Source organism: Roseomonas sp. BN140053, assembly GCF_047690175.1.
GTDB lineage: Bacteria > Pseudomonadota > Alphaproteobacteria > Acetobacterales > Acetobacteraceae > Roseomonas.
In genome coordinates this window covers 1-95,355 of sequence record NZ_JBLLEB010000017.1, presented here as the reverse complement: position 1 = coordinate 95,355, position 95,355 = coordinate 1, and the positions used below count along the sequence as shown (strand labels likewise).

Annotated in this window: 72 protein-coding genes; 40 read left to right on the top strand and 32 right to left on the bottom strand. The window is 72.0% G+C overall.

Features of this window, described 5'->3' with window-relative positions:
• Nucleotides 1-316: 316 nt before the first annotated feature.
• Nucleotides 317-1,468: an aminotransferase class V-fold PLP-dependent enzyme gene (locus ACLIBK_RS16000; RefSeq protein ID WP_415388282.1), complete on the bottom strand. Its 1,152-nt coding sequence runs from the start codon at nt 1,466-1,468 to the stop codon at nt 317-319.
• Nucleotides 1,469-1,636: 168 nt separating this feature from the next.
• On the opposite strand from ACLIBK_RS16000, the gene ACLIBK_RS15995 reads away from it, so the two are divergent.
• Both ACLIBK_RS15995 and ACLIBK_RS15990 read left to right on the top strand, forming a co-directional pair.
• The gene (locus ACLIBK_RS15995) at nt 1,637-2,386 is read left to right on the top strand and encodes an HpcH/HpaI aldolase family protein (RefSeq protein ID WP_415388281.1); all 750 of its coding nucleotides are present in this window, start codon (nt 1,637-1,639) and stop codon (nt 2,384-2,386) included.
• A 1,123-nt stretch (nt 2,387-3,509) separates the two neighbouring features.
• Nucleotides 3,510-4,598 carry a glycosyltransferase family 2 protein gene (locus ACLIBK_RS15990; protein ID WP_415388280.1) on the top strand — a complete coding sequence of 363 codons (1,089 nt, stop codon included), beginning with the start codon at nt 3,510-3,512 and terminating at the stop codon, nt 4,596-4,598.
• Here the strand turns inward: ACLIBK_RS15990 and ACLIBK_RS15985 are convergent.
• The 12 genes from ACLIBK_RS15985 to ACLIBK_RS15930 form a co-directional block, all read right to left on the bottom strand.
• Nucleotides 4,558-5,451, bottom strand: coding sequence for an FkbM family methyltransferase (locus ACLIBK_RS15985; protein ID WP_415388279.1), 894 nt, complete (start codon nt 5,449-5,451; stop codon nt 4,558-4,560). The genes ACLIBK_RS15990 and ACLIBK_RS15985 overlap by 41 nt on opposite strands.
• 84 nt (nt 5,452-5,535) lie before the next feature.
• Nucleotides 5,536-7,551, bottom strand: a complete 2,016-nt coding sequence (locus ACLIBK_RS15980) for a hypothetical protein (RefSeq protein ID WP_415388278.1) — start codon at nt 7,549-7,551, stop codon at nt 5,536-5,538.
• 21 nt (nt 7,552-7,572) lie between these two features.
• Nucleotides 7,573-8,739, bottom strand: coding sequence for a sterol desaturase family protein (locus ACLIBK_RS15975; protein WP_415388277.1), 1,167 nt, complete (start codon nt 8,737-8,739; stop codon nt 7,573-7,575).
• 125 nt (nt 8,740-8,864) lie between these two features.
• Nucleotides 8,865-10,085 carry a glycosyltransferase gene (locus ACLIBK_RS15970; protein WP_415388276.1) on the bottom strand — a complete coding sequence of 407 codons (1,221 nt, stop codon included), beginning with the start codon at nt 10,083-10,085 and terminating at the stop codon, nt 8,865-8,867.
• Nucleotides 10,072-11,274 carry a hypothetical protein gene (locus ACLIBK_RS15965; protein ID WP_415388275.1) on the bottom strand — a complete coding sequence of 401 codons (1,203 nt, stop codon included), beginning with the start codon at nt 11,272-11,274 and terminating at the stop codon, nt 10,072-10,074. Before ACLIBK_RS15965 ends, ACLIBK_RS15970 begins: the two co-directional genes overlap by 14 nt.
• Complete coding sequence (locus tag ACLIBK_RS15960; protein ID WP_415388274.1) at nt 11,271-12,194, bottom strand: hypothetical protein; 924 nt, start codon at nt 12,192-12,194, stop codon at nt 11,271-11,273. Before ACLIBK_RS15960 ends, ACLIBK_RS15965 begins: the two co-directional genes overlap by 4 nt.
• An 83-nt stretch (nt 12,195-12,277) precedes the next feature.
• Nucleotides 12,278-13,819 carry a lipopolysaccharide biosynthesis protein gene (locus ACLIBK_RS15955; protein ID WP_415388273.1) on the bottom strand — a complete coding sequence of 514 codons (1,542 nt, stop codon included), beginning with the start codon at nt 13,817-13,819 and terminating at the stop codon, nt 12,278-12,280.
• A gap of 102 nt (nt 13,820-13,921) precedes the next feature.
• On the bottom strand, nt 13,922-15,187 hold the full coding sequence (locus ACLIBK_RS15950; protein WP_415388272.1) for an acyltransferase family protein: 1,266 nt from the start codon (nt 15,185-15,187) through the stop codon (nt 13,922-13,924).
• A 79-nt stretch (nt 15,188-15,266) separates the two neighbouring features.
• Nucleotides 15,267-16,631, bottom strand: a complete 1,365-nt coding sequence (locus tag ACLIBK_RS15945) for a putative O-glycosylation ligase, exosortase A system-associated (RefSeq protein WP_415388271.1) — start codon at nt 16,629-16,631, stop codon at nt 15,267-15,269.
• A gap of 6 nt (nt 16,632-16,637) precedes the next feature.
• Nucleotides 16,638-16,904 carry a hypothetical protein gene (locus ACLIBK_RS15940; RefSeq protein WP_415388270.1) on the bottom strand — a complete coding sequence of 89 codons (267 nt, stop codon included), beginning with the start codon at nt 16,902-16,904 and terminating at the stop codon, nt 16,638-16,640.
• A gap of 85 nt (nt 16,905-16,989) precedes the next feature.
• A complete protein-coding gene (locus tag ACLIBK_RS15935; RefSeq protein WP_415388269.1) occupies nt 16,990-18,537 on the bottom strand; it encodes a glycosyltransferase family 39 protein in 1,548 nt (515 codons plus the stop codon).
• A 32-nt stretch (nt 18,538-18,569) separates the two neighbouring features.
• The gene (locus tag ACLIBK_RS15930; RefSeq protein ID WP_415388283.1) at nt 18,570-19,640 is read right to left on the bottom strand and encodes a glycosyltransferase; all 1,071 of its coding nucleotides are present in this window, start codon (nt 19,638-19,640) and stop codon (nt 18,570-18,572) included.
• Between the two features lie 506 nt (nt 19,641-20,146).
• Here ACLIBK_RS15930 and ACLIBK_RS15925 point away from each other — a divergent pair.
• The 3 genes from ACLIBK_RS15925 to asnB all read left to right on the top strand — a co-directional run bounded on the left by ACLIBK_RS15925 (nt 20,147) and on the right by asnB (nt 23,950).
• Nucleotides 20,147-21,211 (top strand): glycosyltransferase family 2 protein, encoded by a 1,065-nt coding sequence (locus ACLIBK_RS15925; RefSeq protein ID WP_415388268.1) that lies wholly within the window; start codon nt 20,147-20,149, stop codon nt 21,209-21,211.
• The gene (locus tag ACLIBK_RS15920) at nt 21,202-21,918 is read left to right on the top strand and encodes a class I SAM-dependent methyltransferase (protein WP_415388267.1); all 717 of its coding nucleotides are present in this window, start codon (nt 21,202-21,204) and stop codon (nt 21,916-21,918) included. Before ACLIBK_RS15925 ends, ACLIBK_RS15920 begins: the two co-directional genes overlap by 10 nt.
• Before the next feature lie 103 nt (nt 21,919-22,021).
• Nucleotides 22,022-23,950, top strand: a complete 1,929-nt coding sequence (gene asnB, locus ACLIBK_RS15915; protein WP_415388266.1) for an asparagine synthase (glutamine-hydrolyzing) — start codon at nt 22,022-22,024, stop codon at nt 23,948-23,950.
• Nucleotides 23,951-23,992: 42 nt separating this feature from the next.
• Here the strand turns inward: asnB and ACLIBK_RS15910 are convergent, their stop codons facing one another.
• The gene (locus ACLIBK_RS15910) at nt 23,993-24,736 is read right to left on the bottom strand and encodes a YdcF family protein (RefSeq protein ID WP_415388265.1); all 744 of its coding nucleotides are present in this window, start codon (nt 24,734-24,736) and stop codon (nt 23,993-23,995) included.
• Nucleotides 24,737-24,934: 198 nt separating this feature from the next.
• On the opposite strand from ACLIBK_RS15910, the gene ACLIBK_RS15905 reads away from it, so the two are divergent.
• Nucleotides 24,935-25,948 carry a polysaccharide deacetylase family protein gene (locus ACLIBK_RS15905; RefSeq protein ID WP_415388264.1) on the top strand — a complete coding sequence of 338 codons (1,014 nt, stop codon included), beginning with the start codon at nt 24,935-24,937 and terminating at the stop codon, nt 25,946-25,948.
• Nucleotides 25,945-27,186, top strand: a complete 1,242-nt coding sequence (locus ACLIBK_RS15900; protein ID WP_415388263.1) for a glycosyltransferase family 4 protein — start codon at nt 25,945-25,947, stop codon at nt 27,184-27,186. Before ACLIBK_RS15905 ends, ACLIBK_RS15900 begins: the two co-directional genes overlap by 4 nt.
• A gap of 190 nt (nt 27,187-27,376) precedes the next feature.
• Here ACLIBK_RS15900 and ACLIBK_RS15895 read toward each other — a convergent pair whose 3' ends face one another.
• The 10 genes from ACLIBK_RS15895 to ACLIBK_RS15850 form a co-directional block, all read right to left on the bottom strand.
• The gene (locus tag ACLIBK_RS15895; RefSeq protein ID WP_415388262.1) at nt 27,377-28,843 is read right to left on the bottom strand and encodes a hypothetical protein; all 1,467 of its coding nucleotides are present in this window, start codon (nt 28,841-28,843) and stop codon (nt 27,377-27,379) included.
• A 35-nt stretch (nt 28,844-28,878) separates the two neighbouring features.
• Complete coding sequence (gene xrtA / locus ACLIBK_RS15890; RefSeq protein WP_415388261.1) at nt 28,879-30,417, bottom strand: exosortase A; 1,539 nt, start codon at nt 30,415-30,417, stop codon at nt 28,879-28,881.
• Nucleotides 30,414-31,661 carry a TIGR03087 family PEP-CTERM/XrtA system glycosyltransferase gene (locus ACLIBK_RS15885; protein ID WP_415388260.1) on the bottom strand — a complete coding sequence of 416 codons (1,248 nt, stop codon included), beginning with the start codon at nt 31,659-31,661 and terminating at the stop codon, nt 30,414-30,416. The genes xrtA and ACLIBK_RS15885 overlap by 4 nt, the downstream gene beginning before the upstream one ends.
• 5 nt (nt 31,662-31,666) lie before the next feature.
• Nucleotides 31,667-32,710: a FemAB family XrtA/PEP-CTERM system-associated protein gene (locus ACLIBK_RS15880; protein ID WP_415388259.1), complete on the bottom strand. Its 1,044-nt coding sequence runs from the start codon at nt 32,708-32,710 to the stop codon at nt 31,667-31,669.
• Nucleotides 32,707-33,555, bottom strand: coding sequence for an XrtA system polysaccharide deacetylase (locus ACLIBK_RS15875; protein ID WP_415388258.1), 849 nt, complete (start codon nt 33,553-33,555; stop codon nt 32,707-32,709). The genes ACLIBK_RS15880 and ACLIBK_RS15875 overlap by 4 nt, the downstream gene beginning before the upstream one ends.
• Nucleotides 33,552-34,553 (bottom strand): AAA family ATPase, encoded by a 1,002-nt coding sequence (locus tag ACLIBK_RS15870; RefSeq protein ID WP_415388257.1) that lies wholly within the window; start codon nt 34,551-34,553, stop codon nt 33,552-33,554. Before ACLIBK_RS15870 ends, ACLIBK_RS15875 begins: the two co-directional genes overlap by 4 nt.
• A gap of 185 nt (nt 34,554-34,738) precedes the next feature.
• Entirely contained in the window at nt 34,739-36,502 is a 1,764-nt protein-coding gene (locus tag ACLIBK_RS15865) for a hypothetical protein (RefSeq protein ID WP_415388256.1), read from the bottom strand.
• Nucleotides 36,489-37,406 carry a P-loop NTPase gene (locus tag ACLIBK_RS15860; RefSeq protein ID WP_415388255.1) on the bottom strand — a complete coding sequence of 306 codons (918 nt, stop codon included), beginning with the start codon at nt 37,404-37,406 and terminating at the stop codon, nt 36,489-36,491. The genes ACLIBK_RS15865 and ACLIBK_RS15860 overlap by 14 nt, the downstream gene beginning before the upstream one ends.
• Complete coding sequence (locus ACLIBK_RS15855) at nt 37,406-38,941, bottom strand: XrtA system polysaccharide chain length determinant (RefSeq protein WP_415388254.1); 1,536 nt, start codon at nt 38,939-38,941, stop codon at nt 37,406-37,408. Before ACLIBK_RS15855 ends, ACLIBK_RS15860 begins: the two co-directional genes overlap by 1 nt.
• Nucleotides 38,942-38,945: 4 nt before the next feature.
• Nucleotides 38,946-39,542 (bottom strand): XrtA/PEP-CTERM system exopolysaccharide export protein, encoded by a 597-nt coding sequence (locus ACLIBK_RS15850; protein WP_415388253.1) that lies wholly within the window; start codon nt 39,540-39,542, stop codon nt 38,946-38,948.
• Between the two features lie 536 nt (nt 39,543-40,078).
• On the opposite strand from ACLIBK_RS15850, the gene ACLIBK_RS15845 reads away from it, so the two are divergent.
• The 4 genes from ACLIBK_RS15845 to prsT are packed head-to-tail and all read left to right on the top strand — an operon-like array spanning nt 40,079 to nt 47,772.
• Nucleotides 40,079-41,425: an exopolysaccharide biosynthesis polyprenyl glycosylphosphotransferase gene (locus tag ACLIBK_RS15845; RefSeq protein WP_415388252.1), complete on the top strand. Its 1,347-nt coding sequence runs from the start codon at nt 40,079-40,081 to the stop codon at nt 41,423-41,425.
• Between the two features lie 25 nt (nt 41,426-41,450).
• A complete protein-coding gene (gene prsK, locus ACLIBK_RS15840; RefSeq protein WP_415388251.1) occupies nt 41,451-43,544 on the top strand; it encodes an XrtA/PEP-CTERM system histidine kinase PrsK in 2,094 nt (697 codons plus the stop codon).
• Nucleotides 43,541-44,941, top strand: a complete 1,401-nt coding sequence (gene prsR / locus ACLIBK_RS15835; RefSeq protein ID WP_415388250.1) for a PEP-CTERM-box response regulator transcription factor — start codon at nt 43,541-43,543, stop codon at nt 44,939-44,941. The genes prsK and prsR overlap by 4 nt, the downstream gene beginning before the upstream one ends.
• A gap of 47 nt (nt 44,942-44,988) precedes the next feature.
• Nucleotides 44,989-47,772, top strand: coding sequence for an XrtA/PEP-CTERM system TPR-repeat protein PrsT (gene prsT, locus ACLIBK_RS15830; RefSeq protein ID WP_415388249.1), 2,784 nt, complete (start codon nt 44,989-44,991; stop codon nt 47,770-47,772).
• Between the two features lie 53 nt (nt 47,773-47,825).
• Here prsT and ACLIBK_RS15825 read toward each other — a convergent pair whose 3' ends face one another.
• The gene (locus tag ACLIBK_RS15825) at nt 47,826-49,016 is read right to left on the bottom strand and encodes a glycosyltransferase (RefSeq protein ID WP_415388248.1); all 1,191 of its coding nucleotides are present in this window, start codon (nt 49,014-49,016) and stop codon (nt 47,826-47,828) included.
• Between the two features lie 41 nt (nt 49,017-49,057).
• On the opposite strand from ACLIBK_RS15825, the gene ACLIBK_RS15820 reads away from it, so the two are divergent.
• Nucleotides 49,058-49,987 carry a hypothetical protein gene (locus ACLIBK_RS15820; protein WP_415388247.1) on the top strand — a complete coding sequence of 310 codons (930 nt, stop codon included), beginning with the start codon at nt 49,058-49,060 and terminating at the stop codon, nt 49,985-49,987.
• 47 nt (nt 49,988-50,034) lie between these two features.
• Here ACLIBK_RS15820 and ACLIBK_RS15815 read toward each other — a convergent pair whose 3' ends face one another.
• Both ACLIBK_RS15815 and ACLIBK_RS15810 read right to left on the bottom strand, forming a co-directional pair.
• Nucleotides 50,035-51,198, bottom strand: a complete 1,164-nt coding sequence (locus ACLIBK_RS15815; RefSeq protein ID WP_415388246.1) for a glycosyltransferase family 4 protein — start codon at nt 51,196-51,198, stop codon at nt 50,035-50,037.
• On the bottom strand, nt 51,195-52,235 hold the full coding sequence (locus ACLIBK_RS15810; protein ID WP_415388245.1) for a GNAT family N-acetyltransferase: 1,041 nt from the start codon (nt 52,233-52,235) through the stop codon (nt 51,195-51,197). The genes ACLIBK_RS15815 and ACLIBK_RS15810 overlap by 4 nt, the downstream gene beginning before the upstream one ends.
• A 320-nt stretch (nt 52,236-52,555) precedes the next feature.
• On the opposite strand from ACLIBK_RS15810, the gene ACLIBK_RS15805 reads away from it, so the two are divergent.
• The 3 genes from ACLIBK_RS15805 (at nt 52,556) to ACLIBK_RS15795 (ending at nt 56,803) form a co-directional block, all read left to right on the top strand.
• A complete protein-coding gene (locus ACLIBK_RS15805) occupies nt 52,556-53,314 on the top strand; it encodes a metallophosphoesterase (protein ID WP_415388244.1) in 759 nt (252 codons plus the stop codon).
• Nucleotides 53,315-53,378: 64 nt separating this feature from the next.
• A complete protein-coding gene (locus ACLIBK_RS15800; RefSeq protein WP_415388243.1) occupies nt 53,379-54,635 on the top strand; it encodes a glycosyltransferase family 4 protein in 1,257 nt (418 codons plus the stop codon).
• Nucleotides 54,632-56,803, top strand: a complete 2,172-nt coding sequence (locus ACLIBK_RS15795; protein ID WP_415388242.1) for a hypothetical protein — start codon at nt 54,632-54,634, stop codon at nt 56,801-56,803. Before ACLIBK_RS15800 ends, ACLIBK_RS15795 begins: the two co-directional genes overlap by 4 nt.
• 197 nt (nt 56,804-57,000) lie before the next feature.
• On the opposite strand, the gene ACLIBK_RS15790 is transcribed toward ACLIBK_RS15795, so the two are convergent.
• The 3 genes from ACLIBK_RS15790 to ACLIBK_RS15780 form a co-directional block, all read right to left on the bottom strand.
• Nucleotides 57,001-57,960 carry an NAD-dependent epimerase/dehydratase family protein gene (locus ACLIBK_RS15790; RefSeq protein WP_415388241.1) on the bottom strand — a complete coding sequence of 320 codons (960 nt, stop codon included), beginning with the start codon at nt 57,958-57,960 and terminating at the stop codon, nt 57,001-57,003.
• Nucleotides 57,961-58,316: 356 nt separating this feature from the next.
• Nucleotides 58,317-59,045, bottom strand: a complete 729-nt coding sequence (locus ACLIBK_RS15785) for a PEP-CTERM sorting domain-containing protein (RefSeq protein ID WP_415388240.1) — start codon at nt 59,043-59,045, stop codon at nt 58,317-58,319.
• 444 nt (nt 59,046-59,489) lie between these two features.
• A complete protein-coding gene (locus ACLIBK_RS15780) occupies nt 59,490-63,218 on the bottom strand; it encodes a M10 family metallopeptidase C-terminal domain-containing protein (protein WP_415388239.1) in 3,729 nt (1,242 codons plus the stop codon).
• A 254-nt stretch (nt 63,219-63,472) separates the two neighbouring features.
• On the opposite strand from ACLIBK_RS15780, the gene ACLIBK_RS15775 reads away from it, so the two are divergent.
• The 5 genes from ACLIBK_RS15775 (at nt 63,473) to ACLIBK_RS15755 (ending at nt 68,775) form a co-directional block, all read left to right on the top strand.
• Nucleotides 63,473-64,186, top strand: coding sequence for a hypothetical protein (locus ACLIBK_RS15775; RefSeq protein ID WP_415388238.1), 714 nt, complete (start codon nt 63,473-63,475; stop codon nt 64,184-64,186).
• A gap of 195 nt (nt 64,187-64,381) precedes the next feature.
• Nucleotides 64,382-64,990 (top strand): D-sedoheptulose 7-phosphate isomerase, encoded by a 609-nt coding sequence (locus ACLIBK_RS15770; protein WP_415388237.1) that lies wholly within the window; start codon nt 64,382-64,384, stop codon nt 64,988-64,990.
• On the top strand, nt 64,990-66,264 hold the full coding sequence (locus ACLIBK_RS15765) for an HAD-IIIA family hydrolase (protein ID WP_415388236.1): 1,275 nt from the start codon (nt 64,990-64,992) through the stop codon (nt 66,262-66,264). Before ACLIBK_RS15770 ends, ACLIBK_RS15765 begins: the two co-directional genes overlap by 1 nt.
• Nucleotides 66,265-66,327: 63 nt before the next feature.
• Nucleotides 66,328-67,347, top strand: coding sequence for a hypothetical protein (locus ACLIBK_RS15760; protein ID WP_415388235.1), 1,020 nt, complete (start codon nt 66,328-66,330; stop codon nt 67,345-67,347).
• Between the two features lie 201 nt (nt 67,348-67,548).
• Nucleotides 67,549-68,775 carry a GNAT family N-acetyltransferase gene (locus ACLIBK_RS15755; RefSeq protein ID WP_415388234.1) on the top strand — a complete coding sequence of 409 codons (1,227 nt, stop codon included), beginning with the start codon at nt 67,549-67,551 and terminating at the stop codon, nt 68,773-68,775.
• 89 nt (nt 68,776-68,864) lie between these two features.
• Here the strand turns inward: ACLIBK_RS15755 and argE are convergent, their stop codons facing one another.
• Together argE and ACLIBK_RS15745 are read right to left on the bottom strand one after the other, a co-directional pair.
• Nucleotides 68,865-70,088: an acetylornithine deacetylase gene (gene argE, locus ACLIBK_RS15750; RefSeq protein ID WP_415388233.1), complete on the bottom strand. Its 1,224-nt coding sequence runs from the start codon at nt 70,086-70,088 to the stop codon at nt 68,865-68,867.
• A gap of 183 nt (nt 70,089-70,271) precedes the next feature.
• A complete protein-coding gene (locus ACLIBK_RS15745; RefSeq protein ID WP_415388232.1) occupies nt 70,272-72,638 on the bottom strand; it encodes a bifunctional salicylyl-CoA 5-hydroxylase/oxidoreductase in 2,367 nt (788 codons plus the stop codon).
• Between the two features lie 133 nt (nt 72,639-72,771).
• Here ACLIBK_RS15745 and ACLIBK_RS15740 point away from each other — a divergent pair, with 133 nt between their 5' ends.
• The 20 genes from ACLIBK_RS15740 to ACLIBK_RS15645 all read left to right on the top strand — a co-directional run bounded on the left by ACLIBK_RS15740 (nt 72,772) and on the right by ACLIBK_RS15645 (nt 94,891).
• On the top strand, nt 72,772-73,542 hold the full coding sequence (locus tag ACLIBK_RS15740; RefSeq protein WP_415388231.1) for an SDR family NAD(P)-dependent oxidoreductase: 771 nt from the start codon (nt 72,772-72,774) through the stop codon (nt 73,540-73,542).
• The gene (locus ACLIBK_RS15735) at nt 73,539-74,087 is read left to right on the top strand and encodes a MarR family winged helix-turn-helix transcriptional regulator (RefSeq protein WP_415388230.1); all 549 of its coding nucleotides are present in this window, start codon (nt 73,539-73,541) and stop codon (nt 74,085-74,087) included. Before ACLIBK_RS15740 ends, ACLIBK_RS15735 begins: the two co-directional genes overlap by 4 nt.
• Nucleotides 74,084-74,563, top strand: a complete 480-nt coding sequence (locus ACLIBK_RS15730; RefSeq protein WP_415388229.1) for a RidA family protein — start codon at nt 74,084-74,086, stop codon at nt 74,561-74,563. The genes ACLIBK_RS15735 and ACLIBK_RS15730 overlap by 4 nt, the downstream gene beginning before the upstream one ends.
• 390 nt (nt 74,564-74,953) lie before the next feature.
• Nucleotides 74,954-77,104, top strand: coding sequence for a thiamine pyrophosphate-dependent enzyme (locus tag ACLIBK_RS15725; RefSeq protein WP_415388228.1), 2,151 nt, complete (start codon nt 74,954-74,956; stop codon nt 77,102-77,104).
• Between the two features lie 10 nt (nt 77,105-77,114).
• Nucleotides 77,115-78,713: an indolepyruvate oxidoreductase subunit beta family protein gene (locus ACLIBK_RS15720; protein WP_415388227.1), complete on the top strand. Its 1,599-nt coding sequence runs from the start codon at nt 77,115-77,117 to the stop codon at nt 78,711-78,713.
• A gap of 43 nt (nt 78,714-78,756) precedes the next feature.
• Complete coding sequence (locus ACLIBK_RS15715) at nt 78,757-79,536, top strand: cyclase family protein (RefSeq protein ID WP_415388226.1); 780 nt, start codon at nt 78,757-78,759, stop codon at nt 79,534-79,536.
• A gap of 7 nt (nt 79,537-79,543) precedes the next feature.
• A complete protein-coding gene (locus ACLIBK_RS15710) occupies nt 79,544-81,124 on the top strand; it encodes an ATP-dependent acyl-CoA ligase (RefSeq protein WP_415388225.1) in 1,581 nt (526 codons plus the stop codon).
• The gene (locus tag ACLIBK_RS15705) at nt 81,114-82,364 is read left to right on the top strand and encodes a thiolase family protein (RefSeq protein WP_415388224.1); all 1,251 of its coding nucleotides are present in this window, start codon (nt 81,114-81,116) and stop codon (nt 82,362-82,364) included. Before ACLIBK_RS15710 ends, ACLIBK_RS15705 begins: the two co-directional genes overlap by 11 nt.
• Nucleotides 82,361-82,663, top strand: a complete 303-nt coding sequence (locus ACLIBK_RS15700) for a hypothetical protein (RefSeq protein WP_415388223.1) — start codon at nt 82,361-82,363, stop codon at nt 82,661-82,663. Before ACLIBK_RS15705 ends, ACLIBK_RS15700 begins: the two co-directional genes overlap by 4 nt.
• Nucleotides 82,660-83,166 (top strand): V4R domain-containing protein, encoded by a 507-nt coding sequence (locus ACLIBK_RS15695; protein WP_415388222.1) that lies wholly within the window; start codon nt 82,660-82,662, stop codon nt 83,164-83,166. Before ACLIBK_RS15700 ends, ACLIBK_RS15695 begins: the two co-directional genes overlap by 4 nt.
• 154 nt (nt 83,167-83,320) lie before the next feature.
• On the top strand, nt 83,321-84,832 hold the full coding sequence (locus tag ACLIBK_RS15690; protein WP_415388221.1) for an ABC transporter substrate-binding protein: 1,512 nt from the start codon (nt 83,321-83,323) through the stop codon (nt 84,830-84,832).
• 12 nt (nt 84,833-84,844) lie between these two features.
• Nucleotides 84,845-85,858, top strand: a complete 1,014-nt coding sequence (locus ACLIBK_RS15685; RefSeq protein WP_415388220.1) for an ABC transporter permease — start codon at nt 84,845-84,847, stop codon at nt 85,856-85,858.
• Nucleotides 85,858-86,709: an ABC transporter permease gene (locus ACLIBK_RS15680; protein WP_415388219.1), complete on the top strand. Its 852-nt coding sequence runs from the start codon at nt 85,858-85,860 to the stop codon at nt 86,707-86,709. The genes ACLIBK_RS15685 and ACLIBK_RS15680 overlap by 1 nt, the downstream gene beginning before the upstream one ends.
• A gap of 7 nt (nt 86,710-86,716) precedes the next feature.
• Nucleotides 86,717-88,567, top strand: coding sequence for a dipeptide ABC transporter ATP-binding protein (locus tag ACLIBK_RS15675; protein WP_415388218.1), 1,851 nt, complete (start codon nt 86,717-86,719; stop codon nt 88,565-88,567).
• A 318-nt stretch (nt 88,568-88,885) separates the two neighbouring features.
• Complete coding sequence (locus tag ACLIBK_RS15670; protein WP_415388217.1) at nt 88,886-90,277, top strand: FAD-binding oxidoreductase; 1,392 nt, start codon at nt 88,886-88,888, stop codon at nt 90,275-90,277.
• Entirely contained in the window at nt 90,274-91,380 is a 1,107-nt protein-coding gene (locus tag ACLIBK_RS15665) for an LLM class flavin-dependent oxidoreductase (protein ID WP_415388216.1), read from the top strand. Before ACLIBK_RS15670 ends, ACLIBK_RS15665 begins: the two co-directional genes overlap by 4 nt.
• A 50-nt stretch (nt 91,381-91,430) precedes the next feature.
• Nucleotides 91,431-92,369, top strand: coding sequence for an ABC transporter substrate-binding protein (locus ACLIBK_RS15660; RefSeq protein ID WP_415388215.1), 939 nt, complete (start codon nt 91,431-91,433; stop codon nt 92,367-92,369).
• Between the two features lie 5 nt (nt 92,370-92,374).
• On the top strand, nt 92,375-93,184 hold the full coding sequence (locus tag ACLIBK_RS15655) for an ABC transporter ATP-binding protein (protein WP_415388214.1): 810 nt from the start codon (nt 92,375-92,377) through the stop codon (nt 93,182-93,184).
• Entirely contained in the window at nt 93,181-93,987 is an 807-nt protein-coding gene (locus ACLIBK_RS15650) for an ABC transporter permease (protein ID WP_415388213.1), read from the top strand. The genes ACLIBK_RS15655 and ACLIBK_RS15650 overlap by 4 nt, the downstream gene beginning before the upstream one ends.
• 112 nt (nt 93,988-94,099) lie before the next feature.
• A complete protein-coding gene (locus ACLIBK_RS15645; protein WP_415388212.1) occupies nt 94,100-94,891 on the top strand; it encodes an alpha/beta fold hydrolase in 792 nt (263 codons plus the stop codon).
• Nucleotides 94,892-95,355 lie beyond the last annotated feature (464 nt).

The following is a 95,355-nucleotide window of genomic DNA, read 5'->3' as shown; positions in this document are numbered from 1 at the left end:
ACGGCGCCAGCCAGCGCCCCAGTTCCATCTGCCAACCAATGCCCGACACCATGATCGCCTCCGATCACACCAGATCAGAGCGTCCCGCGATCTCCCAGGTTCCGGCAGACTGCCAAAGTAGTGCTAGGCTCCTCGACCTCATGAGTGCCTCTGACGGGGGCGGGTTGGCCGACGTTGTCCGTGATGACCGACGTGGATCATCCCGCCCCCGCCGGAGGCACTCAACGCGGGGTCCGGGGAGTTCGTAACTCCCCGGCGGGGGTCCAGGGGGCAGCGCCCCCTGGCCACGGCCGAACCAGCAAAGCGACCCCGAACGTTAAGCGGCGTGGCGCAGCACCGGGCCGAGGGCGCGGTCGAAGCGCTGGGCGACGTCGGGGGCGGTGCAGTTGCCCGGGGACAGGCGCAGGCGCTGGCCGCGGGCGTCCACGTGCACGCCGGCGGCGAGGAGTTGGCGCACGGCGGCCTCGGCGGGGGTGGCGCGGGGCAATTCCAGCATCACGGAGCCGCCGCGCCGTGCCGGGTCCAGTGGCGATGCGACGGGGATGTTGTGCGCCGCGGCCACGGCGAGGAGGGATTCCGTGAGGCGCAGGTTGTGCTCGCGCAGTGCGTCCACGCCCCGCTCCAGCAGCCATTCGACCCCTGGCACGGACGCGGCAAAAGGCAGGTAGGACGGGGTGCCGGTGTCGAAGCGGCGCGCGTCGGGCGCGAAGCGGAAGGTGGCGAGGTCCCAGTTGAAGGGATCGGGCTTGCTGAACCAGCCGCGCAGGCGCGGCGACACGTCGGGCAGCAGCGCAGGGCGGATATAGCCGACCGCAGCACCCGGCACGCCGCAGAGCCACTTCAGCGCGGAGGCCGCGACGAAGTCCAGCTCCAGCGCCTGCACGTCCAGCGGCACGATTCCCGTGCCTTGCACGGCATCCACCGCCACGAGGCTGCCCTGCTGCCGCCCGTGTGCCGCCAGCCGCGCGAGGTCGGCGCGGTGCGAGGCGGTGGAGGTCACCCAGGTGATCACGGCCAGCGCCACGCGCTCGTCCCAGGCGGCGAGGAAGTCGTCGTCCTCCACCGAGGGCTGCCCGGGGCGGGGCTGCACCGTGTGCAGCTCGAAGCCCGCGCGCTCCGCCATGCCGGCGAGCAGGTAGTGCAGGCTGGGGAAGCAATCGGCCGCGATCAGCACGCGGCGGCCGGACAGCGTGCCGGGCGGCAGGCCGTCCACGAAGGCGGCGAAGGCCAGGGTGATGTTTTCCGCGGCGAAGAGCGTGCCGTCCGCCGCGTTCAGCAGCCGGCCAACGCCGTTGAGGAAGCGCGCGCGGGCAGTGTCGAATTCGACCCAGCGGCGGTCATCGGTCGCGCACCAGGCCTCGGCCGCATCGGCCAGGGCGGCGGTGACCGCGGCGCGCTGGCCGGGGAAGCGGCCCACGGAATGGTACAGCAGCCAGCCGGAATCGTCGGGCTCGTCGGTGGTGGTCATGCAGCCTCTTCTCCCCGCCGCGCGGCCACGGATGCGGGGCGGTGCCGGGGGTTGGGCGGTGTTTGACAAGCCCGTCACGGGTGATCAAACGATTTCTCGATCACGCTGCGGCACCGGCCGAGCCACGAACCCGGGCCCCCTCGCCGCGGCGATCCGGAGATGTCCCTCATGCTCGACCTGACCTCGTCCCGGCTGCGCGCGCGGCTCCGTTCCGGCGAAGGCTTCGGCGTGTTCTGGCTCAGCCTGGGCAGCCTGCCGGTGGTGGAATTCGCGGTGAATGCCGGTGCCGCCGCGATCGTGCTGGACGGGCAGCACGGCTTGTGGGAGCGCAACGGGCTGGAGGCCGCGATCGCCGCTGCCGGCAACCATTGCCCGGTGATCGTGCGCGTGGCCGAGAACGGCGCCACGGTGATCGGCCAGGCGCTGGATGCCGGGGCGGAGGGCGTGCTGGTGCCGCTGGTGGAAAGCGGCGCGGAAGCCGCGGCCGCCGTGTCGCACGCGCATTTCCCGCCCCATGGCACGCGCTCGGGCGGCGGCGTGCGGCCGCTGTCGGGCAATTTCGGCGCCTATCTCGGCGCGGCGCGGGACCGCACGGCGGTCGGCGTGATGATCGAGACGCGCGCCGGGCTGGAAAGGCGCGCGGAGATCGTAGCGACGCCGGGTCTGGATTTTCTGCTGATCGGCACGGGCGACTTGTCGATCTCGCTGGGCGTCGCGGGTCCGGCCGATCCGCGCGTGGAGAAAGCCTGCGCCGCCATCCTGGCGAGCTGCCGCGCGGCGTCGCTGCCCTGCGGCATCTTCACCGGCAACGCCGAGGCCGGGCGCGCCCGGCTCGCCGCCGGCTACGCGATGAGCGTGCTGGCCAACGACATCGACGTGCTGGCCACCGGCTTCCGCCGCGCCGCCGAGCCGGGCTGAGAACCGGCCCGGCGCGGGGAGCGCTTTCCCGCCGGCGGCATCGCATTCCGGGCGGCGTCTCAGGATGGCGCGCGAGCCCGGGATGCGGGCCAACAGGCCGGTGCGAACCGGCCGTGACAGGGAGCCGGGGATGCGCCGTTGGTCCATGGTCCTGGGGTGGCGGCACTCCTACGCCAAGTCCCACGACATCCGCCTGACCGACTTCCCCTATGCCGAAACGCTGCACGGGATGCAGCAGCCCGCCGCCGCGCTGCCGATGAGCGAAGCGGAGTTCCGCCAGACCCTCGACCCTGTCGCCATGATCCGCGACCGCGCCACCCCCGGCGGCCCGCAACCGGCGGAGATGCAGCGCATGCTGGCCCGCGGCCGCGACGTGCTGGCCACGCGGGCGTGCTGGATCGGCGACCATCGCGGCCGCCTCAACGCCTTTTGCCGCGCTGGACAGCGATTTCCGCCGCCTCCTCGCGCGCGCCGTGACGGGGCGCCCCGCACTGCCCGGCGATCGCTGCGCGGTGCGGCGGCTTGTCCAGCCGGATCGGATGCTGCGGGCGTGGCCGGGCCTGGTTCGGGGAGGTTCTGCCTCGGGCAGGGTTGGATCGCCCCGGGCCCAGGACGCGATGCAACCTTGTTCGTTCCGGCTGGCCCTGGATTGCAACCGGCGTCACTCTGTGTCCGTTCTCTATGTCCGAAGCGGCGCAAACCCAGGTTGGTCATCGCATTGGCCGGTTTTTTGCCCGACATGTTGAGAGAGTGTTAGGAGATGTCGCTTACACAGCCTTATACTTTGCGCGAGAAGTAGATGGCTCGGCCTATCCTGCCCGTGGCGCTTCCCGTCGATGAACCAACGCCCCCCAAAGCGGATGATCTCTCACCATCGCGTGGCTTGATGGTGAGCATCGTCATTTCGGTCGCTCTCTGGGTCGCCGCCGGCTACGCCCTCTACGCCCTGCTGTTCTAGAAGCCGCTCCGAATCCCCGGCGTCCAGGCCTTGTGAACCCCGGGTGTTCACAGCCTGACAGCCTTTCCGCATTCTCCGTGAGAAGGAGCCGAGGCCCTGCCGCGGGAATCGCGTGCGCAGGACGGCCGTGCACCGCAGGCCGGGGTGCCGGAAGGAGGGAGGGTGATGGGAACAGGGCCACCGGCTGTCAGCGTCCTGCTGACGACGCGCAACGGCATCGACCTGCTGCCCGAAACCCTCGACAGCATCCTGGCCCAGCGCTTCCGTGACTTCGAACTGGTTGTGGTGGACGACGCTTCCACCGACGCGACGCCCGCCCTGCTCGGGGCCTATGCCGCGCGCGATCCGCGGGTGCGCGTGCTGCGGCCGGAGAGCAACCTCGGCGTGGTGGGGGCCCGCAACTTCGGCTTCGTGGCCTGCCGCGGCCGTTATCTGGCCGCACTGGACCATGATGACCTCAGCCATCCGGACCGGCTGGGGGCGCAACTCGCCTTTCTGGAGGCGCATCCGCGCGTGGTGCTGGTCGGCACTGCCGCCGTGCTCGCCGAGGGCCGGCGCCGCCGCATCAGCGACTATGATGCGGAAGGCACGCCACTGCTGATGCGCTGGGCGCTGCATACGGGAAACCCGTTGACCTGGTCCTCCGTCATGCTGCGGAGCGAGGCGGTGCGGCAGCTCGGCGGAATCCTGGTGCGGCGGGACTACGAGTATGCCGATGACTTCGACCTGTATCACCGGCTGCTCGCGGTGGGGGAGATCGCGCGGCTGCCGGCGCCGCTGACCACCTATCGCTGGCATGCCCGCAATACCACCCACAGCCGCGGCGACGCGCTCTTTGCCAATGCGGCGCGGGTGCTGGCCGGGGCCTACCGGCCCTGGCTGGGGGTGGAGGCGCCGGACGCGGCGGCGCTGGTGATCCGCCACCTGTCCGCACGCGAGCCGCCGCGCGACGCCGCGTCCGTGCGCCGCCTCGGCGAGGTCCTGGAACGCGTGCTGGCGGGCTTCTGCGCGACCTACGCCCCCTCACCCGCCGACCGGGCCGCGGTGGGCGCGCGGGCGGCCCGGAGCTGGTGGCGCGTGCTGCGCAGCGCGGCACGGGCGGGGTTGCCGGGGGTGCTGGCGCTGCGCGAAACGCGGCCGGAACTGTGCCGGGGCTGGGCGCCGTCGCGCGGCGATGTTCTGGCTTCCGGCGCCGTCGGCGCGCTGCGGGCGGTCAGGCGGGCGCGGATCCTTCGGCCGCCGTCCCGGCCCTGATCCAGATCACTTCGCGCGGCAGCTCGGGATCGGGGAAGGGATAGGCCCTGCCCTCATGGTCCACGCCGTGCGGGGTCAGGCCCAGCTCCCGCAGCAGCGCCTCGATCTCCCGGACGCTGTGGCCGTAGCGGCTGGCGTGCTGGTCCTCCAACTCGGTCTGCACGGTGACGCCGGGGCTGGCGGCGATGATGCCCCGCGCGCCCCGCAGCACCGGCAGCTCGAAGCCCTCCACGTCGATCTTGAGATAGTCGATCCGGGTGATGCCGAGTTCCGCCAGGGCCGCGTCCAGGGTGACGAGGCGGACCTCGGCCCCGCCCGTCCCCGCCGTGGTGACGTGGGTTTCGCCGGGGTTCTTGGTGTTGAAGGCCATGCTGACCTGCCCGGGCCTGTCGCCCAGGGCCAGGTTGAGGGCCGTGACCTGCGGCAACCCGTTCATCGCCACGCCGCGCTCCAGGCAGCCGAAGGTGACCGGATGCGCCTCGAAGGCCACCACGCGGCCCGTGGGGCCGACCAGCCGGGCCACCGGCAGGGAATAGGCGCCGATATTGGCGCCGGCATCCACGAAGATCGCACCGGGCCGCAGCCGCCGCTGGAGGAAGCGCCAGATCAGCGGGTCGCGGGCGCCGCCCACGAACAGCGCGAAGGAGCTGAAGTTGTTGGGCATGCTGGCGAAGCCGACGCCGTCGGGCGTTTGCAGCGCTCGTTCCCGGCCCGCGAGTTCCCAGACGGTGAAGCGGGCCGCGCGCAGCCAGGTCCGCAGCGGCGACTGCCGGTAGGCATCGGTGGAGCGCACCCAGGGCAGGCGCCACGGCAGGGCGCGGATCGGCGGCGGCACGAGGCTGCGGAGAAACATCAGGGGGCGCACTCCAACCGGAACCGGCAGGCTACGCCATCGGCGCGCGGGGGGAATGGTGTCACGTCGCCGGCACCGTCGCGCTCAGCGGATGCCGAGGCGGCGAAACAGCCACTCGGCGCGGTACTGCAGCTCGCGATAGGTCATGGAGGGGATCGGCCAGGGCAGGCTGGTGCGGGCCGAGCCGCCGCGCCAGGCGGCGCGCTCGATGCGCCGCAGCGTTCCGCGCGGGCGCAGCAGCCAGTCGCGCCAGGGCACCGGCCCGACGGCGGTGGTGTGGCCGGTGCCGGTGGGTCCCTGGATAAAGGGGATGCTGTTGATCTGCGCGACCTCGTGGCGGCTGGGTCGGGCCAGCAGACGCTCCAGGTCGAACAGGGCGGCGGCGGGGTCGATCGCCTCCGGCCAGGCGCCGTCCAGCAGGGCGTCCAGCGCGTCGAACTCCGCGAGGCAGCCGGCCTCCAGCGCCTCGGCCGCGCGGCGGCGGTGCGAGGCGTCGGGCTCCGTCCCATGCACGGGCACCGCCCCCTCCCCCAGCTCCTCGTAGTGCAGCACCGTGGTCTGGGGCGCCGAGAAGAGCAGTTCCAGCACGATGAAGCCGTCCATCACGAGGTCCATCAGCGGACGGGGATGGCCGAAGGTGAAGAGGTAGCCGGCGGCGTTGCGCAGGTTCAGTGCCGGGCGCAGGGCCTCCGGCCGCAGCCCGAGATAGCAGCCGGCGATCTCCTCGTCCGGCAGGCCGGCGAGGCGGGCCAGGGCTTCCTGCGTGGTGCCGCGCCAGCCGAGATCGACGATCATGCGCGGGCCGGGCGCCAGGAAGCCGGTCTGGCCGAGATAGGCCAGGGCCGCCGCCCGGCGCCGCCGCAAGGCATCCAGGACGAGGTCGCGCTCGACGTCGAAGAGCCGGTGCAGCGCCGCGCGGGCGTTGTGCGCGGTGGCCGTTTCCGCCGGGTCGAGGCCCAGGGCGCGCAGCCGTTCGGCGGTGGTGGCGGGGTCCACGCCGAGCGGTTCGAGCGCGTGGCGCAGCGGCTGGCCCTTGAGCCCCGCGGCGAGTTCCTCGGCCATGGCCGGGAGATCCTCCTGCACCGGCAGGGCGATCGAGCGGCGCGACACGTGCAGGTATTCCAGCTCGAAGGGCTCCGGCATCCGCCGGGCCAGGCGGCGGGCGATGAGCAGCGGCATGTAGCCGTCGCGCGACAGGAAGAAGATGCGGCGGATGCCGCGCCGCCGCGCCTCGGCGAGGACGAAGAGGGTGAAGCCGACCAGCAGCAGGGTGAGGTAGCGGTGGAGCTGCGGCACCCCGGGCTCGGCCGGCGGCACCGGCGGCGGCGCCAGGGATCGGCGCTGGCTGTGCGCCAGCCTCGCCACCGCCGGCAGGGCGCGCAGCCGCTCGGGTTCCGGCGGGCGGCCACGCTGCGGCAGGTAGAGCGCGGCGATGCCGTGTTCGCGGGCGCGCGCGACGTCGGAGGCGGGGTTGTCGCCGAGGTGGACGATCTCGGCCGGGTCGCAGCCGAGCGTGGCCAGGACATGCGCGAAAAGCCGGCCGGTGTGCTTGCTGCGCCGGGCATCGGCCGAGCAGAACACGGTGCAGTCCCCGAAGCCGGCGTCGCGCAGCAGGGTGGCCAGCCAGGCACCGGGCAGGATGGTGTCGGACACGAAGACCAGCCGCTGCTTCGGGTCACGCGCCGCGAGCACCGCGCGCAGCGGTTCGGCGGCCACGCAAACGCTGCGCTCCGTGTTTAGCTCCAGCGCCGCGATGGCCGCCGCGGCCTCGGGGCTGGTTACCAGCCCGTAGCCCGGCAGGCGGTCGTAGACCTCGGCCAGGGTGACCTCGTCATGGCCCGCTGCCTCCGCCGCGGTCCGGGCGGCGCGTTCGGCTTCCAGCCGGATTTCCCGGAAGGCTCCCGGCAGCTGCGTGACGAGGCCGCGCGCCCGGGCCCGGGCACCGACCGCGAGGAGCACGTCTTCCGGCCGCGCCAGCCGCCGCAGCAGGGCCGTGTCGAAGATGTCGCAGCTGACCACGGGAAAGCCGGCAATGCGCTGCGGCAGCGCGCCGAGGGGCACCGGCGTGGCGGCCGCAGGTCGGAAACGGAAACCGGTCATGCGGCTTCGGAAGGGCCTCCGTCAGAGCGTATCGGCGTGCCGGCGCACGGAGCGGGCCGCGACGGCCTGCTGCGCGGACTGCACCAGCCCTCGCAGGCCGCCGACGAGGCGCGCGGGCAGCCAGCGCAGAACCGTGGCGCGCTGCGGCAGCGCGTCCCAGAAGGGGAGGGCATAGGCGGTCAGCAGGCCCGGGTGCCGCTGCTTCGCGTCGCCGTGGACGCCGTAGGCGAAATCCTCGCGCTGCTTGGGGGCGATGTAGAGGGTGCCGAAAACCCAGTCCCAGAGCGAGAAGAAGGCGGCCATGTTCTTGTCGTGGTGCCGCACGGCGCTGCTGTGGTGGATCTGGTGCTGCGCCGGACAGACGAAGACGCGCTGCAGGGCCGGGCTCCAGGTGAGCCAGATATGCGAATGGAAGAGCTGGTCCCCGAGCATGGCGAAGAACATCGTCAGCACGGACACGCCGAAGATTTCCAGCACCGTGGGCGGCTGGTCGAAGAGAAACAGCGCCGGCGCCATCACGAGGCTGCCGGCCAGCGCCTTGCAGGGCGGGATCAGCATGAACTCGACGGGATGGTTGCGCGTCGCGGTCAGCGGCGTCAGCACGTCGGCGGAATGGTGGACCTTGTGAAAGGCCCAGAGCGCCGGGATCTTATGGTGCGCGAGGTGGCACAGGTAGAATCCCAGATCCTCGGCGAAGGCGAGGAGGATGGTGAAGACGATCACCGCGCCGATGTTCCATTCGAAGACATGCAGCGGCGGGCCGAAGATGGCCACGAGGCCGTTCAGCAGGATGCCGGTGAAGAAGGCGGTCTTGAGCCGCCAGGTGACGTTCACCATCGGCATGATGAAGTTGTTCGCCACCATCAGCTTGATGTCGGTGGCCGTGGAGGGATGCGTGAGCAGGTACCGGGGGAAGCAGTAGCCGAGGAAGCCGCGCAGGCCGAAGCCCGGCTGGTGCCGGAACTGGGCCACGAACAGCAGGCCGGCCAGCAGCAGCGCGACGAGAACGCCGACCCAGTAATGCGCCGTGCGGTTGCCGGTCAGCGGGCCCACCAGGAGGTCGAGAACGGACGACAGGAACTCCGCCAGAAACGGGACCTTGGCGACGAGGCTATCGTGGAGGAAGGCTTTTGCCCGTCCGACGGACTGTTCCAGCTGGGTCAGCATGACCAAGGCCCTGATCGACACGCCTCCGTATCAGATCGCGCGGGGGCACTCAACGTCTCGTTTCGGTCATGTAACACCCAAGATTGGGACGCTGGCTTCGGCTTGGCCGTGGGGTGCGATACGGGGTTTTCACGGTCCCGCGCCGCTTATCCGGGAAGTGTGCGGTGCCCGGCGCGGCCGAGGCCGAGCAGGAGGAGGTAGGGCGTCCATCCGGGCCGGCGCGGCGGTTGCGTCGCGAGTTCGGCGTAGATCCCCTCGAAGGCCGCCCGCATGCGGCCGACCGTGAAGTGCGCCTCGACCCGCCGCCGCGCCGCGGCGCCGAGGCGCCGCCGCTCCTCCGGATCGCCGAGCAGGCGGTTCAGCGCGGCGGCCAGGCCGTCCACATCCTCCGGCGCCACGAGCAGGCCGGTTTCCCCGTCCAGCACGGCCTCGGGGATGCCGCCCACCCGCGTCGCCACGACGGGCAGCCCGCCATGGGCGGCTTCGGCCAGAACGAGGCCGAAAGCCTCCGCGCGGGAGGCGAGGGCGAAAATGTCCGCCGCCCGGTAGATCGCCGCCGGGTCGCGCGTGTCGCCGAGGAAATGCGTGCGCCCGCGGATGCCGAGCGTGGCGGCCAGGGCTTCCAGCTCCGCCCGCGCCTCGCCGTCGCCGCCGATGATGAGATGCGGCGGGTTCGCGCCCCCCAGCCGCGCAACGGCGCGGAGCAGGAGGTCGTGGCCCTTGCGCCGCACCAGCGACCCGACCGAGGCCACCACCGGCGCCCCGGCCGGGATGCCGAGCGTGTCGCGCAGCGCCACGGCCGGCGGCACCAGGCGCGACGGATCGATGCCGTTGTACACGACCCGCAGCCGCGCGGGTGCGACGGCGTCCGCGGGGAGCTCGGCGACGGTGTGGCGCGACACGCCGACGATCAGGTCCGCGGCGTGCAGGAGCAGGGCGTAACGGCTGCGGCGCCGGTAGCCGATGTGCAGGTGGGCGAGCAGCGGCCTGCCGGTCAGCCTCGCCACGGGCACCAGCCACTGCACGGGCGCGGCGCTGTTGGCGTGGATCACGCGGATGCCGTGCCGGCGCACCAGCGATACGCCTTCCCGAACCAGGGCGAGATAGCGGCGGGCGCTGAAGCGGGGGGAGGAGTAGTCGAAGAAGAAGGCGAAGTCGCTGCGGTGGACGAGGTGCCCGGCCTCGTGGCAGGCCGCGGCGAAGGCCGCGCCGTTGCACCAGATGACGGGCCTGAAGCGGTCGCGGTCGATCCCACCCAGGAGGTCGAGCAGCACGGTTTCGCTGCCGCGCAGCCAGTCGTCGCCGTAATGCACCACCAGCACGGGCACCGGGCCGCCGGCCGCGGCGCCCGTTTCAGCGCGGGACATCGAGCAGGCCGGCGAAGCCGTCGCGGATAATGGCGCGGTAGCTGGCCGCGAGGGCGGCGGGCGTGCGCTGTTCCCGCGCCGCGCGCAACGCGGCCACCTGGCGGCCGTAGCGGTCGGCGTCCATCGTCGCGAGGATGCCGTGCAGCGCTTCCTGCATCTCCGGCACGTCGCGGCAAAGGTGGCCGATGTCGCCGGCGCCGGCGAAAAGGTCCTCGACCAGCGGGATGCGGGTGGCGATCACCGGCTTGAGCCAGGTCACCGCGTCCAGCAGCCCGCCGCTGGGCGACAGGTCGTAGTAGCTGGGGTGCAGCGGCAGGAACACGTAGTGCAGCTGCCCGAGGCGGTCGAGAAACACCTCGCGCGGCGTGTGGCGCGCCTGGACCTCGTGGGCGATATCGCGGAACTGTCCGGGACGCGGCGTGTCGGGGCTGCCGCCGACGATGAAGAATTCCACCCGGCCGCCATAGCGCTCCTTGAAGAGGCGGGCGGTTTCCAGGAAGGGCGAGATGCCCTTGGCCTCCGTGGCCAGCCCGATCAGGCCGATGCGGACCGGGTCGCGCAGCGGCACCTCGCGCCAGGTGCCGAGTTCGGACACGTTGACGGCGAGGGGCACGGAGTCGAGGTGCGCCGCCGCGGCCGGCAGCAGCTCCAGCACCTTGCGGCGGATGGCGTGCTCGAAGGTGAGGTAGCGCAGGCCGGCGATCGGGCGGCCCAGGATCGCGCGCAGGTCGAAGGCGCGGCGGAGCGGGTTGCGCGGGCGCGGGCGGGTGATGCTGTTGAGGTTGCCGTGCAGCCCCACCTGGATGCCGATGCGCCGCCGCGCGAGGCGCGCCGCCAGCACGGCCGCGACCACGGCGGTGGAGGTCGCTGAGGCGAAGACGAGCAGGCAGGGCTCCCCCTTCGGCACCCGGCGCAGCACGGCGGCGATGGTGCGGAGCTCGTGCCGGAAGCGCCGGGCCGAGACGATGTGCGGCCTGCCTTCGAGGTGGGGTGAGAGGGCGATCTCGTGGAAGCTGATCCGCCCGAGGGCGGCGAGGTCCGCGTCGCGCGACAATTCGCGGGCATGCACCGCCTCGCCATGCACCTCGATCCGCTGGTCCGGCAGGGCGAGCGCGATCATCTGGATCAGGTGGCTGTTGCCGGGAACGTGGCCGGTTCCCGTCACCGTCATTTCGAGAACCAGGATCACCGCATGCCCCGCGCATCCCGGGCCACGGTGCGGGCGGGCGGCGTCACGGCGACGTGGCCTTCCCGCTGCGCGGCGGCCATGGCGCGGAACTGTTCCGCCAGCCGCGCGTAGACCCGGCGCGGCTTGAGGGCGATGAAATGCGCAAAGGTCGGCGACAGCTTCACCACCCTGGTCGGCAGGAAAGGCAGGCCCAGGACGTGCCCGTCCCCCTTGTAGATGGTGGAGCGCCCTTGCCGCGGGTCGAAGTCGCAGCGCAGCGCGCGCCAGCTCGACACCATCCAGGAATTGCCGCCGGTGTTGCCGACGTTGTCGCTGTTCATCCCCTTCAGCCCCATGAAGAGGCCGAGATAGAGCTCGAAGGACTGGCTCTGCGGCCCCTTGTAGTTGGTGATGTTCAGGCGATCCATGCGGCTGAGGTAGTACTCGCCGAGCTCGCGGAAAAAGGTGCCGGCTTCTTCCGAGGCGTCGAAGTGGAAGATGCCGGCATTCATCTGGATCAGGTAGGGCGCGCCTTCCTGCCGCAGCACGTCCTCGATCCGCACGCCCTTCCATTCGCCGGTCCGGCGCTTGCCGCCGGTGATGGAGAAGGGCCGGGAGGAGACGGCGTTCCAGTAATGGTCGACATCGCGCTTCACCAGCAGGCAGTCGGCATCGACGAACATGGTGGAGGTGTAGGGCGACAGCTCGAACAGGCGGATCTTGTTCATCACGTGCGGAAAGCGGGGGTCGCTTTCCAGCGCGACGGTGTGGTCGAAGAGCGCGCGCGCTTCCTCGTCCAGCGTGACGCCGACATCGTGCACGAGGCAGACCGGGCGGCCGGGATCCATGACCTTGATGGAGGCCGCCAGGTTGGCCGCCATCTCGCGGTAGCGGGCCGGCCCCAGGGCGAGGACGATGTAGCCCTGCGTCTTCAGTCGCATCGGCCGGGTGACCTCCGTTGCTTCGTTGGGGCCCGCATCGGGGAGGTGTTGCTCCAGCGGGGTCGCACCTCCGGTCCCTCCCCTCAGGCGGAGCGCTGGCGGAGCAGCACGAGGCCGGCGAGCCGGGCCAGCACGGCGACCAGCCCCTGGGCGAGATGCGCTTCCGCGGAGCGCGCCGGGCGGCCGGCCGCCAGCCAGAGCAGCAGCACGGTGCCGGCATAGGTCGCGGCCCCCGCCGCCGCCTTGGCCGACAGGGCGGCCAGCAGCGGCCAGGCGGCAAGGCCGAGGCGCGGGCCGACATCGTCGGGGATCAGCCAGACCACGCCGCACATGACCAGCGCGGCCAGGATGGCCCGCCAGAGCGTCGCCGGCACGTCGGAGGGCCGCAGTCGGAGGAGCGGGCCGGTCATGGCCTGCCAGAGCGCGGCGTTGAGGACGGAGGTGGCCACCAGCCCCCAGAGCGCGCCGGCGATGCCGTATTCCAGTACCCCGTAGAGGCTCACCGCCAGCCGCAGCACGAGCATCGCGGCATAGGTGATCACGAGCCGCGCCTGCCGGTCCAGCACGATGAAGACGTTGTGCGTGTTGACGCCGAAGCTGTCGAACAGGCCGAACAGCGCGATCAGCGGGATCAGCGGGATCAGCTCCGCCCAGCGTTCCCCGAGGAACAGCAGCGTCACCTCCCGCGCCGTGAGGCCGATGCCGACCGTGAGGGGCAGCAGGAACAGCCACTGCATTTCCAGGCCGCTGAGGAACTGCCGGCGCAGCTCGTCCACGTCGTGGCGGATGCGGGCGAAGCCGGCATAGAGGGGGGCGCGGATCGGCGCGGCGATCTCGGTGATGGGCAGCACGGCGATCTGGTAGCCGACCTGGTACAGGCCGACCGCGCCGACGCCCTGGAAGCGGCCGATGATGAAGTTCATCAGCTGGCCGTCCACCAGGTTGCACAGGTTGCCGAGCATCAGCCACTTGGAGAAGCTGAACATCTCCCGCCACGCCGCGACGGACAGGCGCGGCCGGTGCGGCGCGAGACGGTAGCTGTAGGGCACGGTGACCAGGCGGCTGATCGGGCCGCCGAGCACCAGCGCCCAGTAGTTCTGCAGCCAGAAGGCCAGCGGCAGCGAGATGAGGATGCCGAGGATCTTGCCCAGGACGTAGTAGCGCATCAGCCGCTCGAAGCGCAGGCTGCGGCTGAAGTCGATCAGGCGCGGGCTCTCGAAGGCGCCGATCAGGACGGAGCTGGCCAGGACCCAGGTCACCCCGACCACCCGGGGATCGTCCATGAGCCCGGCCTGCAGCTCCGCCAGCCCCAGCAGTGCTGCGACGATGACGACGGCGCGCCCGATGCTGAGGGTGAACACCGTGTCGTAGTGGACCCGCTGCGGCTCGGCCATGCGGATGATGGCCATGCCGAAATTGGTGGTCGTCAGCATGTCGAGGATGACGTAGACCGCGCTGGCCACGGCAACGACGCCGAAATCGTCCGGCGACAGCAGGCGCACCAGGATCAGGGTGCTGAACAGGCCAAGGCCGCGCATGATCACGCGTTGCAGCACGGCATAGAAGGCGGCCACCACCATCTGCCGGCCGAGCCTCGGGGAAGCGGGTTCCGCCGCGACGGTCATGCGGCCAACCGCTGCCGCGCGGGAAAGGCCGCTGCCGCATCCGCGTGGCAGCGGCATCCGCCGGGCACACGCGCCGTCATTCCCTGCATCCCTCCCCTCCGCTCAGGCGAAGCGGCGCAGGGCGCGCCGGCCCGGCACTTCGACGAGGCGGTAGAGCAGCACCGAGGCCAGTGCCGTTACCAGCAGGTAGGCCAGCACCGGCACGGCCTCCGGCACCTCGGGTCGGACCAGGAGGAACTTCACCCAGTCCTTGACGAAGTAGTGGATCAGGTAGGTCGAGTAGGACACGAGGCCGATGCTTTCCAGCACCGGCCAGCGCAGCAGGCGCGAGGCGAGGGCCGCGTTGTCGGCGAGCCCAAAGATCAGCAGCAGGAAGCCGAGTGGCATGATCAGGCTGTCGGGCAGGGGCAGCACTGCGTAGGCGCCGAAGCAGCCCAGGGCGAGCAGGACGCAGAGATCGCTTTCCGCCCGCGCCCGTCCCTGCCGCAGGGCGTGCAGCCGGCAGATCAGCACGCCGATGCCGAAGCCGAGCACGCAGCGCAGGAGGCCGAAGCCGGGGATGTCCCCGCCGAGGCCGATCGGCGGCGCCAGGGCCGCGAGGGCGCCGAGCAGGACGGCCAGGCAGGCGAGGGTGGAGAACAGGCCGCGCGCGCCGCGGTTGGCCAGCAGGACAAGGAAGGGGAAGGCGAGATAGGCGAACCATTCCGTGCTGATCGACCAGGCCGGCACGTTCCAGGCCAGCACAGAGGTCAGGCCCCAGTTCTGGACCAGCAGCAGGCTCAGCAGGAAATAGGCCGGGTCGTAGCGCCCGCCCGTTTCGCCCTGGGCCGAGAAGAGGTCGATGGCGATCGGGTTGATGAGAAAGAGGCAGAGCGCGACGAGGTGCAGCGGGTAGATGCGGGCCAGCCGCAGCGCGAGGAAGCGGCGGAACCGGTTCCACTCGAAGCGCCGGAACTGGGGGGCGTAGTTGAGGGCGATCACGAGGCCGCTGAGCTGGAAGAACAGGTCCACCGCCAGGTAGCCCTGGTTGGCGAAGCGGATCAGGGCGGGCGGCGCCACGGCCAGCAGGTCGGGGACGAAGTGGAACAGCACGACCCACCAGGCCGCGAGGCCGCGCACCGAGGTGAGGGCCGGAATCGGCTGCACCGCCGCGCCGGCTGCCGCGGCCAGCGAGGTCGCGCCACCCTCCGGCAGGCCGAGCGAAAGGCTGGCCGGCGCGGATACGGGGCTGGAATGGATCACGCCGCCGGCATGCGGGGCGCCCGGCGCCTCCGGGCGCTGCGCGAGGCGGCCCAGGCTCCAGGGCGACGCGACGCCATGCTGGCCGGGCCGGAGGTTTCTGGCATTGCCGAGCACCTGTTCAACCACCACAGCCAATCGTCACGCGAGCGCATCGTGTTAAAATCGATCCTCGGTGTCAACAATGGAACGCGGGGGTCCGGAAGAATCAGGGCCGCGACCAGCGGCGGGCGCCCGGCAACGCGGGCTCGGGCCCGCCTGCCCCGAGGGTGGGCACGGCCACCCGGGCGGGGGATGGCGCATCCACCCGGCGGACGTGGTTGGCAACGCTCGCGGTGATGGCGATCAGGTAATAGATCATCGGCTGGAAAGCGATGCCGATGAACATGCCGCAGGCCATGATCGTGACCAGGGCGATCTGCAGGGCGCGGGCGAGTTCGTTGCACCATTCGAGCTCCGGCCGGCCGCGGGTCCGCCGGAGCAGCCTTTGCTGCGTCAGCAGGGTGGTACCCAGCAGGGCGAGGTAGAGCCCGAGGCCAATCCAGCCGTGCTCGCCCAGCACCTCGATGTAGATGTTATGGAAGGCCTTGCCGATGATGATCCGCGGCTCGCCGGTGCCGGGCAGGGTCCCCATCTCGATCTGGCTGATCATGTAGGCGTTGAAGCCGCCGCCGAGCGGGTTCTGCACGGCGAAGTCCACCGTCCACTGCCAGACCAGGAGCCGGCCGAGCGCCGAGGCTTCCTGCTCGTAGTCGTCGATGCTGGCGATCCGCTCGTTCCAGGCCTGGGAGGAGAACAGGATGATCGCCAGGGCTGCCGCCGCGCCCAGGGCGCCGTAGAGGATCTTGTGGCGCGAGCGCAGCAGCAACCCGACGCCCACCACGAGCATGCCCACCAGGCCGGTGCGTGCGTAGCTGCCCACCGCCGCGGCCAGGGCTGCCACGGCGAGGCCGATATACAGGGCATCCGTCAGCCGGGAGCGCGTCAGCAGGACGCTCTGGGTGCGCAGGAACAGGATCAGCGGCACTGCCATCAGGCTGACGGCGGCAAGGGTGCTGCTCTCGGTCAGGCCGGAGTTGCCGGACACGATGCCGAGATACTTGCCGTAGCCGCCGCCGCTGATCAGCGTCTTGAAGCCGAAGGGCAGGAAGTAGATGCCGAGCGAGAACATCCAGACCTGCAGCATCGCCTCGATCTGCACGCGGGTGCGAAACACCAGCGGCATGAAGGCGGAAAAGAGCAGCGTCTTGAAGGCCCAGTCCCACTTCGTCCAGGCGGCGCCCGGCACCACCGCCCAGAGCAGCGTGAACGTGGTCCAGACGGCCAGCAGCAGGGTCAGCACGGTGGTGGCGGTGACCGGCGGTGGCGACCGGCGATCCAGCAGCAGGTAGCTGCCGATGGCCCCTGCCCCCATGATCACCGAGACCGGGATCGCCTGCAGGACCATGCTGTCGACCGATTGCGGCCGGAAGGTGCTGACCCAGACGTAGCCGAGGCTGAACACGAAGGGCGCCACGAGCCCGGCCACCAGGAAGAACAGGAAGATGCCGGACAGGAAAAGGGCGCGAAGCATCGCCGCCTAAGGCGCCGGGTTGCGCGGAGCCGCCGCGGCCCGGGCCCGCCATCCCGGTCGGGACGGCGGCCCGGCGCGGTCCGGGGCCGGGCGATGCTGCGGAGCCGGCGCCTGCCGCGCGACGGATTGCGCGGAGGCGGACGGCAGGGTGCCGGCCGCGTCGCTCTTCGGCAGCAGCTCGAACCACGGCAGCATCCGGTCGAGCCGGATCGCCTGGATGATCACGTAGACGCACATGCCGGTGCTCAGGAGGATGCAGAAATTGTCGATCATACGATTTTTGCTCCGGCAGCGAATCTAACCGAGGCGGCGCCGCACCGCCATGCCCGGCTTCCGGGGCGCGACCGGATCGGCGCCGCTAGCGCCGGCAGTTCACCTGATGCACGGCCATCCCGCGGAACTGGGTGCGCGTGGCCGCCTCTCCCTCGCACAGGGCCAAGTCCTCGGGCCGGACATCGCCCGAGCCCACGACCCAGAGCGTCGCGGCGTTCCTCACCGCGTCGGAGGGAGTCCAGCCGATCACCAGTTCCGCGCCGAGCACGGGCACGCTGCGCGTCCGGGGCAGGAGGTGGAGCCGTTCGATCCAATCCCGGCCGAGCCTGGCATAGACCGAGTCCCAGGCGTTCGAATCCCTGACCGGGCGGAGCGGGTCCATTACGGCGAGCGGATCGCCCCAGGACGGGCCGACGAGGTAGCGCGCCACGCCCCAGTAGGTGAACAGGGCCGGCGTGTAGACGACGTCGCCCGGGCGGAGATAGGTGCGAAGAAAGGCCGCGGCTTCGCGGTACTCCATCTTGCGGCCCGCGCCGGCCTGGCCCGAGGAGGACGTGGCCATGGCGAGGAGGAGCGCCAGCCCCGCGCCCACCACCCCGGCCCGGAGAAAGCGGGCCGTGCGGCCCGCCGCCAGTTGCCACGCCCGAACCAGGAGAGCCGCCACCGCGATGCAGGCGAAGGGCGCGCAGAACTCAAAGCCACGCGCGATCCAGATCGGGCGCAGGAACACCGACACCGCGGCCCCGAAGAGCACCGGCCACAGCAGGAACGCCAGCGCCATGTCGCGCAGCGCGCGGCCGGACAGCAGGGCCGCGCCGGCCGCCAGGGCCACCACGGCGCATCCCAGGGCAGCCTGCCCGGCGGTGATCGCGGGATAGAAGCCGAAGAGCCAGCCGCCGACGGTGGACGCCACGCCCTGCAGGCTGAGCGGGGCGATGTGCGTGACGCCCCGCAGGAAGGAGTTGATCAGCCAGGGCAGCAGGGACAGCCCGATCAGCGCGTAAACGAGCAGCGCCCGTGGCCGCAGCGACTCCCGGATCCCGAGGCGCAGGAGGAGGAACACCCCGACGCAGGACACCGGCACGACGCTCGCGCCGTGGCTGGCGGCCAGCAGCGCCGTGTCCAGGACCACCCCGATGCCGTGGGCGCGGCTCTGCTCGGTCGCGAAACGCGCGGCGGCATACCAGGCGATCACCGCCAGGCACGACATCATCGCGTACATCCGCAGTTCCTGGGCGTAGAAGACCTCGCCCCCGGCCACGGCCGTCACGGCGACGGCCAGCGTGGCCGTCGCCGAACCGAGCAGGCGTCGCGCGGCGAGGTGGACCGCGGCCAGCGTGGCCATGCCCCAGAACACGGAATTGGCGAGAAGGGCGGCGTCGCTCCGGCCGAACAGGGCGGCCCAGGCGTTCAGCTGCAGGTAGTAGAGCGGCGGGTGCACGTCGAAGCGCAGAACCGCGACGAGGGTGTCCTGCAGCCCGAGCTGGGTAAAGGTCGCCGCCCAGAGCTCATCGAGCCACAAGCCTTCCCCGGCCAGGTTGTGCAGGCGGAGCAGGAGGCCCGCCAGGGCGGCGCAGCCCAGGACGGCGAGCTGCATCGACGTGCGGAACCGTGTGGCCTGGATGTCAGGCATGACCGGCATCCGGCTGGTGAGGTGCGCCAGACTCAACGCGCCGGCCACACCAGGGTGGACGAGATCGCGTAGTTCCACACCACCGAGAGCAGGGCGCCCGCGAGGCTGGCCAGCGTCCAGCCGGACTGCTCCACCAGCATGTGGGCCACGCCCACATTCGCCGCGGCGCCAGCCCCGCACAGCACCATGAACAGCACGAGGCCGCGCCAGAACGCCGCCCCCTTCAGGCGGCGGTCGCGGTAGGTCACGGCGTTGTTGAGCTTGAAGTTGGTCGCCATGGCGACGGCCGTGCCGAGCGCCTGCGCCTGGTCGAAGGGCAGGTCGAGCGCGGAGCCGAACTGGAGCACGAGGAGGTTCACCAGGATGCCGAGCCCGCCGACGGCGGCAAAGGACAGGAAGCGCAGCGGGATGACGCGTCCCACTGCCTTGTCCAGGAGAAGGCCCAGGAACTGCACCATGACCTGGGCGTCGAGCTTGCTTTCCCCGGCAACCCGCGAGCGGAACTGCATGGGCAGTTCCAGCACCCGCAGCGGGGCCGGCGCGGAAAGAACGATGTCGAGCAGGATCTTGAAGCCCTGGGTGGTCAGGCGGGGCGCCAGCTCCTCCAGCAGCCGGCGCGGCATCAGGAAGAAGCCGCTCACCGGGTCGGTGAGGCGGACGGGCAGAACGGCCTGCGCGACCCGGATGCCGGCCTGGGACAGGTGCTGGCGCCAGGCATTCGCCAGGCCGGCGGTGTCGCCCCCCGCCACGTGGCGGCTGCCCACCACCAGGTCGTACTGCCCGTTGCGGGCGGCCTCCAGCATGAGGGGCAGGCGCGTTTCGTCGTGCTGCAGGTCGCCGTCGATCACGGCGACAAACGCGGCCGAGGAGGACAGCGCGCCCTCCACCACCGCGGAGGCCAGGCCGCGACGGCCGATGCGCCGGATGCAGCGGACGCGCGGGTCGGCCTGCGCGATGGACTTGACCTCGCCCCAGGTGCCGTCCGGGCTGTTGTCGTCCACGAACACCACTTCCCAGGCGATGTTCTCCAGGGCGGCCGCGAGCATCGCCACCAGGGGCGCGACGTTGGCCCTTTCATTGTAGCAGGGGACCACGACGGTCAGTTCGGTCGGACGGGTTCCGACCGCGTCCCACGCCCCGACAGGCTCGGACGGCGTGGACGGCTCGGCCTCGAGGCTGTCGGAAAGGGCGTACGTCACGCGGGTCCACGGTGTCGGGTCGGGTGGGGAGGATGCAGCGCCATCGTGTTCCGGCTCCGCAGTGACCTGGGAGGGCCGCGTGCGGCTCAATTTTGAGCACGAGGCCCAAACAGTTTCAAGATCGGAATATCCGCGAAATTCGTCATGGAGTGGCCCATGCCGGTGCCCAGGCGGATGCAGGGGTTGTGGAACGCGCGCCTCGCTCCCGTCCCGAAAAGTCCGCGATCCCGGTTCGTCCGGACCATCAGCGGGGCAGCACCCGACCTGCCGGCCCGTTCAGCGCCTCAACGCTGTTCCCCGGCGATCTGCTCAGTGCAAGTCCGGAATATTCCTTGTGGCGTCCCGGCGCATCGGCATACAATTTCCTAGAGCATTCTCGAGAAGCGTACTGATGCCGAGACCTGCCGGCGATGGATGACCTGACCTATGCGGGGCCGGCGCATGCCGCGTGTCCGGGGCAGCGGCCCTTCGCCGCCCCGGGCCGTTTGCGGCCGGACGACATGCTCCTGTCGCTCGTTGTTCCCGTTCTCGACGAACGGGAAAGCATCCCGCTGTTTCTGCGGCGGATCGAGAACGTGCTGGGCGCGGCGGGGATCCGGTTCGAGGTGGTGTTCGTGGATGACGGCTCCACCGACGGCACCACCGCGCTGCTCGCCGACTTCGCCGCGCGCGACCGCCGGGTACGCGCCCTCAGCCTGTCGCGCAACTTCGGCAAGGAGGCGGCGATGAGCGCCGGCCTCGACCACGCGCGGGGCGACGCGGTGGTGCCGATCGACGTGGACCTGCAGGACCCGCCCGAGCTGATCCCGGACTTCGTCGCGCTGTGGCGCCAGGGCTACGACGTGGTCTACGGCGAGCGGGTGGACCGCCGGGCGGACAGCCTGGGCAAGCAGCTCTCGGCCCGACTGTTCTACCGACTGTTCAACGCCGTGGCGGAAACCCGCATCCCGCCCAACACCGGCGACTTCCGCCTGCTCGACCGGCGCGTGGTCGAGGTGCTCCGCCAGCTGCCGGAGCGCGGGCGCTTCATGAAGGGCCTCTTCGCCTGGGTGGGGTTCCGCTCCGTCGGCGTGCCCTTCGAGCGGCCCGCCCGGTCCGCGGGACGCACGAAGTGGCGGCCGTGGCAGCTGTGGAACTTCGCGTTGGAAGGCGTGACCAACTTCTCCACCGCGCCCCTGCGGGTCTGGAGCTATCTCGGCGCCGGCATCGCGCTCCTCGCCTTCCTGTACGCGGCCTTCATCGTGGTCCGGGTGCTGGTGCTCGGCATCGACCTGCCCGGCTACCCGTCGCTGATGGCCGTGCTGCTGTTCTTCGGCGGCATCCAGCTGCTGTCGCTCGGGGTGATCGGCGAATACCTGGGGCGGTTGTTCCAGGAGGCCAAGCGCCGCCCCCTCTACGTCATTGCCGATGAATTCCCGTCGGGCGCCGCCCGCGCACCGGTTGCCGCGAGCCGGAAAGAGGACGCATGGACCTGAAGGAACAGGAGATCCTCGGCGAGGGGATCGGCCGCCACTGGTATTACCGCTCGAAGCTGGCGGCGCTGCGGCGCTGGACCGCGGGGCTGGCGGCGCGGGAGGTGCTGGATGTCGGCGCCGGCTCGGGCTTCTTTTCGCGGGCGCTGCTGGAAGGGTCCGGCATCCGTGGCGCCACCTGCGTGGACCCCGGCTACGCGGCGGACACGGACACCGCCGCATCCGGCAAGCCGCTGCGCTTCCGCCGCGAGGTCGCCGCGTCCGACGCCGACCTCGTGCTGATGATGGACGTGCTGGAACACGTGGACGACGATGTCGGCCTGTTGCGCGAATACAGCGGCAAGGTTCCCGCCGGTACGCGCTTCGTGGTCACCGTTCCGGCCTTCCAGTGGCTCTGGAGCGGCCACGACGTGTTCCTGGAACACCGGCGACGCTACACCCTGCCGCAGGCGGAGCGGGCGGTGCGCGCGGCGGGCCTGACGGTGGAACGGGGCGCCTATTTCTTCGGAAGCGTGTTTCCGCTGGCCATGGCGATGCGGCTGCCGGAGATGCTGCGCTTCGGGCGCCATCCGCCGGCGCGCAGCCAGATGCGGCAGCACGGCGCCGTCATGAACACCCTGCTGTCCACCGCCTGCCGGGCGGAGCTGCCCGCCTTTCCGTTCAACCGGATGGGGGGGCTGAGCGTCTTCGTGCAGGCCCGGACGCCCTGACCGGCCCATCCCGGCGCCGCGGCCCGAACTGAGGCTGCCCGTGCCGTCCGCGGCTGCCGGCCGCGCCGGCCCCCGACCTGCCCCCTGATGAGAGCAACGCGACATGTGCGGCCTGGCCGGTCTGTTTCACCCCCTGGACCCCGCCGTGCCGGCGGTGCGGCCGATCCGCGGCATGACCGACGCGCTGGCGCATCGCGGGCCGGACGGCGACGGCTTCCATCGGGAGCCGCATCTGGCGCTCGGCCATCGCCGGCTTTCCGTGGTGGACCTGGCCGGCGGCACGCAGCCCATGTCCACCGCGGACGGGCAGGTCACCGTCTGCTTCAACGGCGAGATCTACAACCACGCCGCCCTGCGCCCGCTGCTGGAAGCGGCCGGCCACCGCTTCCGCACCCGCTCCGACACGGAGGCGATCCTGCACGGCTGGACCGAATGGGGCACCGGCTGCCTCGACCGGCTGAAGGGCATGTTCGCCTTCGCGGTCTGGGACCGGCAGCGGGGGGAGCTGCTGCTGGCGCGCGACCGGCTGGGCGAGAAGCCGCTCTACTACACTTGGCTACCGGACGGCCGCTTCGCCTTCGCCTCGGAGATGGCGGGGCTGCTCGCCCTGCCGGAACTGCCGAGGCGGATCGACCCGGCCGCGGTGGATGACTTCCTGGCGCTGGGCTACGTGCCCGACCCCGGCACCATCTATGCCGGCATCCACCGCTTGCCGGCCGGCCATTTCCTGCTGCTGCGGCGCGGCGAGACCGGGCGCCCCGCGCCGCGCCGCTACTGGCGGCCGCCGACCGCCGCCGCGGCGGCGCCGGCCGATGCGCCGGCGGAGCTCGCCCGGCGGCTCGACGCCGCGGTGCGGGCGCAGCTCATGGCCGACGTGCCGCTCGGCGCCTTTCTGTCCGGCGGCGTGGATTCCAGCGCCGTCACCGCGCTCGCCGCCCGTGCGCAGGGGGAAGGGCTCGGCGGCTCGCTGGCGACCTTCACCATCGGCTTTCCCGGCGAGGCCGACGAGCGGCCGCTGGCGGCGCGGACGGCCAGCAGCCTGGGCACCACCCATAGGTCGGAGGTGGCGGCGATGGACTACGTCGCCGCCGCCCGCGGCCAAGCGCGGATCTTCGGCGAGCCCTTCGGCGACCATTCTGCCGTGCCGATGCTGGCGGTCTGCACCCTGGCGCGGCGGCACGTCACCGTGGCCCTGTCCGGCGATGGCGGCGACGAGGTTTTCGCGGGCTACCGCCGCTACGCCTTTCATGCCCTGGCCGAGGGGGTGCGGTCCTTCATCCCCGCCGGGGCGCGGCGGCGGGTGATCGGCGGCCTGGCCCGGCTGTACCCGAAGCTCGACCGCGCGCCGCGCTGGCTGCGCGCCAAGCACACGCTGACCGAGATCAGCCTGGATTCCGCGCTCGGCTACTATCGCACCGTCTGCAAGCTGCACGAGGAGCGCCGGCGCGAACTGTTCTCGCCCGCCTTCCGGGCGGCGGTGGACGGCCACGATCCGTCCGCGCGCTTCGGCCGGCTGATGGCGGAATGCGACCCGGAGGACGCGCTGCTGCAGGCGCAGTATGCCGACCTGCACACCTACCTGCCCGGCGACATCCTGGTGAAGGCGGACCGCACGGCCATGGCGGTGTCGCTGGAGGTGCGGCCGCCGATCCTCGACCCCGAGCTGGTGGCCTGGGGCATGGCCCTGCCGGCCCGGCTGAAGCTGCAGGGGGGGACGGGCAAGCACGTGCTGCGCCGGGCAATGGAGCCGCTGCTGCCCTCCGACCTGCTCTGGGGCCGGAAGCGCGGCTTCGCGGCCGAGATCGGCGGGCAGTTCCGCGCGCAGGCCGAAACCGTGCGCGGCCGCCTGCTGGGCGGGCCGATGCTGGACAGCGGGCTGTTCCACGCACCCGCCCTGGCGCGGCTGCTGGAGGAGCACGCCGCGGGGCGCCTCGACCACGCGCAGGGGCTGTGGCAGCTGCTGGTGCTGGAAGGCTTCCTGGCGGCGGAGGCCGGCACGGCGGGCGCGGTGCTCGAGAGCGCGCCGGCCTGAGGCCCTGCGGTGCCCCTTCACGGGCCGGGCGGCGGGAGTGCCTCAGCCCCCGTCTCGCAGGGCGTAGACCGCCCGTCCCGCCCATTCCCGCAGCGCGTACCAGCTGTCGCCGAGGTGGTCGGCACGCGGCACCCAGTCCGACCAGCGGCCGGCCGTCGCCCAGCCCTGGCTGGCCCGCAGCGGCGCTGGATACACCGGGAAGCCGATGCGGCCGAAAGCTTCCATCGCCCGCGGCAGGTGCCAGCCATGGGTCACCACCAGGGCCGACCCGATCCCGGCCTCGCGCAGAATGGCTGCGGCGAAGACCGCGTTGTCCCGGGTGTCGTGGGCCCGCGGCTCGACCCAGCGGACCTCCACCCCGAAATCCTCGCGCAGGCTGCGCGCCATCAGCGCCGCCAGTGGCACCCGTTCCGGCCCCACCGGCCCGCCGGTCACCAGCAGGGGCAGCCCGGTGCGGCGATGCAGGGCCGCGCCGGCCCGCAGGCGTTCCAGGGTGAACGCGCCGATCTCCGGCCCTTCCTGCCCGCGGGCCGCGTCGCCGCCGAGCACGATGATGGCGGCCGGCGGCGGGCCTTCCGCCGGCCGGGCCGCCACCTCCCGCTCCAGGGAAGCCAGCAGGTTTCCCGACACGAAGGGCGTGGCCAGCAACAGCGTGCCGGCGGCGGCCAGCGCGGCCAGTGCCCCGCCGCTCCGCCGCCGACCGTGCCAGGCCAGCAGCCCGCCCCACAGCCCCAGCAGGACGAGGAGCAGGGGCGGCAGGAACAGCGCGGTCAGGACGGATTGCACGGGGCGGGTGGAACCACCTTGGAAGGGCCACCACGCTATCACCCCGGCCGGGTCCTGCCATCGGTCCTGCCGGGCGGCGCGCGGCCCGTCGTTCTGGGTTCGACCTGAACGGTACGGGCTTGCTATACGCGTCGGCAGCTTTCCCGACGCTGCCGGAGAGCGGCCGGCCATGCCCGACCGGCACACACCGATCCAGGCATGACGCACGCACTCTTCCCCAACATCCGCCCTGCCCTGCCCCGCTCCGACGACCCGATCCTGGCGGTGGCGGTGGATGCCGAGGAGGATTTCGACTGGGACGCGCCCGTGCGCGGCACGCCCCACACCACCGGCCACATGCGCAACATCCGTGACCTGCAGGCGATCCTCGGGGCCTACGGCCTGCGGCCCACCTACCTGCTGACCTATCCCGTGCTGGAGGACACCGAGGTCGTGCGGATCCTCGAGCGTCATCTCCGGCGCGGCGAATGCGATGTCGGGGTGCAGCTGCACCCCTGGGTGACGCCGCCCTTCACCGGCGACGGCGGCACCAGCGCTTCCTATTCCGGGAACCTGCCGCCGGAGCTGGAGGCGCAGAAGCTCGCTACGCTGATCCGCCGATTCACCGAGCGCTTCGGCGTCGGGCCGCGCATCTACCGGGCCGGGCGCTACGGTCTCTCGGCGCATACCGCCGGCACGCTGGAGGAGCTCGGCTTCGAGATCGACACCAGCGTGGCGCCGCGCACCGATTTCTCGCCCGATGGCGGGCCGGACTACAGCGGCTACGACTACCGCCCCTTCTGGTTCGGCCGGCGGCGCACCCTGCTGGAACTGCCGCTCTGCCGCAGCATCGTCGGCTGGGGCGGCCGGCGCGCGCCGTGGATCTACCAGGCGCTGGCGGACGCCTCGCCGCCGTTCCGCCTGGGACTGTCCGCCGCCCTCACGCGCATGCGCTGCGCCGAGCGCATCACGCTGTCGCCGGAGGGCAACGACCGGCGCGCGATGATCCGCCTGGTGCGACGGCTGACCGAGGGCGGCCACCGCGTCTTCGTGCTCAGCTTCCACAGTTCCTCGCTGGCGGTCGGACGCAGTCCCTATGTGCAGAGCCGGGCGGAGCTGCACCATTTCTACGACCGGCTATCCGCCATCCTCGACTTCATGGCGCGGCAGCCGCGCATGCGCTTCGCGAGCCTCGCGGAGATCCCGTCCCTGCTCGAAGCGCCGGCCGCGTGACCGCGCGCGCCGTCGACCCGCCCCGGTCCGGCCGGGGCACGGTGCTGCTGGTGGCCAACAACTTCCCGCCGGTGCGCGGCGGCTCCGCCTCGGTCTATGCCAGCCTGGCGCGCTGCGCGGGGGGACGGGTGGCGGTGCTGGCGCCGCAGGTGAACTACGCGGACGGCTTGCCGATCATCGGCTGGCGCGAGCACGACCGCCGGGCACCCTATCCCGTGATCCGCATCCCGCTGCTGCGCACCACCTTCGGCCCGCGCAGCCGCGGCGGCGTGCGGCGGCTGTTGTTCCTGGCCTGGGACGCGGCGCTGCGCCTGCGCGTCGCCGCCCTGTTGCTGCGGCTGATCGCCCTGGGCGGGGTGCGGGTGGTGTGCATCGGCGAGCTGCTGGCCAGCGGCTGGATCATCCACCTGCTGCGCCGCGTCCCCGGCGTGCGCACGGTGGTCTACGTCCATGGCGAGGAGATCACGACCCGCACCGCCACGGATCCCGGGAACCGGCAGGGCCGGCAGGCCTTGCAGAACAGCGACGCCATCGTGGTGGTCAGCCGCTTCACCCTGGCCGCGGTGGAGGCGCTGCTCGGCGAATGCGCCGCGGCCCGGATCCGGCTGATCGAGAACGGCGTGGACAATGAGCGGTTCCGTCCTTCACCCAAGCCGCAGGCGCTGCTCGATCTCTACGGGCTGCAGCGCCACTTCGTGTTCGTGTCGGTTTGCCGGCTGGTGGAGAAGAAGGGGATCGACCACGCGATCCGCGCCTTCGCGCAGGTGGTCCGGTTCCATCCCGACAGCCGCTACCTCGTGGTCGGCACCGGGCCCTACCTGGACGCGCTGCGGGCGCTGGCGGAGGCGGAGGGCGTGGCCGACCGGGTGGTGTTTGCCGGCCAGGTCGCGGAGGACGAGCTGGTCGAGCACTACCAGGCGGGCGACGTGTTCATCATGCCGAACCGCCGCATGCCGGATGGCGACACCGAGGGCTTCGGGCTGGTGTTCCTGGAAGCGAATGGCTGCGGCATCCCGGTGATCGCCGGGCAGGATGGCGGCAGCACCGACGCGGTGCAGCACGGTGTCAACGGGCTGGTGGTGGATGGGCACTCGGTGGCGGAGGTCGCCGCGGCGATGCGGCGGCTGCGCGAGGACCCGGTCCTGTACGAGACGCTGCGGCAGGGCGCCCTGGCCGCGGCGCAGCGGGCCGGCTGGGGGGAAAAGGCCCGCGCCTTCCTGCAGGTCTGCGACGGCTGACGGACAGGCGCTGTCCTGACCTGTGAAGGCGCAAAAAGCCGGGGGAGTGAACTCCCCCGGACCCCCTCCTTCTTTCGGGAGCAGAAAGAGCCGCTGCAACCACGGACGCACCCCAAAACTCCCGAAAATAGAAGGGGGTCCGGGGGGATACTTCCCCCCGGTCTGCTGGCTTCACCAAGCCCGATGGTTTTCAGTCGATGCGCCGGTAGAAGTCCCAGCCGCCCTGGCTTTCCACCAGCCGATAGGATGCCCAGGCGCGGCGGAACGACTCCGCATCCCCGTAGTAGCGCAGGATGTCGAAGCTCTCGGGCAGGCCCTGCCTGTGCTGGCGCCTGTCAACGGCCACGATCGCCGGCCGGAAGCGTTCCAGGTCGCCCACCAGCTCCTGCACCACGAAGGGGTAGAGGGCCGCGGCCCGGGCCCTGCTGTCGGCGTTGCCGGCGGCCAGCTGGGCAGCGCCGGGCAGGAACACCTGCCCCAGCCCCCGCGCGCCCAGCGTCGCGTCGATCAGCCCCGGCACGCCCCACAGGTAGCCGCCGGTGAGCATCAGGTAGGACTGCCCGGCGGCCAGCCGCTGCAGGGTCGCGATCAGGGGCGTGTCGCGGAAGTGCGCGCGGGCGGCATAGGTCACCTCGCTGGCCGGGCGAAGGGCGAGAAAGGCGGTTTCCAGCAGGATCGCCGCCAGCGCGACCAGCGCGGGCAGCCGGGGCGGCGCGGCGAGCCGGGGCAGCAGGATGGCGGCGAGCAGCAGCAGCGCGATGAGCGAGATCTCCACGACGGGCAGCAGGTGGTAGGTCCAGCCCTTCTTCTGCAGCAGCGCCACGGCGAGCAGGCCGGCCGCCACCAGCGCGAGGTGCAGCAGGACGGTCCGGACCCGCGCCGGCACCGGGGCCAGCGCGGCCAGGGCCAGGGCGAGGCAGAGCGCGCCCACCGCGTCCTTGCTGGCGAGAAGAACGGTGCGCCAGTCGCGGTCCCAGGCGAAGTAGACCTGCCCCTGCATCCGCGCTTCCTCCAGGTATTCCGGATAGGCGAGCAGGATGGTGGCGGCGTAGAGCAGCCCGGCAGCGACGAGCATCGCGGCGGCCGGATCAAGGATCGTGCGCCAGCTCCGCAGCCGGAACAGGCGCAGGCCGAACAGCGCCGCGGCAAGCACGAGGTAGAAGGGCTTGATCAGGACCGCGACGGAAGCGAGGCCGATCGCCAGCAGGGTCGCGGTGTCGAGCCGGCCCTCCTCCCCTGTTTCCCGCAGCGCGAACCACAGCAGCCCCGGCACGAAGAGGACCGTGAAGAGGTGTTCGCGCTGCCCGAACTCGTAGCCTGGCTCCAGCGCCAGGATGGCGACGTAGCCGATCAGCACAGGGCCGGTCAGCCCGCCCTCCGGCTTCAGCAGAACCGTCAGGAAACGGCAGGCGAGAAGAGCGGAAAGCAGGATGAGGCCACCGACGTAGAGGCTGAACGCCGTGTAGGTCGCGATGCCCAGCAGCCGGGCCAGGAGAATGGCGGGGACGTTCAGGAAGATGATGAGGGGCGGGTTGGGCTCCACGAAGTCGTGCCGGTAGGTGCCGCCCGCCAGCAGGCGTTCCGCCGCGATCAGCAGCCAGCCATTGTCGTGGTTCGGCATCATCTGCACGGCGTGCAGCGCGACGGCGAGGGCCACGACGAGCGCGCAGGTGGCCGCGACGAATGCCCGCCTCACGGGTCCGACCGACCCGACGCGGACAGCGTCGCCGCGCGGGCGGCGAGCCCGTCACCCTGGGCTTCCAGCACCGCCTGGAACAGCGCCCGCTGGCGGGCCGCATCCATCCCGTCGCCGGGTGGGCCGTCCGGGCGGAGCGTCACGGCCACCATCACCGGCCGCCCGCCCGGTCCCGCGCCGAAGGCCTTCAGGGCCTGCGCGGCGCGGCTGCGCAGGCCGTCACCGGCGAGCTTTCCGTCCAGCCACACCGCCGCCGCCGCGAGGCCGCGGCCCCCCGGCGGCTGCCGCGCCCGCCAGGCGCTGCCGCCACCCATGGGAACGTCGAAGGTGACGTCCTCGTCGCCCATCCCGCCCAGGGCGCCGCGCCGGGCGGCCGCCACGGCATCCCAGTTCGCCGCGGCCGGGAACACCAGCACGCGCGCGGAAATGGTGGCGCCGACGCATTGCAGCGCGTCCTCCGCCGCAGCCCTGCAGGGCAGCGGCGCCACGAGCCGGACGGCAGCGGTCTGGGGCGGCCCGGCCCGGCGGTCCAGCAGCGCCGCCACGGCCGGCCCGGAGGCCGCGAGAACCAGCGCCAGCCCGGCTCCGGCCGCCGCCAGGGCCGGCTGCGCGGAAGGGGCGGGGCGCCGCTCCGGCGCGGCCCTGCCGGGTGCCGCCGGCTCGTCCTCGCGGAAAGGCATCCCGGCCAGGGTCAGCAGCAGGATCACCAGGGAAAAGAACACCCAACCGTAGAGCACGTGGTCCGCTTCCACCGCCGCGGCGCTGCCCTGGTAATGCCCGAGCAGCACGAGGCCGAGGGCACGCAGCCCGTTGGCCAGGATCGGCACGGCCACGGCCAGCGCCATCACCACCAGGCGCCGCCCGGGGCTGCGGAACATCACCAAGGCGTAGAGCGCGCCGAAGGCCAGCGCCGCGATGATGAAGCGCAGCCCGGCACAGGCCTCGGCGACGTAGAAGGTGCCTTCCGGGATCTCGATGATCAGCGCGTCCACGTAGTGCGGGATGCCGGTGAGCGAGAGGCCGAACTCCACGATCCCCGCGGTGATGGCCTGCAGCAGCGGCACCGCGAAAGCACCGAAGGGCACGAGAAAGACGAGATAGGCGAGCGGCGCCGCCATGGCCCGGCAGACCCGCCAGCCCAGCACCGCCAGGAGCAGCGCGTAGAGGACGCCCAGGGCGGCGAATTGCCGCCCTTCCATGATCCCCATGCGCTCCGCCGCGAGCCAAGCCAGCCCGGCGGGAACCGCGAGCAGGGCCAGCGCCGGCGCCGGCCGGGGTGCCAGCGCCAGCAGCCGCTCCCGCCGCGCCCAGCCGAGCCAGAGCGCGATCGGCAGCACCAGCCAGCCGTGGTTGTAGGCGGTGGAAATCGTCCAGGTGTGGACCGCCGCGGCCGCTTCCGCCCGGAACAGCAGGCCGAGCAGCGCGAGGCCGAGGGCCAGCACGGGCAGCGCCGGGCCCCAGCCCTGCCAGGACGCCGCCGCCTGCCCCGTCGCGGCGGGGGGTGGTGCGGGGCGTGCCGGGACCTGCGCCGTCATGCCGCCCGGTCCCGCACCCGTTCCGCCCCGGCAGGGGCCGCTTCCAGCAAGGGGTCGAGCCGGCGCAGCGTGGCCGACCAGTCATGGCCCGCCGCCACCGCTGCGCGGCCGGCGGCGCCCATGCCGGGATGCGCGCCGTCGAGCAGGGCCGCGATCCGCGCCGCCGTGTCCGCCGCGCCGTCGGCCACCAGCAGGTCGCGCCCCGGCATGGCGCGCACCCCCTCGAAGGCCTGGGGCGAGGCGACCACGGGGCGGGCCATGGCCATAGCCTCCAGCACCTTGTTCTGGATGCCGCGCGCGATCCGCAGCGGCGCGACCGAGACCGCCGCATGGGCCAGAAAGGGCCGCACATCCGGCACCGCCCCGGTCACGCGCACGTCCGGCAGGCGCGCCAGCGCCTGCACCGCCGGGGCCGGGCTGGCGCCGACGATCCAGAACTCCGTGGCCCGGCCGCGGGCGCGCAGGATCGGCATCACGGCGGTGGCGAACCAGGTCACCGCCTCCACGTTGGGGCGGTAGTTCATGGTGCCGGTGAAAACCAGGGCGCGGGCGCCGGCAAAGGGGTCGGGGTAGTTCTGCGCCGGATCGAAGCGGTCGAGTTCCACGCCGTTGTCCACGTGGTCGAGCCGGGCGGCGCAGTCCGGCGCCAGTTCCGCGAAGCGCCGCGCTTCCTCGGCGGACACGAAGACGCTGCGGTCGAAGCTGAGCGCCGCCCGGCGCTCGAAGGCCAACAGCGTGCGGGCTTCGCGGGCCCAGACCTGGCGCATCGGCGCCCGCGCGCCTTCGGTGTAGGCGAGCCATTTCTCGGAATCGACGTCGACGAAGTCGAGCACGCGGCGCAGCCCCGGCCGCCGGGCCGCCGGCCCCATCAGGTAGGGTGCCATGGAGGAGGAATAAACGAAGGCCGCGTCGTAGCGGCCGGCGGCGAGGCCGTCCTGGACCCAGGCGTGCAGGCCCGGGTCGTGGAACCAGCCCAGCGTCAGCGGCAGGCCCGGCCGGGCGCGCAGCAGCGCCCGCGCCGCCAGCTGCGTGCGCGCGCCGGTGAAGCGGCACTGCACCGCGGCGCAGACGGTGCGCAGGAACGGCACGTGCGTGAGGTCGGCCGGGTCGTCCGCCAGGCAGCCGAGATCGACCTCCCACGTTTCGGCGAGATGGCGGAGCATGTGCCAGGAGCGGATCTTCTCGCCCTTTTCCGGCGGATAGGGGATCCGGTGGGCGAGAAAGAGCAGCCGGCGGCGCGGCACGGCGCTCACCCCAGCCCGCGCACGAGCGCCGGACCGACGAGCCCCGCCACCGGCAGGGGCAGGCGCTTCCAGACGGCGATCATCAGCCGGTATTTCGGGTTGTTGGGGTTGTTGTCGGGGATGCGGGCGCCGGGGGCCAGGCGATAGCAGTAGTGCAGGCGCTCCGGCTCGAAGCCCCAGTTCTTTTTGAAGCTGAAGGCACCGGTGTCGATCTTGCTGCGGCCGAAGTCGAACAGCGTCGCCCCGCGCTCGGCGCCGGCGCGGCGCATCACCTCCCAGTACAGGAAGTCGTTGGCCGACACGGCGCGCGCGCCTCGCGTGCCGCCGCCGTAATAGGGCAGGACCTCGTCGCGGAAATGGAAGTTCAGCACGGCCGCGACGGGGCGGCCGTCATGCAGCACGGTGGTCACGTCGTGCTCCCCGGGAAAGGCCTCGGCCAGCAGGCGGAAATAACGGCGCGGAAAAACCGGGCTGCCGAGGTTGCGCACGCTCTCGGCATAGATGCGGTGCAGCCGGTCCGTGTCGGAATCCGACACGGAGGCGAGGCCCAGCCTGATCGCCTTGCGCACCTCGGCCCGCTGCTTGCGCGGAATGTTGGCCGCCTGGTCCTTGCCGTCGTCGCCGGTGATGCGGAAGGGCTTGCGAAAGGTGACGTAGAGCGGCGGCCGTTCCTCCCACCCCGGGTCGGGTGCGGCGCGGCGGCGGAATTCCAGCACCGGCGCGCCCAGGCGGCGGCGGAGGCCGACCGCATGCGCTTCCAGCGCCGCCGCAGCGTCCGGCGAGGCCGCGACGGGGCCGCCGTAAACGCAGAAGGGGGTGGAGGACAGGCTGTCGCCGAAGAGCCGCGTCCGCATCCGCGCCAGCGGCAGCACGCCGACCACCGCGCCGTCCTGCTCGGCGAAGACGTAGTGGGTGGGGTGGTTGAAGGCGCCGCGGATCACCCGCGCCCAGGCGGAGAGATGGAAGAAGGTCGCGGCCGGGGTGGCGCGGACGAAGCTGTCCCAGGCGCCGGCGGACGCGTCGTCGAGCTCGCGGATCCGGACGGTCACCGGGGCGGTCCGATCTGGGCGGCGAAGACCTCGTCCATCCGCCCCCAGCGGAAATCGCCCAGCAGCCGGTCCACCCGGCGCAGCATGGTAGCGAGGCCGGTGTAGTGCCGGAAGCGGGACAGCCGCCCGGCCGCCGTCACGCGCGGCTGGTCCGGGTCCACCTCCCAGGGATGGAAGTAGAAGATGCCGGGCCGGCCCTCGGCATTCACCCGCCGCAGCCCGGCGCGGAACAGCGCGTAGGGCAGCAGGCGAAACCAGCCGCCGCCGGCGCAGGGCAGGTTGCGTCCGGGCACCCGCAGCGTGGTCATCGGCAGTTCCACCACGCCGTCCGGGCGCGGCCGGTGCGGCCCGCGCGGCGCATCCGGCGCGCCGTACAGGTCGTGGCGAACGGGGAAGACCGAGGAGGAATAGCGATACCCTTCCTCCTCCAGGACGGCGTGCGCCCAGGGCGTGTTCGGGGTGATGGAGAAGGTGGGGGCGCGGTAGCCCAGCACCGGCACGCCGCCCGCATCCTGCAGCGCCGCCCTGGCGCGGCGGATATCGGCGCGAAAGGCCGCTTCGCCGATCACGTGCACCTGCTCGTGGCCGTGGCCGTGGCTCGCCAGTTCGTGGCCGGCGGCGACGATGCGCCGCACCAGGGCCGGGTGGCGCTCGGCCACCCAGCCGAGGGTGAAGAAGGTGGCGCGCACGCCCGCCGCCGCGAAGTGTTCCAGCACCCGGTCCGTGTTGGCCTCGACGCGGCGCGCCAGCCCGTCCCAGTCGTCGCGGCGGATGACGCCGGCAAAGGCCTGCACCTGGAACCAGTCCTCCACGTCCACGCTCATCGCGTTGCGGGGCAGGGTCACCGATGCCGGCCCTGCATCTCGGAAAAGAAGCTCATGAGCTGGTTGAACACCCGCTCGCGCTGCGAGGTCAGGCGCTCCAGCGCCTCGACCCGGTCCGCCAGGTCGCCGAGGGTTTCTTCCAGCGCGCGGGGGCGGGAGGGGCGCCCGAACACGGAGCGGCCGGCATCGTCGCCCTCCAGCCCGGCGCCGAGATCCTCCTCCAGCTCCAGGGCGGTGGCTTCCACCATCGGCACGGTCAGCACGTCCGCCTCTTCCAGCGCGCCGCCGAGCAGCACGCGCGAGCAGAGGCGGTTGATGCGCCGCGGCAGGCCGGCGCTGTGGCGGTGCACGACGTCGAGCGCGCCGCTTTCCCAGGACGGCCAGCCGTCCCAGCCGACGGCGCGCATGCGGTGCTCGACATAGGCGTGCGTCTCGTCGCGCGTCAGCCCGCCCAGGTGGTAGGAGGCCAGCACGCGCTGCCGGAGCTGGTCGAGGTCGGGGCTGGCGATGATGCGCCGCAGCTGCGGCTGGCCGAGCAGCAGGGTTTGCAGCAGGGCGCGCGGCCCTTCGGTGACGTTGGACAGCATGCGCAGCTCTTCCAGCGCCGCCGGCGCGAGGGCCTGTGCCTCGTCCACGATCAGCAGGTGGCGCCGCTCGCCCTCCCTCGCCCCGGCCCGCAGGGTTTCGGAGATGCCGCGCAGCAGCGAGGCCTTGCTGCCCTCGGCGGGCACTCCGAAGGCGTCGGCGACCAGCCGCAGCAGGTCGTCGCCCCCGACCTGGGTGGTGGCGATGCGCGCCACCATGAAGGCCGAGGGGTCGAGTTCGCTGCACAGCCGCTCGATCAGGGTGGTCTTGCCGGCGCCGACCTCGCCGGTGACGACCACGAAGCCTTCCCGCTGCGCCAGGCCGTAGGTCAGGTGCGCGTAGGCGCGGCTGTGGCCGGAGCTCGGGTAGAAGAGCCGCGCGTCCGGCGTCATCTGGAAGGGGTGCTCTCGCAGACGGTAATGGTCGATGTGCATGGACGGCGTCCTGGTTCGTGCCCCCGGGCCTGGCCCGCGCGGGCGAGAAGAGTGGTGCGGACCGCGCCTGCCTTTCCCAGGGGGATTGTCGGGGTGGCCCTGAAGCGGATGGCGGCGGTCGGTGACGAGGGGTGTGGAGCCTTTCCTGGGGTGGAAGAGCGGGCGGTTGCGCGGCGGGCGGCGGCCTAGAAGCTTTGCCGCAGCGTGGCGATCACCGCGTTCTGCAGCGTGTCGCCGCGGGCCTGCCGGTCCCCCGGGGCGAGCAGGTCGGTGGACCGATTGGTGAGGAGGTATTGCAGCGAGCCCACGAGGTTCTCGTTGAAGCGGTGCGCCAGGGTGGCGCGCACCGCGTAGGTGTCGCCGTCGGGGCCCAGCCCGGCGGACTGGGTGCGGCCGTAGCGCACGGAGCCCGTAAGGCTGGTCAGGAACGACAGCGCGTGCGACCAGCTGGCGCCGATCGAGTGGCTTTCCTGCCGGAAGGCCGTGGTGTTGTCCTGCACGGAGATTGGGATGCGTTCCTCGCGCGCGAGTTCGAGCGAGATGGTGTCGCGGTCCCAGACCTGGCTCAGCCTGGCAGTGGCGCGCCGGCTGCGGAACAGCCCGTTCTGCGTGGACAGCAGGCCGCCGCCCGACGCGTCGCGCGCGGGGGCGCCGGTGCGCGTGTCCACGGGGTTGCCGAGCGCGTCCACCGAGGTCTGGGAGAGCAAGTCGGCGCCGAGCCGCGCGAAGGTGGTGATCTCGTCCGAATAGCTCGCGGACAGCACGGTGCGCGCGCCGATCCCCACCCGCGCGTCGATCCGCGGCGCGTCGTACCCGTTGCGGCGCTGGTAGCGCAGCAGGATCATGCTGCGCGGCCCGGGATCGAGGCGCAGGCCAACACTCCAGACCGCTTCGCTGATCCGCACCGGCGGGACGCCGCCGTATTCCTGGTCCTCGTAGCCGGCTTCCACCAGGCCGGTGACGACGCGGTTGAAGGCGTAGCGCGTTTCCACGATGCCGAGCGCGCGGTGCGCGCCGTCGAGCACGCCGCCGCCGGAATAGGTCGTGCCGCTCAGCCGCGCTTCCACGGCGAGGGGGCCGAAATCCTCGCCGGTGCGTAGCGACGCGAAGCCGGTGTGGGACATGAAGTCCTGCGGCGTGAAGAAGGGCGCGCCGCCCGGGGTCAGCGTGGCGGGCCTTCCCCCCTGGTCGGCGTACTGGAAGGCGTAGCCGATGATCGAGGTGGCGAGGCCGCCGTAGCGCTGGATGTAGTAGGGGCTGAGCGAGAAGTTGAAGGTCTGGGTGCGGTCGTTGCGCGGCAGCGTGGCCTCGTCCGAGGCCGAGCGGGTGCCGGTGATCGGCAGCGCCGCGGCGGAGGCGCGCATGTCGAGGTAAACCGAGCCCGGCAGCAGGGTGGCCACCGCGGTGCCGTTGAAGCGGTGGTCGATCCGGTCCTGCCGGGGCGAGGCGGCGTAGAGCTGCAGGCTGGGCGAATAGCGGAAGGATGTTTGCAGCCGGGCGCTGTCGCCGGTGACGATCAGCCCGGGGCTGATGGAGGTGACGAAATCGGCCTGGCGCTCGCCGTCGCTGCCCTGGAAGGCGTTGTCGGTTGCCAGCAGCTGGATGCCGATGCTCGGCTGGATGGTCCAGCTGCGGGCCGGGGCGGTGCCGCCCAGGGGCACGGGCCCGCCATAGGGGGAGTCGAAGAAGCCGCCCAGCCGCACCGGCAGTTCCCCGGGCGCGGTGGCCATCCCGCCGGGCACCAGGCCGGGATCGGGCAGCGTGGCGCCGGAGGCCGCGCCGCCCGTGGCCGCGCTGCCACCCGCCGCGCTGCCGCCGCCCGCGGCCCCGGCCGCCGTATCCGCGCCGCCCACCTGTGCCCGGGCCGGCGCTGCGGCCCAGGGCAGGAGGACGGCCGCCAGGGCCAGCAGAACGGGCGCGACCGGGCGCGGGTGGTCAGGTCGGGGCATCGTGGTGGCTGGTGCCGTAGGCCCCGTAGCCGTAAGCTCCGAAGGTGTTGCTGGGCGTGAAGTTGGTCCGGTTGAGGACCAGCCGCAGCATCGGGCAGGCATCCACCATGTCCAGGGCCGCTTCCAGCTCACTGCCCTGCGTCCGTTCCGCTTCCACCACCATGAGGACCTGCCCCACCGCCGGCGCCAGCATGCTGGCCTCGCTGGTGGACAGGCAGGGCGGGGCGTCGAGGATGATGATGTGCCGCGGCAGGGCCGCCGCGAGGGCCTGCACCGCGGCGGCCACGGCCGTGCCGGACAGCACCCCGCTGTGCTCCCTCGTGGCCCCGCCATAGGGCAGGATCGAGAGCCGTTCGCTGGCGGTGGGAACTAGCAGCGGCGCGGGATGCCGCGTGGGGTCAGCCGCCAGCATCCGCAGTCCCGGTTCGGCGCTGCAGCCCAGCAGGTCGCTCAGGGAGTGGCGCTTGCCGTCGGCATCCACCAGCACCACGGGGTGGCCGGAGGTGACGGTGATGCGGGCGGCGATGTTCAGCGCCGTGAAGCTCTTGCCTTCCCCCGGGCGCGCACTGGTGACGAGCACGAGGCGCGGAGTCCGCTCCCCCTTTCCCGGCGTCAGGACCGGGCCCACCACCTGGTGGGCGATCACGGAAAGTTCCTCCGACAGCCGGCTGCGTCCCGGCTCCAGGCTCACCAGGCCGGCCCGCGCCAGGGTTTCGGCGGTGATGGACGCGCGCGGCGGCGCAGCCTCGCCCCCTGCCGTTTCCCGGAGCACGGGGGCGGGCGGCAGGACGGGGACCGGCAGGGGTCCTGCCAGCCCGGCGCCCGCGGCGCCCAGCGCGGAAAGGCCGCCCAGGGCTTCCGCCGCCCGCTCCACCAGATGGGTCCGGGTGCGCGAGGAGGACATCACGCCAGCACCCGCGACACGAGGGAAGGCACCCGCGCCAGCAGCGAGGGTCCGCCGACCGTCACGGCGCCGAAGGCGAGGAACAGGAGCGAAAGGGCCCCCGCGAAGACGTAGACCGCCCCGGCCCGCCGCGGCGGTTGCAGGGAGGAGATGGCGCCGAGGATCGGCAGGTTCAGCCGGCGAAGGTCCTGCAGGGAATGAAAGCTGCGGTCCATGGTGGCCAGCAGCACGGCCAGCGCGGCGCCCGCCCCCAGCCCCGCCAGGAGGACGCCGACGCTCAGCAGCATCCGCTTCGGGCCGATCGGCAGGGTGGGCACCGTCGGCGGCTCGATGATCTCGAGCCGGACCTGGTCGGCCCCGACGCGGGCCGCCCCGGCGATCTGCAGGGATTCGCGACGGCCGAGCAGTTCCTCGTAGTTGCGGCGGATCACGTTGTAGTCCCGGTCGAGGTTCTGGAACTGCGCCTGCAGCTGCGGGGCGCCGCGCGCGAGCGCCTCGAGCCGTTCCACCTCGGCCGTTTCGTCGCGCACCTGCCGTTCCAGCGAAACCAGCTGGGCATCGGCATCCACCATGCGGAGCTGGATCGCCTCGCGGGCCGGGTTGGGCAGGCTGCGGCCGCCGCGCGGCGCGCCGTCCCCCCGCACCGTGTCGCCGTCGCCGCCGGCGCGGATCTGGGCCAGGGCCGCGCGGGCGGCGATCACGTCGGGGTGCTGGTCGGTGTAGCGCAGGCGCAGCTCGCGCAGCTGGCGCTCCGCCTCGGCCGCGCGGCTGGGTCCGCCGCCGCCGCCCACCGCCTCGGCCGGCAGAGTGGCGGGCAGCGCCTGCAGCTGCTGGCGGGTCAGGTCGCGGCGGGAACGCGCATCCTCCACCTCGCCGCGCAGCTGCGCGAGGCGGCTGCGCGACGTTTCCAGGCGCGTCACGCCGCCCAGCGCGTCATTGGGCAGCAGGTCGAGGTAGCGCGAGCGGAAATCGGCGCGGCGCCGTTCCGCTTCGCGGAGCTGCGTTTCGTAGGAGGCGATCTGCTGGTCGATGAAGCCGCGCGCATTCTCCATCTGCTGGCGGTCATTGCTGGCCGCGCGTTCGATGAAGAGGTTCAGCGTGGCCTGCACCACCGATTGCGCGGTGCGCGGGTCAACGTCGCTGTACTCGATGCGGAACAGGTTGCGTGCCTGCGGCATGATGCGGATGTCGCGCGCGAGCCGCGTCAGCAATCCTTCCCGACCGGCCACGCTGGTCACGCGCTGGTCAAGTTCGCTCCGGGCGACCACCCGCTCGAGGTTGGGGCGGCTCAGCAGCGTGCGCTGGAGGGTGTCGACCTGCGCCGCCGTGGCGCCGTCCACCGCGATGCCGCGCAGCGTTTGCCCGAGGATGGCATCGGCATCGGCGTAGATGCGCGCGCTCGCCTGGTACTGGTTCGGGATCATGGACACGCCGAACCAGCCGGCGAGGCAGACCACCCAGGCCAGCGCCAGCGCCTTCCAGCGGTGCCGCCAGCTGATCGCGGCGTAGCGCCGCAGCTGCTCGACCGGGAGCATCGCGTCAGAACCAGCTCTGCGGGATGACCAGGGTATCGCCGGGGCGCATCGGCAGGTCCTGCGACACGTCGCCGTCGCGCAGCAGGGCGGACAGGCGGACGGGGATGACCTGGGGCGGCGACCCGTCGAAGTTGCGCCGGATGACCTCGGCCCGGTTACCGGCGGCGTAGCGGGTGAGGCCGCGCGCGCTGATCAGGACGTCGAGCAGCGTCATCCCCTCCCGGTAGGGCAGGGCCAGGGGCTCCGCGGCCTCGCCGATCACGCGGATCAGCCGTGCCGGCGGCCCGACAAAGGAGCGCACCATGACGGTGACGTTGGGGTCGCGCACGTACTCGCGCAGCCGTTCCGCGATGTCCTCGGCGAGTTGCGTGGGCGTTCGGCCTGCCGCCTGGATATCAGCCACCAGCGGCATGGACACGCGGCCATCGGGGCGGACGGGCAGGTCCACGCTGAGTTCCGGGGCGCGGTAGACGAAGATGCCGAGCGCATCGCCCGGGCCGATCACGTAATGCGTGTCCTGCGCCGCGGCTTCCTGGGCCAGCGGGGTGGAAGGGCGGGGTGCGGAGGCCGTGCAGGCCGTCAGGGAAGCAGCGACAAGCAACAGAGCGAGCCGGTGACTTGGCTGACGCATGATACCTCCCGCACGTTTGAACCCGCGGCGCCACTTGCAGCGGGCGCCGCGGACCACCCGCACCCACAATGGTGAACGAGTTTTCGAGCCTCTACGAGGATTATCGCAACGGTATCGAAACGCAAACACATTCGGGGCAAAGTCTCAAATTTAGTTCCAGCGTACATCACGGCAGTGGGAGGACGACCATGATCCTCTCGCCCAGGTCGCGAGTGGTCCGCCTCTACTCACTACGAGTGCGGATTTCTCCTAGGATCCATCATCAATAGTGCTTCAGTCTTCTTTGCGCTTTTAAGTTGAGATCAGGATAATTTGCAATTTTCGGTTGTAGAACGCGTCATCACGATCACGCGATTTGCCACCCAAGTTCATCCATTATCTGGACATTGCTTCAAAAATTATCTTGCATACCCGTATCGATCCGACACGTGATGAACCACCGTATTTCGGGAAGAAATACCTATCATGGCCCCGCGCGAGAGTGCTGCAGTCCTGGGAGCCCGGTCATGACCCGGCTGTTCGGCCACAGCGTCCGCTCCGGGTTGCTCCTGCTCTACGTGGCAGAAACGCTTGCCTGCTTCGCTCTCTGCTATACGGCCTTCCATTGGCAAACGGCAGGGCTCCTGCCGGCGGGAAGCAGCGGCGCCATCACCTTTCCCTCTGCCCTCGCGATCTGCTCCGGCGTGGCCTGCGGTGCCAGCGGCCTGTACCAGCCCGAGGCCTGGATGCAGTCCCGCCGCCTGGTCGTCGGTGCCGTCACCGCCGCCGCTCTGCTCACGCTCCTGGCCTGGATCGCGTCCCAGGCGCTGTTGCCGGCCTCGGCCAGTGCGGGCTTCGGACCGGCGCTGGTGGCGCTCGGCTTCGTGGGCGTCGTGATGCTGACGCGGCTGGGGCTGGCGGCCGCGTCGCGCACCGGCCGCTTCCGGTCCCGCGTCGTGGTGGTGCGGGCACCCGGGCAGGATGGCGAGGCCGATCGCTGGACGCGCCAGGAAACCTTTCTGGACATCGCGTTTCTCGACGTCGCGCCCACGGCCTCCGCCGCCGCTGCGGTCGAGGAGGAGCTCTCGCCCGCCCGGCTGCGGGCGTCGCGCACCTGGGCCGTGGTGGCCGAGGATCCGTCGGTGCTGCCGGCTTCCACCCGCGCCAGGCTTTCCGCGGCCGGCGTGCGCCTGCTCGACAGGACCGAGTTCTTCGAGCACCGCCTGGGGCGCGTCGACCTGCTGCGGCTGCCGGTGAACTGGGCGGCCGGCCACCGGCGCTATCCGGCCGAGGCGGCCCTGCGCCGCGGCTTCGACCTGACGCTGAGCCTCGCGCTGATCGTCATCACGCTTCCCGTGCTGCTGCTGGCCTCGCTGGCCATCAAGCTCGACAGCCCCGGCCCCATCTTCTACCGCCAGGACAGGGTGGGCCGCGGCGGCCGGGTGTTCAGCCTGCTGAAGTTCCGCAGCATGGTGGTGGATGCCGAGGTCGGTGGCGCCCCACGCTGGGCCACGCAGCGCGACCCGCGCGTGACCCGGATCGGCCGCTTCCTGCGCCTCACCCGCATCGATGAGATCCCGCAGGTGCTCAACGTCCTGCGCGGGGACATGGCCTTCGTCGGCCCGCGGCCGGAGCGCCCCGCCTTCGTGGAGCAGCTCGCGCAGGTGATCCCGCACTACGCGGCCCGCCATCTGGTGAAGCCGGGCATCACCGGCTGGGCGCAGGTCAACTACCCCTACGGCGCCTCGGTGGCGGATGCGCGCATGAAGCTCACCTACGACCTCTACTACATCCGGCGGCGCAGCCTGTTTCTCGATCTCCTGATCCTCGTGGCCACCATTCGCGTGGTGCTGTTCCAGGAAGGATCGCGATGATCCCGGCAGTCGGGGCGCGAGGGATGTGACCGCCGCCTCCGCCGGCCTGCATGTCGGCTGCGCCGCGATCTGCCTCGTCTGGGCCGTGCTCGTCCTGCTGGCCGGCCGCGGCCGGGGTGCCATGCTGCCGGCCGGCCTGTGCCTCGTCACCGCCGCCTGGGCCGCCGCCGTGGCCCTGGCGCCCGACACGCCCCTCGACGGCCCGGCCGGCGTGCTCGAGATCCTGCGCACCGGCGCCTGGCTGCTGTTGCTCACCACCCTGTCCCGGCGCCTCGGCGGGACCCGCGCGACCTTCTTCGTGCGCCGCTTCGAGATGGCCGGCGCGGTGCTGGTTCTGCTGGCCCTGGCCCTGCTGCTGCCCGGACTGGCCGGCGCGCTGGTGCTGCCGACCCTGGGATCGCCCGCGCTGCTGATGCGCCTCGCCCTCGTTCTGCTGGTGATCCTGCTGGCCGAGAACCTGTGGCGCAACGCCAACGAGAGCGCCGCCTGGCACGTCAACCTGCCCTGCATCGCGCTGGGCGGGCTCGCCGCCTTCGACGTGCTGCTCTACGCGGATGCCGCGCTGTCCCAGGCCTTCTCCGCCACGCTGCTCGATGCCCGCGCCGCCCTCACCGCCCTGGCCATGCCGCTGCTCGCCGTGGCGGCGGTGCGGGACCGGCGCTGGCGGCGCAATCCCGCGCTGTCGCGCGACGTGGTGTTCCACGGGGCCACGCTGGTGGTGGTCGGCACCTTCCTGCTGGGCATGGGCGCCACGAGCGAGGCGCTGCGCCAGCTGCATGCCGGCTGGGGGCGGACCGCCCAGGTCAGCCTCATCGCCGGCGGGATCATGACGCTGGCCGTCGCCCTCGCCTCCCGCTCGGTGCGCTCGCGGGTGCGGCGTCTCGTGGTCGATCACTTCTTCAGCGTCCGCTACGACTACCGGCGGGAATGGCTGCGCTGCGTCGCCGCCCTGTCCGCCCCGGACAGCGGAGCGGCGGCCCCGGTGCGCGCCATTCGCGCCATCGCCGACGCCGTGGACAGCCCCGCCGGCGTGCTGCTGCTGCGATCCCTGTCCCGCAAGGGGGAGGCCGACCTGCGCTGGGCCGGGTCCTGGAACCTGCCCGCGGCGCCGCTCGTGCTGCTGCCGGGGCATCCCTTCCTGGCGGCCCTGGCGGCGGAGAACAACGTCCTCGTCCTGGACGCGGAGGCCACGGCGGGCGGGCTGCATGCCGCCTACGGCCCGCTCTGGCTCGCCGTGCCGCTCTGCCACCATTCCGAGGGACTGCTCGGCGTAGTGGCGCTGTCCCCGCCCCGCGCGCCCTTCCCGCTCGACGAGGAAGTCTTCGAGTTGCTGCAAACCCTCGGGCGGGAGGTGGCGATGTTTCTGGCGGAACGGCAGGCTGCCACGAACCTGGCCGACAGCCGGCGCGTCACCGACTACGCGAAGCGCTTCGCCTTCGTGGCCCATGACGTGAAAACCGTGTCCAGCCAGCTCACCCTGCTGCTGGCCAATGCGGAGGACCATCTGCAGGACCCCGAGTTCCAGGCGGACATGCTGCTGACGGTTCGCGCCGCCGCCAGCCGCATCGACACGCTGATCGAGCGCCTCCGCAGCGACGGCGAGGGGGAGAGCGGCCGCGCGCCGCCCGCCGTTCCGGAGATGACGACGACCGTGCCGTTCGAGCGCCTGCACGCGCTGGCGCGGGGGCGGGCGCATCCGGTGCAGGTCGAGGGCGGGGGTTTCCCCCCGGAGCGCATCGCCATGCGGCCCGACCAGTTCGACGCGGTCGCGACCCACCTGCTCGACAACGCCGCGGAAGCCTCCCCGCCGGACGTGCCGGTGCGCGTGAGCCTGCGCCGCGAGGGCGGGCATGTCGTGGTGGAGATCGCCGACCGCGGCACGGGCATGAGCCCCGAGTTCATCCGCGACGAGCTGTTCCGCCCGCTGCGCACCACCAAGCCGAAGGGCAACGGCATCGGGGCCTGGCAGGCGCGGGAGCTGCTGCGCCAGGCCGGCGGCGAGCTGGAGGTGCTGAGCCGTCCGGGGCGGGGCACCACCATGCGCCTGCTTCTTCCGGCCGCGGCGGAAGCACAAGCCGTCGCCGCGCACGGCGCGGCCTTGTCGGTGGCCCGGGCATGAGCCGGCCCAAGCTCCTCATCGTGGAGGACGACCCAGGGCTTTGCGCGCAGTATCGCTGGGCCTTTCCCGCCTACCGCGTCGTGCTGGCCAATGACCGCGCCGCGGCCGAGCAGATGGCGCGCCGCGAAATGCCCGCCGTGGTGCTGCTCGATCTCGGCCTGCCGCCCGATGCCGAGGGCGTGTCGGAGGGCTTCGCCACGCTGGAAGCGCTGCGCCGCGCCTTTCCGCGGCTGCCGGTGGTGGTGGCCAGCGGCCAGGGCCAGCGCGAGAACGCCCTGCGTGCCGTCGCCCTCGGCGCCTATGACTTCCAGGAAAAGCCGGTGGACCTCGCGGTGCTGCGCACCGTTCTGGAGCGCGCCCTGCGGCTGCGGGAGCTGGAGGAGGAGAACCTGCGCCTCCTCGCGGGAAGCCGCACCTCCCCGATCCAGGGGATCGTCACCGCCGACGAGGGCATGCTCAAGGTTTGCCGCACGGTGGAGCGGCTCGGCTCCGTTTCGGTGCCCGTGCTGCTGCTGGGCGAGAGCGGCACCGGCAAGGAGGCGCTCGCCCACGCGCTGCACGCCATGGGGCCGCGCGCGCGCGGGCCCTTCGTCGCCATCAACTGCGCCGCCATCCCGGAGAACCTGCTGGAAAGCGAGTTGTTCGGCCACGAGCGGGGTGCCTTCACCGGGGCGGTCCGCCAGGTGATCGGCAAGATCGAGGCGGCCAGCGGCGGCACGCTGTTTCTCGACGAGATCGGCGAGATGCCGGCCACGCTGCAGGCGAAGCTGCTCCGCTTCCTGCAGGACCAGATCATCGAGCGCCTGGGTGGCCGCACACCGATCCAGGTGGATGTGCGCGTCGTTTCCGCCACCAACCAGCCGCTGGAGGAACAGGCGGCCAGCGGCCGCTTCCGCGGCGACCTGCTGTACCGGCTGAACTCCATGACCGTGCGCATCCCGCCGCTGCGCGAGCGCGGCGGCGACGCGCTGCTGCTGGCCCGCTGGTTCCTGGCCTACCACGCCAACCAGTTCGACCGACGGCTGCGCGGCTTCGACCCCGGCGCGGCGGAAGCGATCGCGGCCCATCCCTGGCCGGGCAATGTGCGCGAGCTGGAAAACCGGGTCCGCCGCGCCGCCCTGATGGCCGAGGGTCCCCTGGTCTCCGCCGCCGACCTGGAGCTGGCCGTGCCGGAAGCGGCGCCGGACGGCGGAACGGAGGCCGACCTGGACCTGCGCAGCGCCCGGATGCGGGCGGAGCGGGAGGTGATCGACCGGGCGCTGGCCCGCAGCAACGGCAGCCTGTCCGCGGCGGCCCGGCTGATGGGAATCAGCCGGCCGACGCTCTACGACCTGCTCGGCGCGCACGGGCTGACGCCGCCCCGCGCGGCCGCCACCGCGGCGCAGTCCGGCCCGTGACTGCCGTGCCGACCGCCGAGACAACCCCGCCCTCGTGGAGGCTCCTCATGGCCACTCGCTTCCGTCTCCCGGCGCTCACGCTGGCCGCCGCCCTGGCCGCGGCGCCGGCCTCCGCCTCGGTGGAGCGCGCCCAGGCGGCGCAGGCCCGCGGCGACCTGCGCGCCGCGCAGATCGAACTGCGCAACGCCGTGCGCGCCAAGCCCGATGCGGGCGACATCCGGGCCGCGCTGGCCGCGGCCAGCCTGGACCTCGGCGACGGCGACACCGCCGAGCGCGAAGCCCGCGCGGCGATGGAGCGCGGCTACGACCGCGCGGCCGGCACCGTGCTGCTGCTGCGCGCCTATCTCGCGCTCGGGCGCTTCCAGGACCTGCTGCGCGACTTCCCGGCCGAAGCCGGCGCGCCGCCGAAACTCGCCGCCACGGTGGCCGCCATGCGCGCGCGGGCGCAGCTCGCCCTGGACCGGCGGGACGAGGCGGGCCGTTCCGCCGAACAGGCGCTGCGCCTGGATCCCGCCGGGCTGGAGCCCAACCTCGCCGCCGCGGTTGTTGCCACCGCGACCGGCAACCGCGGGGCGGCGGAAGCCGCCCTGGCCCGGGCGCTGACGGCCGATGCCGACAATGCCGAAGCCCTGCTCCGCCAGGGAGCGCTGCTGTTCGAGGACGGGCAGTTCCGCCCCGCCGCCGAGGCCGCCGGGCGGGTGCTGTCGCGCGCCCCCGGCACCCTGCAGGCGCGCCTGCAGCGGGGGGAAGCGCTGCTCCGCCTCGGCGACGCCGCCGGCGCCCAGGCGGACCTCGATGCCGTGCTGCGCGCCGCCCCCGGCAACCCGCCCGCCAACATCCTGCGCGCCATGATCTTCGGCCAGGCCGGGGACTGGCGCGGCGCGGACGAGGCGTTGCAGCGCATCAGCCAGCAGATCCCCAACATCCCCGAGGCGCTGCTGCTGCTGGCCACCGTCAAGCGCGCCATGAACCAGCCGGCCCAGGCCGAGGACGCGGCGCGGCGCTATTTCGCCCGCCGCCCGGAGGATGGCCGCGGGGCGAAGCTGCTGGCCGCCATCGAGATGGAGGGGAACCGCCCGGACGCGGCGGCCGGCACCCTGTCCCGCTACGCCGCCCGCGGCCCGGCCGATGCCGAGGCCCTGGACCTGCTCGGCCGCGCGCATATGGCCGCGAAGCGCCCGCGCGAGGCGGCGGAAGCCTTTGGCCGCGCCGCCGCGGCCGCGCCGGACAACGCCGGCATCCTCGGCCGGCTCGCCGCCGCGCGCCTCGCCACCGGCGACACGGCGGGCATGGCGGCGGCGGCGCAGGAAGCGCTGCGCGTCGCCCCGGACGGAGCCACGGCGCGGCCGATGCTGGCAGTCGCCGCCCTGTCCCGCGGCGACGCCGCAGCCGCCCAGGCCGAGCTCGACCGGATGGACGCCGCCGCGCGCGGCACCGAGGCGGGGCAGTTGCTGGAAGGCTCGGTTCGCCTCATGCGCCTCGACCTGCCCGGCGCGCGCGCGGCCTTTGACGGGGCGCTCCGGGCCAATCCGGAGTCCATCCCCGCGCGGCTCGGCCTGGTGCGCGTGGCCATTGTTGAGAGGCGGGACGAGGAAACCGAGCGGCTGCTCGGCGAGGTGCTGCGGCGCGATCCCGGCAATGCCGAGGCGGGGTTGCGCCTGGCCGCGGCCGCGCAGTCCGGCAGCGCCGGGGCGCGCGCGGCCCTGGAAGCCGCCCAGGCCGCGGCGCCGGGTGAGCTGCAGCTCGCGCTCATCACCGCCAACACGCAGCTGCGCGCGGGCGATCCGGCGCGCGCGGCCGCGCTGCTCGGCTCGGAACCGCTGCAGAACCGGCGCGGCGATGCCGGGCTGCAGCTCCTGCTGGCCGAGGTCCGGGCCGCCCAGGGCCAGTGGGACGAGGCCGAGGCGGCGAGCCGCGCGGCGCTGGCCGCCGACCCCGCTTCCGCGCCGGCCCGCCGGCAGCTCGCGGTGCTGCTGGCCCGCCGCGACGACGCGCGCGGGGCCGAGGCGGTGCTGGAGGAAGGGCTGCGCGCGGCGCCCGGCGATCCCGTGCTGCAGGGCGGGGTGGTCGGGCTGGCGCAGCAGGTCGGCGGGTTGGACGCGGCGCTGGCCGCTGCCGACCGCTTGGCGCAGCGCCCGGGCGGCCTGCCCGCCGCGGCCCCGCTGCGCGGCGACCTGCTGCTGCGCGCGCAGCGGCCGGAGGATGCCGCCAGGGCCTATGCCGCCGCCTTTCAGCGCGCGCCGTCGCAGGTCCTGGCGCTGCGCCTCGCCCGTGCCTGGCAGGCGGCGAACAAGCCGGCCGAGGCGGCCGCCGCGCTCAACGCCTGGCTGGCGCGGACCCCGGACGACCCTGCCGCCCTTTCCGCCCTCGCTCAGCTCGACATGCTGGCGAACCGCAATGCCGAGGCCGAGCGCCGGCTGACGGCGGCGGTGGAGCGCGCGCCGCAGGATGCCACCGCGCTCAACAACCTCGCCTGGCTGACGCAGCAGCGCGGCGGGGCGGAGGCGCTGGGCCGCGCGCGGGGCTTGGCCGAGCGCGCCTACTACATCGCCCCTACGCCGGAAACGGCGGACACGCTCGGCTGGATCCGCGCCCAGGGCGGGGATGCCGCGGCGGCGGTGCCCCTGCTGCGCCAGGCCGTGGCCGCCTCCGCTGCCGGGCGGCCCGCGCCGGACCCGGGCATGTCCTATCGCCTCGCCTATGCGCTGCGCGCCAGCGGGGCGCGGGACGAAGCGATGCGGGTGCTGGAGCCGGTGCTGTCGGCAAGCACCGCCTTTCCCGAGCGGGCGCAGGCCGAGCGCCTGCGGGCCGAGCTGCGCGCCGGGCGCTGAGGACAAACGGCCGCGGGTCCTGTGGTCCCGCAGCTCGCGCGGGGTGGGGTGGCTCAGGGTTCCTGGTGCCGGGGCCGCGGGGACTGGCGCGCTTCGGCCCGGGGCTGGGGGGTTCGCGCGCCGTCGATCAGCGCCGCATAGGCGGCGAACATGGTTTCCTCGTCGTAGTCCCGCTCCGCCTTGGCGCGGTTCGCCGCGCCAAGGCGAGCCCTCAGCGCCGCATCCGCCAGCAGCGGCCGCAGCGCCGCGGCCAGCGCCGCCGCCTCCGGCGCGGCAACGTGCGGCAGGCTTTCCCGCGGCAGCATCGCGCGCAGGTCGCCCACGTCGGTGCTGGCGACCGGCAGGCCGCTCGCCATGGCTTCCAGCACGGAAAACGGCATCTGCTCCGTGTCGGAGGACAGGGCGAAAACGTCCATCGCCCGGTAGGCCGCCGCGGGGTCCGGCACGTGGCCGGCAAACAGCGATGCGCCCCCCAGGCCCAGTTCCGCCGCCAGCGCTTCCAGCCTGGACCGCTCGCCGCCGTCGCCGATCACCAGCAGCCGCAGCGCCACCTCGTCCCGCCGCAGCAGGGCGGCGGCCTGGATCAGGCGGGCGAGGTTCTTTTCCGGGCGCAGCGCGGCCACCGTGCCGATCACCGGCCCTTGCCCCGGCACCGCCAGCGCGGCACGCGGTCCGTCGGGGCGGAAGCGGCGCAGGTCCAGCCCGTTCGGCACGAAGCGCAGCCTCGCTTCCGGCAGGCGCCAGATCGTTCGCGCACCCTGCAGCAGCAGGCGGGACGGCAGGGCCACCGTGCCGAAGCGCAGCGCCAGCCGGCGCGTGAGGACCCGGCGCCATTTCTGCCGCGCGGCCTCGTCGGGGCCAAAGCCGTCCTCCGTGTGCAGGTGATGCAGGCGCGGCGGCGCCAGGTTGGCGATGGCCCATTCGATGCTGCCCCAATTGCTGGTCACCAGCACGTCGGGCCGCAACCGGCGCAGCAGGCGGCGGATGCGCAGCAGGCGCTGCGGAAAACGCTCGCCGGGCACGGTGGGAAAGGCGATCTGGTCCGCCGGCACGCGCAGCCGCTCGGCGCAATCGAAGCGGCCGTCGAGCGAAACCACGGCGTGCCGCCAGCGTGGCCCCCAGCGATTCGCCAGCGCCGCGTAGCGCACCTGGGCGCCGCCCACCGTGAAGGTGGGAAAGACGTGCAGCACCAGCGGCGCCGCTGGACCGGCCCGTGACGCCGCGGGCAGAGTTCCGCCGGTCACGCCGCGTCCACCGAGGGACGGGAAAACGGCAGGGAGGCGTCATGCCCGTCCGCGCGAAGCTCATCCTGGCATCGCTGCTGGCCGCGGCCCCGGCCGCGGCGGAAACCCTGCGCGTCGGCCCCGGGGAGCGGTTCCGCGCGCCCAGCGAGGCGGCGGCCGCGGTGCGCCCGGGGGATCGCGTGCTGATCGCGCCCGGCACCTACGCGGATTGCGCGACCTGGCGCGCGGCCTCGGTGACGGTGGAGGCCGCGCCCGGCGGCGCGGTGGTGATCACCGGCCCCGCCTGCGGCGGCAAGGGCCTGTTCGTCGCCGCGGCGCCCAACCTGACCGTGATCGACCTGACCTTTCGCGGCGCCGCGGTGCCCGACGGCAACGGCGCCGGCATCCGTGGCGATGGCCAGGGCGATCTGACGGTGCGGCGCAGCGTCTTCGAGAACAACGAGAACGGCATCCTCGCGGGCGGCACCGCGCCGTTCCGGCTGGTGGTCGAGGACAGCCTGTTCCGCGGCAACGGCGCGCTGCGCCCGGGGCGGGACTGCGCGCACGGGATCTATGCGGGGATGTTCGGCACGGTGAGCATCCGCCGCTCGCATTTCGTGGGCACCCGCACCTGCCACCACGTGAAGTCGCGCGCGCTGCGGACGGAGGTGCTGGACAGCGTCATCGAGGACGGGCCGGAGGGGGATTCCAGCTACCTGGTGGACGTGCCCAACGGCGGCGACCTGCTGCTGGCGCGCAACACGCTGCGCAAGGGCCCGCGTTCCGACAACCCCAACACCGCGGTGATGATTGGGGCGGAGGGGGTGCGGCACCCGACGCGCAGCCTGCGGATCGAGAACAACCGCTTCGAGAACCTGCAGGGGCGGGCCACCGCCTTTGTTGTCAACCGCAGCGGCGTTCCGGCGGAACTGCAGGGCAACCGGTTGAGCGGCGCGGTGACGCCGCTGGTCGGGGTGGGAGTGGTGCGCTGAGGCGCCGCAGCCGGCCGTTCCGCGGCCAGCCTGCCGCCCTGCCCGCCTCATTCCGCGGCTCTCGCCGGGGAAGCAGCGCGGCGGGCGATCTCGGCCTCGAACAGCGCGATCACGCGGCGGGCGTTTCCGGCCCAAGTGAAGTCGCGGGACAGCACCGCGGCGCGCGCCGCGGTCCCCAGCTGCGCGCGCAGGGCCGGGTCCCCCGTCAGCCGCATCACGGCCCGCCACATCGCGCCCGGCGCGGCAGGATCGAAGAGCAGGGCGGTGCGGCCATCCTCCAGCACCTCGCGCAGGTTGGGCTGGTCGGGCGCCACGATGGGGCGGCCGGCCGCCATGTATTCGAAGACCTTGAGGGGCGAGGCATAGGGCACGGCGGCCGGCTGCAGGGCGATGTCGAAGCCGGCGAGGAGGCCGGGGATCGCGTCCCGCTCGGCCAGGCCGGTGAACCGCACCCGGTCGGCGATGCCCAGCTCGGCGGCCAGCCTTTCCAGCCCCGGCCGCGCCGGGCCCTCGCCCACCACCTGCAGCACCAGGCGCGGCGTGCCGTTCCAGGCGGCGATGGCGCGCACCACGGCATCCAGCCCATGCCAGTCGCGGACGAAGCCGACGAAGCCGAGCACGAGTTCGTCGCGGTCGGGCGGCGGGGCGGGCGCGGGGAAGTCGCCGAGGTCGATGCCGTTGGGCACCACGGCGATGCGGTCGCGCGAAACGCCGGCGGCGGCGACGTGGTCGGCCAGCACGGCGGTGACCGGCAGGACGCGGTCGGCGGCGCGCCACACGAAGTTTTCCGTGAACCGGGCCAGGCGCTGCAGGCGGAGTCGGCCGAAGCGCGCCCGCTCCTCGGACAGCGGGGCGTTCACCTCCACGAGGAAGGGCAGGCGGTGGCGCCGCGCCAACAGCGCGCCGGCGAGAAAGAAGAGGTTGTAGCGCTCATACACCACCTCGGGGCGGAACTCCGCGGCCGCGCGGGCGAGGCGGCGAAAGGACGGGCCGCTATAGGCCAGTTCCGCCAGCTCGGCCGCGGCGGCCGGCAGCCAGCGGCGCAGGAGCGCGACGGCGCGGCTCTCGCCGCCCAGCGACACGGTGCTGTAGGCGGGAGGGCCGACCACGCGGACCTCGTGTCCGGCCTCGCGCAGCGCGGCCACCATGGCTTCCAGGTGGATGCCCTGCCCGTCCCAGGACTGGATCCGGTGGCTGTAAAGGATCCTCAACCCGGCAGGCCTCCCTGCGCGGCCGGGGGGAACCGCCGTCGCCACGCGCGACGCGCCCGGCCCGCCGCGTGCCGCGCGACCGCGAGCAGCCCGGCCGGGTGCAGCGGGTCGGCGATCACCGCGCCGATGCGCTGGCGGCGCTGCCCCACCCAGAGTTGCTTGTAGGCATCGTCGCCCCGTCCGAAATCCAGTTCGCGCACCCCGTCCACGTCCAGCAGGTGTTGGATGGACAGCGCGGTCAGCACGGTGCCCGGCGAGGCCGCGCGCGCCGACTCGACATGCGACAGCTTGAGAAGGGTGGCGCGCCGTCCGCCCCGGTCGAGCAGCCAGTACTGCGCGGCCAGCGGCGCGCCGTCCGCGTCGCGCAGCACGCCCAGGCGCAGCACCCCCGCCGCCGCGGCCGCCCGCATCAGCGCGGGGTCGAAGCCGGGCGCGGGTTCCCGCGGCTTCCAGGAACGGCTGCGCACCGCCTCGTAGGCGGCAATCCCGGCTTCCAGCGCGGGGCCGGGCGCGCCCAGCAGCTCGAAGCCCGTACTGCGCGCCGCGCGGGCCAGCTTGCGGCCGATGGTGGCGCGCAGTGCCGGCGGACGGGCGGCGAGATAGGCGGCCCAGCCGGTGTTGTCCGGCAGCGCCTCGTGCCAGTTGCCGAAATGCGCGTGGCACAGCACGGCGAGGCCCGCGGCGCGCAGGCCGCCGAGAAAGGCGCGGGTCGTCGGTGCGTCGCCATCCAGCGCATCGAGCAGCACGGGCGGTTGGCGCCGCAGCAGGCGCGCGGCGTCCAGCCCGGCCGCGTGCAGTGCCGCCGCGTCGGTGCCCGGCGCCACGAGGGGCCGCCAGGAAAGCGTATAGGGGGTGCTCAGCGCCCGCAGCCGGCCCCGAACCCGCAGCAGCGGCAGCACGGCCGCGCCGGCTTCGGCCAGCAGCGGTTCCGCGCCGGGCGGCATGGCCTGCGCGAGGGTGGTATCGTACCAGAGACGGCTGGCCAGGACGTCGCCCTCCAGCGGCGGCTCCAGCAGCGGGTCGCACCAGCCGGGCAAGGCCGGGCCGGACAGGGGATGGAAGCGTGCGGCACCGGGTCGCGGGCGGCGGTGCCCTGCGACGGGTTTCGGTCCCGCCGCATCGGGCGCGACGCCGGGGGCACGGCCGGCAGGGACGGGAAACACGAGCATGGCGACCTGGATGAAACCCGTTTGATGAAGTTGTGGGCTCTCAACGACCACGTTAAGCAAGGCGCGGGCGCTTCCGTCAATCTCGGACGCCGCGGGTCGCCGCGGGCGGATCGGCCGATGGCACGGCCGGTGCGCGGGCAGGTTGTGCTGCCCGGCACAGGCGGGATGGCGGACGCTTCGTGGCACCGATGAGCTCCACCCGCGGGGCGGGCCCGAGCCGCACGGTTGTGGACTGCACGCGCCGCGATCCTGTCGCCTTCGAGCAGGTCTACGCGGTGGGCGACGTGCATGGGCGGCTCGACCTGCTGGCCGCGCTGGAGGGGCGCATCCTGGCCGATGCGCGCCGCCGCCGCCTGTTGCGCTGGGCGGTCTGCTACCTGGGGGATTATGTGGACCGCGGGCCGGATTCCCGCGGCGTCCTCGACCGGCTCTGCCGCAACCCCCTCGGGCTGCCCGCGCAGGTGTTCCTGGCCGGCAACCACGAGGATTCGATGCAGGCCTTTCTCGACGGGCAGACGGACGGCATCTCCTGGATGCAGTTCGGGGGGATCGCGACCCTGGCGAGCTACGGCCTTGCCTTTCCCGATACGGCCTGCCCGGACACCGCGACGCTGCGCAACCGCCTGCGCGCGCGGATGCCGCCGCGGCATCGCGCTTTTCTCTCGTCGCTGCGGGCCTGTTTCCGCTGGAACGGCTTCCTGCTGGTGCATGCGGGGGTGATGCCGGACCGGCCGCTCAAGGCCCAGCGGCGGCGGGACCTGACCACCATCCGGGAACCGTTCCTGTCGGCGCCGCCCGGCGGCGTGCTGGTGGTGCATGGGCACACGGTGCAGGCCGAACCCGTGCTGCGCCCCGGCCGCCTGGGGATCGACACCGGCGCCTATCTTTCCGGCCGGCTGACCGCCGCCCTGCTGGGTGCCGGGGAGATCGCGTTCCTGTCGACCTGACGGCCTGCCCCGGGCGCGCGGGTGCCGGTTCTGCCTGTTCGATCCGGCACGCCAATGATATGGCATGCCCATGGGATACGGCGATCCAGGAGCCGGGCTGGCACTGTCGGCGGCGCTGCCAGCCCGGCCGGGCAGTGCGCCCGTCCGCCTCCTCACCTTCAGCACGCTGTTTCCCAATGCCGCGCAGCCCAACCACGGCATCTTCGTGGAGAACCGGCTGCGCCACTTGGTGGCAAGCGGCGAGGCGGAAAGCACCGTGCTGGCGCCGGTTCCCTGGTTTCCCATCGCCTCCCCCCGCTTCGGGGCCTGGGCGCGCTTCGCCCGGGTTCCGGCGCGGGAGGTGCGGCACGGGCTGGAGGTGCTGCACCCGCGCTTCGCGACGCTGCCCCGGCTGGGGATGCTGCTGAACCCGCTGTCGCTCTATGCCGCCGCGCGCGTGGCCCTCGCCGGGCTGCTGCGGCAGGGCTTCACCTTCGACGCCATCGACGCCCACTACCTTTACCCCGACGGCGTGGCGGCGGTCTGGCTGGGGCGGCATTTCGGCCTGCCGGTGGTGCTGACGGCGCGCGGCTCCGACACCAGCCTCCTGCCCCGCTACGCCGTGCCGGGCCGGCTGATCCGGCAGGCCGTCGCCGGGGCCGACGCGCTGATCGCCGTCAGCGCCGGGCTGAAGGAGGGCCTCGTCGCCCTGGGCGCGCCGCCGGGCAAGGTGACCGTGCTGCGCAACGGCGTGGACCTGGAGACCTTCCGCCCGGCGGCCGACCGCGCCGCGGCCCGGGCGGCGCTCGGCCTGTCGGGACCGACCCTGCTCTCGGTCGGGCTGCTGATCGAGCGCAAGGGGCATCACCTCGTAGTCGAGGCGCTGCGCGACCTGCCCGGCCATACCCTGCTGATCGCGGGGGAAGGGCCGGAGCGCGCGTCGCTGGAAGCGCTCGCGCGGCGGCACGGGGTGGCGGAGCGGGTGCGCCTGCTCGGCGCCAGGCCGCATCACGCGCTGCCGGCGCTCTACGCCGCCGCCGATGCCCTGGTGCTCGCGTCCAGCCGCGAAGGCTGGGCCAACGTGCTGCTGGAGGCCATGGCCTGCGGCACGCCGGTGGTGGCGAGTCCGGCCTGGGGATCGCGCGAGGCGGTGACGCGGCCGGAGGCCGGGCTGGTGCTGGACGCAACCACGCCCGCCGCCATCGCGCAGGGTGTGCGCGAACTGCTGGCCGCGCCGCCCGACCGCGCCGCGACGCGCCGCTACGCCGAAGCCTTCGGCTGGGACGACACCACGGCCGGGCAGCTGGCCCTGTTCCGGCGGGTCCTGGGAGAAGCACGATGAGCGACCCGAACAGGCCGTGGCGGCGCCGGGAGTTGGGCGCCCTGGCCGCCGGCACGCTGGCCGCCGGGGCCCTGCCGCGCCGCGCCGTCGCGCAGCCGCGCGGCGCGGAACCCTCCGGCGCGGTGCTGCCGGTGCCGGTGCCCTGCGCCACCGGGCGGGGCGACGTGGTCGGCCTGGTGCTGGAAGGCAGCGGCGCGCCGGCGGGCACCGTGGTGGTGTTCGGCCAGGCCTTTCTTCCCGGGGCCCTGCCGCGAAACGCGCAGCTCGCGGCGCGGCAGGCGGGTGGGCAGGCGCTTCGGGCGCAGCTCGACGTGAAGACCCGCCACCCCGACGGGTCGGCGCGCTTCGGCGTGGTCAGCCTTGCCGCCCCGGCGCTGCGGCCGGGCGAGCGGCGCGGCGTGGTGCTGGCCGTGCGGGCCGGCGATGCGGAAGCGCCCCTCGACCTCGCCGCGGCCTTGGCGGGGCGGCGGGCGGTGCTGGACATCCTGCCCGCGGGGGGCGCGCCGTGGCAGGCGGACCTCTTCGCCCTGTTGCGCGACGCCCTGGCGCGGCGAACGGCCTCGCCCTGGCAGTCCGGGCCGCTGGCCGCCCAGGCCCGCTTCGCCCTGCCGGTGCCGCCCGCCGCGGTGGGCGGCGCCACCTCCGCCCGGCTGGTGGCCGACATCGCGGCGCGGGCCGACGGCACGGTCTGGGTGGATTGCTGGATCCGCAACGACATCGTCATGCGTCCCGGCGGCGGGCCGGCCGCCTATGGCCTGCGCCTGCAGCTGGACGGGCGGGACGCGCTGCGGGCCGAGGCGGTGAACCACGAGCAGTATGCCGGCTGGGGTCGGCTGCTCGGCGCCGCGCCCGGCGGCCGGCCGGCGCCCACGCCGCCGCTGGTCCGGGCGGATGTTGCCGCGCTGGGGGCGACCGGCGCCGTCGCGCATTACGATCTCTCGGTCGGGGTGGATGAGCGGCTGCTGGCGCGGCTGGCCCAGGCCGTGGCGGCCCCGGCCTGGGCCGTGCCGCTGGGCGCCCGCGAGCTGGTGCAATACATGCCCACCAGCGGCGGCCGGGCGGATATCGGGCCGACCACCCAGGCCCAGGCCATCTGGCTGCTGACCGGCGACCCGCGCGCCGCGGCCTACTGCCTCGGCCAGGCCGAGGCGTCCGGCGCGATCCCCTGGCATTTCTGGGACCCGGGCGGGGGAGCGGATAACGGGGGCGGCTGGATGGACACGCGACACTGGCCGCGCTTCATGGTCAGCGACCGCAACGGGCCGCCGCCGCGCTCCATGCTGCAGCAGCCGTCCCGCCAGACCTGGTCCCCCGACCTGCCGCACCAGCCGGACCTTTGCTACGTCCCCTTTCTGCTGACCGGGCGGCGCGCCTTTCTGGACGGGCTGCAGGCCCAGTCCGTGGCGCAGGTGCTGAGCGGCTGGGCCGCCATGCGGACCGCGAGCGACGTGGTGATCGTTCAGCGCACCCAGATCCGCGGTGCCGCCTGGGGGTTGCGGCAGGTGGACGAAGCCGCCTGGATGAGTCCCGACGACGACCCGAACACCGACTACCTGCGCCACGTGGCGCGGGAAAACTGGCGCTGGCTGGTGGCGCAGATCCCGGCCCTCACGGCCATGCAGGGCGAGGCGCATGGCTGGCTGGATCCGGGCTCCTACGACCGCTACGGGGGCGGCGTCGCGTCCTGGCAGCAGGACTACCTGGCCACAACCGTGATCGCCTCGGCCAGCCGGGGAAACGAGGACGCCGTCACCTTCCTGAACTGGCAGGCCAACTACCTCGTCGGCCGCTTCCTGAACGACGCGCGCGGCTTCAACTACCGTGACGGCGTGGCCTACAACATGATCGTCATCGACCCGCCGACGAAGCGCTACCTCGCGACCTGGGCCGAGATCGGACGGGCCATGGTCGATCGCGGCCTGTCCAACGGCGATGGCTGGTCCAAGGGCACGGCCGGGGCGGCGATGGCGACGCTGGCCGGCATCGTGTCGCTGGGTGGCCCGGCGGCAGCGGCGGCGCGGCGGGCCTATGACCGGCTGGTGTCCACGGGCGGCCCGAGCGTGCAGGTCGAGGCGCTGCAGCGCAACCCGATCTACGTCGTCGCGCCGCGCGGCCTGCCCAGGGTTCCCGCCCGGGCACCCCGTTGCGCGGCCATCGCGCCCGGCTGAGATACGCCCTCTTTCCGGCAGGGCCGTGGTGCCGCCGAGGGCCGAGGAACCCTGCGGGGTGGACGTTGTTCACCCCGGACGGCAATCCGCGGTGCCACCTTCCGGCCGCCCATCTGCGGCAGCCCCGGCCGAGGGTCCGGGGCCGTCCCCGATGGTTTGGGAGAGGCGGCGTCTTTCCCCTGGGGCAGGCCGGCCGATCAGACGGAGGGCTCGCCGGCAGGAACGGCGAGGCCCGGGCTGCCGGCCTTCAGCCAGGCCACCACCTCCGCCAGCCCGTCCCGCAGCGATGTCGGTGTCGCCAGGCCGAGCGCTTCGCGCGCGCGATCCGGGGCGCCGAGGGAATGCCGGATTTCACCCGCGCGGGGCGGGCGGTGGTTCAGGGTGAGCGGCGTGCCGCACAGCGCCGCCACGGTGGCCGCCAGGGCCCGCACCGAAGTCGGCTGGCCCGTGCACAGGTTGAGCACCGGCGCGGCGGTGGAAGCGGCCGGCATCGCCGCCAGCAGCGCCGCCACCACGTCGCCCACGTAGACGAAGTCGCGGGTCTGCTCGCCGTCGCCGAAAACCTCCACCGCGTTTCCGCGGACCAGCCGGTCGCAGAAAATCGAGATGACGCCGGAATAGGGGGAGCGCGGGTCCTGCCGCGGCCCGAAGACGTTGAAGAAGCGCAGGCCCAGCGTCGGGATGCCGTGAACCGCGCCGGCAACCCGCGCATGCTGCTCGCAGCCGAGCTTGTCGGCTCCGTAGGCCGAAAGGGGACGGGTCGGCGCGTCCTCGGGGATCGGGAGGACCGGCCCATCCCCGTAAACGGCGGCCGAGGAGGCGTAGACCACCGGGACCCGATGCGCCCGGGCCGCATCCAGGATGGCGACCGTGCCCGAAAGATTGACGCGGTGCGTCCCCGGCCAGTCCTGCACGCCACGCTCCACGGAGGCGATGGCCGCGAGGTGGAAGCAGCCGTCGACGCCGTCCATGGCCGCGCGCGCGTCGGCAGGGTCCGCGATGTCGCCCCGCAGCAGGGCCGCGCCGGGGGCGAGGTTGGCCCGGGAGCCGGTGGAAAGGTCGTCAAGGACGCGGACCGAGTGGCCCCGCGCGATCAGGGCAGCCGAGAGGTGCGAGCCGATGAAGCCGCAGCCGCCGGTCACGCAGAATCTGGCCACCCGATCGCCCTCAGCTACTAACGAAGGACGCAAATATCACGGAATGATAGAGGAGCGATATGATCCAGCCCGCCCGGCATGCGTCCGCTGGACGGAAGCCGGGAGCACCATGCGGGCGTCCTTTCACGGCGGGCGTGACGCATCCTGTCAGCAACAGGACGGCTGGGTCCGCCGGTCAGACCGGCAGGTTGCTCAGCCTCGCGAGACCGTAGTGCCGGTCGGGGGGCTAGCCTCGACCGCCCTCTCGTCGGTTCTCACCCCGGCGAGGCTGCCGAATTCGGCGGATGGCGGAGATGCAACGAGAAGGGCGGCCCGCAGAGCCGCCCTTCCCTTCGCACCGCTTCTGGCGAGAAGGATCAGGAGGCGCGCGGCAGCCCATCCGTCCCGCGGCGGCGGCGGGAGAGCAGGCCGAGGCCGAGGAGCCCTGTACCGAGCAGGCCGAGCGTGGCCGGCTCGGGCACGGGTACGGCCGTGTTGTCGAAGTCGGCATTCGTGACCCGCGCGGTGATCGCTCCGGTCGTGGAGTTGATGGCCGCGTTGCCGGCGGAGATCTCGGAGTTCGCGAAGGTGAAGTCGGGCGAACTGATGCCGAAGAACGCGAGCAGCGACGCGTTCTTCGTGTCGATTCCCACGCCGCTGAAGCTGACCGTCTGATTCGTCCCCGTGCCGCTCCTGATAAGGCCCGAGTTTTCGGAGAAGGTGCCAGTGACCAGGGAACCGCTGGCGATGAGCGTTCCGCCGTTGAAGACCGAGCCGGTGATGCTGATGTTGCCGCCGGCACCGAAGACGTAGAGCCCGCCCTCCAGGGTGCTGCCGCCCGTGGTGAAGTTGAGCTTGCAGCCCACGCAGGAGAGGGTGACGTTCGAGTTGAGCGCGGTGTCCGTGCCGGTGATCGTGAAGAAGTCGATGCCGGTACCCGAGAGTGCAGTGCCGAGAACGCCGCTGTAGGCGAGGCTCCCGGTCTGCAGGGCGGCATTGGGACCGTCGTCGAAGGACAGCGTGGGCACCGCGCTCGCGGGTGCAGCCAGCCCGATCATCGTGAGGCCAGCGACTACCAGCCCTAGGTAATGAGAACGCAGACTCATATCCACCTCCTGATCCGTGTCCCGCCGGGTCGCTTCACGGAGTTCCGTGGCTGGCCTCGACAGGTGCAGGAACTGGTAATTAGCGAATATCATGCCAGAAAATATATTTATAAAAAACAATGATCTATACGGATCTTATTGGCCTACACCGGTTAGGTGTAAAATAGACCGACACGTGATGCTCCGCTTGAGCAGGAGGGGCATAGACGCTGGATTGCCTCTCCCGGCCAAGCGTCGCGACGCTCCGGTGAGCCGCCGATGGTCACCCTGTTGATGCCGGTTCCAGCCTGCCAGCCCCGACCGGAAGATCGTGGCCGCCCCGTCCCCGGCGTCAGAGGCCGGCCCCGGCTGTGCCTATCGGTTCCGATTGGACCGATCATGAGAAAAGGGCCGGCAGCGCGTGCTGCCGGCCCTTTCTCTGTCACCCGCCCTCAGGGCAGTGTTTCAACTCCACAGGAAGTCGCTGGCCGTCATCCTGGACGCGGAAAGCCCGTCCACGACCATCGTCATGTCCGCCGCCCCATCGCCGTTCACGTCGATCTGCAGCCGGTCGCTACGGGCGTCGACGAAACGGGCCTCCGAGTTGTGGCTGCCGGTGAAGGCGGCGGACCCACGATAGGAGAACTGCCCGGTCAGCAGGCCCGAGAACTCGAGTTGGTCGACGCCGTGCTGGAAGTCCTGGATGCTGTCCCAGAGGCTCGGCGCAGCGGCCGCGCTGTCGGAGATTGCCGTGTAGCGGAAGTGATCGGCGCCCGCCCCGCCGGTCAGCAGGTCCTTCTCCGCACCGCCGAGAAGGGTGTCGTCGCCGCTTCCCCCCACCAGGATATCGGCCCCTCCCCCGCCACTGATAAAGGATGCCGCCGATCCGGTGACAGTGATCCGGTCGGCACCCGAGCCGCCGAGGATGGTCTCGGTGTTGGTCACCGTCAGCATGTTCCGGGTGTCGGCCAGGACCAGGCTGTCGCTGCCACCCCCGAGGTCGACCGTCACCCCCCAGACGCTGGCTCCCAGCGTCACCGCGTCGTCGCGACTGCCGCCGATGATCGTTTCGACGTTGCTGACCGTCAGGCTGTTCGCCCCTGCGGAGGACAGGATCAGCTTGTCGCTGCCGGCGCTGAGATCGACGAAACCGTTCTGGATGGCGCTTCCCAGGGTCAGAACATCGGCGCCGCCAGCGCTCTGGACCGACTCGACGTTCCAGACTGTCAGCGTGTTGCTGCCGTTCGCCAGCAGCAACCGGTCGTCCCCCGCGCCGAGGTCGATCGTCACGTCGTTCGCGAGGGTCGCCAGCGTTACCGTGTCGTTGCCGCTGCCGCCGATGATCGTCTCGACGTTGCTGACCTTCACGCTGTTGGCCCCGCCAGAGGCGAGAACCAGCTTGTCGTTCCCGGCGCCTAGGTCGATCGTCACGTCGTTCGCGAGGGTCGCTAGCGTCACCGTGTCGTTGCCGCTGCCGCCGATGATCGTCTCGACGTTGCTGACCTTGGCGCTGTTCGCCCCACCCGAGGCGAGAACCAGTTTGTCATTCCCGGCGCCGAGGTCGACCGCCACGTCGCTCGCCAGGGTCGCCAGCGTCACCGTGTCGTTGCCGCTGTCGCCGATAATCGTCTCGATGTTGCTGACCTTGAGGTTGTTCGCCCCGCCCGCAGCGAGAACCAGCCTGTCATCCCCGGCGCCGAGGTCGATCGTCGCGCCGTTCGCCAGGGCCGCCAGCGTCACCGCGTCGCTACCGCTGCCGCCGGTGATGGTTTCGACGTTGCTGACCCGAAGCACGTTGCTGCCGTTCGCCAGCAGCAACCGGTCGTTCCCCGCACCGAGGTCGACGGTCGCGCCGTTCGCCAGGGTCGCCAGCGTCACCGTGTCGCTGCCGCTGCCGCCAATGATCGTTTCAACGTTGCTGACCTCGACGCTGTTCACCCCGCCCGAGGCGAGAACCAGCCTGTCATCCCCCGCGCCGAGATCCACGCTGATGCCCTGCACCGGCTTGTCCAGCACTTTATTGTCGTTTCCGGCACTGCCGGGGGCCGCCCCCCCTGCGCCCGGATTCGGGCTGTCGGGCTTCTGCGGCGTGGCCGGGGGCTGGGTGGGCGGGGTGAGCACCGGCGGGACGGGTACGGGCACTGGCGGAACGGGCGTCGACGGAACAGGCACGGGTGCCGGCGTCGGCGCCTTGCCGGCGGGGTAGAGACCGGGCAGGGCGACGGCGAAGTTGGGGAGCCGCGCGAGTTCGGCTGCGTTGTAGTCCGGCGCGTTCAGGGCGACCACGGCCTTGTACGCCGCGAGGGCCCGCTCCGAGCCGGTGAGCTGGTAGATGCCGGCCAGCGTTGCCAAGGCTCCGCCCGGGCCGCCCTTGGACCAGCCCTCGTTGTTGGACTGGTCACGCTCGTCCATGGCCCGGCCGATCTCGGCCCAGGTCTGGTAATGCTTGCCGGTGGTGCGGTCGACGACGGCCAGGGTGTAGGCCGCACCGTCGCGGATGTCGAAGCCGTCCGCATCGTGCTCGAAGCGACCGATCAGGAAGTTCGACATCCAGTTCAGCACGGTGAGCGCGTCGGCGCTGCCGCGGCCGGCGGCGAAGATCACGGTGGAGGCGAAGTAGTCCTGCTGCCAGATCGCGACGCCGCCCCCGTAATTGTCGTAGTTGCCCGGATCAATCCAGCCATAGGCCTCGCCTTGCCGCGCGGTCAGGGTCGGGATCTGATCGACCAGGAACTTCCAGTTGGCGTCGGCGGCAGCCGTGAAATAGGCCTTCTCGGCGCTGCCATCCGGGGCGGCCCAGGCCGCGTTCTCGAGCTCCCGCAAGCCCCAGGAAGCGGAGCGCACCTGCGGGCGGTCCACCAGGATATCCTTGTCATCCTGGCGCGGCACGTTCCAGCCGGATGCGATATTCCACGCCGCCTGCGCCCCGAGATTGTCCAGCATCCACCGCTCGCCGGTGAGGATGTAGGGCACATAGGACAGTTCCGGCTGGTGCGCGACATCGGGCACCCAGCCCGTCCAGTTGGCGTCCACGTTCTGCGTCAGCCCGGCCGACATGGCGTCGCCGGGCTTGCCCATGCCGGTGCGGCCGCTGGTGGAAATCTTCGGGTAGTTGTCGGTGCTGACCCAGGTGTCGTGCGCGGCGTCCCAAAAATTCCAGGGGATGGTGGAGGCCGTTTCGGCCTGGCTCAGCGCGTAGGCGGCGGCACGGGGGTCCTGGGAAATCAGCCAGACCGTGTTGGCCGCGGACACGATGCCGATATCCGGCCGCCCGCCGGTTGTCGGCATGTACTGGGCCACGTCATTCACGGCGAAGGGATCGTTCCACCCCGCGCCGGCCATCTGCTTCTCGTAGCGCTGCAGCGTGCTTTCCGGGATTTTCAGCGTCAGGTCGTAGTCGGCGACGGCGTTGGCCGCTTCCAGCCGCGCAATGTCCTGCCGGATGTTCAGCCAGCCCGAATCGGCACTGCCGAGGCCCTGGCCACCGTCATGGTCGCCCGAGGAGAATTCCTGATGCCAGTTCTGGTACTGCGCCTGGGTGACGGCCTGCTGCAGCACCTTCTGGCCGTCCATGGTAACGCTGATGTCGTAGACGGCCTTGCCGCCAACCGCTTCCATCGCCCGGTCATTGTTGAACTGCGCGTCGACCTTGAACTCGCCGCCTTTGAAGGCGGTGACGTCGAAGACCAGGCGCTGCGAGGTTCCCGCGATGGGAACTTCGACGCGCGCCTGCACGCTGAGGCTGCCGTTCTGCCAGAAGGAGGCCGTTCCGTCCGCCACCGCGTCCTTCAAGGCCGCGAGCACGTCGACATGCTCGCGGCCCTTGCCGGAGATGTTGAGGTCGACAACGAAGGAATGGCCGTGCAGAACAGCGTCCAGGTCCACCGCCGGGCCGCTGGCTGGTGCCGCGGCGCGCGACAGCACGACATCGACCTGGGTGCCGGCCGCAAGAGTGGGACGCTCCATCGACAACACGGCCATCTTCACCGAGCCATCCGGCCAGGTGGTCTTCACATCCATCTGGACAGGCACGCTGACGCCGCCGATCCGGGCTACAAGGCCCGAGTTGGCCGGCAGCTCCCCCTGAACAAAAACCTGACCCAAGGTGGTGACACCGCCCGCAAGGGAAGCCTGCCCGGCATTCTGCAGGACGAGCTTTGCCAGCTCACTGGGGCTTGAAGATGCATTCGCCATGAGGGTTACCTACCTATGATTGCATAACAGAAAGTTACGGCTGCTGGTGAGGGTTGATATCTCGCGCTTTACGCGGACTATACAACTTTTACGTGTAGTTCAACGTTGCGTGATGGACTATCCGCTTTCAGTACGTGTCCGATTGGTGGACAGCCTTGAATCCTTCTCCGCCCAGCCGAACGGCCTTCCCAAGGCGCTTCGGGCAAGTGTGCAGCTTCGCTTCAGGCTGAGGGTGGATCGCTGCGGTTGCTGTAGTGCGCGGCATCGTCGTCGATGCTGCACTGGCCAAGGGCGTCGGCGGCGGTACTCCAGTGGGGATCGATGATGCGCTGGGCAGTGGAGCGCAACAGCGCCTTCCGTTCGAAGCAGGCAAGCTCGACCAGGTTGTTGTTCAGGTCACAGGGCGGAAGTTGGAAAAAGCTCACGGTGTGAGCCTCGACCATCTTTCAGATGCTGGGAGCTTCGTAGGCAATGCGGTCGTCCATGATCGATACATCACTGAGGTGAAGGCCGGCGTGTGGATTCACCCGACACACGCGAGAAAGATCTCGACGCTGGTCGCATCGTCTACAACGACACGCACGACGAGCCTACCCCTTCACAGCGCGCCGACAAAGGCGGCCGATCTGTTGCAGCCTGTTTTTCGACGTCGCACCGATCACGCTGCTGCTGCAAGCCTCGGGCGCACCGGCTGTCAATACTTGCATCCTGCCCGCCACAGATTCACCGAGTTCATGAGGGCACCGGGATGCGCGACGTCCACGGCTACGCGCGTGAAAGAGCGCATGCGGCATGTTCTGGTCGGCACACCAGGCCTGCCAGTCGCGAGCCGGGCTGAGCCCACCGACACGCCGGACCAGCGCACGGGCAAGCACCAGCAAGGGCCAAGAATATCGAGTCCACATCTCGGAAAGATACATCTGCAGCGCCGTCAGCCGTTTTATACGGAACCGCATCCCATTGAATGAGCCTCCTGCGCATCTGTTCAGCCCCGCTGTTCGATGCACGCTGCGGAAGGCGAGACGAAGAGAGCCGAAGATCGCTCAGAACAGTCTTGGCGGCCGTCTTTGCCGCTTTCTCGCCCACAACAACGCTCTCGCCACCACGTCCCAAGTTTTGTTATAGTAACAATATCGGAGACACCTCACCCGGACGCCTCGGCCATGACCCCGAATGAGATCAGCTATGTTGCCAGCTACCTGTCCGCCTCTGTTGCCGCCATGACGGATTTCGCCGGGGACCCGGCAGCGCAAGGAGTTCTCCTCGACATGGCAGGGCAGGTCGAGCAGAGCCTGCGCGCCGGCAACAAATTGCTGATCGCGGGCAATGGGGGTTCCGCCGCCGATGCGCAGCACATTGCTGCCGAGTTCACGTCCCGCCTGATGTACGACCGCGCCCCACTGGCGGCCCTGGCGCTGACCACGGACAGTTCCGCCCTGACGGCCATCGGCAACGACTACGGCTTCGAACTGGTGTTCGACCGGCAACTGCGCGGCCTCGGGCGGGCGGGGGATGTATTCCTGGCCATCACCACCTCGGGCCGGTCCCCCAACATCCTGCGGGCCCTGAAAACCGCGCGCGAAACCGGCATCAGGACGCTGGGCTTCACCGGCCGACGCGGCGGGGAAGGTGTCATGGGCGAGTTGTGCGATCACCTGTTCTGCGCTCCTTCCGAAGAGACCGCCATTATCCAGCAGGTCCACATCACGGCGGCCCACATTCTCTGCGCCCTGGTGGAACGCGCCGTCCATCCGCGGGCCGCGGTGGCCTGATGCCTGCGCCGGCGACGATCCGGCAGGCCGCCATCCTGATCGGCGGCATGGGCACTCGTCTCGGCGCCCTGGCGGCCGACACGCCCAAGCCGCTGCTGCCCTGCGGCGACCGTCCCTTCCTGGCCTGGCTCATGCGGGAGCTCAGCCGCTTCGGGGTGCGGGACTTCGTGCTGCTGGCCGGCCACCTGCCCGCGCGGGTGGCGGAACTCCTGCCCGGCTTGGTCGCCACCCTGCCGATCGAGGCGCAGGTGTCGGTGTCGCTGGAACCCTTCCCGGCCGGCACCGGCGGGGCCGTGCTGCACGCGCGGCAACACCTGGACGAGCAGTTCCTGCTCTGCAACGGCGACTCGTTCCTGGACGGCAACCTCGCCCGGCTGCTGTCCGGCGCCGCCGCGGCACCGCCGGAAGCCGTGGCGCAGGTCGCGCTCCGGGCCGTGCCGGACACGTCGCGCTACGGCGTGGTGCGCGAGGCCGGCGGGCGGATCACCGAATTCCGGCCCCGGCCGCCGCAGGACTCCCCTGCCGCCCCGGGCCTGATCAACGCCGGCCTCTACGTCGTACGGCGCGACCCGTTGATGGAGCGCCTGGAACCGGTCTGCTCGCTGGAGGCCGATGTGCTTCCGCGCCTGGCCGCGGAAGGCCGTCTCGGCGGCAGCGTGCTCGACGGCTATTTCATCGATATCGGCGTGCCGGAGGACCTCGCCCGGGCCCGCGCCGAACTGCCTGGCCGGCTCCGGCGCCCTGCCCTGTTCCTGGACCGCGACGGCGTGCTGAACCACGACCACGGCTGGGTCGGCACGCGGGAGCGCTTCCGGTGGACCGATGGCGCGTTGGAGGCCCTGCGGCTCGCGACGGAGGCCGGCTGGCACGCGATGGTGGTGACCAACCAGTCCGGCGTGGCCCGCGGCTTCTACGACGAGGCTGCCGTGCGCGGCCTGCTCGACTGGATGGCCAGCGAGGTGCGTGCCCGTGGCGGAACGCTGGATGACGCCCGCTACTGCCCGCACCACCCGGAGGCGCCACTCGCGGCCTATCGCCGCGTTTGCGGCTGCCGCAAGCCGGCAGCAGGGATGTTGCGCGACCTGATCGCCCGCTGGGAGCTGGAGCCGTCACGCTGCCTGATGATCGGCGACCAGCCGAACGACATGCTGGCCGCCGCTGCCGCGGGTGTTGCCGGGCATCTTCTGCAACCCGGAGTGAGGGTTGACGAGTTGGTACGAAGTCTGCTTGCAATCGAAACGAACTCGCCGCGTGAGCCACGGGCGCTGCAGTAGCGCACGGGGAAAAAGGGACAAGGGTCTCGGATGAGCGGAAACGTGGAAAGGGGAGCAGGCGGCGTGCGCGCCCGGGTCCCCCTGCGGCTGGGGCTCGCGGGCGGCGGCACGGACCTGTCGCCGTACTGCGACGAGTTCGGCGGCGCCGTGCTCAACGTCACCATCGACCGCTACGCCTACGCTTTCATCGAACCCTCGGCGGAACCGTGCGTCCGTTTCTGCGCCCCCGACATCGGGCAGGAGGAAGTTTTCGCCCCCGATCTGGAGGAGATCGCTGCGTCACGGCTGCTGCTGCATGCGGGCGTTGCCCGGCGCTTCACGCGGCAGTTCTGCAACGGCAAGGTGCCCACCGTTTGCATCACCTCCTTCGTGGATGCGCCGCCCGGCTCCGGCCTCGGCTCTTCCTCCGCGCTGGTCGTGGCATTGGTGGAAGCGTTCCGGAACTATCTCGGCGTGCCGCTCGGCCCCTACGACGTCGCCCATGTGGCTTTCGAGGTGGAACGGCTGGAGCTGGGGCTGGCGGGCGGCAAGCAGGACCAGTATGCGGCCTCCTTCGGGGGGATGAACTTCATCGAGTTCCTGGGCAGCGACCGGGTGATCGTGAACCCGCTGCGGGTGCCGGCGTCGGTGTTGAACGAGTTGGAATTGTCGCTGGTCATCTGCTTCTCCGGCGTGTCCCGCTCCTCCGAGCAGATCATCGCGGAGCAGCAGCGCCGTCTCCATACCCCCGGCACCGATGCCGTCGCCGGCATGCATCAGCTCAAGGCCGATGCGCTGGACATGAAGGATGCCCTGCTGCGTGGCGAGATCCTGCGCCTCGCGAAGATCCTCAACCGCTCCTGGGAAGCCAAGAAGCGTACGGCATCGGGCATCAGCACCTCGGGCATCGAGGCGCTGCGCGACGTCGCGATGAACGCAGGCGCGCTGGGCGGCAAGGTGTCGGGCGCCGGCGGTGGCGGCTTCCTGATGTTCGTCGTGCCCCCGGCGCGGCGGGTGGCGGTGATCCAGGCGCTGCGTGACGCCGGCGGAACGGCGACGGGCGTGCATTTCACGAATGACGGGGCCGCGTCCTGGCGGACATGACGGGACTGGTTTCGCCACTGCGGCGGCGAGTGGCGGTGATCGTGCCTCCGGGATGATCTCGAACAGTGCCTCCCCAGTGCCGGGCAGCGGTGCCACCCCGTGGCGGGCAAGGCGGCACCCGGCCTGGACGCGGCGCCATGGTGGGTCATTCGCGCACGCATCGCGCCACGTCCTGGCGGATAGCGGAATCCCGGTGCCTTTGTGGGTGTTTCAGCGGCCACGGCGCTGCCCGCCCTTCGTTGCCGGCTGATCGAAGCTGAAGCGTTGACCGCAGCGGATATCGCCGGGGTCGAGACGGATATCGTTCCCGTCCGCTGCTTCGCAGCACTCGCAGAAGCGTGGCGCGCTCTCGAGGAGGACGCCGCCCCTTCCTTCTTCCAGTCCTGGACCTGGGTCGGCTGCCTGGCCGAGGAACGCTACCCGGACCCCGTGCTCCTGCGCGCCACGGCCGGGGAACGCCTGGTCGGCCTCGCCCTGTTCAACCGGCGGCGCGGCCGCCTTTCCCTTGCCGAGAACGGGCATCCCGGACTCGACACCCCTTTTATCGAGCATAATGGGCCTTTGGTGGCCGGCCATCCGTCGGTGGTGCGTCGGAGCCTGCTGCGTGCCGCCTGGCAGGTGCGGGGAATGCGGCGCCTGCGGCTGAGCGGCGTCCCGGCCGAAGTGCTGCGGGCCGCCGGCGGCATGCCGCTCCGGTTGCAGCAACGGCCGGTGCCGGTCGTGGATCTCGACGCCGTGCGCGCGGCCGGTGGCGATTATCTCGGAACCCTCAGCGCCAATACGCGCCAGCAGATCCGTCGATCCAATCGCTTCTACGCGGCACGGGGACCGATCACCGTCGCACGCGCTGCGACGGCCGCCGAGGCGACGGACTGGCTGGGCGCGCTGATGGATCTGCACGGCGCGAAATGGCAGCGCCGTGGGCTCGCCGGGGCTTTTGCCGCTCCTTTCCCGCATCGCTTCCACCATGCCCTCGTTCTTCGTGCCCAGGCGCGGGAGGAACTCGACCTGCTGCGGGTCCGGGCAGGGGAGGAGGTAGTCGGATATCTTTACAACTTCAGGCACCGCGGGCGGGTCTACGCCTACCAGAGCGGGCTGGCCCCGGTGGCAGCCGGATCGCCGGCCAAGCCCGGACTGACCAGCCACGCCCTGGCAATCGCGCGAGCCCTGGCTGGCGGGGAGCGCGTCTACGATTTTCTCGCCGGCGACCAGCGCTACAAGCGAAGCCTTGCCAATGGCAGCGAGGCATTGTGGTGGGCGGAGCTGGTGCCGAACTGGTCGATGCTCGGCCTTGCCGCCCGGTTGCGGGGCAGCGCGGCCTACCTGGGCAGTGCGGATCATTCCGCCTTTCCCGCCGCAGGCACTCACCGCGGGGCCGGGGAGGCCGGGCCTCCCCAGTTCGGCACAAAGGCTGCGCCTTTGCCCTGATGCCCAGGGGGCAGCGCCCCCTGGCCACGGCTCGAACCCTCCGGAACAACCGGCCTGCCAGCCGCGGACAGGCCCAACGCCGGCGCAGGTCAGGCGTCCAGGCGCTGCACCAGGGCGCCGACGAAGTCCTCGCTGGCGCGGAGCTCGCTCAGGGCCACGAACTCGTCGGCGCGGTGCGCCTGGGCGATGCTGCCCGGGCCGCAGACGATGGAGGGTACGCCGGCCTCCTGGAAGAAGGAGGCTTCGGTGCCGTAGGCGACCTTGTCCGCCCCCTCGGCGCCCAGGATCGCCAGCGCGTTGCCCAGCAGCGGGTCGGCCCCGTCGATGTTCAGGGCGGGGATGCTGCCGATGGGCGTGAACTCGATGCCGGTTTCGGGGTCCACGGCCTGCATGCGGGGCAGCAGTTCCTGTTCGACGACGTCGCGCAGCTCCTCGAAGGGGGCGTCGGGGTTGCTGCCGGGCAGGAAACGGTGCTCGAACATGAACTCGCACAGCGCGGGCACGATGTTGAGCCCGTTGCCGCCCTGGATCAGGTTGGTGGAGATGGTGCTGTGCGGCACGTCGAAGCCGGGGATGAAGGGGCCTTCCGCGCGCAGCCGGTCGCCGATGGCGGCGATGCGCGCGATCAGCCGGCTCGCATACTCGACCGCGTTCACCGCCTGCGGCGTCAGCGAGGAATGCGCTGCCCGCCCGCGTACCTTCACGCGGTAGAGCCGGCCGCCCTTGTGCGCGGAAACCACGCGCATCAGCGTGGGCTCGCCCACCAGGCAGCCGGAGGGACGGATGCCGGCGCGCGCCAGGTCGTCCAGCAGCACGGGGATGCCGAGGCAGCCGACCTCCTCGTCGTAGGAGAGCGCGACGTGCAGCGGCTTGCGCAGCCCGGCCGCCGCCAGGGCGGGGGCGCGGGCCATGGCCACCGCCACGAAGCCCTTCATGTCGCAGGCGCCGCGGCCGTAGAGGCGGCCATCGCGGATCTCGGCGCGGAAGGGGTCGCTGCTCCAGTCCTGCCCGTCCACCGGCACCACGTCGGTGTGGCCGGACAGCACGAGGCCGCCGGGCATGTCGGGATCGCCGAAGGTGGCGAAGAGGTTGGCCTTGGTGCCGTCGGCGTTCAGGCTGGTGCGGGTACGGGCGCCGGCGCCTTCGAGCAGGGCGCGGGCCCAGTCGATCACCTCGTGGTTGGAATGGCGGCTGACGCTGTTGAAGGCGATCAGCTCCGACAGGCGCGCCAGCGTGTCGGGGGTGGGCACGCCGGCGGCGCGCGCATCCGGCGCGACCGGGGCGGCACCGCCATCCGGGGTCGTGGTGGTCATGGACGGGTGGTTCCGTATCCGCAGGAAGGCCGCACTATGCTCCCGCCATGAGACAGCGGCCAGATCGCGGAGGGCGGAACGATCGGCCTGGGCTGCCGCCGGGAATGGCGTTCCACCCGTGCCGAAGCGCGGCTGGTCCAGGGCGGTGGCGCCATTCCCGCGCCGCCACCACGCTCCGGCCTGTCAGGGTGTCGGCTCTTCCAGCACGGCGCTCACCGTGGCGGCGCGGCCGGCGTAGCTCTTGGGCTTCACGCGCTTGCGCAGGGCGGTCAGCTCTTCCCGCTCGCGGCGGAGCAGCACGGACTGGGCGTGCTGGCCGGGCTTGTAGGGCGGCGGGCAGTACTGGTCGTTCACCCCGTACCAGGCGGCGGCGCGCATGGTGAAGGCGGGATCGGTCAGGTGGCTGCGGCCCAGCGCCACGAGGTCGGCGCGGCCCGCGGCCAGGATGGTGTTCACCTGGTCGGCGGAGGAGATGTTGCCCACGCACATGGTGGCCAGACCGGTCTCGTTGCGGATCTGGTCGGCGAAGGGCGTCTGGTACATGCGGCCGAAGATCGGCTTGGCATCGTGCACGGTCTGGCCGGTGGACACGTCGATCAGGTCGCAGCCCGCGGCGGCGAAGGCGCGCGCCACTTCCACCGCATCCGCCGCGGTCAGCCCGCCCTCGGCCCAGTCCGTGGCGGAGATGCGCACCGACATCGGCCGCTCCGCCGGCCAGGCGGCGCGCATGGCGCGGAACACTTCCAGCGGGAAGCGCAGGCGGTTCTCCAGGCTGCCGCCGTATTCGTCAGACCGGCGGTTGGTCAGCGGCGACACGAAGGAGGCCAGCAGGTAGCCGTGGGCGCAGTGCATCTCCAGCATGTCGAAGCCGGCGCGCGCGGCGCGTTCCGTGGCCTGCACGAAATGGGCGACCACTTCCGCCATCTGCTCACAGGATAGCTCACGCGGCACCGGCCCATCCGGCCAGTACGGCAGGGGGGAGGCGGAGACGGTGTCCCAGTTGTCCTCCTCCAGGGGGCGGTCCATGCCCTCCCACATCAGCTTGGTGCTGCCCTTGCGCCCGGCATGGCCGAGCTGGAGGCAGATCTTCGCCCGCGAATTGGCGTGCACGAAATCCACCACGCGCTTCCAGGCGGCCTCGTGCGCATCGTTGTAGAGGCCGGCGCAGCCCTTGGTGATGCGGGCCAGCGGGTCCACCGCCGTCATCTCGGTGAAGATCAGCCCCGCGCCGCCCACCGCGCGGCCGCCGAGATGCACCATGTGCCAATCGTTGGGCAGGCCGTCGGTGGCGGTGTACATGCACATCGGTGACATCACGACGCGGTTGTCCAGCACCATGTCGCGCAGGCGGAAGGGCTGGAACATCGGCGGCGCCTCGGGACGCGGGGTGGCGCCGGCGACGTTGCGCGGCACCTCCGCCGCGAAGCGCCGGGTCACGGCCTCCACGAAGTCCGGGGCGCGCAGGGCCAGGTTGTCGTAGGTAATGGCGCGCGCGCGGGTCATCAGCCCGAAGGAGAAGAAGAGCGGGTCGAAGTTCCAGAAGCGCCGGACGTGCTCGAACCACACCAGGGAGATGTCGGCGGCGTGCTGGGTCTTCTCCACGTCCAGCCGGCGGTCGCGCTCGAAGCTGGTCAGGGCATCGGGGACGGAGGGTTCCGCGGCGGGCTGGGCGCGGAAGGCTTCGAACAGGGCGATGGCGTCCTCCATGGCCAGCTTGGTGCCGGAGCCGATGGAGAAATGCGCGGTGGCCTTGGCGTCGCCCAGCAGGACGATGTTGTCCTTCACCCAGCGCTCGTTGCGGATCATCGGGAAGTTGCGCCAGATGGAACGATTGGTGATCAGGGGGTGCCCCCCGAGCTCCTCGGCGAAGATCCCTTCCAGGAAACGGGCGGATTCTTCCTCGCTCATGCTGTCCAGCCCGCAGGCGGCGAAGCACTCGGGATCAGTCTCGATCACCCAGGTCGAGCGGCCCGGCTCGTACTGGTAGCAATGGGCGATGAAGATGCCCTGCGGGGTTTCCTTGAAGAAGAAGGTGAAGGCGTCGAAGGGGCGGGTGGAGCCGAGCCAGACGAACTTGTTGCGCCGCAGGTCGGTGCGCGGCCGGAAGTGTTCGGCGTGCCGCGCCCGCACGGCGCTGTTGATGCCGTCAGCGGCGACGATCAGGTCGCTGCCGGCCAGCTCCTCCTCGGAGGTTTCCGTGCCGAAGCGCATCTCCACGCCCAGGGCGCCGGCGCGGTGCTGCAGCAGGCTGAGCAGCGTCTGACGCGAGCAGCCGCAGAAGCCGTTGCCGCCGATGCGGAAGCTCTCGCCCTTGAAGTTGACCTCCACGTCGTCCCAGTAGGCGAAGTGGTCGGTGATGGCCCGAAAACTGGGCTCGTCGTACTTCTCGAAGGTTTCCAGCGTCTGGTCGGAGAACACCACGCCGAAGCCGAAAGTGTCGTCGGCGTGGTTGCGCTCATACACCGTGATGGCGTCCGCCGGGCGCGCCTTCTTCATGAGGATGGCGAAATACAGCCCGGCCGGGCCGCCCCCGATGATCGAGATCCGCATGATCAGGCCCAGCTCCCAGTTGCGGGGGGCTTCCCGAAGGTGGGAAGCAGCGGCCGGCGCGTGGTTGCCGGCGTGCAGGCATTTTAAGCTTGAAGGATATGGCGCGGTCAATCATTCTGCGCGCACCGGGGCGATGGGGTTGGGATTTTTGCAGGGACGGCATGCGATCGTAACCGGCGGCGGGCGCGGCATCGGCCGCGCGGTGGCTGCCGCCCTGGCCCGCGACGGCGCGACCGTAACGGTTCTGGGCCGCACCGAGGCCTCGCTACGCGAGGCGGTGGCGGCGGGGGATGCCGCGGCCGCCGAGGTTGCCGATGTCACCGACGAGGCCGCGCTGCGCGCCGCGATCACCCGCGCCGTGGAACAACGCGGGCCGGTGGCGATCCTGGTCAACAATGCCGGCGGCGCTTCCAGCCAGCCCTTCGCGCGCACGGGGGCGGATGAGTTCCGGCGCATGCTGGAGCTGAACCTCATGGGCTGCGTCCATGGTTGCCAGGCCGTGCTGCCTTCCATGCTGGAAGCGGGCTACGGGCGGATCGTCAACGTCGCCTCCACCGCCGGGCTGAAGGGCTATCCCTACGTGTCCGCCTACGTGGCGGCCAAGCACGCGGTGGTGGGGCTGACACGCGCCCTGGCGCAGGAAACGGCGCGGGCCGGGGTGACGGTGAACGCGGTGTGCCCGGGCTTCACCGACACCGACCTGGTGGCCGAGAGCGTGGCGCGCATCACCGCCGCCACCGGGCGCTCGGCGGAAGCGGCGCGGGACAGCCTGGCGCGGAGCAACCCGCAGGGCCGGCTGGTGCGGCCGGAGGAAGTGGCGGACGGCGTGGCCTTCTTGTGCCGGGCCTCGTCGGGCGCCATGACGGGGCTGTGCCTGCCCGTGGCCGGCGGAGAAGTGCCATGACCGGCCGCGATGCCCTGGCCCCCGTGCTGGACGCCGAAACCAAGGTGGGCGAAGCCCCCGAACACCACGTGCAGGAGCTGCGCCTGTGGCTACGGCTGCTGACCTGCACCAACCTGATCGAGTCCGAGGTGCGCCGCCGGCTGCGGGTCGAGTTCGACATGACCCTGCCGCGCTTCGACTTCCTGGCGCAGCTGGACCGGATGCGCGACGGCATGACGCTGGGGCAGCTGAGCCGGCGCATGATGGTCAGCAACGGCAATGTCACCCTGGTGGCGGAGAAGCTGGAAGCCGAGGGGCTGATCACCCGCAGCGTGTCCGCCACCGACCGCCGGGTGGTGCTGGTGCAGATGACCGCCGCCGGCCGCCGGCTGTTCCGCAAGGTGGCCGCCGCCCATGCCGGCTGGCTGGGCGAGTTGCTGGGCGGAATGCGGGCCAGCGAGATGCAGGACGCGCTGTCCGTGCTGGCCTGCGCCAAGGAATCCATCCGCCAGGCCCAGGAGCGCGCCGCCGCCCGGGACCCCGCGGACGAGGCGGCCGCGCCGTGAGCCTGCCTTCCTCCATCGAGACCAGCCAGGAGAAACTGCCCGTGACCGCCATGCAGGTCGCCCGCCCCCCCACCCCGGCCGGGCACCGCCAGCTGCTGCCCGAGGGCTGGCCGGCGCCGCGGGGCTACGCGCACGGCGTGCTGGCCACCGGGCCCACCGTGTTCCTGGGCGGGCAGATCGGCTGGAACGAGCACGGCATCTTTGCCGAGGGCTTCGTGCCGCAGGTGCGGCAGGCGCTGCTGAACATCCGCGACGTGCTGCGCGAAGCCGGGGCCGGGCCGGAGCACCTGTGCCGGCTGACCTGGTACGTGGTGGACGTGGCGGAATACCGCCGCAGCCTGAAGCCGCTGGGTGCCGCCTACCGCGAGGTGCTGGGGCTGAACTTCCCCGCCATGACGCTGGTGGGCGTGACCACCTTGGTGGAGGAAAAGGCGCTGGTGGAGATCGAGGCCACGGCGGTGCTGCCGCAGCCCTGAGCGCGGCGGGCCAATGGTTTGATCCGCGGGGGCAAGGAAGGCCGGGGGAGTGAACTCCCCCGGTCCCCCTCCTTCTTTCGGGAGTAAAAGTGCGTCGGTGGCCACGGGCACACCCGCAAACTCCCGAAAATAGAAGGGGGTCCGGGGGGATACTTCCCCCCGGCTTGCTGTTTCCTGTTCTGCAACAGCCGGGAAGTTTAAGCTTGAAATGTATTCCGGTCCGGCCCGGAAGGCGCTAAGGTCAGACACACGGCCGCACAAGAGCCGACGCTGGATCGCACGGTCGTTGTTTTTCATCGGGCCCATCCGCTGGGCCCCTGTTCCGCCCCAGAGCCCGCCCACACGGCTGCCCTGACGGCAACACCACGGGCGTGCGTAGCGAGGGAAGCGATGGCTGAGAGATCATTCGCGAACGAGGTCCAGCAGCTGAAGCTGGGCGCCGGCGAGGAGTTCCGCGGCGAGGGCATCCTGGCCGTCACCAAGGCGCTGCTGGAAGCCGGGGTGGGCTACGTCGCGGGCTACCAGGGCTCGCCGATCTCGCACCTGATGGACGTGCTGGCCGACGCCCGGGAAACCCTGGACGAGATGGGCGTGCACTTCGAGAGCAGCGCCAGCGAGGCCACCGCCGCCGCGACGCTGGCAGCCTCGGTGATGTACCCGATCCGCGGCGCGGTGACCTGGAAGTCCACCGCCGGCACCAACGTCGCCTCCGACGCGCTGGCCAACCTGTCCTCCGGCGGGGTGACCGGCGGCGCGCTGATCATCCTGGGCGAGGATTACGGCGAAGGCTCCTCCATCATGCAGGAGCGCTCGCACGCCTACGCCATGAAGTCGCAGATGTGGCTGCTGGACCCGCGGCCCAACCTGCCCTCCATCGTCAAGGCGGTGAAGGACGGGTTCGAGCTGTCGGAGGCGTCCAATACGCCGGTCATGCTGGAACTGCGCATCCGGGCGTGCCACGTGCACGGCCGCTTCACCTGCGCCGACAACAAGCCGCCGGCCTTCACGCTGAAGCAGGCGCTGGAAGCGCCGCAGCGCGACGTCAACCGCATCGTGCTGCCGCCGGCGGCCTACAAGCACGAGAAGGAGAAGCTGGAGCAGCGCTGGCCCGCGGCGCAGCGCTTCATCCGGGAGCGCCAGCTGAACGAGTTCTTCCGCGGCGCGCACGAGGAGGTCGGCATCATCCTGCAGGGCGGGATGTACAACGGCGTGATGCGGGCGCTGCAGCAGCTCGGCCTGGCCGACCTGTGGGGCGAAACGCAGATCCCGCTCTACGTGCTCAACGTCACCTATCCGCTGGTGGACACGGAGGTGGTGGAGTTCTGCCGCGACAAGACGGCGGTGATCGTGGTGGAGGAGGGGCAGCCCGACTTCATCGAGCAGAACCTGCACAGCATCCTGCGCAAGGCCGGGATCCACACGCCGCTGCGGGGCAAGGACCTGCTGCCGATGGGCGGCGAATACACCACCGCCGTGCTGGCCGAGGGGCTGCGCGGCTTCCTGCGCGACCACCTGCCCGCCGCCCTGCCGGCCGAGGCGCGCGCGCCGAACCGTCCGGCCGGCGTGCCGGAGGAGCTGCGGGCGCCGCTGGACGCCGCGGTGCCGGCGCGGCCGGCGGGCTTCTGCACGGGCTGTCCGGAGCGGCCGATCTTCGCCGGCATGACGCTGGCGCAGAAGGATCTGGGCCAGCACCACGTCGCCTGCGACATCGGCTGCCACCTGTTCTCCATCCTGCCGCCGTTCAACCTGGGCGCCACCACCATGGGCTACGGGTTGGGGCCAGCCTCGAACTCGGCGTTCAACGTGGACGCGGGGAAGCGATCGATCGCGGTGATGGGCGACGGCGGCTTCTGGCACAACGGGTTGACCAGCGGCATCGGCAACGCCGTCTTCAATAAAAGCGACGGGGTGATCGTGGTGGTGGACAACCACTACGCCGCCGCCACCGGCGGGCAGGACATCCTGTCCTCGCGCGCCGACAACGCCAACCGCAGCACCAAGCACCCGATCGAGGCGGCGCTGCGCGGCATCGGCGTGGACTGGGTGCGGCGGATCGACCGCACCTACGACGTGGCCAAGGTGCGCGACACGCTGAAGGAAGCGCTGACCACGGCGGTGAAGGGACCGAAGGTCATCATCGCGTCGTCGGAATGCATGCTGAACAAGCAGCGCCGCATCAAGCCGCTGGTGAGCAAGGCGCTGAAGGCCGGCAAGCGCGTGGTGCGCGAGCGCTTCGGGGTGGACGAGGACGTCTGCACCGGCGACCACGCCTGCATCCGCCTGTCCGGCTGCCCGTCGCTGAGCATGCGCCACACCGAGGACCCGCTGCGCAGCGACCCGGTGGCCCATATCGACCAGAGCTGCGTCGGCTGCGGCAATTGCGGCGAGGTGGCGGAGGCCGCGGTGCTGTGTCCCTCCTTCTACCGGGCCGACCTGATCCAGAACCCGACGCGGCGCGACCTGTGGCAGGCGCGCTTCCGCAACGCGGTGATCGGATGGCTGCAGCGCCGCCGCGACGCCGGCCGCGTCGTGCCGGCCTGAGGCCGCCGCGATGGGGGTGATGGAGGCGACGCGCACGCGCTCGATCAACGTCGCCGTGCTGGCCATGGGCGGCCAGGGCGGCGGCGTGCTGGTGGACTGGATCGTGTCACTGGCCGAGGCAGGCGGGTACTACGCGCAGTCCACCGCCGTGCCGGGCGTGGCCCAGCGCACCGGCGCCACGATCTACTACCTGGAGATGGTGGAGCTGGGCGAGCGGCGGCGCGGGCAGACGCCGGTGCTGGCGCTGACCCCTACCCCCGGCGAGCTGGACGTGGTGATCGGCGCCGAGCTGATGGAGGCCGGGCGCGCGATGCAGCGCGGGCTGGTGACGCCGGACCGCACCACGCTGATCGCCTCGGCGCACCGGGCCTACGCGGTGGACGAGAAGTCGGTGCCCGGCGACGGCGCCGCCGACAACACCCCCGTGTACCAGGCGGGTGCGGCGGCCTCGCGCCGCTTCGTGTGCTTCGACATGGCCGCGCTGGCCGAGCGCAGCGGCAGCGTGGTGTCCGCCGTGCTGTTCGGCGCGCTGGCCGCCACGGAATCCCTGCCCTTCCCGCGCGCCGCCTTCGAGGACACGATCCGCCGCGCCGGCGTCGGCGTGGAGGCCAGCCTGCGCGCCTTCGCGCTGGGCTTCGACGGCACCCTGGCCGGGGCCGCGGGCGGCGGCGAGGGCAAGGTCAGCGGGCCGGTGGGCGAGAAGCGCCTGCCGGACCTGTCGCCGATCGGGCATGCGGGCTTCGACGCGCTGCTGGGACGGATCGGGCGCGATTTCCCGGCGGCAGCGCAGCCGATGCTGGTCGCGGGCCTGCGCAAGGTGGTGGACTTCCAAGACCTGCGCTACGGCGCCGAGTATCTCGACCGGGTGGCGGAGTTCGCGCGGCTGGACGGAACCGCGGCGGGGGCGCCGCTGACGCTGGCGGCGGCCAAGCATGTGGCCAACGCCATGGCCTACGACGACGTGATCCGCGTGGCCGACCTCAAGACCCGCGCCAGCCGCTTCGAGCGCGTCCGGCGCGAGCAGAAGGCCAAGCCGGACCAGATCGTCTACACCACCGAGTTCATGCATCCGCGGCTGGAGGAGGTCGCGGGTTCCCTGCCCGCGCCGGTCGGCCGCTTCATCGAGGGTTCGCCGAACCTGTCGCGGCTGCTGGACCGCTGGATCAACCGCGGCCGTCGGGTGCGCACGGGCACGGTGCGCTGGTTCGTGCCGCTCTGGGTGATCGGCGGGATGCGCCGGGTCCGCCGCGGCACGCTGCGCCACGCGCGCGAGGTGGCGCACATGCAGGCCTGGCTGGACCACGCCCGGCGCGTGGCGCCGACCGACCCGGCCCTGGCGGCGCAGGTGCTGGAATGCCGCCGGCTGATCAAGGGCTACAGCGACACCCACGCCCGCGGCACCGGCAAGTTCGACCGCGTGGTGGCGATGGCGGTGCGGCTGGAAGGCCGCACGGATGCCGCCGACTGGGTGCGGCGCCTGCGCGAAGCGGCGCTGCGCGACGAGGAAGGCAAGGCGCTGGGCCAGGCTATCGCCACGATCGAGAGCTTCCTGCCCACCGACGGCGGCGCGCGCGCCGTGCCGGCCCCTGCCCCTGCCCCCTTGGCCTGACCCTCACCCCTCCCGAACCCCAGCCCGGAGAACCGCCGTTCCCATGCCCAGCAACCTCCTCGCGCAGCTCGCCGGTGCCCTGTCCTCGGGGGCCGTGCGGGTGGTGGACCTGTCGCAGCCGCTGGGGCCGGACACGCCGGTCATCGCGCTGCCGCCGATGTTCGGGCAGTCGCTGCCCTTCTCCAGCGAGCTGATCTCGCACTACGACGACCGCGGCCCGGCCTGGGCCTGGAGCAACATCACGCTGGGCGAGCACACGGGGACGCATTTCGACGCGCCCGTGCACTGGGTGTCCGGCAAGGACCAGCCCAACAACGCGCTGGACACGATCGGCGCGGAGCGGCTGGTGGCGCCGGCCTGCGTGCTGGACTTTTCCGCCGAATGCGCCGCCGACCCGGATTTCCTGCTGACGCCCGAGCACATCCAAGCGTGGGAAGCGAAGCACGGCCGGATCGAGGCGGGGTCCTGGGTGCTGCTGCGCTCGGGCTGGGGCCAGCGCGAGGGCGACGCCTTCCTCAACATGTCCGAGGACGGCTCGCACACCCCCGGGCCCTCGCCGGACGCGGTGCGCTTCCTGGTGGAACAGCGCGACGCCATCGGCTTCGGCACGGAATGCGTCGGCACCGATGCCGGGCAGGCGCACGGCTTCACCCCGCCCTTCCCCAGCCACACCATGATGCACGGCGCCAACAAGTTCGGGCTGGCCAGCCTGACCAACCTCGACCAGCTGCCGCCCAAGGGCGCCATCCTGATCACCCCGCCGCTGAAGATCGTCGGCGGCACGGGCAGCCCCTGCCGCGTGCTGGCGCTGGTGGAAGGCTGAGCCGCGGATGATGGTCCCGCCGCCCGCCGCGGAGCGCACCCTGCCGGCCATCCTGCGCCGGCAGGCCGCCGCCCACGGCGACGCGCCGCTGCTGGTGGCGGGCGAGGTGCGCTGGAGCGTGCGCGACGCGCTGAGCATCGCGGAGCGCTTCGGCGGCACGCTGATGGCGGCGGGCATCCGGCGCGGCGACCGGGTGGCGCTGCTGTGTTCCAACCGCGCCGAGTTCCTGCAGGTGGTGCTGGGCTGCGGCTGGATCGGCGCCGTCTGCGTGCCGATCAACACCGCCTGCCGCGGCGCGCAGCTGCAGCACGTGCTGGACAATTCCGGCGCCCGTCTGCTGGTGGCCGAGGCCGGGCCGATGCGCGCCGCCGCCGCGCTGGAACGGCGGCCCGAGACTCTGGAACGGGTCTGGCTGATCGGCGACGCGGCGGAAGCGCCGGCCGAGCTGGCGCACGAGCCGCTGCCGCCGCTGGGCGAGGCGGTGCCGGCGGCGCCGGTGGGGCCGGGCGACCTGTTCGCCATCCTGTACACGTCGGGCACCACCGGCCTGAGCAAGGGCGTGTGCTGCCCGCACGCGCAGTACGTGTGGTGGGGGTTGCACACCGGCCGCATCCTGGGGCTGCGGCCGGACGACGTGCTGCTGACCAGCCTGCCGCTGTTCCACACCAACGCGCTGAACAGCTTCTTCCAGGCGCTGATCTTCGGCGTGCCGCTGGTGGTGGAAGGGCGCTTCTCCGCCTCCGGCCACTGGCCGGCGGTGACGCGGCACGGCGCCACGGTGGGCTACCTGCTGGGGGCGATGGTGCCGATCCTGCTGTCGCGCGAAGCCTCGGCGGCCGACCGCGCGCACCGGTTGCGCATCGCGCTGGCGCCTGGCGTGCCGGCGCGCTTCCAGCAGGCCTTCGCCGAGCGCTTCGGCTTCGGGCTGCTGGACGGCTACGGTTCCACCGAGACCAACTTCGTGATTGCCGAGGAGCACGACGCTCCCGGCCAGGGGTCCATGGGCCGGGTGCAGCCCGGCTTCCAGGCGCGCGTGGTGGACGAGAACGACGAAGCGGTGCCGGACGGCGAGCCGGGCGAGCTGGTGCTGCGGGCGGACGAGCCCTTCTCCTTCGCGTCGGGCTATTTCGGCATGCCCGAGAAGACGGTGGAGGCCTGGCGCAACCTGTGGTTCCACTCCGGCGACCGCGTGGTGCGCGACCCCGACGGGCGCTTCCGCTTCCTGGACCGCATGAAGGACGCGATCCGCCGCCGCGGCGAGAACGTGTCCGCCTTCGAGGTGGAGCAGGTGCTGCTGGCGCATCCGGCGGTGGCCAATGCCGCGGTGTTCCCGGTGGTGTCGGAACTGGCGGAGGACGAGGTCGCGGCGGCGATCGTGCTGCACGACGGCGCGGTTCTGCAGCCGGAGGAGCTGATCCATTTCTGCGCCCCCCGGATGCCCTACTTCGCCGTGCCGCGCTTCCTGGAGTTCACCGACACCCTGCCGATGACGGAGAACGGCAAGGTGCGGAAGTTCGTCCTGCGCGAGCGCGGCATCACCGCGGCGTCCTGGGACCGCGAGCGGGCGGGCGTCACCGTTGCCCGGTGATCCCCCGGGCCGCGATAGCGGCTCCACCCCGGGCCGCGGCAGCGGCTCCGGTCCGGGGCACGACGGTGGTGCGGGCGCGGACCGCGGCGGCAGCACCGGCGCGGGCCGCTTCGCCGGGGTCGGGCTGATCGGCGCGGCCGAGGTGCCCTATCGCCGCCGGCCCGAGGGCGTGGACACGCCGGGGCTGCTGGCGGCGGCCTTCACGGCGGCGCTGCGCGATGCCGGCGTGGCGCACGGCGAGGTGGACGGTCTGGCCGTGTCCTCCTTCACCCTGAGCCCGGACCACGCCATCGACCTGGGCTGGAAACTGGGGCTGACGTTGCGCTGGTGCATGGACGACGCGCTGGGCGGGGCTTCCGGGATCAACATGATCCAGCACGCCGCCCGCGCCATCCAGGCGGGGGATGCCAACGTCGTCGCGGTGGTGTCGGGCGACCATTTCGGGCCGGGCGACTTCGCCGGGTTGGTGGACAACTACAACCGCACCACGCGCGACCACCTGGCGCCGCTGCGCTTCGGCGGGCCCAATGCCCCCTTCGCCATGCTGACGCAGCGGCACATGCGCGCGCACGGGCTGGAACGGGCCGATTACGGCGCGCTGTGCATGGCGCAGCGTCGCTGGGCTGCCGGCAATCCGGGGGCGGTGTACCGCGCGCCGCTGACGCTGGAGGAATACCTGTCGGACCGCATCGTGGCCGACCCGCTCTGCCGCTTCGACTGCGTGCCCGTGGTGTCCGGCGCCGACGCCGTGGTGCTGGCGCGCGGCGAGGACGGCATCCGCATCCGCGCGCTGCGCTGCCGCTACAACCCGGACCATGGGGAGGGCGACGGTTTGTCCACCGGGCTGGCCGGGCTGGCGCGCGAGTTCTGGGCGGAGGCGGGGGTCGGGCCGGAGGCGGTGGACCTCGCCAGCATCTACGACGACTACCCGGTGATGGTGCTGGCGCAACTCGCCGATCTCGGCTTCGCGCCGGATGGCGACGTGCGGCGGCTGCTCCACGAGCGCATCGCCACGGGGGCGCTGCCGGTGAACACCTCCGGCGGGCAGCTCTCGGCCGGGCAGGCCGGGGCGGCGGCGGGGCTGCACGGCGTGGTGGAGGCGGTGCAGCAGCTGCGCAACCGGGCGGGGGCGCGGCAGGTACCGGGCGCACGGCTGGCGCTGGCGGCGGGCTACGGCATGGTGCAGTACCGCTACGGCATGTGCGCCAACGCCGCGCTGCTGGAAGCCCCCGCGGCATGAGCGTTCCGGTGATGCGCTGCGACCGCTGCGGCCAGACCTGCTATCCCGCGCGGCTGCTGTGCTTCCGCTGCGGCCACGACGGCTGGACGGCGCTGCCCTGCGAGACCGGCGTGGTGGAGGAATGCACCACCCTGCCCGGCCGCGACGATCAGGCGCCGCTGGTGCTGGCCAGCATCCGCAGCGCGCTGGGGCCGGTGATGGTGGCGCGGCTGCCCGCGGTGCTGCCGCGCGGGACGCCCGTGCGGCTCCGCCCCGGCGAAGCGCGATCGGTGCTGGCGGAAAAGGGCGAGGACGCGTGACGGGCTTTCGGAACAGGCTGCAGTTCGACGCCGCGCGCGGCGAGTACCGCGACGGCGCGATCCGCTACATGATGCTGCGGCACGACGCGCTGATGGGGCTGTTCGCCCGGCTGCCGGAGGCCGAGCGGCTGGCGGCGCTGGACGCGTTGGGCGCTTCCGTGCGCGAGTTCGGCGGCCGTTCGGTGGAAAGCTACCGCGCCGCCGGCGCCGACGACGCCGCGCGCATGATGGACACCATCGCCGCCACCGCGCCGGAACTGGGCTGGGGCATCTGGCGCTTTTCCCGCGAGGGCGAAGCGCTGGTGCTGGCCGTAGAGAACAGCCCCTTCGCCGCCGGCATCGGGACCAGCGCGCATCCGGTCTGCCACGCGATCGTCGGGATGCTCACGGCGCTCGGGCCGATCCTGCTGGGAAAGCCGGCCAGCGTGGAGGAAACGCAGTGCGCTGCCGTGGCCGGCGGCAGCACCTGCCGCTTTCGCATGCAGGCGACGGTGGGAAATTGAAACCGGACCCCACGGGGAAATTATTTTAAGCTTGCAGTATCGCGTGGGTCCCATAGGCTCGCGCGCTGTTGCAGCCGCGGCGGATGCGCGGGGGGCGGCCCATGGCGGGCCGCTTCCGCGAGCTGCGCGTTCGGAAAGCCAGGAGAGCGCCACGATGCCCCTTTCCCGCCGCCACCTCCTCGGGGGCACCGCGCTGGCGATGGCCGGGCTGCCACGGCCGGGCCGCGCCGCGGCGGACGCGATCACCATTGCCTGGCCCAACGACGTCACGTCGTGGGACCCCAACCTGCGCTACGTCCCGGACGTGCAGTCGATCTTCAAGGCGGTGTTCGACCAGCCGATCATGCAGGCGCCCGACCTGCGGCTGATCCCCGGCCTGCTGACCAAGTGGGAACTGGCGCCGGACGCGATGAGCATGGCGGTGGAGCTGCGCGACGACGTGCGCTTCCACGACGGCAGCCGCATGACGGCCGACGACTTCCGCTTCACCTTCTTCGACCGCACCCGGCCCGGCCAGGGGCTGGACATCGTCACCTCCTGGCGCAAGGTCAGCGACATCGAGGTGGTGTCGCCGACGCGGGCGGTGATGCGCTTCTCCTCCGCGGCACCGACGGCGCCGGAGTGGATGGCCTTCATGGGCTCCTACATCGTGCCCAAGAACTACGTCTCCTCGGTGGGCGCGCAGGAATTCGGCCGCAAGCCGATCGGCACCGGGCCCTACCGGCTGGCCGAGTACGAGATGAACAGCCGCATGGTGCTGGAGCGCAACGAGAACTACTGGGGGCCCAAGGCCAAGATCGGCCGCGTCACCATCCAGGTGGTGAAGGACCCCTCGGCGCGCGTGGCGGCGATCCAGTCCGGCCAGGTGGACATGACCACCAACGTGCCGATCCGCGAGGTGGCGCGGCTGAACCGCGTGTCCGGGCTGGTGGCGGAAGCCAACCCGGCGACGCGGGTGATCCTGGTGCATTGCCGCAATGACCGCGGCTTCGCCGACCCGCGCGTGCGGCTGGCGGCGCACCACGCCATCGACAAGGCGGCGCTGTCGCAGGCCTTCTTCGGCGGCGCGGCGCGGCCGCTGTCGGTGTTCGCGACGCCGGGCTCGCCGGGCGACGTGCCGGATTTCCGCTTCCCCTTCGACATCGACAAGGCGAAGGCCTTGCTGGCCGAGGCGGGCTTCGGCCCGGACAAGCCGGCGCGGGTCGGCTTCGCCACCACCAACGGGCATTTCCCCGGCGACTACGACATCGCGCGCGCCATGGTGCAGATGTGGAAGCGCGTCGGCATCGAGGCCGACCTGCAGGTGATCGAGTACGCCAAGTACTTCGAGCTGAACCGCGGCGGCCAGTTGCCGGAGCTGACGCTGTATGCCTGGGAAAACGCCACGGCCGACCCGGAAATCTACATCGGCTACATGATGAACCCGAACATGGCCTTCTCGCCCTCCAAGGACCCCGAGATCGGCCGCCGCACGCTGGCGCTGTTCGACACCGCGAACTACGAGGAGCGCATCGCCGGCTACCGCCGCCTGGAACAGGACGCGGTGGAGCAGGGCCTGTCGTTGCCGCTGCTGCAGAGCGTGGTGACCGTGGTGCGCAAGCGCGAGCTCGGCTACGAGAAGTACGGCAACGGCTGGCTGCTGCCGCAATCCATGACCTGGGGCTGAGGGAGCACGCGCGTGGGGGGCATTCCCGGCCTGCTGCTGCGCCGCTTCCTGGTGGCGGTGCCGATCCTGCTGGCGGTGTCGGTGCTGCTGTTCTGCGTGCTGCGCGTCTTGCCGCTGGACCCGGCGGTGATGTCCCTGCCCCCCACCGCCACCACGGCGGAGATCGCCGCCAAGCGGGTGGAGATGGGGCTGGACCTGCCGCTGGTGCAGCAATACGGCATCTGGCTGAACCACGTGCTGCAGGGGGATTTCGGGACCTCCGTGCAGTACCGGCGCGAGGCCGGGGCGGTGGTGCTGCAGGTGCTGCCGGCGACGATCGAGCTGGCGCTGCTGGCGATGGTCTTCGCCACGGTGCTGGGGCTGGGTGGCGGGCTGCTGCTGTTCTACTTCCGTGGTGGCGCGGCGGAGGCCGCGGGCGACGTCGGTGCCATCCTGACCATGTCGGTGCCGGAATTCCTCTGGGCGCTGCTGTTCCTGCTCGCCTTCGGCGTGCTGTGGCCGGTGCTGCCCTTCGTGGGGCGGATGAGCGCCGGCATGGTGCCGCCCGGGCCCACCGGCTTCCTGCTGCTGGACGCGGTGCTGGCCGGCGACATGGCGCTGCTGGACAACGTGCTGCAGCACCTGCTGCTGCCGGCGGGCGCCATGGGGCTGGCCTTCGCGCCGCCGCTGATGCGGGTGCTGCGCTCCTCGCTGCTGGACGCTTACAACGAGGACTACATCCGCCTGGCGCGGTTGCGCGGGTTGAGCGAGCGCCGCGTGCTGGTGTCGCATGCGCTGAAGAACGCCATCCTGCCGACGCTGACGCTGATGGGCGTGCAGTTCGGCTTCCTGTTCGGCGGCACCATGCTGGTTGAGGTGATCTACTCCTATCCCGGCCTGGGCAACCTGATGGTGGACGCCGTGCGCAACGTGGACCTGCCGATCATCCAGGCGGTCAGCCTGACCTACTGCGTCACCGTGCTGCTGATCAACACGGTGGTGGACGGCGCCTACCTCGCGCTCGACCCGCGCTTAGGGGGGCGCTGATGCTACGCCGCGCGCTGCGCTCACCCCGCGTGGTGGTGGGGCTGATCGCCGTGTTCCTCGTGCTGGGCTGCGCGCTGCTGGCGCCCTGGGTGGCGCCGCACGACCCGTCCGAGCAGGACCTGCTGGCGATGCTGCTGCCGCCGGCCTGGGTGGATGGCGGCAACCCCGCCTATCCGCTGGGCACGGACAGCCTGGGCCGCTGCATCCTGTCGCGGCTGCTGTGGGGCGCGCGGGTGGCCATGGCGGTGGCGGTGCTGGCGACGCTGGGGGCGATGCTGCTGGGCACGATCCTGGCGCACCTGGCGGGCTATCTCGGCGGCGTCGTGGACTGGGTGGTGGGCCGCGCCGTGGATATCTGGATGAGCTTCCCGCCGGTGATCCTGAGCCTGATCCTGATGGTCGGGCTGGGCGTGGGCACGGACAAGCTGGTGCTGGCGATCATCCTGGTGGACTGGACGCGCTTCTGCCGCGTGTTGCGCTCGGAGGTGATGGTGGTGGCGCGGCGCGACCACGTGGCCGCCGCGCGGCTGCTGGGCTTCGGCCACACCCGCACCCTGGTGGGGGAGGTGCTGCCCTCCACCCTGCCGCTGCTGCTGACGCTGATCAGCCTGGAGATGGGCATCGCCGTGATCGCGGAAGCCGTGCTGTCCTTCGTCGGGCTGGGCGTGTCGGCCAGCCATGCGGCCTGGGGGCAGATGATCGCCGACGGCCGCAGCGACGTGGTGGAGGCGCCCTGGGCGGTGCTGTTCCCGATGGCCGCGATCTTCGTCACTGTGGCCGGCTTCAACCTGCTGGGCGACGGGTTGCGCCGCACCCTGGACGTGCGGCTGCTGGGCCGCGAGGGAGCCTGAGCGCGCCATGACCGAACTCCTCGCGGTGCGCGATCTGTCGCTCGCCATCGGGCGCGACGGTTCCGCGGCCAGCGTGCTGAAGGACCTCAGCTTCACCCTGCCGGAAGGGCGCGTGCTCGGGCTGGTGGGGGAATCCGGCGCCGGCAAGTCGATGATCGGCCGCGTCATCGCCGGCGACCTGCCGCCGGGGTTCCGGATCACCGGCGGCGAGTTGCGCTTCCGCGGGCGCGACATGCTGGCGGCGACGCCGGCGCAGCGGCGCGGCTGGATGGGGCGCGAGATCGCCTTCATCCCGCAGGAGCCGCAATCGGCGCTGAACCCGGTGCGCTCGGTCGGCAGCCAGTTCGACGAGCACCTGCGCCACCTCGGGCTGCGCTCGGCCACGGATCGCCGGGCGCGGATGCTGGCGCTGCTGGAATCCGTGCACCTCGCGCGCGGCGAGGAGCTGCTGGGGCGCTACCCGCACCAGCTCTCGGGCGGCATGTGCCAGCGCGTGCTGATCGCCATGGCCTTCGCCGGCGAGCCGCGGCTGGTGGTGGCGGACGAGCCGACCACGGCGCTGGACGTCACCGTGCAGTCGCGCATCGTGGAGGTGCTGGCGGAGTTGCAGGCGCGGCACGGCACGGGGGTGATCTTCATCACCCACGACCTGCGGCTGGCCGGCCAGGTCTGCGACGAGATCCTGGTGCTCTACGCCGGCCGCCCGGTGGAGCACGGCGCGGCGGCGGAGGTGCTGGGTGCGCCGCAGCACCCCTACACGCGCTGCCTGCTGCTGGCCAACCCGCCGGTGCGCGGCCCGGCGCGGGCGCTGTTCACCCTGCCCGACCAGATGCCGGGGGTGCGGAGTCTCGCCACCCTGGCCGGCTGCCGCTTCGCCGCGCGCTGCCCGGTGGCGCAGCCGGACTGCGCCCGGGTGGAGCCGCCGCTGAGTGAGCCGCGGCAGCCCGGCCACGCCGTCGCCTGCCTGCACCCCGACAGCACGCCGCGCATCCAGCCGCCCGCGCTGGTGCCGTACCGCGTCGTCGCCGCGGCCGCCGGCACCCGGCCGGTGCTGGAGGTGACGGGGCTGAGCAAGCACTACCCCGCACGATCAGGGCTGTTCCGCCACGGCGCCGGGACGGTGGCGCTGCACCCCGCCAGCTTCACCGTGGGCGAGGGCGAGTTCCTCGGCGTGGTGGGCGAGAGCGGCAGCGGCAAGAGCACCGTCGCCCGACTGGTGGTGGGGCTGGAACCGCCCAGCGCCGGGCGCATCGTGCTGGACGGGGTGGACGTGTCGGCCATGTCCGGGGCCACGCGGGCGCACCGCGCGCGCGCCACGCAGATGGTGTTCCAGAACCCGCAATCCGCGCTGAACCCGCGCCGCCGGGTCGGCCGCATCGTCACCCAGGCGCTGGAAGTGGTGCCCGGCGACGGCACGCCGCGGCAGCAGCGGGCGCGCGAGCTGCTGGCCGCGGTGGGCCTGGGCGCCGACACCGGCGAGCGCTTCCCCTTCCAGCTCTCGGGCGGGCAGCGGCAGCGCGTCAACATCGCCCGCGCGCTGTGCGTGCTGCCGCGGCTGCTGGTGGCGGACGAGATCGCCTCGGGCCTGGACGTGTCGGTGCAGGCGCAGCTGCTGGCGCTGCTGCTGCGGCTGCGCGAGGAGCTGGGCTTCGCCATGCTGTTCATCTCGCACGACCTGTCCGTGGTGCGGCACCTGTGCGACCGCGTGCTGGTGATGCAGGGCGGCGTGATCGTGGAGGAAGGGCGCACCGCCGACGTGTTCGCCCAGCCGCAGCACCCCTACACGCGCCGCCTGCTGGATGCCGTGCCGCCGGACGAGCCGGTGCGGCGCCCGCTGGCCGCGGCCACGGCTGCCTGATGCGGCCGGCATGATGGTTGGACCCGTGCCAACGGCGAACGACTCCGGGAAGGGGAGAAGGGACTTCTCCCCTTCCCGGACCCTTCCCCTCATCCTTTTTCGGGAGGCTGCCGCAGTCCGGTGGCGCGGTGGGGCGCGCCGGAGGGCTCAGCCCTCCGGCGATGGCGGCCTTCCGCCCGCGACAGCGGTGCTCTCCGCGCCACGTTCCCGCGGCCCTGCGGCAGCCTCCCGAAAAAGGATGAGGGAGGTCGGGAGGGAGAAGCCTCTTCTCCCTCCCGGGCTACCCGACCGACGCCGCTCTTCGCACGAGGCACCGCCATGCTGACCGTCCCGGACGAGCGGCCCGTCGTCGCCGCGCTGCGGGAAGCGCTGCCCCCCGGCGCGCTGCGCACCGGCGAGGAGATCCCGGCGCGCAACGCGCAGGACTGGTCCGGCCTGCCCCCCGTGCGGCCGCTGGCGCTGTTGCTGCCGACCTCGACGGAGGAGGTGTCGGCGGCGCTGCGCATCTGCCACGCGCACGAACAGCCGGTGGTGCCGCAAGGCGGGCTGACCGGGTTGTCCGGCGGCGCGCACCCGGTGGAGGCCTGCGTCGCCCTGTCGCTGGAGCGCATGAGCGGCGTGGAGGAGGTGGACGCCGCCGCCGCCACCCTGACCGCGCTGGCCGGGACGCCGCTGGAGCGGGTGCACGAGGCGGCGGAGGCGGCGGGCTTCTCCTGCGGCATCGACCTCGGGGCGCGCGGCAGCTGCTCGATCGGCGGCAACATCGCCACCAATGCCGGCGGCAACACCGTGCTGCGCTACGGCATGGCGCGGCAGAACGTGCGCGGGCTGGAGGTGGTGCTGCCCGACGGCACGGTGGTGCGCTCGCTCAACAAGCTGATCAAGAACAACGCGGGCTTCGACTGGACCCAGCTGTTCATCGGCAGCGAGGGTACGCTGGGCGTGGTGACGCGGGTGGTGTTGGGGCTGCACCCGCGCGTCGCGGACCGCGCCGCGGCGATGTGCGCGGTGCCCGATTTCGGCACGGCGCTGCGCGTGCTGCGGCGGCTGGAGGCGATGCTGCCCGGCCGCCTGCTGGCCTTCGAGGCGATGTGGGACGACTTCTGGCACTACGCCACCGTGCTGGCCGGCGTGCCCGCGCCGATGCCGCTGACCGCGCCCCTGGCGCTGCTGATCGAGGTGTCGCGCGCCGCGGGCGAGGAGGACGTGCTGGAGAACGCGCTGGGCACGCTGTTCGAGGAAGGATTGCTGGCCGACGCCGTGATCAGCAAGTCCGAGGCGGAGCGCCGCGCCTTCTGGGCGGTGCGCGAGAGCCCGGCGGAATACCCGCGCATCCTGCCGGGCCTGCTGCCCTTCGACGTGTCGGTGCCGCTGGCCGACATGGAGGCCGCGGTGGCGGAGCTGCGCGCGGTGCTGGCGGCGCGCTGGCCGGGCGCCACGGCGGTGTTCTACGGCCACGTCGCCGACAGCAACCTGCACCTGGTGGTGGGACCCGCCCCCGACGGGCGCTCGCCCAAGGGCGTGCTGGAGGACGAGCTCTACGCCGTGGTGGCGCGCTACGGCGGCTCGGTGTCGGCCGAGCACGGCATCGGCCTGCTCAAGCGCGCCTACCTTCCGCTGTCGCGGCAGCCGGAGGAGCTGGCGCTGATGGCCACGATCAAGCGGGCGCTCGACCCGCGCAACATCCTGAACCCCGGAAAAGTTCTGTGAACGCTGCCACGCCCCCTGTGCACCTGCTGCGCGGCCCCAACCGCTTCAAGCTCGGCATCTTCTCCACCAACGCCGACGGTGGGCTGACGCTGACCAAGGTGCCGGAGCGCTGGCCGGCCGACTGGGAGGGCATCGTCGCCGTCGCGCAGATGGCCGACCGCGCGGGGATCGAGTTCCTGCTGCCGATCGCGCGCTGGAAGGGCTTCGGCGGCGAGCTGAACAGCCGCGAGCATTCCTTCGAAACGTTGACCTTCGCCGCGGCTCTGGCGGGGGTGACGGAGCGGATCGGGCTGTTCTCCACCGTGCACGTGCCGCTGGTGCACCCGGTCTTCGCCGCCAAGGCGCTGGCCACGGTGGACCACGCCTCGAAGGGGCGCGCCGGGCTGAACGTGGTGTGCGGCTGGAACCCGGAGGAATTCGCGGTGTTCGGCCTGCCGATGATCGAGGACCGCTACGGCCAGGGGCGGGAATGGATGGAGATCATCTCCCGCATCTACAGCGAGGCCGAACCCTTCGACTATCACGGCCAGTACTACCAGCTGACCGGCGTGTCCGGCCGCCCGCGCCCCTTGCAGCGCCCGCAGCCGGTGACGCTGAACGCCGGCTTTTCGCCGCCGGGGCGCGACTTCGCCGCGCGCTCCATGGATTTCCTGTTCACCACCTTCAACGACATCGAGTCCGGCCGCGGCCAGGTGGAGGACATGCGCGTCCGCGCGGCGGCGCAGGGGCGCGAGGTGGGCGTCTTCACCACCTGCCACGTGGTGTGCCGGCCGACCCAGGCGGAGGCCGAGGACTACTACGAGCACTACGCCGTGCGGATGGCGGATACCGTTAGCGTAGACCGCTACACCAGCGCCAAGGAGAAGTTCTCTGGCTCGCACGACCCGGAAACCTACAAGCGCCACCGCAAGCGCTTCGCCGCGGGTGCCGGCACCTATCCGCTGGTGGGCACGCCGCGCCACATCGCCGAGGAGATGGTGCGCATGAGCGAGGCGGGCTTCGCTGGCACCACCATGAGCTTCGTGAATTTTCGGGACGAGTTGCCCTACGTGATCGAAGAGGTACTGCCGCTGCTGCGCGAGGCCGGTCTGCGCGACGGCTGAATTATTGCTTGCACCGTGAATCCCTGAACCCCGAACGGAGGAACTCCCCGATGACGCTGCCCCCACTGTCGCGCCGAGGCCTCCTCGGGGCGGGACTCGCCGCCACCGCCCTGCCCTTCGCGGCGGGCGCGCAGACCCGCCCGCCGATCATCGGCGTGGGCGCCGACCCGGCCTATACGCCCTTCTTCCTGGCCGGGCGCGAGAAGATGTTCGAGGCGGACGGCATCAACCTGACCATGCAGTCCTTCGCCGATGGCGGCGAGGCGCTGAACGCGCTGGTGGCGCAGCAGGTGGACCTGAGCTGTGGCGCCGAGCCCACGACCATGATCCGCCTGGCGCGGGCCGAGCTACGGCCGCTGGCAATCTACGAGCAGTCCGGCCGCTACCTGAAGCTGGTGGCGCGGCGCGAGATCACCGCGCCGGGGATGATCCGCAAGTTCGGCATCGTGGCCGGCACGGTCAGCGAGTATTCCACCGGCCTGACCATCCGCAAGTTCGGCATCGACCCGGCTTCCGTGCAGTTCGTCCGCTCCGGCCCCCCGGAACTGCCGGCGCTGCTGGCGCGCGGCGACGTGGACGCCTATTTCGCCTGGGAACCCTGGCCGACCATGGGCGTGCGTCAGGGCGGCCACGTGCTGCTGACCAGCGGCGACGTGGGCTACACCTACACCATGTGGCTGACCGCGGCGGCGCCCTGGCTGGAGCGCAACGCCGACCTGGCGCGCAACATGCTCAAGACGCTGGCGCGATCCTGCGACATCGTGCGCGCCGATCCCAACCGGGCGGCGGCGGCGGTGCAGGCCATGGCGCGCATCCCGACCGCGCAGACCATGTCCTTCCTGGGCGACGTGGAATGCCAGGTGCGCGACTTCACTCCGGCCGACCTGGAAAGTTACGACATGATCGCGGACTTCCTGGCGGAGCAGAAGATCACCCCGACGCGGGTGGATTATCGCCGCTCCCTGCAACTCGGCTTCTTCAAGGCCTGAGCGCGATGCCGGAGGGGGCTTCCATCACGCTGGAAGGGGTCGGCCTGACCCTGGGCGGCCAGGAGATCGTGGCCGGCGTGGAGCTGGACATCGCCTCCGGCGAGTTCGTTTGCCTGCTGGGGCCCAGCGGCTGCGGCAAGTCCACCCTGCTCAACGCCATTGCCGGCTTCCAGCCGGTGACGGGCAGCATCCGGGTGGGCGGCCGGCCCGTCACGGGTCCGGGCATCGACCGCGGCGTGGTGTTCCAGAGCTCCGAGGCGCTGTTTCCCTGGCTGACGGTGCGGGAGAACGTGGAATACGGCCCGCGGCTACGCGGCGTGCCCGCTCGCGCCCGAGCAGAAGCCGCGGCGCATCACCTGGCGCTGGTGGGGCTGTCGCACGCCGCCGACAAGTTCCCCGAGGAACTCTCGGGCGGCATGCGGCAGCGCGCGCAGATCGCCCGCGTGCTGGTGAACGAGCCGTCGGTGGTGCTGATGGACGAGCCCTTCGGCGCGCTGGACGCCCAGACGCGCGAGGTGCTGCAGCGCGAGCTGGACCGCATCTGGCGCGCCACGCGCTGCACCATCGTGTTCGTCACGCACGACATCTGGGAGGCGATCCTGCTGGCCGACCGGGTGGTGACCATGACCGCGGGGCCGCGCGCCGGGATCAAGACGGTGGAGCGCATCGCCCTGCCGCACCCGCGCGACACCGCCGACCCCGCGACGCTGGCGCTGTATCGCACGCTGCGCGACGACATCGGCGCCGAGGTCAGCCGCACCCTGCGCGCCCAGGGCCTGGTGCAGGAGGCGCCCGAGACGGCGACCGCGGCATGACGGAAGCGGTGCAGGAGATCCCACGTATCAAGCCGGCAGGACGGCGGCGAGCGGGCTTCGGGCGCTTCGGCTTGGCGGCGCTGTCCATCCTGGGCGGGCTGGTGCTGTGGCAGGTGGTCAGCAGCCGCACCTCGCCGCTGTTCCTGCCCTCGCCGGCCGATACCTGGGCGGCGCTGCTGGAACTGGCCGAGGACGGCACGCTGCTGACCTCCGTGCTGGCCTCCGCCGCGCGCATCGCCGCGGGCTGGGGCCTGGGCGTGCTGGTGGGCATTCCGCTGGGCGTGTTCATGGGGCGCTTCGCGGTGGTGCGGCAGCTGCTGGACCCCTATATCGAGTTCTTCCGCTTCATCCCGCCCATCGCCTTCGTGACGCTGGCGGTGATCTGGCTGGGGCCGGGCGAGCTCTCCAAGGTCGCGCTGATCTTCTACACCACCGTGTTCATCGTCACGCTCAACACCATCGCCGGCGTGCAGGCGGTGAACCCGCTGCGGCTGCGCGCCGCGGCCTCGCTGGGTGCGGGGCCGATGCGGATGCTGACCACGGTGATCCTGCCCTCCACCGTGCCCTTCATGATCACCGGCGCTCGCATCGCCATGGGCAATTCCTTCTTGACCGTGGTGTCGGCCGAGATCGTGGCGGCGCAGGAAGGGCTGGGGGCGCTGATCTGGACGGCGCGCAACTACGCCCGCACGGAATGGGTCTTCGTGGGCATCATCGTGCTGGGGCTGCTGGGCTACTCCTTCGACCGCGTGCTGCGCTTCGTGGCGGGGCGGCTGCTGGGCCGCTACGGCGTGAAGCTGTGAAGCGGCGAGGCGCGGCGGCCAGACGCGGATGACGTGGGAGCCTTTCGCGGGCGCCGTGTTGCCGGGCCCGGTTCCGGCCGGTCCGGATTCAGCCTACCCCGGCAGCATTGCCGTGGCGGACCACCAAGTGGCCGGGCGGGATGGCAGCCTCTTCGCACGCTCCTGGTGCCCGGACGGCCGCTCGCTGGGCGCGGATCCGGTGCTGGTGCTGGGGCACGACTCGCTGGGTTGCGTGGAGTTGTGGCGCGACTTTCCCGGCCGGCTGGCGACGGCGCTGGGGCTGCCGGTGGTGGCCTATGACCGGCTGGGCTTCGGGCGGTCGGACCCGCATCCCGGGACGCTGCCGCTGGACTTCATGCGCGACGAGACGGCGGCGGGGCTGCGGCCGCTCTGCGCGGGACTGGGCATCGCGCGTGCCATTCCCTTCGGTCACAGCGCCGTCGGCGCCATGTCGGTCGGGCTGGCCGCCCAGCAGCCCGAGCTCTGCGTAGCGGTGGTGACGGAGGCGGCGCAGGTCTTCGTGGAAGACCGCACTCTGGACGGCATCCGCGCGGCGGAGGTCGCCTTTCGCGACCCCGGGCAGTTCGGGCGGCTGGTGCGCTACCACGGCGACAAGGCGCGCTGGGTGCTGGACGCCTGGACCCGGACCTGGCTGTCGCCCCGCTTCGCGCCCTGGAACGCGGAGGCGGAGCTGCGACGGGTGCGCTGCCCCGTGCTGGCGATCCATGGCGACAACGACGAGTACGGCTCGACGCGCCACCCCGAGCGCATCGCGGCGCTGGTTTCCGGGCCGGCCCGGCAGCTGCTGCTGGAGGGCTGCAGCCACGTGCCGCATCGCGAGCAGCCGGAGGTGGTGCTGCGAGGCTTGGCCGGGTTCCTGGCGCCGCTGTTGCCGATAGGCTGACGGGGAAGCTTGCCCCGGGAGGGGGAGAAAGAATTCTCCCCCTCCCGGACCCTCCCCCTCATCTTCTTTTCGGGGCCGCTGCCGCAGCCGGGGTGGAGACGTTGGGCGCGCCGGAGGGCTCAGCCCTCCGGCGACTGCGGCGTCGACACGCGCCAACAATTTGGCTTCTTCTCAGTCATTTGCAGCGATGCTGCCTACCCAGCCGCGGCAGCTCCCGAAAAAAGATGAGGGTGGGTCCGGGAGGGAGAATTCCTTCTCCCTCCCGGCGGCCACGTGCGCCGCTCATACCGGCGAGCGGATGAACTGACTCGGATGTGAGTTTCAGTTCGCTAGAGCAGATCCCGAGCGAACCGAATCAGAGGGCTTGCCCGGCTCGGGGGCAATCTGATTCAAGCTGCTGGCTGGGGTTGGAGGCCAGCGGCGATGGCGAAGACCTTGTCGGAGGACCTGCGTGGCCGAGTGAT

What these genes read in the sequence shown, in the direction of transcription:
- ACLIBK_RS15690 (WP_415388221.1), top strand. Translation starts at nt 83,321, where the DNA reads ATGCCCCTTTCCCGCCGCCACCTCCTCGGGGGCACCGCGCTGGCGATG.
- ACLIBK_RS15805 (WP_415388244.1), top strand. Translation starts at nt 52,556, where the DNA reads ATGAGCTCCACCCGCGGGGCGGGCCCGAGCCGCACGGTTGTGGACTGC.
- ACLIBK_RS15960 (WP_415388274.1), bottom strand. Translation starts at nt 12,194, where the DNA reads ATGCGACTGAAGACGCAGGGCTACATCGTCCTCGCCCTGGGGCCGGCC.
- xrtA (WP_415388261.1), bottom strand. Translation starts at nt 30,417, where the DNA reads ATGACGGCGCAGGTCCCGGCACGCCCCGCACCACCCCCCGCCGCGACG.
- ACLIBK_RS15780 (WP_415388239.1), bottom strand. Translation starts at nt 63,218, where the DNA reads ATGGCGAATGCATCTTCAAGCCCCAGTGAGCTGGCAAAGCTCGTCCTG.
- ACLIBK_RS15865 (WP_415388256.1), bottom strand. Translation starts at nt 36,502, where the DNA reads ATGCCCCGACCTGACCACCCGCGCCCGGTCGCGCCCGTTCTGCTGGCC.
- ACLIBK_RS15935 (WP_415388269.1), bottom strand. Translation starts at nt 18,537, where the DNA reads ATGCCTGACATCCAGGCCACACGGTTCCGCACGTCGATGCAGCTCGCC.
- ACLIBK_RS15720 (WP_415388227.1), top strand. Translation starts at nt 77,115, where the DNA reads ATGGGGGTGATGGAGGCGACGCGCACGCGCTCGATCAACGTCGCCGTG.
- ACLIBK_RS15955 (WP_415388273.1), bottom strand. Translation starts at nt 13,819, where the DNA reads ATGACCGTCGCGGCGGAACCCGCTTCCCCGAGGCTCGGCCGGCAGATG.
- ACLIBK_RS15855 (WP_415388254.1), bottom strand. Translation starts at nt 38,941, where the DNA reads ATGCTCCCGGTCGAGCAGCTGCGGCGCTACGCCGCGATCAGCTGGCGG.
- ACLIBK_RS15735 (WP_415388230.1), top strand. Translation starts at nt 73,539, where the DNA reads ATGACCGGCCGCGATGCCCTGGCCCCCGTGCTGGACGCCGAAACCAAG.
- ACLIBK_RS15725 (WP_415388228.1), top strand. Translation starts at nt 74,954, where the DNA reads ATGGCTGAGAGATCATTCGCGAACGAGGTCCAGCAGCTGAAGCTGGGC.
- ACLIBK_RS15660 (WP_415388215.1), top strand. Translation starts at nt 91,431, where the DNA reads ATGACGCTGCCCCCACTGTCGCGCCGAGGCCTCCTCGGGGCGGGACTC.
- ACLIBK_RS15745 (WP_415388232.1), bottom strand. Translation starts at nt 72,638, where the DNA reads ATGCGGATCTCGATCATCGGGGGCGGCCCGGCCGGGCTGTATTTCGCC.
- ACLIBK_RS15715 (WP_415388226.1), top strand. Translation starts at nt 78,757, where the DNA reads ATGCCCAGCAACCTCCTCGCGCAGCTCGCCGGTGCCCTGTCCTCGGGG.
- ACLIBK_RS15680 (WP_415388219.1), top strand. Translation starts at nt 85,858, where the DNA reads ATGCTACGCCGCGCGCTGCGCTCACCCCGCGTGGTGGTGGGGCTGATC.
- ACLIBK_RS15860 (WP_415388255.1), bottom strand. Translation starts at nt 37,406, where the DNA reads ATGTCCTCCTCGCGCACCCGGACCCATCTGGTGGAGCGGGCGGCGGAA.
- ACLIBK_RS15770 (WP_415388237.1), top strand. Translation starts at nt 64,382, where the DNA reads ATGACCCCGAATGAGATCAGCTATGTTGCCAGCTACCTGTCCGCCTCT.
- ACLIBK_RS15925 (WP_415388268.1), top strand. Translation starts at nt 20,147, where the DNA reads ATGGATGACCTGACCTATGCGGGGCCGGCGCATGCCGCGTGTCCGGGG.
- ACLIBK_RS15870 (WP_415388257.1), bottom strand. Translation starts at nt 34,553, where the DNA reads ATGCACATCGACCATTACCGTCTGCGAGAGCACCCCTTCCAGATGACG.
- ACLIBK_RS15740 (WP_415388231.1), top strand. Translation starts at nt 72,772, where the DNA reads ATGGGGTTGGGATTTTTGCAGGGACGGCATGCGATCGTAACCGGCGGC.
- ACLIBK_RS15800 (WP_415388243.1), top strand. Translation starts at nt 53,379, where the DNA reads ATGCCCATGGGATACGGCGATCCAGGAGCCGGGCTGGCACTGTCGGCG.
- asnB (WP_415388266.1), top strand. Translation starts at nt 22,022, where the DNA reads ATGTGCGGCCTGGCCGGTCTGTTTCACCCCCTGGACCCCGCCGTGCCG.
- prsT (WP_415388249.1), top strand. Translation starts at nt 44,989, where the DNA reads ATGGCCACTCGCTTCCGTCTCCCGGCGCTCACGCTGGCCGCCGCCCTG.
- ACLIBK_RS15905 (WP_415388264.1), top strand. Translation starts at nt 24,935, where the DNA reads ATGACGCACGCACTCTTCCCCAACATCCGCCCTGCCCTGCCCCGCTCC.
- ACLIBK_RS15765 (WP_415388236.1), top strand. Translation starts at nt 64,990, where the DNA reads ATGCCTGCGCCGGCGACGATCCGGCAGGCCGCCATCCTGATCGGCGGC.
- prsR (WP_415388250.1), top strand. Translation starts at nt 43,541, where the DNA reads ATGAGCCGGCCCAAGCTCCTCATCGTGGAGGACGACCCAGGGCTTTGC.
- ACLIBK_RS15945 (WP_415388271.1), bottom strand. Translation starts at nt 16,631, where the DNA reads ATGCTTCGCGCCCTTTTCCTGTCCGGCATCTTCCTGTTCTTCCTGGTG.
- ACLIBK_RS15675 (WP_415388218.1), top strand. Translation starts at nt 86,717, where the DNA reads ATGACCGAACTCCTCGCGGTGCGCGATCTGTCGCTCGCCATCGGGCGC.
- ACLIBK_RS15650 (WP_415388213.1), top strand. Translation starts at nt 93,181, where the DNA reads ATGACGGAAGCGGTGCAGGAGATCCCACGTATCAAGCCGGCAGGACGG.
- ACLIBK_RS15995 (WP_415388281.1), top strand. Translation starts at nt 1,637, where the DNA reads ATGCTCGACCTGACCTCGTCCCGGCTGCGCGCGCGGCTCCGTTCCGGC.
- ACLIBK_RS15940 (WP_415388270.1), bottom strand. Translation starts at nt 16,904, where the DNA reads ATGATCGACAATTTCTGCATCCTCCTGAGCACCGGCATGTGCGTCTAC.
- ACLIBK_RS15670 (WP_415388217.1), top strand. Translation starts at nt 88,886, where the DNA reads ATGCTGACCGTCCCGGACGAGCGGCCCGTCGTCGCCGCGCTGCGGGAA.
- ACLIBK_RS15990 (WP_415388280.1), top strand. Translation starts at nt 3,510, where the DNA reads ATGGGAACAGGGCCACCGGCTGTCAGCGTCCTGCTGACGACGCGCAAC.
- ACLIBK_RS15845 (WP_415388252.1), top strand. Translation starts at nt 40,079, where the DNA reads ATGACCCGGCTGTTCGGCCACAGCGTCCGCTCCGGGTTGCTCCTGCTC.
- argE (WP_415388233.1), bottom strand. Translation starts at nt 70,088, where the DNA reads ATGACCACCACGACCCCGGATGGCGGTGCCGCCCCGGTCGCGCCGGAT.
- ACLIBK_RS15985 (WP_415388279.1), bottom strand. Translation starts at nt 5,451, where the DNA reads ATGTTTCTCCGCAGCCTCGTGCCGCCGCCGATCCGCGCCCTGCCGTGG.
- ACLIBK_RS15700 (WP_415388223.1), top strand. Translation starts at nt 82,361, where the DNA reads ATGAGCGTTCCGGTGATGCGCTGCGACCGCTGCGGCCAGACCTGCTAT.
- ACLIBK_RS15785 (WP_415388240.1), bottom strand. Translation starts at nt 59,045, where the DNA reads ATGAGTCTGCGTTCTCATTACCTAGGGCTGGTAGTCGCTGGCCTCACG.
- ACLIBK_RS15970 (WP_415388276.1), bottom strand. Translation starts at nt 10,085, where the DNA reads ATGTCCCGCGCTGAAACGGGCGCCGCGGCCGGCGGCCCGGTGCCCGTG.
- ACLIBK_RS15795 (WP_415388242.1), top strand. Translation starts at nt 54,632, where the DNA reads ATGAGCGACCCGAACAGGCCGTGGCGGCGCCGGGAGTTGGGCGCCCTG.
- ACLIBK_RS15655 (WP_415388214.1), top strand. Translation starts at nt 92,375, where the DNA reads ATGCCGGAGGGGGCTTCCATCACGCTGGAAGGGGTCGGCCTGACCCTG.
- ACLIBK_RS16000 (WP_415388282.1), bottom strand. Translation starts at nt 1,468, where the DNA reads ATGACCACCACCGACGAGCCCGACGATTCCGGCTGGCTGCTGTACCAT.
- ACLIBK_RS15980 (WP_415388278.1), bottom strand. Translation starts at nt 7,551, where the DNA reads ATGACCGGTTTCCGTTTCCGACCTGCGGCCGCCACGCCGGTGCCCCTC.
- ACLIBK_RS15710 (WP_415388225.1), top strand. Translation starts at nt 79,544, where the DNA reads ATGATGGTCCCGCCGCCCGCCGCGGAGCGCACCCTGCCGGCCATCCTG.
- ACLIBK_RS15920 (WP_415388267.1), top strand. Translation starts at nt 21,202, where the DNA reads ATGGACCTGAAGGAACAGGAGATCCTCGGCGAGGGGATCGGCCGCCAC.
- ACLIBK_RS15820 (WP_415388247.1), top strand. Translation starts at nt 49,058, where the DNA reads ATGCCCGTCCGCGCGAAGCTCATCCTGGCATCGCTGCTGGCCGCGGCC.